General features: G+C 34.4%; 142 protein-coding genes, 2 tRNA genes and 2 pseudogenes (2 of these 146 cut by a window edge). 48 read left to right on the forward strand and 98 right to left on the reverse strand.

The window, feature by feature from the left end:
• Positions 1-448, forward strand: the 3' portion of a protein-coding gene (locus tag ACVWNY_RS13400; RefSeq protein WP_454072127.1) for a CPBP family intramembrane glutamic endopeptidase. Its footprint begins 341 nt before the window's first position; 448 of the gene's 789 nt are visible here — the last part of the coding sequence; its start codon lies off the left edge, out of view; the stop codon is at positions 446-448.
• Between the two features lie 271 nt (positions 449-719).
• Here the strand turns inward: ACVWNY_RS13400 and deoC are convergent, their stop codons facing one another.
• The 9 genes and pseudogenes from deoC to ACVWNY_RS13445 all read right to left on the reverse strand — a co-directional run bounded on the left by deoC (position 720) and on the right by ACVWNY_RS13445 (position 8544).
• Positions 720-1385 carry a deoxyribose-phosphate aldolase gene (gene deoC / locus ACVWNY_RS13405; RefSeq protein WP_218326044.1) on the reverse strand — a complete coding sequence of 222 codons (666 nt, stop codon included), beginning with the start codon at positions 1383-1385 and terminating at the stop codon, positions 720-722.
• Between the two features lie 74 nt (positions 1386-1459).
• Complete coding sequence (locus ACVWNY_RS13410; protein ID WP_218326045.1) at positions 1460-2476, reverse strand: C45 family autoproteolytic acyltransferase/hydrolase; 1017 nt, start codon at positions 2474-2476, stop codon at positions 1460-1462.
• Between the two features lie 101 nt (positions 2477-2577).
• Positions 2578-3438, reverse strand: a complete 861-nt coding sequence (locus ACVWNY_RS13415; protein WP_218326046.1) for a M23 family metallopeptidase — start codon at positions 3436-3438, stop codon at positions 2578-2580.
• A 221-nt stretch (positions 3439-3659) separates the two neighbouring features.
• Positions 3660-4622: a tagatose-bisphosphate aldolase gene (lacD, locus tag ACVWNY_RS13420; RefSeq protein WP_218326185.1), complete on the reverse strand. Its 963-nt coding sequence runs from the start codon at positions 4620-4622 to the stop codon at positions 3660-3662.
• Positions 4623-4649: 27 nt separating this feature from the next.
• Positions 4650-5612, reverse strand: a pseudogene (locus ACVWNY_RS13425) (galactitol-1-phosphate 5-dehydrogenase); the annotation flags it as partial.
• A 59-nt stretch (positions 5613-5671) separates the two neighbouring features.
• Positions 5672-7012: a PTS galactitol transporter subunit IIC gene (locus ACVWNY_RS13430; RefSeq protein ID WP_218326047.1), complete on the reverse strand. Its 1341-nt coding sequence runs from the start codon at positions 7010-7012 to the stop codon at positions 5672-5674.
• Between the two features lie 21 nt (positions 7013-7033).
• Positions 7034-7318: a PTS galactitol transporter subunit IIB gene (gene gatB / locus ACVWNY_RS13435; RefSeq protein ID WP_218326048.1), complete on the reverse strand. Its 285-nt coding sequence runs from the start codon at positions 7316-7318 to the stop codon at positions 7034-7036.
• Between the two features lie 17 nt (positions 7319-7335).
• Positions 7336-7779 carry a PTS sugar transporter subunit IIA gene (locus tag ACVWNY_RS13440; protein ID WP_218326049.1) on the reverse strand — a complete coding sequence of 148 codons (444 nt, stop codon included), beginning with the start codon at positions 7777-7779 and terminating at the stop codon, positions 7336-7338.
• Positions 7780-8544 carry a DeoR/GlpR family DNA-binding transcription regulator gene (locus ACVWNY_RS13445; protein WP_218326050.1) on the reverse strand — a complete coding sequence of 255 codons (765 nt, stop codon included), beginning with the start codon at positions 8542-8544 and terminating at the stop codon, positions 7780-7782. It lies immediately after the preceding gene.
• Between the two features lie 167 nt (positions 8545-8711).
• Here ACVWNY_RS13445 and ACVWNY_RS13450 point away from each other — a divergent pair, with 167 nt between their 5' ends.
• Both ACVWNY_RS13450 and ACVWNY_RS13455 read left to right on the forward strand, forming a co-directional pair.
• Entirely contained in the window at positions 8712-9653 is a 942-nt protein-coding gene (locus ACVWNY_RS13450) for a 1-phosphofructokinase family hexose kinase (protein WP_218326051.1), read from the forward strand.
• A 159-nt stretch (positions 9654-9812) separates the two neighbouring features.
• A complete protein-coding gene (locus ACVWNY_RS13455; protein WP_218326052.1) occupies positions 9813-10046 on the forward strand; it encodes a hypothetical protein in 234 nt (77 codons plus the stop codon).
• A gap of 55 nt (positions 10047-10101) precedes the next feature.
• On the opposite strand, the gene ACVWNY_RS13460 is transcribed toward ACVWNY_RS13455, so the two are convergent.
• From ACVWNY_RS13460 to ACVWNY_RS13485, 6 genes are all read right to left on the reverse strand, one after another.
• Positions 10102-10599 carry a shikimate kinase gene (locus ACVWNY_RS13460; protein WP_218326053.1) on the reverse strand — a complete coding sequence of 166 codons (498 nt, stop codon included), beginning with the start codon at positions 10597-10599 and terminating at the stop codon, positions 10102-10104.
• Positions 10600-10617: 18 nt separating this feature from the next.
• Positions 10618-11673, reverse strand: a complete 1056-nt coding sequence (gene aroB, locus ACVWNY_RS13465; RefSeq protein WP_218326054.1) for a 3-dehydroquinate synthase — start codon at positions 11671-11673, stop codon at positions 10618-10620.
• Complete coding sequence (aroF, locus tag ACVWNY_RS13470) at positions 11660-12709, reverse strand: 3-deoxy-7-phosphoheptulonate synthase (RefSeq protein WP_218326055.1); 1050 nt, start codon at positions 12707-12709, stop codon at positions 11660-11662. Before aroF ends, aroB begins: the two co-directional genes overlap by 14 nt.
• Before the next feature lie 15 nt (positions 12710-12724).
• Complete coding sequence (aroE, locus tag ACVWNY_RS13475) at positions 12725-13603, reverse strand: shikimate dehydrogenase (protein WP_218326056.1); 879 nt, start codon at positions 13601-13603, stop codon at positions 12725-12727.
• Positions 13604-13954: 351 nt separating this feature from the next.
• Entirely contained in the window at positions 13955-15106 is a 1152-nt protein-coding gene (locus ACVWNY_RS13480) for a glycosyltransferase family protein (protein WP_218326057.1), read from the reverse strand.
• 211 nt (positions 15107-15317) lie between these two features.
• On the reverse strand, positions 15318-16469 hold the full coding sequence (locus ACVWNY_RS13485) for an SH3 domain-containing protein (protein ID WP_454072129.1): 1152 nt from the start codon (positions 16467-16469) through the stop codon (positions 15318-15320).
• Positions 16470-16614: 145 nt separating this feature from the next.
• Between ACVWNY_RS13485 and ACVWNY_RS13490 the strand changes: the two genes are divergently transcribed.
• The 11 genes from ACVWNY_RS13490 to ACVWNY_RS13540 all read left to right on the forward strand — a co-directional run bounded on the left by ACVWNY_RS13490 (position 16615) and on the right by ACVWNY_RS13540 (position 21963).
• Positions 16615-17505, forward strand: a complete 891-nt coding sequence (locus ACVWNY_RS13490; RefSeq protein ID WP_218326059.1) for a CAP domain-containing protein — start codon at positions 16615-16617, stop codon at positions 17503-17505.
• Between the two features lie 144 nt (positions 17506-17649).
• Complete coding sequence (locus ACVWNY_RS13495) at positions 17650-18549, forward strand: CAP domain-containing protein (protein WP_218326060.1); 900 nt, start codon at positions 17650-17652, stop codon at positions 18547-18549.
• A gap of 441 nt (positions 18550-18990) precedes the next feature.
• Positions 18991-19224: a hypothetical protein gene (locus tag ACVWNY_RS13500; RefSeq protein WP_218326061.1), complete on the forward strand. Its 234-nt coding sequence runs from the start codon at positions 18991-18993 to the stop codon at positions 19222-19224.
• Positions 19225-19311: 87 nt separating this feature from the next.
• Positions 19312-19408 (forward strand) — tRNA-Sec (locus ACVWNY_RS13505).
• Between the two features lie 217 nt (positions 19409-19625).
• Positions 19626-19841 carry a hypothetical protein gene (locus ACVWNY_RS13510; RefSeq protein WP_454072130.1) on the forward strand — a complete coding sequence of 72 codons (216 nt, stop codon included), beginning with the start codon at positions 19626-19628 and terminating at the stop codon, positions 19839-19841.
• 16 nt (positions 19842-19857) lie between these two features.
• Complete coding sequence (locus tag ACVWNY_RS13515; protein WP_218326063.1) at positions 19858-20187, forward strand: DUF5960 family protein; 330 nt, start codon at positions 19858-19860, stop codon at positions 20185-20187.
• Positions 20188-20318: 131 nt separating this feature from the next.
• The gene (locus tag ACVWNY_RS13520) at positions 20319-20510 is read left to right on the forward strand and encodes a hypothetical protein (protein ID WP_246601463.1); all 192 of its coding nucleotides are present in this window, start codon (positions 20319-20321) and stop codon (positions 20508-20510) included.
• 125 nt (positions 20511-20635) lie between these two features.
• Entirely contained in the window at positions 20636-20833 is a 198-nt protein-coding gene (locus tag ACVWNY_RS13525; protein ID WP_218326065.1) for a hypothetical protein, read from the forward strand.
• 94 nt (positions 20834-20927) lie between these two features.
• Positions 20928-21059, forward strand: a complete 132-nt coding sequence (locus ACVWNY_RS13530; protein WP_454072131.1) for a hypothetical protein — start codon at positions 20928-20930, stop codon at positions 21057-21059.
• 159 nt (positions 21060-21218) lie between these two features.
• A complete protein-coding gene (locus ACVWNY_RS13535) occupies positions 21219-21434 on the forward strand; it encodes a hypothetical protein (RefSeq protein ID WP_454072132.1) in 216 nt (71 codons plus the stop codon).
• A 334-nt stretch (positions 21435-21768) separates the two neighbouring features.
• Positions 21769-21963 (forward strand): hypothetical protein, encoded by a 195-nt coding sequence (locus ACVWNY_RS13540; protein WP_454072133.1) that lies wholly within the window; start codon positions 21769-21771, stop codon positions 21961-21963.
• A gap of 19 nt (positions 21964-21982) precedes the next feature.
• Here ACVWNY_RS13540 and ACVWNY_RS13545 read toward each other — a convergent pair.
• The 24 genes and pseudogenes from ACVWNY_RS13545 to ACVWNY_RS13660 form a co-directional block, all read right to left on the reverse strand.
• Positions 21983-22056, reverse strand: a tRNA-Ile gene (locus ACVWNY_RS13545).
• 284 nt (positions 22057-22340) lie between these two features.
• A complete protein-coding gene (locus ACVWNY_RS13550) occupies positions 22341-23180 on the reverse strand; it encodes a peptidoglycan recognition protein family protein (RefSeq protein ID WP_454072134.1) in 840 nt (279 codons plus the stop codon).
• Complete coding sequence (locus ACVWNY_RS13555; RefSeq protein ID WP_454072135.1) at positions 23180-23386, reverse strand: phage holin; 207 nt, start codon at positions 23384-23386, stop codon at positions 23180-23182. Before ACVWNY_RS13555 ends, ACVWNY_RS13550 begins: the two co-directional genes overlap by 1 nt.
• Entirely contained in the window at positions 23387-23740 is a 354-nt protein-coding gene (locus tag ACVWNY_RS13560) for a hypothetical protein (RefSeq protein WP_454072136.1), read from the reverse strand.
• Between the two features lie 40 nt (positions 23741-23780).
• The gene (locus ACVWNY_RS13565) at positions 23781-26948 is read right to left on the reverse strand and encodes a phage tail spike protein (RefSeq protein WP_454072344.1); all 3168 of its coding nucleotides are present in this window, start codon (positions 26946-26948) and stop codon (positions 23781-23783) included.
• Positions 26948-28348 (reverse strand): hypothetical protein, encoded by a 1401-nt coding sequence (locus ACVWNY_RS13570; RefSeq protein ID WP_454072137.1) that lies wholly within the window; start codon positions 28346-28348, stop codon positions 26948-26950. The genes ACVWNY_RS13565 and ACVWNY_RS13570 overlap by 1 nt, the downstream gene beginning before the upstream one ends.
• Position 28349: 1 nt before the next feature.
• Entirely contained in the window at positions 28350-31832 is a 3483-nt protein-coding gene (locus ACVWNY_RS13575) for an NlpC/P60 family protein (protein WP_454072345.1), read from the reverse strand.
• Positions 31833-32822: 990 nt separating this feature from the next.
• A pseudogene (locus tag ACVWNY_RS13580) lies at positions 32823-34430 on the reverse strand (phage tail tape measure protein); the annotation flags it as partial.
• Between the two features lie 15 nt (positions 34431-34445).
• Entirely contained in the window at positions 34446-34592 is a 147-nt protein-coding gene (locus tag ACVWNY_RS13585) for a hypothetical protein (protein WP_454072138.1), read from the reverse strand.
• 32 nt (positions 34593-34624) lie between these two features.
• Positions 34625-34936 (reverse strand): phage tail assembly chaperone G, encoded by a 312-nt coding sequence (gpG, locus tag ACVWNY_RS13590; RefSeq protein ID WP_454072139.1) that lies wholly within the window; start codon positions 34934-34936, stop codon positions 34625-34627.
• A 47-nt stretch (positions 34937-34983) separates the two neighbouring features.
• A complete protein-coding gene (locus tag ACVWNY_RS13595) occupies positions 34984-35301 on the reverse strand; it encodes a hypothetical protein (protein ID WP_454072140.1) in 318 nt (105 codons plus the stop codon).
• Between the two features lie 72 nt (positions 35302-35373).
• Positions 35374-35958: a major tail protein gene (locus tag ACVWNY_RS13600; RefSeq protein WP_454072141.1), complete on the reverse strand. Its 585-nt coding sequence runs from the start codon at positions 35956-35958 to the stop codon at positions 35374-35376.
• A 74-nt stretch (positions 35959-36032) separates the two neighbouring features.
• On the reverse strand, positions 36033-36440 hold the full coding sequence (locus tag ACVWNY_RS13605; RefSeq protein WP_454072142.1) for a hypothetical protein: 408 nt from the start codon (positions 36438-36440) through the stop codon (positions 36033-36035).
• Entirely contained in the window at positions 36437-36841 is a 405-nt protein-coding gene (locus ACVWNY_RS13610; RefSeq protein ID WP_454072143.1) for an HK97-gp10 family putative phage morphogenesis protein, read from the reverse strand. Before ACVWNY_RS13610 ends, ACVWNY_RS13605 begins: the two co-directional genes overlap by 4 nt.
• On the reverse strand, positions 36834-37184 hold the full coding sequence (locus tag ACVWNY_RS13615) for a phage head-tail adapter protein (protein WP_454072144.1): 351 nt from the start codon (positions 37182-37184) through the stop codon (positions 36834-36836). Before ACVWNY_RS13615 ends, ACVWNY_RS13610 begins: the two co-directional genes overlap by 8 nt.
• Entirely contained in the window at positions 37171-37527 is a 357-nt protein-coding gene (locus ACVWNY_RS13620) for a head-tail connector protein (protein WP_454072145.1), read from the reverse strand. Before ACVWNY_RS13620 ends, ACVWNY_RS13615 begins: the two co-directional genes overlap by 14 nt.
• A gap of 73 nt (positions 37528-37600) precedes the next feature.
• The gene (locus ACVWNY_RS13625) at positions 37601-38731 is read right to left on the reverse strand and encodes a phage major capsid protein (protein WP_454072146.1); all 1131 of its coding nucleotides are present in this window, start codon (positions 38729-38731) and stop codon (positions 37601-37603) included.
• The gene (locus ACVWNY_RS13630; protein WP_454072147.1) at positions 38732-39451 is read right to left on the reverse strand and encodes a head maturation protease, ClpP-related; all 720 of its coding nucleotides are present in this window, start codon (positions 39449-39451) and stop codon (positions 38732-38734) included.
• A 33-nt stretch (positions 39452-39484) separates the two neighbouring features.
• Positions 39485-40720: a phage portal protein gene (locus ACVWNY_RS13635; protein WP_454072148.1), complete on the reverse strand. Its 1236-nt coding sequence runs from the start codon at positions 40718-40720 to the stop codon at positions 39485-39487.
• Between the two features lie 2 nt (positions 40721-40722).
• Positions 40723-42510 carry a terminase large subunit gene (locus ACVWNY_RS13640; RefSeq protein ID WP_454072149.1) on the reverse strand — a complete coding sequence of 596 codons (1788 nt, stop codon included), beginning with the start codon at positions 42508-42510 and terminating at the stop codon, positions 40723-40725.
• Positions 42501-42959 carry a phage terminase small subunit P27 family gene (locus ACVWNY_RS13645; RefSeq protein WP_454072150.1) on the reverse strand — a complete coding sequence of 153 codons (459 nt, stop codon included), beginning with the start codon at positions 42957-42959 and terminating at the stop codon, positions 42501-42503. The genes ACVWNY_RS13640 and ACVWNY_RS13645 overlap by 10 nt, the downstream gene beginning before the upstream one ends.
• Before the next feature lie 29 nt (positions 42960-42988).
• The gene (locus ACVWNY_RS13650) at positions 42989-43816 is read right to left on the reverse strand and encodes a hypothetical protein (protein WP_454072151.1); all 828 of its coding nucleotides are present in this window, start codon (positions 43814-43816) and stop codon (positions 42989-42991) included.
• A gap of 139 nt (positions 43817-43955) precedes the next feature.
• Positions 43956-44162, reverse strand: a complete 207-nt coding sequence (locus ACVWNY_RS13655; RefSeq protein ID WP_461211739.1) for a hypothetical protein — start codon at positions 44160-44162, stop codon at positions 43956-43958.
• Entirely contained in the window at positions 44146-44466 is a 321-nt protein-coding gene (locus ACVWNY_RS13660) for an HNH endonuclease (protein ID WP_461211740.1), read from the reverse strand. The genes ACVWNY_RS13655 and ACVWNY_RS13660 overlap by 17 nt, the downstream gene beginning before the upstream one ends.
• A gap of 105 nt (positions 44467-44571) precedes the next feature.
• Between ACVWNY_RS13660 and ACVWNY_RS13665 the strand changes: the two genes are divergently transcribed.
• Together ACVWNY_RS13665 and ACVWNY_RS13670 are read left to right on the forward strand one after the other, a co-directional pair.
• The gene (locus ACVWNY_RS13665; protein WP_438720422.1) at positions 44572-44757 is read left to right on the forward strand and encodes a type II toxin-antitoxin system HicA family toxin; all 186 of its coding nucleotides are present in this window, start codon (positions 44572-44574) and stop codon (positions 44755-44757) included.
• A gap of 58 nt (positions 44758-44815) precedes the next feature.
• A complete protein-coding gene (locus tag ACVWNY_RS13670; protein ID WP_454072154.1) occupies positions 44816-45202 on the forward strand; it encodes a type II toxin-antitoxin system HicB family antitoxin in 387 nt (128 codons plus the stop codon).
• 82 nt (positions 45203-45284) lie between these two features.
• On the opposite strand, the gene ACVWNY_RS13675 is transcribed toward ACVWNY_RS13670, so the two are convergent.
• From ACVWNY_RS13675 to ACVWNY_RS13685, 3 genes are all read right to left on the reverse strand, one after another.
• Entirely contained in the window at positions 45285-45839 is a 555-nt protein-coding gene (locus ACVWNY_RS13675; protein ID WP_454072155.1) for a KwaA family protein, read from the reverse strand.
• Positions 45840-45854: 15 nt separating this feature from the next.
• A complete protein-coding gene (locus tag ACVWNY_RS13680; protein WP_454072156.1) occupies positions 45855-46799 on the reverse strand; it encodes a Kiwa anti-phage protein KwaB-like domain-containing protein in 945 nt (314 codons plus the stop codon).
• 304 nt (positions 46800-47103) lie between these two features.
• Positions 47104-47520, reverse strand: coding sequence for a transcriptional regulator (locus tag ACVWNY_RS13685; protein ID WP_454072157.1), 417 nt, complete (start codon positions 47518-47520; stop codon positions 47104-47106).
• Positions 47521-48928: 1408 nt separating this feature from the next.
• Between ACVWNY_RS13685 and ACVWNY_RS13690 the strand changes: the two genes are divergently transcribed.
• Positions 48929-49354: a hypothetical protein gene (locus tag ACVWNY_RS13690; RefSeq protein WP_438719912.1), complete on the forward strand. Its 426-nt coding sequence runs from the start codon at positions 48929-48931 to the stop codon at positions 49352-49354.
• Between the two features lie 240 nt (positions 49355-49594).
• Positions 49595-49798, forward strand: a complete 204-nt coding sequence (locus ACVWNY_RS13695; protein WP_454072158.1) for a hypothetical protein — start codon at positions 49595-49597, stop codon at positions 49796-49798.
• Between the two features lie 257 nt (positions 49799-50055).
• Here the strand turns inward: ACVWNY_RS13695 and ACVWNY_RS13700 are convergent, their stop codons facing one another.
• Together ACVWNY_RS13700 and ACVWNY_RS13705 are read right to left on the reverse strand one after the other, a co-directional pair.
• Complete coding sequence (locus tag ACVWNY_RS13700) at positions 50056-50280, reverse strand: hypothetical protein (RefSeq protein ID WP_438720188.1); 225 nt, start codon at positions 50278-50280, stop codon at positions 50056-50058.
• 22 nt (positions 50281-50302) lie between these two features.
• Positions 50303-50632 carry a hypothetical protein gene (locus tag ACVWNY_RS13705; protein ID WP_438720190.1) on the reverse strand — a complete coding sequence of 110 codons (330 nt, stop codon included), beginning with the start codon at positions 50630-50632 and terminating at the stop codon, positions 50303-50305.
• 119 nt (positions 50633-50751) lie between these two features.
• On the opposite strand from ACVWNY_RS13705, the gene ACVWNY_RS13710 reads away from it, so the two are divergent.
• Both ACVWNY_RS13710 and ACVWNY_RS13715 read left to right on the forward strand, forming a co-directional pair.
• Positions 50752-50985, forward strand: coding sequence for a hypothetical protein (locus ACVWNY_RS13710; protein WP_438720191.1), 234 nt, complete (start codon positions 50752-50754; stop codon positions 50983-50985).
• A gap of 138 nt (positions 50986-51123) precedes the next feature.
• Positions 51124-51693 (forward strand): NAD(P)H-dependent oxidoreductase, encoded by a 570-nt coding sequence (locus ACVWNY_RS13715; protein WP_454072159.1) that lies wholly within the window; start codon positions 51124-51126, stop codon positions 51691-51693.
• 117 nt (positions 51694-51810) lie between these two features.
• Here ACVWNY_RS13715 and ACVWNY_RS13720 read toward each other — a convergent pair whose 3' ends face one another.
• Genes ACVWNY_RS13720 through ACVWNY_RS13785 form a run of 14 tightly spaced genes read right to left on the reverse strand, consistent with a single transcriptional unit; the run spans position 51811 to position 58349 of the window.
• Complete coding sequence (locus ACVWNY_RS13720) at positions 51811-52032, reverse strand: hypothetical protein (RefSeq protein WP_454072160.1); 222 nt, start codon at positions 52030-52032, stop codon at positions 51811-51813.
• Positions 52033-52068: 36 nt separating this feature from the next.
• Positions 52069-52578 carry a hypothetical protein gene (locus ACVWNY_RS13725; RefSeq protein ID WP_454072161.1) on the reverse strand — a complete coding sequence of 170 codons (510 nt, stop codon included), beginning with the start codon at positions 52576-52578 and terminating at the stop codon, positions 52069-52071.
• A gap of 12 nt (positions 52579-52590) precedes the next feature.
• On the reverse strand, positions 52591-53070 hold the full coding sequence (gene ssb, locus ACVWNY_RS13730) for a single-stranded DNA-binding protein (protein ID WP_454072162.1): 480 nt from the start codon (positions 53068-53070) through the stop codon (positions 52591-52593).
• Positions 53071-53349 carry a hypothetical protein gene (locus ACVWNY_RS13735; RefSeq protein WP_454072163.1) on the reverse strand — a complete coding sequence of 93 codons (279 nt, stop codon included), beginning with the start codon at positions 53347-53349 and terminating at the stop codon, positions 53071-53073.
• Entirely contained in the window at positions 53349-53696 is a 348-nt protein-coding gene (locus tag ACVWNY_RS13740) for a VRR-NUC domain-containing protein (RefSeq protein ID WP_454072164.1), read from the reverse strand. Before ACVWNY_RS13740 ends, ACVWNY_RS13735 begins: the two co-directional genes overlap by 1 nt.
• The gene (locus ACVWNY_RS13745; RefSeq protein WP_454072165.1) at positions 53683-53808 is read right to left on the reverse strand and encodes a hypothetical protein; all 126 of its coding nucleotides are present in this window, start codon (positions 53806-53808) and stop codon (positions 53683-53685) included. The genes ACVWNY_RS13740 and ACVWNY_RS13745 overlap by 14 nt, the downstream gene beginning before the upstream one ends.
• A 9-nt stretch (positions 53809-53817) precedes the next feature.
• Positions 53818-54705, reverse strand: a complete 888-nt coding sequence (locus ACVWNY_RS13750) for an ATP-binding protein (protein ID WP_454072166.1) — start codon at positions 54703-54705, stop codon at positions 53818-53820.
• The gene (locus ACVWNY_RS13755) at positions 54706-55419 is read right to left on the reverse strand and encodes a conserved phage C-terminal domain-containing protein (RefSeq protein ID WP_454072167.1); all 714 of its coding nucleotides are present in this window, start codon (positions 55417-55419) and stop codon (positions 54706-54708) included.
• A 2-nt stretch (positions 55420-55421) separates the two neighbouring features.
• The gene (locus ACVWNY_RS13760) at positions 55422-56174 is read right to left on the reverse strand and encodes a putative HNHc nuclease (RefSeq protein ID WP_461211741.1); all 753 of its coding nucleotides are present in this window, start codon (positions 56172-56174) and stop codon (positions 55422-55424) included.
• 5 nt (positions 56175-56179) lie between these two features.
• On the reverse strand, positions 56180-56884 hold the full coding sequence (locus tag ACVWNY_RS13765; RefSeq protein WP_454072169.1) for a Sak single strand annealing protein: 705 nt from the start codon (positions 56882-56884) through the stop codon (positions 56180-56182).
• Entirely contained in the window at positions 56881-57240 is a 360-nt protein-coding gene (locus ACVWNY_RS13770; protein WP_454072170.1) for a hypothetical protein, read from the reverse strand. The genes ACVWNY_RS13765 and ACVWNY_RS13770 overlap by 4 nt, the downstream gene beginning before the upstream one ends.
• A gap of 35 nt (positions 57241-57275) precedes the next feature.
• Complete coding sequence (locus ACVWNY_RS13775) at positions 57276-57413, reverse strand: hypothetical protein (protein WP_454072171.1); 138 nt, start codon at positions 57411-57413, stop codon at positions 57276-57278.
• Positions 57406-57624 (reverse strand): hypothetical protein, encoded by a 219-nt coding sequence (locus tag ACVWNY_RS13780; RefSeq protein ID WP_454072172.1) that lies wholly within the window; start codon positions 57622-57624, stop codon positions 57406-57408. Before ACVWNY_RS13780 ends, ACVWNY_RS13775 begins: the two co-directional genes overlap by 8 nt.
• A 2-nt stretch (positions 57625-57626) precedes the next feature.
• Complete coding sequence (locus ACVWNY_RS13785) at positions 57627-58349, reverse strand: ORF6C domain-containing protein (protein WP_454072173.1); 723 nt, start codon at positions 58347-58349, stop codon at positions 57627-57629.
• Between the two features lie 83 nt (positions 58350-58432).
• On the opposite strand from ACVWNY_RS13785, the gene ACVWNY_RS13790 reads away from it, so the two are divergent.
• The gene (locus ACVWNY_RS13790; protein WP_454072174.1) at positions 58433-58825 is read left to right on the forward strand and encodes a DUF2513 domain-containing protein; all 393 of its coding nucleotides are present in this window, start codon (positions 58433-58435) and stop codon (positions 58823-58825) included.
• Here the strand turns inward: ACVWNY_RS13790 and ACVWNY_RS13795 are convergent.
• The 4 genes from ACVWNY_RS13795 to ACVWNY_RS13810 form a co-directional block, all read right to left on the reverse strand.
• Positions 58814-59122 carry a hypothetical protein gene (locus ACVWNY_RS13795; RefSeq protein WP_454072175.1) on the reverse strand — a complete coding sequence of 103 codons (309 nt, stop codon included), beginning with the start codon at positions 59120-59122 and terminating at the stop codon, positions 58814-58816. The two genes, ACVWNY_RS13790 and ACVWNY_RS13795, sit on opposite strands and share 12 nt — an antisense overlap.
• Positions 59123-59264: 142 nt before the next feature.
• Entirely contained in the window at positions 59265-59507 is a 243-nt protein-coding gene (locus ACVWNY_RS13800; protein WP_454072176.1) for a helix-turn-helix domain-containing protein, read from the reverse strand.
• Between the two features lie 31 nt (positions 59508-59538).
• The gene (locus ACVWNY_RS13805; RefSeq protein WP_454072177.1) at positions 59539-59814 is read right to left on the reverse strand and encodes a hypothetical protein; all 276 of its coding nucleotides are present in this window, start codon (positions 59812-59814) and stop codon (positions 59539-59541) included.
• 52 nt (positions 59815-59866) lie between these two features.
• The gene (locus ACVWNY_RS13810) at positions 59867-60049 is read right to left on the reverse strand and encodes a helix-turn-helix domain-containing protein (protein WP_454072178.1); all 183 of its coding nucleotides are present in this window, start codon (positions 60047-60049) and stop codon (positions 59867-59869) included.
• Positions 60050-60341: 292 nt separating this feature from the next.
• On the opposite strand from ACVWNY_RS13810, the gene ACVWNY_RS13815 reads away from it, so the two are divergent.
• From ACVWNY_RS13815 to ACVWNY_RS13835, 5 genes are all read left to right on the forward strand, one after another.
• Positions 60342-60677: a helix-turn-helix domain-containing protein gene (locus ACVWNY_RS13815; RefSeq protein WP_454072179.1), complete on the forward strand. Its 336-nt coding sequence runs from the start codon at positions 60342-60344 to the stop codon at positions 60675-60677.
• 10 nt (positions 60678-60687) lie between these two features.
• A complete protein-coding gene (locus ACVWNY_RS13820) occupies positions 60688-61032 on the forward strand; it encodes an ImmA/IrrE family metallo-endopeptidase (protein WP_454072180.1) in 345 nt (114 codons plus the stop codon).
• Between the two features lie 81 nt (positions 61033-61113).
• On the forward strand, positions 61114-62064 hold the full coding sequence (locus ACVWNY_RS13825; RefSeq protein WP_454072181.1) for a DUF4352 domain-containing protein: 951 nt from the start codon (positions 61114-61116) through the stop codon (positions 62062-62064).
• Positions 62065-62189: 125 nt separating this feature from the next.
• The gene (locus tag ACVWNY_RS13830; protein WP_454072182.1) at positions 62190-62417 is read left to right on the forward strand and encodes a hypothetical protein; all 228 of its coding nucleotides are present in this window, start codon (positions 62190-62192) and stop codon (positions 62415-62417) included.
• 114 nt (positions 62418-62531) lie between these two features.
• Positions 62532-63680 (forward strand): site-specific integrase, encoded by a 1149-nt coding sequence (locus ACVWNY_RS13835; RefSeq protein WP_454072183.1) that lies wholly within the window; start codon positions 62532-62534, stop codon positions 63678-63680.
• 412 nt (positions 63681-64092) lie between these two features.
• On the opposite strand, the gene ACVWNY_RS13840 is transcribed toward ACVWNY_RS13835, so the two are convergent.
• The 5 genes from ACVWNY_RS13840 to ACVWNY_RS13860 form a co-directional block, all read right to left on the reverse strand.
• Positions 64093-64518 carry a universal stress protein gene (locus ACVWNY_RS13840; protein ID WP_218326129.1) on the reverse strand — a complete coding sequence of 142 codons (426 nt, stop codon included), beginning with the start codon at positions 64516-64518 and terminating at the stop codon, positions 64093-64095.
• Positions 64519-64595: 77 nt separating this feature from the next.
• Positions 64596-65066, reverse strand: coding sequence for a universal stress protein (locus tag ACVWNY_RS13845; RefSeq protein ID WP_218326131.1), 471 nt, complete (start codon positions 65064-65066; stop codon positions 64596-64598).
• A 359-nt stretch (positions 65067-65425) separates the two neighbouring features.
• The gene (locus ACVWNY_RS13850) at positions 65426-65773 is read right to left on the reverse strand and encodes a ribonuclease G (protein WP_218326132.1); all 348 of its coding nucleotides are present in this window, start codon (positions 65771-65773) and stop codon (positions 65426-65428) included.
• Positions 65774-65881: 108 nt separating this feature from the next.
• Entirely contained in the window at positions 65882-66277 is a 396-nt protein-coding gene (locus ACVWNY_RS13855) for a hypothetical protein (RefSeq protein ID WP_218326133.1), read from the reverse strand.
• A gap of 228 nt (positions 66278-66505) precedes the next feature.
• A complete protein-coding gene (locus ACVWNY_RS13860; RefSeq protein WP_218326134.1) occupies positions 66506-67015 on the reverse strand; it encodes a hypothetical protein in 510 nt (169 codons plus the stop codon).
• Positions 67016-67195: 180 nt separating this feature from the next.
• On the opposite strand from ACVWNY_RS13860, the gene ACVWNY_RS13865 reads away from it, so the two are divergent.
• The 9 genes from ACVWNY_RS13865 to ACVWNY_RS13905 all read left to right on the forward strand — a co-directional run bounded on the left by ACVWNY_RS13865 (position 67196) and on the right by ACVWNY_RS13905 (position 73787).
• Entirely contained in the window at positions 67196-67474 is a 279-nt protein-coding gene (locus ACVWNY_RS13865; RefSeq protein WP_218326135.1) for a hypothetical protein, read from the forward strand.
• A gap of 508 nt (positions 67475-67982) precedes the next feature.
• A complete protein-coding gene (locus ACVWNY_RS13870; RefSeq protein WP_454072185.1) occupies positions 67983-68183 on the forward strand; it encodes a hypothetical protein in 201 nt (66 codons plus the stop codon).
• A 383-nt stretch (positions 68184-68566) separates the two neighbouring features.
• Entirely contained in the window at positions 68567-68674 is a 108-nt protein-coding gene (locus ACVWNY_RS13875) for an LPXTG cell wall anchor domain-containing protein (protein WP_218326136.1), read from the forward strand.
• 218 nt (positions 68675-68892) lie between these two features.
• Positions 68893-70029: an LPXTG cell wall anchor domain-containing protein gene (locus ACVWNY_RS13880; RefSeq protein WP_218326137.1), complete on the forward strand. Its 1137-nt coding sequence runs from the start codon at positions 68893-68895 to the stop codon at positions 70027-70029.
• A 124-nt stretch (positions 70030-70153) separates the two neighbouring features.
• On the forward strand, positions 70154-70705 hold the full coding sequence (locus ACVWNY_RS13885; protein ID WP_246601467.1) for a tyrosine-type recombinase/integrase: 552 nt from the start codon (positions 70154-70156) through the stop codon (positions 70703-70705).
• A gap of 87 nt (positions 70706-70792) precedes the next feature.
• Positions 70793-71035 (forward strand): site-specific integrase, encoded by a 243-nt coding sequence (locus tag ACVWNY_RS13890; protein WP_425514608.1) that lies wholly within the window; start codon positions 70793-70795, stop codon positions 71033-71035.
• A 69-nt stretch (positions 71036-71104) separates the two neighbouring features.
• Positions 71105-71296, forward strand: a complete 192-nt coding sequence (locus ACVWNY_RS13895) for a tyrosine-type recombinase/integrase (RefSeq protein ID WP_454072188.1) — start codon at positions 71105-71107, stop codon at positions 71294-71296.
• A 559-nt stretch (positions 71297-71855) separates the two neighbouring features.
• Positions 71856-72983, forward strand: a complete 1128-nt coding sequence (locus tag ACVWNY_RS13900) for an alpha/beta hydrolase (protein WP_454072189.1) — start codon at positions 71856-71858, stop codon at positions 72981-72983.
• A 534-nt stretch (positions 72984-73517) separates the two neighbouring features.
• Positions 73518-73787: a hypothetical protein gene (locus ACVWNY_RS13905; RefSeq protein ID WP_454072190.1), complete on the forward strand. Its 270-nt coding sequence runs from the start codon at positions 73518-73520 to the stop codon at positions 73785-73787.
• 244 nt (positions 73788-74031) lie between these two features.
• Here ACVWNY_RS13905 and ACVWNY_RS13910 read toward each other — a convergent pair whose 3' ends face one another.
• The 9 genes from ACVWNY_RS13910 to ACVWNY_RS13950 form a co-directional block, all read right to left on the reverse strand.
• A complete protein-coding gene (locus ACVWNY_RS13910) occupies positions 74032-75117 on the reverse strand; it encodes an NlpC/P60 family protein (protein ID WP_218327169.1) in 1086 nt (361 codons plus the stop codon).
• A gap of 883 nt (positions 75118-76000) precedes the next feature.
• Positions 76001-78079, reverse strand: a complete 2079-nt coding sequence (locus ACVWNY_RS13915) for an LTA synthase family protein (RefSeq protein ID WP_454072346.1) — start codon at positions 78077-78079, stop codon at positions 76001-76003.
• 340 nt (positions 78080-78419) lie between these two features.
• Positions 78420-79055: a winged helix-turn-helix domain-containing protein gene (locus tag ACVWNY_RS13920; RefSeq protein WP_218327171.1), complete on the reverse strand. Its 636-nt coding sequence runs from the start codon at positions 79053-79055 to the stop codon at positions 78420-78422.
• Positions 79056-79931: 876 nt separating this feature from the next.
• Positions 79932-80444 carry a hypothetical protein gene (locus tag ACVWNY_RS13925; protein ID WP_454072191.1) on the reverse strand — a complete coding sequence of 171 codons (513 nt, stop codon included), beginning with the start codon at positions 80442-80444 and terminating at the stop codon, positions 79932-79934.
• Positions 80445-80509: 65 nt separating this feature from the next.
• A complete protein-coding gene (locus tag ACVWNY_RS13930; RefSeq protein ID WP_454072192.1) occupies positions 80510-81124 on the reverse strand; it encodes a DUF6179 domain-containing protein in 615 nt (204 codons plus the stop codon).
• On the reverse strand, positions 81109-81552 hold the full coding sequence (locus ACVWNY_RS13935) for a DUF6323 family protein (RefSeq protein ID WP_218327173.1): 444 nt from the start codon (positions 81550-81552) through the stop codon (positions 81109-81111). The genes ACVWNY_RS13930 and ACVWNY_RS13935 overlap by 16 nt, the downstream gene beginning before the upstream one ends.
• 181 nt (positions 81553-81733) lie before the next feature.
• Complete coding sequence (locus ACVWNY_RS13940; RefSeq protein WP_218327174.1) at positions 81734-82306, reverse strand: TetR/AcrR family transcriptional regulator; 573 nt, start codon at positions 82304-82306, stop codon at positions 81734-81736.
• A gap of 9 nt (positions 82307-82315) precedes the next feature.
• Positions 82316-82984 (reverse strand): ABC transporter ATP-binding protein, encoded by a 669-nt coding sequence (locus ACVWNY_RS13945; protein ID WP_218327175.1) that lies wholly within the window; start codon positions 82982-82984, stop codon positions 82316-82318.
• A gap of 15 nt (positions 82985-82999) precedes the next feature.
• Complete coding sequence (locus ACVWNY_RS13950) at positions 83000-84067, reverse strand: ABC transporter permease (protein WP_218327176.1); 1068 nt, start codon at positions 84065-84067, stop codon at positions 83000-83002.
• Positions 84068-84245: 178 nt separating this feature from the next.
• On the opposite strand from ACVWNY_RS13950, the gene ACVWNY_RS13955 reads away from it, so the two are divergent.
• The 3 genes from ACVWNY_RS13955 (at position 84246) to ACVWNY_RS13965 (ending at position 85904) form a co-directional block, all read left to right on the forward strand.
• Positions 84246-84404: a hypothetical protein gene (locus tag ACVWNY_RS13955; protein WP_218327177.1), complete on the forward strand. Its 159-nt coding sequence runs from the start codon at positions 84246-84248 to the stop codon at positions 84402-84404.
• A 110-nt stretch (positions 84405-84514) separates the two neighbouring features.
• The gene (locus tag ACVWNY_RS13960; RefSeq protein WP_218327178.1) at positions 84515-85285 is read left to right on the forward strand and encodes a DeoR/GlpR family DNA-binding transcription regulator; all 771 of its coding nucleotides are present in this window, start codon (positions 84515-84517) and stop codon (positions 85283-85285) included.
• Positions 85278-85904: an HAD family hydrolase gene (locus ACVWNY_RS13965; protein ID WP_218327179.1), complete on the forward strand. Its 627-nt coding sequence runs from the start codon at positions 85278-85280 to the stop codon at positions 85902-85904. Before ACVWNY_RS13960 ends, ACVWNY_RS13965 begins: the two co-directional genes overlap by 8 nt.
• A gap of 48 nt (positions 85905-85952) precedes the next feature.
• Here the strand turns inward: ACVWNY_RS13965 and ACVWNY_RS13970 are convergent, their stop codons facing one another.
• The 5 genes from ACVWNY_RS13970 to ACVWNY_RS13990 form a co-directional block, all read right to left on the reverse strand.
• Positions 85953-86594 carry a DUF4097 family beta strand repeat-containing protein gene (locus tag ACVWNY_RS13970; protein WP_218327180.1) on the reverse strand — a complete coding sequence of 214 codons (642 nt, stop codon included), beginning with the start codon at positions 86592-86594 and terminating at the stop codon, positions 85953-85955.
• 10 nt (positions 86595-86604) lie between these two features.
• Positions 86605-87309, reverse strand: coding sequence for an ABC transporter permease (locus tag ACVWNY_RS13975; protein WP_218327181.1), 705 nt, complete (start codon positions 87307-87309; stop codon positions 86605-86607).
• Between the two features lie 3 nt (positions 87310-87312).
• Complete coding sequence (locus ACVWNY_RS13980; protein ID WP_218327182.1) at positions 87313-88224, reverse strand: ABC transporter ATP-binding protein; 912 nt, start codon at positions 88222-88224, stop codon at positions 87313-87315.
• Positions 88225-88343: 119 nt separating this feature from the next.
• Positions 88344-89075, reverse strand: coding sequence for a response regulator transcription factor (locus tag ACVWNY_RS13985; protein WP_454072194.1), 732 nt, complete (start codon positions 89073-89075; stop codon positions 88344-88346).
• Entirely contained in the window at positions 89072-90334 is a 1263-nt protein-coding gene (locus ACVWNY_RS13990) for a GHKL domain-containing protein (protein WP_218327184.1), read from the reverse strand. The genes ACVWNY_RS13985 and ACVWNY_RS13990 overlap by 4 nt, the downstream gene beginning before the upstream one ends.
• Before the next feature lie 185 nt (positions 90335-90519).
• Here ACVWNY_RS13990 and ACVWNY_RS13995 point away from each other — a divergent pair, with 185 nt between their 5' ends.
• Together ACVWNY_RS13995 and ACVWNY_RS14000 are read left to right on the forward strand one after the other, a co-directional pair.
• Positions 90520-91056 carry a CDP-alcohol phosphatidyltransferase family protein gene (locus tag ACVWNY_RS13995; protein WP_218327185.1) on the forward strand — a complete coding sequence of 179 codons (537 nt, stop codon included), beginning with the start codon at positions 90520-90522 and terminating at the stop codon, positions 91054-91056.
• Entirely contained in the window at positions 91053-91487 is a 435-nt protein-coding gene (locus tag ACVWNY_RS14000) for a GNAT family N-acetyltransferase (RefSeq protein ID WP_218327186.1), read from the forward strand. Before ACVWNY_RS13995 ends, ACVWNY_RS14000 begins: the two co-directional genes overlap by 4 nt.
• 96 nt (positions 91488-91583) lie before the next feature.
• Here the strand turns inward: ACVWNY_RS14000 and ACVWNY_RS14005 are convergent, their stop codons facing one another.
• Positions 91584-93029: an amino acid permease gene (locus tag ACVWNY_RS14005; protein WP_218327187.1), complete on the reverse strand. Its 1446-nt coding sequence runs from the start codon at positions 93027-93029 to the stop codon at positions 91584-91586.
• 351 nt (positions 93030-93380) lie between these two features.
• On the opposite strand from ACVWNY_RS14005, the gene catA reads away from it, so the two are divergent.
• Complete coding sequence (gene catA, locus ACVWNY_RS14010; protein WP_454072195.1) at positions 93381-94028, forward strand: type A chloramphenicol O-acetyltransferase; 648 nt, start codon at positions 93381-93383, stop codon at positions 94026-94028.
• 84 nt (positions 94029-94112) lie between these two features.
• On the opposite strand, the gene ACVWNY_RS14015 is transcribed toward catA, so the two are convergent.
• The 7 genes from ACVWNY_RS14015 to ACVWNY_RS14045 form a co-directional block, all read right to left on the reverse strand.
• Positions 94113-95366 carry an acyl-CoA thioester hydrolase/BAAT C-terminal domain-containing protein gene (locus ACVWNY_RS14015; RefSeq protein ID WP_454072196.1) on the reverse strand — a complete coding sequence of 418 codons (1254 nt, stop codon included), beginning with the start codon at positions 95364-95366 and terminating at the stop codon, positions 94113-94115.
• Entirely contained in the window at positions 95356-95817 is a 462-nt protein-coding gene (locus ACVWNY_RS14020; protein ID WP_454072197.1) for a MarR family winged helix-turn-helix transcriptional regulator, read from the reverse strand. The genes ACVWNY_RS14015 and ACVWNY_RS14020 overlap by 11 nt, the downstream gene beginning before the upstream one ends.
• A gap of 123 nt (positions 95818-95940) precedes the next feature.
• Positions 95941-96774, reverse strand: coding sequence for an SDR family oxidoreductase (locus ACVWNY_RS14025; RefSeq protein WP_454072198.1), 834 nt, complete (start codon positions 96772-96774; stop codon positions 95941-95943).
• Positions 96775-96788: 14 nt separating this feature from the next.
• Positions 96789-97193 carry a MerR family transcriptional regulator gene (locus ACVWNY_RS14030; RefSeq protein ID WP_218327192.1) on the reverse strand — a complete coding sequence of 135 codons (405 nt, stop codon included), beginning with the start codon at positions 97191-97193 and terminating at the stop codon, positions 96789-96791.
• Positions 97194-97336: 143 nt separating this feature from the next.
• A complete protein-coding gene (locus ACVWNY_RS14035; protein ID WP_454072199.1) occupies positions 97337-98239 on the reverse strand; it encodes a LysR family transcriptional regulator in 903 nt (300 codons plus the stop codon).
• A gap of 36 nt (positions 98240-98275) precedes the next feature.
• The gene (locus ACVWNY_RS14040) at positions 98276-98914 is read right to left on the reverse strand and encodes an NAD(P)H-binding protein (RefSeq protein WP_246601561.1); all 639 of its coding nucleotides are present in this window, start codon (positions 98912-98914) and stop codon (positions 98276-98278) included.
• A 118-nt stretch (positions 98915-99032) separates the two neighbouring features.
• Positions 99033-99677: a C39 family peptidase gene (locus ACVWNY_RS14045; RefSeq protein WP_218327195.1), complete on the reverse strand. Its 645-nt coding sequence runs from the start codon at positions 99675-99677 to the stop codon at positions 99033-99035.
• A gap of 133 nt (positions 99678-99810) precedes the next feature.
• Between ACVWNY_RS14045 and ACVWNY_RS14050 the strand changes: the two genes are divergently transcribed.
• The 4 genes from ACVWNY_RS14050 to ACVWNY_RS14065 all read left to right on the forward strand — a co-directional run bounded on the left by ACVWNY_RS14050 (position 99811) and on the right by ACVWNY_RS14065 (position 102861).
• A complete protein-coding gene (locus tag ACVWNY_RS14050; protein ID WP_218327196.1) occupies positions 99811-100554 on the forward strand; it encodes a class I SAM-dependent DNA methyltransferase in 744 nt (247 codons plus the stop codon).
• A 92-nt stretch (positions 100555-100646) separates the two neighbouring features.
• Positions 100647-101102 (forward strand): MarR family winged helix-turn-helix transcriptional regulator, encoded by a 456-nt coding sequence (locus tag ACVWNY_RS14055; protein ID WP_218327197.1) that lies wholly within the window; start codon positions 100647-100649, stop codon positions 101100-101102.
• Positions 101089-102114: a threonine aldolase family protein gene (locus ACVWNY_RS14060; RefSeq protein ID WP_454072200.1), complete on the forward strand. Its 1026-nt coding sequence runs from the start codon at positions 101089-101091 to the stop codon at positions 102112-102114. The genes ACVWNY_RS14055 and ACVWNY_RS14060 overlap by 14 nt, the downstream gene beginning before the upstream one ends.
• A 21-nt stretch (positions 102115-102135) precedes the next feature.
• Complete coding sequence (locus tag ACVWNY_RS14065; protein ID WP_454072201.1) at positions 102136-102861, forward strand: alanyl-tRNA editing protein; 726 nt, start codon at positions 102136-102138, stop codon at positions 102859-102861.
• A 35-nt stretch (positions 102862-102896) separates the two neighbouring features.
• Here the strand turns inward: ACVWNY_RS14065 and ACVWNY_RS14070 are convergent, their stop codons facing one another.
• The 6 genes from ACVWNY_RS14070 to ACVWNY_RS14095 all read right to left on the reverse strand — a co-directional run bounded on the left by ACVWNY_RS14070 (position 102897) and on the right by ACVWNY_RS14095 (position 109380).
• Positions 102897-103388, reverse strand: a complete 492-nt coding sequence (locus ACVWNY_RS14070; protein WP_454072202.1) for a cyclophilin-like fold protein — start codon at positions 103386-103388, stop codon at positions 102897-102899.
• 20 nt (positions 103389-103408) lie between these two features.
• Complete coding sequence (locus ACVWNY_RS14075) at positions 103409-103996, reverse strand: histidine phosphatase family protein (RefSeq protein ID WP_438721247.1); 588 nt, start codon at positions 103994-103996, stop codon at positions 103409-103411.
• A gap of 60 nt (positions 103997-104056) precedes the next feature.
• Positions 104057-105481: a 6-phospho-beta-glucosidase gene (locus tag ACVWNY_RS14080; protein ID WP_454072203.1), complete on the reverse strand. Its 1425-nt coding sequence runs from the start codon at positions 105479-105481 to the stop codon at positions 104057-104059.
• Between the two features lie 13 nt (positions 105482-105494).
• Positions 105495-107339: a beta-glucoside-specific PTS transporter subunit IIABC gene (locus ACVWNY_RS14085; protein WP_454072204.1), complete on the reverse strand. Its 1845-nt coding sequence runs from the start codon at positions 107337-107339 to the stop codon at positions 105495-105497.
• Positions 107340-107541: 202 nt separating this feature from the next.
• Positions 107542-108438 (reverse strand): MurR/RpiR family transcriptional regulator, encoded by an 897-nt coding sequence (locus ACVWNY_RS14090; protein WP_454072205.1) that lies wholly within the window; start codon positions 108436-108438, stop codon positions 107542-107544.
• A gap of 108 nt (positions 108439-108546) precedes the next feature.
• On the reverse strand, positions 108547-109380 hold the full coding sequence (locus tag ACVWNY_RS14095) for a class I SAM-dependent methyltransferase (RefSeq protein WP_454072206.1): 834 nt from the start codon (positions 109378-109380) through the stop codon (positions 108547-108549).
• Between the two features lie 259 nt (positions 109381-109639).
• On the opposite strand from ACVWNY_RS14095, the gene ACVWNY_RS14100 reads away from it, so the two are divergent.
• Both ACVWNY_RS14100 and ACVWNY_RS14105 read left to right on the forward strand, forming a co-directional pair.
• Positions 109640-109834 (forward strand): DUF4177 domain-containing protein, encoded by a 195-nt coding sequence (locus ACVWNY_RS14100; protein ID WP_438721138.1) that lies wholly within the window; start codon positions 109640-109642, stop codon positions 109832-109834.
• Positions 109834-110262, forward strand: coding sequence for a VOC family protein (locus ACVWNY_RS14105; protein ID WP_454072207.1), 429 nt, complete (start codon positions 109834-109836; stop codon positions 110260-110262). The genes ACVWNY_RS14100 and ACVWNY_RS14105 overlap by 1 nt, the downstream gene beginning before the upstream one ends.
• Positions 110263-110283: 21 nt before the next feature.
• Here the strand turns inward: ACVWNY_RS14105 and ACVWNY_RS14110 are convergent, their stop codons facing one another.
• Entirely contained in the window at positions 110284-110916 is a 633-nt protein-coding gene (locus ACVWNY_RS14110) for a pentapeptide repeat-containing protein (protein ID WP_438721136.1), read from the reverse strand.
• Between the two features lie 384 nt (positions 110917-111300).
• Here ACVWNY_RS14110 and ACVWNY_RS14115 point away from each other — a divergent pair, with 384 nt between their 5' ends.
• A complete protein-coding gene (locus tag ACVWNY_RS14115) occupies positions 111301-111447 on the forward strand; it encodes a hypothetical protein (RefSeq protein WP_438721135.1) in 147 nt (48 codons plus the stop codon).
• 317 nt (positions 111448-111764) lie between these two features.
• Here ACVWNY_RS14115 and ACVWNY_RS14120 read toward each other — a convergent pair whose 3' ends face one another.
• Positions 111765-111938 (reverse strand): cysteine-rich KTR domain-containing protein, encoded by a 174-nt coding sequence (locus ACVWNY_RS14120; protein WP_425514624.1) that lies wholly within the window; start codon positions 111936-111938, stop codon positions 111765-111767.
• A gap of 24 nt (positions 111939-111962) precedes the next feature.
• Positions 111963-112312, reverse strand: the 3' portion of a protein-coding gene (locus ACVWNY_RS14125; protein ID WP_218327208.1) for a DUF1694 domain-containing protein. The gene runs 13 nt beyond the window's last position; the window shows 350 of its 363 coding nt (coding positions 14-363); the start codon falls outside the window, past its right edge; its stop codon occupies positions 111963-111965.

The raw sequence follows: 112312 nt of genomic DNA on the forward strand, positions 1-112312 counted from the left end.
GAGTATGGTGGTGGGAATAGTCACTGGTCTAATCGCCAATCGTTTATTCGGACATGAAGTGAATCCGGCTAATCGCATTCAGGCAAGTCATCCTGGGGCTTGGCTAGTCTTTTTAGAAGGACGAGTGGAAAATTTATTTCAGCTTTTAGGAGAGGAATTTATTGCAATCGCCCCTTTTCTAGCCTTGTTACAATTAGGTCGTTTAAAAAAATGGTCTTCGAAATTTAGTTTTTGGTTGGCGTTAATTGTTTCTTCGATTTTATTTGCTACTTACCACTTGTCTACTTACGGCTACAATTTGGGATACGCGTTAATGGGCTTAACTTTCACCCGAATGGTCTTAACCCTACCCTACGTCAAAACTAAAAACTTATGGGTTAGTTTTGCAGTTCATTATTTATACGATTTATTTAGTTTCTTACTTAGCTTTTTAGTTGTCGTATCATAAGAAATCTTAAGATACCTTGCGTTATTTTGAAAAACTGGTAATATGAATTTACACGAAAAATATTTTTATGCGACAAACTTAACTTATTTTGATGAAGTTTAATCAAACTGGCGCAACTTTAGGGTTGCAAGGATGTATTAGAGGTTTGGGAATATATCGTTTAAATGAGAAATAGTTATTTTTTAGTAATAGTAACACCCTCAACTTTAAATTATGAATATTGATTAGTTAGATAGCCCTCTTGCATGTTGCAAGAGGGCTATCGTTCATTTTACCGTAATTCTGCAATAATTTTTATTCCAGAGCTGGTACCAATCCGTTCTGCGCCTGCTTCAATCATATTTAACGCAGTTGCTAAATCGCGAATGCCTCCGGCTGCTTTCACTTTTACCTTCTCACCAACGACTTCCTTCATTAATTTCACATCTTGATAAGTCGCACCTGCCGTGCCAAATCCAGTTGATGTTTTAACAAAATCTGGTTGAATTTCTTTTGCAATCTGACAGACTTGGATCTTTTCTTCATCAGTTAGATAGCACGTTTCCAGAATAACTTTGCTTAAAATATTGCCATCTCTAGCTACTGAAACAATGGCATTCATTTCTTTACGAATATGAGCCAAATCGCCATCTTTTAATTTTCCAATATTTATGACATAGTCAATTTCATCAGCGCCGTTTTTTATGGCATCTTCCACTTCAAAAATTTTAGTTTCAATCGTCGTCTGACCTAAGGGAAAACCAATCGCAGCACCTACGTGGACTGAACTGTCTTTTAAAAATTCGTGGCATAATGCAACTGGAGCAGAATTAATCGCCACCATTTTAAATTGGTATTCTTTTGCTTCATGACATAGTTTTTTAAATTCTTCCTCTTGTGCATCGGCTCTCAATAAGGTGTGGTCAATCATATTTGCTAAGTCTTTGGCTGTGATCATTAAGATTCCTCCATTTCTTTTACTTTTTATGGTAACACAAGAAACCAACTCAAAATCGAGTTGGCTCAGTTCATTTAAAAAAACAAGCGGGAGATTCGTTCATCTCGTTTAAAGGCTTTTCTTTGAGGATTGCCTTCAGATCTCCAAATATTTAAGTGATTCATATCATAAATACATGACCATACTGTATCTTTTCCTGATTTACGATCATACTGACAAATAAAACCAAAATCGCCTGCTAATAATTTTTGAGCCTTTTCTATCGTCAGTTTTTGATAGTACTTTGTTAAATATTGAGACAAGGTTTGATAACGTTCCTCCGCGAACCAGTCATCGTCAAGTTGTACCCGATTATTTTTCATTTCAGACAAATGAAATGCATTAGTTGCCGCAAAAAAGCCCACTGTATCTTTTTTTTTGATTGCTACTTCTTCACAGGTAAATTCGACTAACGCAGCTTGTCCTTGTTGATCAGCTAAAACTAGTGTGCCATTTGAACAACGGGGAATATCATCAATCAGTTTAATGCCTTCGTCAATCGTCTGACATCTTTCTAAGATCAATCTTACTAGCATACCAAGATTGATTCCAGGTTGAATTTTTTTAGGAAAAACAGCCGTCAAGGCAACCGCTAATCCTTTTTGATTCATGCCATCCTCCATTTCAACAAATGCCGTCGTATTTCCGGTAAATGAATAATAGGATTCCTCCGTAAATTGATAAATGCAATTCATATAAAGTTTTTCAATTGAAGTTAAGAAATCACTATTGCGTCCTAAAATAAAATGCTGTTCATTTTTCACCACAAAACTAGAACAATGATTCGGGTTGACCATAGCATACATCGGAAAAAGGACTTGATAGAGTTGGCTTGCTTTAATTTCTTGACCATCCGCAATTCCTTGAATTTCCGCAATAATTTCTGGACAGTATTTCTGATAAAACGGTAAACTTTCAGCAGTAAATTTTTTCATCTCCGTTGTAATCTGATAAGGGATATGATCCAATAAGTTTTTCCCATTGACTTTGACTAAACTGCCCCATTTTTTACCAATTTGATAATGATTCCCTTTAAATCGTCCATGATACATATTTTTGCTCCTCAAATTTATTCGGAGTCGACTTCCTAACTAAAGAGTAAGCCAATAAAAATTTTAATGCAATTGAATAATATGAGAATCGTTTTCAATTTTTATTGGACCTTATTTCTTACACCCATTCCTCGAATTAAAAATTTGGAGGATTCACTTGTTGAACGCCTATCAAAAAAATGATAATTCGGCTGTTGCCAACGCTCGACCGCTGCAAAATAAATCGGTAATCCAGCTGCATTAAAAAAGCTTTTACCATTTTGCAGTTGAAAATGCAGATGTGGTTCTGAAGAATTACCCGTATTTCCACACAAAGCAATTAGCTGTTTGCGTTCTACCTTTTCGCCGACTGTCACCAAGATACTCTGTGGTTTTAAATGAGCCACACACGAATATTCATTTTCCGCATGTTGGATGACAATATAATTGCCGCGAATATCTTTTATTATTGGATCAGTTTGTCCTTCTCCTAAAATTCTACTATCACGGCAATCATTTTTTACAGCCACTACCATACCATCGGCAGGCGCTAAAATTTCTTGGTCATAACAAAAATAGTTGTGTTTGTTTTTAAAATTACCAGAATGGCTGTTGCCTTTTTGATCCATCATTACAAAATCATAGGCGTATCTTTGTGAATTAACAGCCCACGAATGAGAGAATTCTTTCGTTACACCACCATTTAATACTACCCACGAATTTTTGAAAGGTAGTGAATATTTCACTTTAGGAATAAAATTATCTTTGTCAGGCCTTGGTTTATTCTTATATTCACAAATAAAAATTCCTACTATTTGTCGTAAACTTTGCACCATAATCGGAAGCGCAAATATTAATTCGATTAATCCAAAAAGCCAAAATAACCATAAAAGTTTCCATAGATACCCTTCAGAAAAAAGGCTCGGTAAGCCTAGAAGACCGAGCCACTTCAATTTCGAACTCATCTGAACGATCTTTCTCATCAATGTCCTCCTGATTACTCTGCTTCGTCAGTAATAAACCAAGTGCTCAATGCAAAAACCGCAACAGCAATCGCCACTTTAAAAATATTTTTTTTCATATTATAAAGTCCTTTCACTAAAACTTATCTATCTTTCATTATACCAACTAATTTCCCGAAAAGAATTATTTCGATTTTAAACTCAAAAAAAAAACAGCAATCATTGATCGCTGTTTTCATCTACTAAATTTTTACTGGAGTCGCAGTTTTTTTCAATACTTCATTTAATTCTTCAACATTTTGTTTACCCACAGTTTGCAGCCATTCAATTGCAGCATCCGCACCATCTTTTATGAAGATTGGCACACCATCTGCCCAGGTTGCTCGTCCACAAAGAACACCATTAAAGGTTGAACCTGCTTCTTTGGCAAATACCAAAGTATCTCTAAATAATTGCGCTGAAACACCAGCACTTAAAAAGATAAATGGTAAATGAGTCGCTTCAGCTTGCTCTTTAAATAATTGACTAGCTTCAGCTTTTGAATACGCCACTTCACCTGTCGCAAAGCCTTCGACATAATTCATATTAACTGGTACTTCGACTTTTAGAACATCAACACCATATTTTTCTGCCGAAAATTCTTTCATCATCTCATTAACTTTACGTGGTTTTGCTTTTGCATATTCCAAACTAGCTGGATCTAACCCTTTTGCATCATAAGAAACCAACTCCAAAAAGAAAGGTAACTCTTCAGCACGACATTCTGAACCTAAACGTTCAATAAATGCCATTTTATGATCATTAATTTCTGGTTGCTCATCAACATCATAATAAAGTAAGAACTTGCAAGCGTCAGCACCTGCATCTTTTAAGCGGCGAACGGACCAATCGTCTAAAATATCTGGTAATCGGCCAGGAACAGTTGCATCGTAACCAGTTTTTTCGTATGCTAATAACAAGCCACTTTCTGGGTCTTTTTGCTTGGCGGCAGGAATCCCATATTCCGGATCTAGTAAAATTGAAGATGTGTAGGGTGTTAACTGGCTGGACACTAGTTTTTTAAATTCTACAATGTCTTCAGTGGTGGCTTCTCTTATTTTTCCAATCATTTTCTTCATTGCGCCTCGTTGGTCGATTGCTAAGGCAGCGATGATCCCATCTTGATTCAAAGTCTTCTTCAGACGTTCTTCTTTACTCAATGACATCTCTCCTCCAATTTCATACATTACTTTTACATCTTCACCATTTTTTTCAGTCATTTTCTCAAAAGGAATTGCTAGGTCTTCCAGCTGATAAAGTCCTGTGATCAAAGCTTCCGTATTGACTTCATTTGTTGCTAAATAGCGTAAAGCTGCGCGCCATTCAAATCCAGGAAACGGTGCTGAGTAGGACATCCATGAACCTTTAATCATTAATTCTCTTCGTAAAATGATTTCGAAATCCTCTGGCTCAAAAGTAACTGGCTTGGTACAAGTACCTACATAAACAACTTTTCCTTCATTTCCAGCATATTTAATCGCTTGGACTTGCGTTAAATGATTGCCGGCTGTTTCAAAAACAACTTCTGCTAACGGATGGTCTTTAAAATATTCTGCCAAGTCCGTGGTGAGTGAATTAATCAACGTATCTGCGCCAATCTCTTTGGCTTTCTCCAATTTGTGATCATTGATATCAATCACAATGATTTCTCCTACTCCTCGTGCCCGCAAGGCTAAGACAGTCATCAAACCAATCGTTCCTGCACCCAAAACCATCACTCTGGCACCAGCATTAATTTTAACCAGTTCAATTCCGTGAATCGCAACAGTTAATGGTTCGATTGTTGCAGCAATTTTCAAGCTCAAATTATCTGGTAAAACCAAACAATTTTTTGCTGGAACTGCTACATATTCTGCCATCGCTCCGGCTTGTCTAGAGCCGATAAAACTATAAAATTTACACAATTGCGGATGTCCTGATTGACAATCTTCACATTTCCCACATGGAACTAAGGGGGCGACTGCCACACGATCACCTTTTTTTAAATTTTTAACTTCTGAACCAAGTTCTTCTATCACACCAGAAAATTCATGACCTAAAACTTGAGGAAACTGATGAACACCACCATCAAAATAACGTGGCAAATCTGAACCACAAATTCCGACATAGGCTACTTTAATTAAAACTTCCTGTGCTTTTGGTTTTGGTGTCGCCATCTCAGTTAATTCAAATTTGGCAACATCTACCACAGTTAGTGCTTTCAAATAATCACCTCTTAAAATTCTTCTACGTATAATGTGCCTCTTTTATATTTGATGTAGCTATAGGCAAAACATGCCACATAGATCACTAAAATTACGAAAAATCCAATACCCATTTCTACAGTAACGCCTTTTGTTAATAAATAAGTCAAAGGTGAACCAGCCTGATCTAATGAAGAAATTTTTTCTCCTGGATTTGTTAAACCAACTGATTGACCTAATTGTTGTTGCAAAGTTGCCATTTGATTAGCTATCCAAATCGTCATAGTCATAATTGCAGTCCCTGAGAATAACGTCCGGAAAACATTTCCTTTATGAACACCCACCGCAATGGCTACGAAGAAACCGATTGTCGCTAAATCACCAAAAGGTAAAATTTGATTACCGGGTAATAAAACTGCGATTAATAATGATAATGGCACAAATAACATTGAGCTTGCTACTACAGCTGAATCACCTAGCATCAACGCACAATCCAAACCAATTCTAAAGTCAGCACCAGAAAAATGTTTTTCTAATAATTTACGAGCTGCTTCTGATATAGGAATTAAACCTTCCATAATCAATTTCACGACCATCGGCATCAAGACCATCACCCCAGCCATTTGAACGGCTAAAGTTAAGGAATCACCAATCGGATATTGTGCCAATATTCCGATAATAAAACCTAAAACAGCTCCGATAATAGTTGGTTGACCAAAAACGCCAAGTTTTTCTTCAATTTTCTCTGGTGTTAAAGTTATTTTGTTTAAACCAGGTATTTTTTCGATTAAATCATCGATTGGAACTGCCAAAACACCCATATAAGCCGAAGATCCATGAGGCATTGCGATGCCTTCTAAACCAAAATACTCATCTGTCACTGGTGTAAAGATATCTCCCAATTTAAAAGCAATCGCCGCGTGAATCACAATACCCACAATCGCCCAAACAAAACTGCCGGTTGCTACTTGCATAATTGCACCAGTAAAAGCAAAATGCCAAATGTTCCAAATATCTACGTTAACCACTTTCGTCATTTTTGTTACCAGCATAATAATATTCACTATAATTGCGACTGGAATAGCAATTAAGCCAACATCTGATGCCCAAGCCATCGGTGCTGTGCCTGGCCAGCCTAAATCAATCACATTCAAACCTAGATTATAGTTTTCCGCCATCGCTTTAGCTGCATCACCTAGATTTGTCGTCATTAAACTAATCACCAAGTTGATACCGACGAAACCAATCCCGACAGTTAATCCAGAACGTAATGACTTACCGATTCCTTCTCGTAATAGCAGACCGATGATGAAAATAATCATCGGCAGCATTACTGTAGGACCTAAATCAACAATGTACTTTATTACTCCCACAAAAAACACCCCTCTTTCTGTCTAGCTATCTTGTAAAATATCTAAAATTTGTTGCGCTGTTTTTTCTTGACCAATCCCGGAAATGAAAGCTACGCCATGAACCACTGGCACACCATAATCTTTTCGCACTTTAGCAGTTGTGACAATTAAATCGGCATTGTCTTTTTCCGAATCTAATTCGGTAATGCGTGTTTGTTTTACGTCGGCGTCAATGTTGTTTTCTGCTAGTAAATCTTTAATTTTATTTGCTGCGACTGTTGAAGTTGCGATTGCGCCGCCACATGCGACAATAACTCTTTTTTTCATAATAAATTTCTCCTTTTTTATAAATACTCTTCAACGCTTGCTTTGAATGCGTCGAGATTTTCCGCGTTTAAGATTTCTGATACCAATACACCATCTTGAATTTTTTCAATTAAGTTTTGTAATTGTTGTAAATGTGTCTCACCTTCACCTAGCACTAACATGAATACTACTTTCGGGTGAACGAAATCATCCTCATCGCCGCCCATTTCGTTAAATTCAAGTTCATTTTGGTTAACGATACAAACAATCGTATCTTTTTTTACATAAGTGCCATCCGTATGAGGAATTGCTACCGCCGGTGTTGTCGGCAAACCAGTCGCAAAGTTTTCTTCTCGCTCATTTAAAGCGGCTTCGAATTCTGGACCAACATATCCTTGATCGACTAAGTAATTACTCACCTCTTTGAATAATTCTTTGCGATCTTTAAAATTCGTTTGAAACAAAAATTCTTTTTCAAACATCTATCCTGCCTCCTTTGTTTCAACAATTTCTAAGTCTTCTTTTTTAAAATCTTGCTCCACTTTCTTATCTTTAAACTTAGTGGTAATTACAATATCTAAATCAGCTAATTCTGCTGTTTTATATAAGGCTGACTTGCCAAATTTCGTTGCATCTGCCAAGAGAATCACCGAACGGCTATGAGCAACCATCATTTTTGAAATTTCAATTTCCCCCATATGATAGTTGGTAACGCCTGATTTTAAATCAATACCAGCGCAACCGAAGAAACCAATATCTACAAAAATTTCTTTAGCATTGTTTAAACCAAAGCTTCCAAATAATGAATCCTCATTTTTACGAACGTTTCCACCTAAAATAATCAAATCAATCTCTGGTGAATGAATCAGTAAATTCACGATTGGAATACTATTAGTCACGACTGTTAAATTTTTAAAATTGACTAATTTCTCAGCTAAGGAATAAGTGCTCGTGCCATAATCTAAAAAAATGGTATCTCCTGGTTCAATATATTTCAACGCTCGTTGGGCGATTATCTCTTTTTCTTCTTCGTTTTCTGAACGTCGACGATCATAATCCGTTTCAATGTTTGCTTCATCTAAAATAGCACCACCGTATGTTTTCTTTAGCAAGCCTTCTTCTTCAAGCTCGGTCATATCTTTACGGATTGTCTCTCGGGATACCTTTAACTGTTTACTAACATCTAAAATACGAATTGACTTTTTCTCTCTCAAAAGATCTAGTATTTTTTGCTTACGATCATTCATCGTTTTCCCTCCTCTTGTAATCGTTACCATAATAATAGCATGTATTTTGCAAATTGCAAGTTAAATTTGGCAAAAGCCAATTATTTTTTTGCTGTTTGCAAATTATCATTGCTTTTATGCCAAAAAAATGCAAAAATAATCTTATAAATATATTAGGAGTGAGTAAGATGATTCATATTGTTTGTCCAAACCCTGCAGTTGATCGCACACTACTATTTGAAAAAATTCAAAAAAGTCTACCTAATCGACCTAAAGAAATTCGTGAATTTCCTGGTGGAAAAGGCTTTAATGTCGCTTATGCTCTTCAATACAAGCAACCTGAGGAAATGATAATTCACACAATGTTGGGAGGAAATTATGGTCAACAAGTTGCCGACTTAGCAAAAGATTTAGGCTATCAATTGAAAATTACCAAAATAGCAACCAATACGAGAATTTGCAATATCCTAATTGATCAGAGCCAACAGGATATTTTCCCCTTATATGAAAGAGGATTTGAATTAGATGAAGAAACCTTGAATGATTTTACTTGCCAATTAGTAAAAACTGTCAATGATGGAGATTATTTAGTTTTTTCAGGCTCGCTGATGCAAGGGATGCCAGCTGATTATACTTTTAGAGTAAAAAATCTTTTACAACTTCAAGGCAAACAAGTCAACCTATGTGTTGATACTAGTGGTCCAGCTTTATTGAACACTTATCAAGAAAGTTCGCCTTACTTAGTTAAAATCAACGATGAGGAAATTTTAGATATTTTCCCAAATGAAAAATTAGAAACTACGAACGATTATCTGAAATTACTGCAAAACAAAGTTGATCCTAAAATTCCCTATTTTATTATCACGCTAGGAAAAGATGGTGTGATTGCTCGAGCAAAAGGAACATTCTACTTTGCAAGTGCAAAAAAAGTGATAGCAAATAATCCAATTGCCTCTGGTGATTTCTTTTTAGGACGCTTAATGGCTGGTTTATCCCAGCATCAAACTTTTTCTAAAACCTTACAAGATGCAGTTACTTTTTCAACCACCAATGTTTTGAATTGGTATCCTGAAGTTTTTTCAGAACAATTACTCGAAGTTGCTCAAACAATTACAATAAAAGAATTATAAAAATAACCTTCTCATCATTTGAGAAGGTTTTTATTAACTTAAATTTATTGAAACCTAACTTATAATCATTATTAATGCGTATCTTTTTTAATTATTTTGATTATTATGTACACTGGAATTACAAGATGAATTGATTTATTCAGAAAAGAGGTGTATCAGATGATTTATCAGACTGTTACTTGGAAGGTTTTTGATGATCCTCAGCAAAGCATGAGCCATGATGAAATTATCCATTTTATTGATGTTGACAGCCAACAAGCCGCTGAAATGAATATCATCACGAAAAGCTCAGATTATAATGAGGTTTTAGAACATATTTTTTCTGATGAGAAAGCCAGTGATAATATCAAATTTTTTAACTCTGAAGGTGAATATTTCGCCGCACGATTATAAGAAAATCACCTAAAAAAGAAGCTTACTCGATTGATAGAGTAAGCTTCTTTTTTACTTAAGCTAATTGTTGAATAATCTCATTTGCAATTTCTTGCGGGCATCGATGGGAAGTTTCAACTGTTATTTTAGCAAGCTTTTCATATAAGTTTTTTCTACTATAAAATAATTCCTTGATTTCGCTATCAGCTTTATTTGTCGCATTAGGGCGGATATTTTCTTCGTCGTTTCGAATGCGATCGATTAAAACATCTGGGTTGGTTTTTAAATAAATGACCTTTTTATCTGCCAAAACATCTTGATTTTCTTCCTGCAAAATGACTCCACCACCGGTAGCAATCACCGATGATTGGTTAATGGCTTCTTTTAATAAATTCGTTTCATGCTTACGAAATGCCGCTTCACCATGATTCTTAAAAAATTCACTAATTGAACCAATTCTTTCAACTAAAACATCGTCCATATCAACCCGTTGGCAGTCCAATATTTTTGCTACCTCTTGGCTAATTGTTGTTTTCCCTGCTCCCATAAAACCAATTAAAATGATTGCTTCCATTGAACTTCCCCTTTTCTCTTATAAATATGATTGGAAATCACTTAATAAAATCTTGTGAATCTCTCCTTTGCCAATTTCCGGCACAATTACAATCTGGATATTTTTTCCGCGAACTTTTTTATCATGTAGGATTGCTTGGTAAATCTCTTTTGACTGCCAAGGTGTAAAGCTAGCTGGTAACTGATATTTTTTTACCATCTGGCTTATTTCTTCAGCTAAACCAGCTTGACTGAATCCCTTTTCTTCTGCTGCTTTAGTCATTTGAACCATGCCAATCGCAACTGCTTCTCCGTGAGTAATATTTTCATAATGCTGGCTCGCTTCCAACCCATGTCCAATCGTATGACCAAAATTTAGTAGTAGTCGCTCGCTTTCATCAAATTCATCTGCTTCTACTAACTTTTTCTTCACTAATAGGGCCTTCTCAATGATACTAACGCTATTTGGTAATACCTCGTTAAGTCCACTTAATGATCGCAATTGTTGCCATAAGTTTTTATCTTGAATTAAAGCGCATTTGATTACTTCAGCCATTCCTTCAGCTAATCGATTTTGCGGTAGTGTTTTTAGTGTTGTTGGATCAATCAAGACACCATCGGGCTGTGCAAAAGTGCCAATAATATTCTTAGCCTTTTGACTATTCACACCAGTTTTTCCACCAATACTAGAATCTACTTGCGCCAGTAAAGAAGTTGGAACTTGAATAAAGTGCAATCCTCGCATATAGGTTGATGCAACAAAACCGGTTAAATCCCCAATTACGCCGCCACCTAATCCAATCAGTGCATCACTACGACTAAAATCATTTTCAGTTAAAAAGTCGTAAAGCTGATTGGCAGTTTCCAGTGACTTACTTTTTTCTCCAGCGGGAATAATGTAGTGAACCACTTCAAAGCCATGTTTTTTCAAATCAGCTAACACCGCTGCACCGTAAATCGGAAATACGTTACTGTCACTAATCAAGGCAATCTTTCTGGCAGACCATTTTTCAGCTACCCAAGCACCGAGTTTTTTTAAAGCATCTTCTTCCAGTAAAATATCATAACTCTTGCTGCCTAGTTCAATTTTTAGCAAGGCTAGTTGCCTCCTCTGAAAGTCCATTCACTTTTTTCATTGCTTCTGCTAAAATATCGACTTCTTTCATCATTTGCAAGTAATTTTTTTCATTTAATGACTGATCTCCATCTGACCAGGCATTGACTGGGTCAGGGTGAATCTCTACGATCATACCATCAGCACCACTAGCAACACCGGCACGAGCCATTGGTGCTACCAAATCCCAGACACCTGTTCCATGACTAGGATCAACGATCACTGGGAAATGGCTTAATTTTTTAATGATTGGCACCGCACTTAAGTCTAAAGTATTGCGGGTTGCTTTTTCATATGTCCGAATACCACGTTCAATAAATAAGATATTGAAATTATTCTGCACCGCAATGTATTCAGCCGCATTCAACCATTCCTCAATTGTTCCCGAAATACCGCGCTTTAAGCCAATCGGTTTTCCTGTTTTACCGACAGCCTCTAACAAACGGAAATTTTGCATGTTTCGGGCACCAATCTGAATAATGTCTGCGTATTTTGCTACTACATCAATGTGACCCTCATCCATTACTTCCGTGATTACTTTCAAATCATGGGCATCAGCGGCTTTTCGCATCATTTTCAAGCCATCTTCTCCCAGACCTTGGAAAGCGTAAGGTGAAGTTCTCGGCTTGTAGGCCCCACCACGTAAAATTTTAGCGCCGCCAGCTTTTGCCATGCGAGCTGCTTCCATAATCTGTTCTTCCCCTTCGACTGAACAAGGTCCTGCCATCGTGACAAAATCTCCAGCGCCGATTTTCACCCCATCAACATCTACGACAGTATCTTGTGGATGAAATTCTCGGGAAGTCAGCTTGTAACTGTTGGTAATCGGTACGACCCGCTCTACAGAATCATACCGCTGAAAAGAAACATTTTGTAAAATCTCCGGATCACCCAATAAACCTAAGACAATTCGATCTCTTCCGTGATTGATTTGTACGTCTAAACCTTTTTCTTTAATTGTGGTAATAATTGGCTGTAACTGACTTTCAGTTACTTCTTGCTTCATAATTAAAATCATATATCCTAAACCCCTTTATTTTTGAATTTCCGCTTCTAACAATGGTCGAATCACATCTAATGGCATTTTTTCACCCGTCCATAATTCAAATGCTGCAGCTCCTTGATGTAGCAACATTCCCAAACCATTAATTGCTACCGCACCCTTTTCCGCAGCTGCTTTTAATAATTTTGTTTCCGCTGGATGATAAATGACATCGAAAACAGGTAAATCAGCTCTTAATAAATCAACATCTCCAATTGGCATTTGATCAGGCTGCGGATCCATGCCAACATTGGTACCATTAATTAATAAATCACTCTCTGCTAAAGCATCAGCAACTACTTGCGGGTCCGCTAAATCGCCGAGTTTTATTTTACAGCCAGTTTCTTGTTCAATTTCTTTCAGTTTAGGAGCGATTGTTTGATAAAATTCATCTTTAATATTTAATACGTCAATTGCACTAGCTCCCTCAATTGCTGCTTGTGTAATAATTGCAGTTGCTGCACCACCAGCTCCTAAAACTGTAATTTTTTTATTCTTTACACTTAAATCATGCTCTGCCAAACTAGCTAAACATCCAGTCCCGTCTGTCGTGTGACCAACTAATTTGCCATCTTGATTGACAATCGTATTAATTGCTCCAATCAAACGAGCAGCTTGACTTAATTCATCGACATGTTCAATCGCTGCCATCTTATGGGGCATCGAAAGATTAATTCCTAAAAGTTCTAAATCGCGAATCGCTTGGATACTACGGCCCAACGTCTCAGGCTGAATATCAAAACTTAAGTAGACAGCGTCAATTCCTAATTCTCGAAATGCTGTCGTGTGCATCGTTGGCGAAAAGCTGTGCCTTGCTGGCAGTGCATATAAACCTGCCAATCTTGTTTTTCCCGAAATTTGTTTTTCCATACGTACCTCCTTCAAATAATAAAAGCAAAAAAGACTCATTGTAGATAAAAACCTACAATGAGTCTTCCACCAGAAAAAATGGTATTGAAAAAGCCACTATAGATTTTTCATCTACGTGGCGAACGTCATCTCAAAATCCTTCAGCCATCATAGACGCAAACTTGTTTGCCGTTTGCATCCATCATGTATGAATACAAACCTACCTAAAATAGCTAAAGTAATAATTATTCAGTTGTGGGGTCATATTTTTTATCATATCGATCGCTCCAAACTGTTTTTTTAAGATTGGCTTAATTCTAGACGGGTGTTCTATAATTGTCAAGCATTTTTTTAAAATAAATTCAATTAAATTTATTTATTTGGATATTCAAGGATTATTTCAGCTGCTTTTTTTGCGCCATTAAAGGATTTTTTCAGTAATTTTTGTTTTAGTATCTCCGCTTTTTTCTGAATGGTACTGTCTGTTAAAACTAGTTCCAGAATTTTCTCTAGCTTTTCTTGTGTTATATCATGTTTACTTAATTGATAACCATTGCCGTATTTTTGCGAAATTTTCAGATTGTAGCGCTGTTCCATTTGCAACCCAAGACCAATAAACGGTTTGCCTGACAAGCAGGCTGTCTGAATCGTTCCCTCACCACCATGAATGAAAGACAAATCAATCAAGGAATTGACTTTTTCAGTCGGCAACCAGTCAAAAATATAAACATTTTCAGCAAACTTTTTATTTTTATACTCTGGCAAATAATACGCCACCGGACAAATAAATGTATACGGCAATTGGGTTAAAATTTTTAACAGCTTTAAAATCAATGGTCGATTGGCAGAACTTCCCATCGCAAAATAAATCAAAGTTTGACTATTTCGTCGCAACTCTAGAATTTTTTCTGGTATTTCAGCTGACAATTTCCCATAAACAAAACCAACAAATTGATAATTAGCTGGTAGTTTTGTGACACCTGTTAGTTCGGGATAACTAGTAACCAAGTTTAAATCTGCTTCTAATAAATCAAGCGTACGATGAAAAACCTTTTGCTGATATTGTTTTTCAATTTGTCGAAAAGCTTTCGGGACATAACGAAATTTCAATATAGCTCGACTAATTAATATACCGATAAAAGACTCATTAAATATCTGCCCACTAGTAATTTGCGGTTCAGAATAAGCAAACGGCTTTACATAAATCAAAGGAACCTGACATATTCTTGCTGATAAGAACAGCGTCATCGATGTCCCGATAACGACTTTATCAATCTGATTATTTTTGATAAAATCAATCTCTGCTGCGACTCTCTTTTCAACCAATTCTTGTGAAAAAGGTATTTTTAGCGATTTCCCTTGGTCAAATTTCATCATATTTTCTGCCAATTTTTCACTTGTTAGCGGTTTTAAATAACTAACTTCAAATCCCGCCTCTTCAATTAAATAAGCAAATTTTTTACTGTACGCCACAAAAAAACAGGCCGCATTTAATTGTCGTAGCTCTTTGGCTACCTCAACCATTCGAGTAGTTTCAGCTAAATTAATTGTCTCAGGTACAAATAAAACTTTCTCCTGTGAATCCTTAATAATCTTTGACAGGTAAAATCATCCCTCTCCAAGGTTTAAAATAAACATCAACTTTTATTAATAACAATCATAACTTTTTTTGAACAATCCTGCATTCATTTAATTAAAAAACCATGGAATAACATTTATCCCATGGTTTAAAACTTTATTTAGGTGCCAAACTTTTAGTTTCGGTTAATATATAATCGCCGGTTCCAGTATAACCAGCCATACTGTATAAAGTATCTAAATCATTGAAATGCCACCATTCAGAGGCAAGTGGTGTTAAACCATTGTCAGTCATATATTTTTGAAGAGTGACGGTATATTGGTTCACACTCGGTGAATAGCTGGCACTTTGCCAAGCAGTTTTTGATAACACATCAACTGGTCCTGTAAAGAGGGCCGATTGATTACTTAATTCATGCATTGGTGTTTGCATTGCATATTCAGAATAACCCGTGACTTGTTTAATCTGATATTTCCCAACCGTTTTTTCAGCCGTTTCAGTCACTTGACCAATACTGACATCCATCGCGTAACCGACCTGGTGATTGGATATAGAAGTGACAATAAACCAATCAATACTCCATGGTGCTGTAGTAATTCCCGCTTTTACAGTCGGATTTTGCGCTGCTAATGCTTGAACCTTATTGGCCGCATTGACTTGTACACTCAATGGACGAAAAGCTTCATATAAAATAATTGTATTATTTTCGCTTAAAGCTTGCTGCTGAGCCGCCATGATTTTTTTGGTCATCGGATATAACACGGGCATAATGTATTGTTCTTGTTCTAAGCGATCATTATAATCTTTACTATTGTATAAAGAAACACCGGTAATATCAGGAATATCTACATTAGATGTTCGGAAGATCGAACCGCTGACATTTGTATCATTATAGACAATTGATGGAATTAAATCTGGTAAATTCACTAGGGCATATTGACTTTGAACCCACCCAGTTTGCGTATCGGTTTTAATTTGCAACCAGCCATTGTTTTCAGCTAAAACGGTAAATCCAGTCCCCGGCGCTAAAGTTTCTAATGTGGTACTTTCAGCAGTCACATCACTTTTGACATTTAACGAGATTGACGCATAGCCTGAAGCACCATCTAAGGGTAATTCAAACTCTCCTTGATAGACTCCTCCTTTTATCTTTTCTTGAGAAGTACTGGTTTCAGTTTTTTTCCGGCTTGTCTCTGTTGTCTTTTTACTAGAATGACTAGTTTCGCCAGAATTATTTTGATTGGATTGACAGCCGCCGACTAGAAATAATAGCGCTACTGCTAAAAATGCCAACTGTTTATGTTTCAATTTTATATACCATCCTTTTATTTTCTATTCCATAGTATAACAAATTATTCTGTTCTCGGCTGATTAAATCCTATTCAGTTAAATTCCTTTACATTGAAAACGGTTTTCTTCATAATAAAATTAAGAAATGATGAGGAGGATGAACATGAAAAAAAAGTTTAGTTTACTACTGGTTTTCTTAAGTAGCGTAGGATTATTTGCAGCTACTACTGAAGCTTCAGCCGCTGACATGCTGAGAGTATACAATCCGAATTCAGGGGAACATTTCTACACTGCTGTGACTAATGAACGGGATCACTTAATTCGTACAGGTTGGATGAATGAAGGAATCGGTTGGAATGCACCAAGTTCTGGAGATAACGTTTACCGACTTTATAATGCCAATGCCGGAGATCACCACTATACTTTAGATGCCGGCGAACGAGATTATTTAATTAGTGTGGGTTGGGAATATGAAGGAATCGGCTGGTTCTCCGACAAAAATCAAGGTGAACCACTTTATCGATTGTATAATCCTAATGCACAATCTGGTGCCCATCATTACACTCGCTCAGGCTATGAAAGAGACAGTTTGGTTAATCAAGGTTGGGTTGCTGAGGGAATTGGTTGGTATGGCATTGACTCTAATAATAGTAACCAATCACAAGATATTAATAGTCGCTTCCTAACATTAATCAATGACTATCGAACATCTCAAGGGGCAAATACTCTAACTAACGACAGTTTATTAAATCAAGCAGCTGATATTCGTTCAAAAGAAATCACTAACTCCTTCAGTCATACACGACCAGATGGTCAGAGTTTTTCTTCAGTTTTAGCAGATGTCAATTTTGACAATTATAGTGTTGCTGGTGAGAATTTAGTTCTATTCACAGCTGGTGGTTCTTCACAAGAAATCGCACAACGAGCTTTTGACTTATGGAAAAATAGTCCTGGGCATAATCGTAATATGTTAGATCCTGACTATACGATGATTGGCAGCTCGTTTAGAATTGTTGGCAATGAAGTCTACGGAGCCAATTTATTTGCCGGATAAATAATATAAACCTCCAATAAATATAGAATTTTTTTAACCGATTACTAACTTAAACAAAAAAGAAAGCCTTTCCAATATTTTTCTTTACTTATATTTCTTTTTTCTTCATAATATAATTGTAAATTGAAAAAAGGAGGAACAGAAATGAAGAGAAAATTTGGTTTAGCTTTGGTTGTTTTGGGTGCATTTGGTTTATTTACTGCTAGTTCAGAAGCTTCCGCGGATACAGACATGTTGCGGGTTTACAATCCAAATTCTGGAGAACACTTTTACACAGGTGTGCCAAATGAAAGGGATGGTTTAGTTAGAGCTGGTTGGGATAATGAAGGTCTCGGCTGGCGCGCACCAAGTTCAGGAGACAGAGTATATCGTTTATACAATCGCAATGAAGGCGACCACCATTACACCCTAGATGTTGGAGAACGTGATTGGTTGATTGGTTTAGGTTGGGAAGACGAAGGCACGGGTTGGTTCTCTGATAGAAATAAAGGCGAACCATTATTACGCCTGTACAATCCAAATGCTAAAACTGGTTCACACCATTATACACATTCGACTGGCGAAAGAGACAGCTTAGTCGCAGCTGGTTGGCGTTATGAGGGAGTCGGCTGGTACGGTGTTGAACAAGATACAGCTACTTCTCAAAGCATCGAAGCACAATTTTTAACTTTATTAAATGATTATCGAGCTCAACAAAATTTAGGCACACTCACTTCTTCTACTCTTTTAAAAGAAGCGGCTAGAATTCGGACAGTAGAATTGTTAGATGTTTACGGGGAAGAACGTCCCGATGGTCGTGACAGTGAATCAGCACTTGCCGAAGTTGGTTATACTGATTATACCGCATACGGTTACAATATAATCGGCATTGATAAAACGACTGTTACGAACACTCAACAAGTCGCACAGGCAACATTTGATGAATTAATAGCAGATCCAGTGACTCGAGAAGTAATCGTTTATCCCGTCTTCAATGAAGTAGGGATTTCATTTAAAATGAATGATAATCAACCTTATACATTTATCTTTTTTGCAACAAAATAAATGATCTACCTCCAATTAATTTTGGAGGTTTTTTTGTTACTTCTGAATTAATTATCTCGACCCCTTTTACAAAAAATATGTTTTTACTCTCAATACCAATAATAATTTCGAAACTAGAAACAATATAAGAATAAAGTTGGAATTTATACCATTATTTATTTGAGATTACTGAATAAGCTTTTACTTTATGACAAAATAGTGCCGGACATAATGTCAACATGCTGGGTAATTATATTCAGATTAGCAATGATTTCCAAGTAAACAGTTCAACTGTTTATGGAACAAATTTATATGCTAAAAGTTTCTATTAACATTTGCCGAAACTGTTATTAATAATAAATAGTTGTTAATTAATTTGTAGTTTTTTTTATTTTTTTGCTGAATTCTTTTATCTTCTGCGTATTTTGTTTTTGAAAGAGGAAAAAAGAAAGGAAGATTGAGATGCGAGAATACAAAACTTCAGAAGCTCAACGTCGCGCCAGTAAAAAATACCAAGAAAAAGCCAACAAAGATCCTGAAAAAAGGGTCCACCGCACCTACTTGGCCTCTCGACGTACGGCAAAGTCTTTTATTCGAACCAAAGCCACCCGAGAAGACCTCACTGAATTAGAAAAAATGATCGCCGAACGGTATGAATTGTTAAACAAGATAGACATTGCTGCCGAAAAAATGTAGTTACTCCTGCATCACTACCATAAAAAACATTCTCTCCCAAAAACCAATTGCCTTGCTTAAAAAAACATGGTAAAATTATTTCGTTATGGGAGTGGATGGGTTCTGGTGTGCCCTCTGGTCTTCAAAACCAGTATGAGGAGTTAGGAGCTTCTTGGGTAGGTTCGATTCCTACACATTCCCGCCAAATAGAATTTAGCGTCCGCTAAGCATTGATGTAGAGCCTTTTCTACTGATGTTTGGCGGGTTTTTTGTTTTTGAATGCCCTTTTGAATGCCCTCTGATATTTTTTGTTTTATCAGTTTTCATCTCCGCTGTTCATCATTAGTATAAAGATTTAATAATTTGTTCGCTTTACAATAACGAACGTAAGTTCGTATAATGTTGGTGAGGTGATTAATATGATGGAAGATTTCATTAGGAAATATTTGGGAGATGAATACGGAAACTTTTATAAAAACAGCAATATTACTACACAAAATGAAATAGATATAAGTATTATCAATATTCTTTCAAAAAGAAACTCAGTAAAAGAAATCAATATCGCAAAAGAGATAGTTCAATCTGACAACCAATTAAAGCTTAGTTATATTCTTGAAGCTGATTTAAAATCTAGATAATTTTGAGGTGCTTAATATGGTATATCCATTTGAAAACGAAAATATTCATGTCAGAGCGGAATTCCCATATCATTTTAAATCAACTGATCAATTAGAAATAGACTTAATGTCAGTGATAATGGAACCCATCCCCTTCTTTGCTTTTCACGACAGCTTACTATTGACTTTATTCCATAGTAAGAAAGATTATTTTTTGATTCCTGCTAAGAAAAATAAAAAGAGAAGAAACTTATATTTCCGTTTCGATGTCCAAATATTGAAACCAAAAGACTACAACTCTCCTTCTGGTTCCACAATCTTCCGATACAACTATAAAGGATATGATTTTGGTAAGGAACTTAGCTAGTTTATATTGATTTTTTAAAGACATATGGTACTATGTTATACTAATTCCGAGGTGATGGCATGGATAAGTTTACAGGATTGTTGACGAAGATTAGACTGCTGAAAGATAAACCGCTGTTGGTGAGGTTTACCTTGAAGTCAGATGATAAGAGTATCAACTGTATTACAGCTAAAGAAATATTAGGTCAACGTATCCTGATGCTACCAGATGATAAATACACAGCAGAAGTTGTAGGATTATTTAATGTGAAGGAACAATTAGTAATTAGACAATTAATTGTATTAAATCCAGATAATTTGATTAAAATGATTGATTTATGGTAATAAAATGAATTTATTGGAATTAAATCACTTCCGACTTTATAATACTATATGGGGTGTTTTTTATAATAAAACACGTTGGTATTATGACAAACATAAGGTTTAGTACGAGTCTTACGAGATTCACATTGATTACTGAAAGCTCTATCGTTAATTGTGTTATTGGAGATTTATTTTTAGGCGTAAAGCTTCTAGGTTTACATGATAATCAGTATATCATTTCAATTGGTGGGGTTAAGGATATTTACGATAGCTATGATGAGATAATAGTTAAGCAGTTTAAAATATTGAATAAAGACAGATTAACCGATGATTTAGGTTTGTAAAGTCCGATTTTTCGGGCTTTTTTTGTGCATAATCTATTGACATTTATAGCGCAATGCGCTATAATAAAGATAGTTAAGGAGGAGGTGATAAAATGTGAAGAAGAAAAAGCAAAAAAAGAAGCCTGATAAACTAGAGTATCAAACGGCTAAACTACTTTTAGTAATTGCGGTACTACAAGTAGTAGAAAAGCTGATTGACCTAGTTATCAAGCTACTAAGCAAATAGGGAAAAGGGCGCAAGCCCTCCCTTCCCTTTTATTATATCAAAAATAGGAGGAATTTAAAATGGATAATAAAACTAACCGGTTATTAAAGATTACTATTGTTCTAATGATTGTCTCTATTCTATTAAGTTTAATCAATTTATTTATCTGAGGTGTTTTATATGACAAATTATAAAGGTTCCAGTCAGGAAAAAGCTGACAAGAAATATAGAGAAAAAGTCAGCGCTGATGAAGATTTGAGAAAAAGAAGAAGTAAAATGAGTGCCTTTAGGACTGCCAAAAGTTACATAAGAAACCATGCTACGCTGGAAGAATTAGAAGAATTAAAAAACTTAATCAAAGATTGTGAATCAAATTTAAAGGACAAAAAAGATTAGAAAAAGCCTGATTTTATGGGCTTTTTTTGTTGAAAACACTTGACATTATATACTATCGATAGTATACTATAAATATAGAAAAAAGAGAACAAGAAAATTAGAAGTTGGCTTCGAAATCAATCTTCTAATATTCAAGTTCTCAATCAAAATTAGTTGGGGGAGTTAAACTCCCCTAGCTTCTATGTTCATTATACCATGAAAAAGGAATGGAAATGGAAAAACATCATTGTAACTTTAGAAAAAACTAAACCGGAACTAAAAGTCGCTGTCGCTTGGATAGTCGTCTTATCGTTGATAATATGGATGATTTGGTTCAGATAAGGAGTCGTTAAATATGAAAGATGTTAATCAACAGACAGAAGCAAACAAGAAATGGCAGGAAAAGAATCGTGAACATACTAGATATTTAAGAAATCGAAGTACTTCTCGTTCATTCATCAAGAAACAAGCTACTACCGAAGACCTTGAAGAACTCAAATCCTTAATAGTCGAACGTGAGCGTGTTTTGATGGATGAAAAAAGACCTTAGCTTTCGCTAGGTCTGTCTATGTACCCTGTAGGACTCGAACCTACGACCGGACGGTTATGAGCCGTCTGCTCTAACCAACTGAGCTAAGGGTACGGCTTGTATTAGTATACATTATTTGGTAAAGTTTTGTTAGAGGTTCGGGCCTCTCCTTGATATTCTTGCTAATCCGTCGTCTCGTTTGAGGTGGCGGTATTTTTTATTTTCAGATGGCGAACATATGTTACAATAAAAATAGAGAGCAACAGAATTCCCCCAGATCTACTTCCCCAAGTTATCTGATTCTGTTGCTCTCTTTTTAAGAGTGTTACTTTTTTATATGACACAACAATTATATCAATATTCAAAATATTTTACTAGTAAAATGCTGAATTAGAGAGTTACTTTAAATTCTTTTTGATATTGTCAATACCTTCAGTAACTGAATTTCTGAATGCTTCGTCTTCGTAATATCCTAAAGTCCGAAAAACTGCATCAGCTGTGGAATTATTGTCCATCCAGTCAAATACTTTAATCTGTTTTCCATCGTGTGTTTGAGAGTATATTGCTTGCATGGCATTCCAATCAGCCTCGCTGTGTAACACGCTCACTTTTGGTCCTTGTACATAAAAAATTGCGTTTCTATTTGCAAATGCGTAAATCATATCTTCATCCTCCTGTTTTTTAGGTTCTTCTTTTTCTGGTTGAATTGGTGTAAATAGATCACCTTTTTGAAACTCTTGAGCTAATTGAACAACTTTGTCTACGTTAAGTCCTCCTGGACATGCCGTGGAAGTAACTTCGCTATGTTTTAATACATGTTGTCGATCACAAGGCATCCCATAGCGAGTACAAATATCTGCGACTAGTTTAGCGCAATTTATATGTGTGGCTTCTGAAACAGCCCATGAAGGCGCACCGCTAGAGTTAACATTTTCTAATCCGATTGAACGGTAATTTGGATTAGCTATTTTAGGCGGATCATTGGGACCTGTTCCCCCTGCATGCCACGCTGCATATTGTTCTCCAACACAGCCGATAATTTCAGTATCTGTAATTTCATAGTGAGCGGATGTTCCAGCGCTACCACTAGCTAGCCACGTATTCATTGCTACATCTTTATTAGTTGTTGCATTATGATGTAGAATTATTCGATCAATCGCAACCCCATTTCTACTACCGGCATTCATTGCATTAGGATTCACACTAGTAGTTAAAGAGCTAAATATTTCTCCGGCCATTATTTATCCTCCTTTTCAAAATTCAAAGAACTCTTAATTGTGATTGCACCTAAAAAAGCAGTAAACAAGTTTAACGTGGTTACTGCTAATTCAGATGTTTCCCAACCATAAGCTTTACCTAAACCGCCAACTAATGCTGTTAAGGCTGGCATGAAAATCATGACAAGCCATTTCACTTTGTCATACGTTTCGTTTTTCATCTTCATTTATCTTCCTCCTAAAAATTTTAGAATCTCCATAATAAAAGCAAAAACTACTCCAGCCGATCCACCTATACCAAAAATCATTTTCCACAAATTAGTTTTATCTAGCATTTCAGTTTCGTGAGCTAATTCTTCACTTCGTTTATTTCTCTCTAGAACAGCACTTAGTATTTCTTGGTTCTGTTCAGATTGCCTTATATTTTGTTGACGCAAAAATTTATTTGATTCATCTACTCTTGCAAGACCCTCATTCATAGATCGTTGCATTTCTAACGTAACGTCGTTCAATCGATTTAGCTCTTTATCGTGTTGACGTAGTTTTTCTTCATGTTGTTTAACCTGTGTCTCTAACTCCAAAAATTCCCACCTTCTTTCAAAATAAAAAGAACAACCAAAATTAATTGGTTGTTCCCTCTGACACCTGATTTTTCAATATTTTTTCTAGTTCTTCTATCCGCTTCTCTAATGATTCTCTTTTGGCTATTTCTTCCTGTAAGGCTTTTCCTATAAATGTCGCATAACTGTAAATATCAACAGCTTCACCACTTTTATATTCTGCGGACAAATTGTCTTCTAAAATAACACCCATTTGAAAAGAACCTTGAGGACTAATTCTACGATATTTTTTAAAATTCGTATCTTTTAATTTATCTAAATAACCTTCTTCTAAATCACGAATGCTATATTTCATCTCTTGACTTGAAGATTGTCTAAAGGCAGATGCCCATATTTCCACAAAAGCCGTATTGTTCTTATTTCGCACATTGACAGACTGACCTTGTAAATTAACACTACCATTCATTGCTATGGAATATACGTTTCCTTTATTTGCCTGTAATATAATATCACTATCTAAGCTTAATAGCTCAGTTACACCATTCGACTTTAACCAAAGTCTTGAAGTATAATCTTCATTACCAGTAATTGATCTATGAAAATCAACATAAGTGTTATAACCATACAAGTCTAATCCTGCATTTCTATCAGTCAATATATTACTTACGTCTGCCGAAAGACTTAATCCTTGATTGTGAAATCCTAAATAAAATTTAGAATCATTCTTTTTAGTTGTTATGCCATCATAATCTAATTTTACAGATTCATTATTATTTCGCTTAAAAAATATTTTTTCGCCATCCAAATTCATACTATTATTAGGAGTCGTTGTTTCATTAATGAAACCATTATAACGTAATAAACGTAACGTCCCTGAAGTGACGTCTCCTAAATTAGCCACAATTGCCGAAAGACTATCAGTTTTTATATTCTCGGCAGAGAAGTAGAATGTCTCCCATTTCAAACCTGTCCATCGATAAATCACACCTTTATTGTATCCGGCAATATTACCCATGCATTTCCAAAGCATGTTCTGGTATGGATTATTGGGTACAGTTGATGATTCAGTTACTCCTGTTGGTTCACCTTGTTCTCCGTCCCGAACTTTTAATACTGCAATAGTATCTGATAAACCATCTAATGTTGCAGTGACACTTATAGTGGTCCACGCTGTCTTTTCCCATTGCGTACTAGAAAGAGTTCGAGAATTCCCTGAACCACCCAAAGTAATAGCTGGTTGCGCCGTGGTTCCTATATAAGGAACGGCCAAAAATGCCGCAATACCAGAAATATTTTGTAGTTTAACCTCAAAAGTAATCTTTTGTGTTGAGGTTGGGGTATTGCTAGATGTAAAACTCATAATTTGTGAACTTGCTGATAAGATTAATGACTTAGCTGGTTCTCCAGGTCCACCTTGTTTGCTGACAGAATAAGAAGTTGATGTTGTGTTATCTGTGTAGGTAATTACAGTTTTAGTCCATAAAAATTCGTTATCATTAACTTTAGGAATCTCTAAATCCCAATCACCTTGTGGAATATCCGTTCCATTTTGTGCTGCTTGATAAGTTATTTCTGTTTTTCTAATGCCTTTACCATCATTACCGTTGTAAGTTGCATCAAAACTTTCTGAGGTAGTGCCATCTGTGTACGTTGTGATTGTCTTTTTCCAAAGATAATATCCTTGCGGGACTTCTGGTAAAGTTTCCTGCCAAGTTGTGGGTATCGTTGTACCTGATTTTGATGTAGCATAGTAATCTTTAATACTCTTGACTCCACGACCATCATTTACATTAGCAATGGTAACTTCTGTACCACCTCGCATATTTTCGTTTTTATCAATGATTTCATACCGATAAACAGCACGTTCATTAAAATCAGTTGCCTTTACAGTGATAGATTTTCCACCGGCGAACGGACCATCATCTTTGAACCAATTAATTGTAAAATCTGCTGTTACATCTTTCAATCCGTCTATTACTCTTGCAGTCAAAATAGTTGTTCCATCGTTGTTTTTAAATATCAATCCATTACTACTGATTATCTGACAGTCATATTTTTTATTTGCATCAATCAATGCCTGCATTTTAGCCAATAATCCTGTATCAACTTGTGAAGTCAACTCTTTATAATTACTAAAAGTAGTTTTACATTTATCGGTATCCGTCCAACAAATTTCTTGTTCTGATACACGAGCTTCTAATAACAAAGTAGGATTATAACCGGCATCGATTAATCTGACGGTATCTCCTAAACTTACTTCTTCCGTGAACCCTTCTACCTCATAAGTTACTGTAGGTTTATCTAATTCTTTTAGACGAGCTAAGGCTTGAGACATTAACGTTTTCTTGTTGTCTGTATCATAGTCCCAAGTAAAACCAATATACCTATCCTCTACGTTAGGACTAATTCGGTTTGAAGGAAAACGATCTCTTGATTGAGGTGAATATATCCATCCAGTCTCTTTGAAACTAAAGTATATTAGATTTCCACTAGCATCTTTTTCTTCTAATACCTCTCCTATTAGAGTCATATTATCTTTACCAATAGGGCGTATGGCTGTCTTAAGATTACTGATATCTACTGATTTACGAATCGTCTTTATATTTTTTCCATACTCAAGTTTTATTTCAGGTCTGTATTGACCAATACCTTGATCCTCATCATTAACCTTCTTATAGATATTAATAATTAGCTTTTCAGTCATATAATTATCCAGTAGCTTAGGAACAAATTCTATTTCAGCACCAAATTTTGTTGCGAGTGATAGTAATCTAGCTAACAATGTAGAATTACCATCCCAATCAAGCTTTAATTTTTTATCACTAACTTCATTGATTCCTACTGTTAGAGTTTTTTCAGGATCAAATTCTAATAAATACTCAGTGAAGGGCTTCTCATTTGGTGAAGCAAAAGCATCTACTTCAGTATTATTCGCCTCTAAGGAAACGCCCATAGCCATAATTGTAGTGGATTGTTCATCTTCGTTTGTTTGCATAATAGTTAGCATATAATCTTTTTGTTTATACCTAAACGCAAGTTTATAGCCTTCTTTTATTTTAATGACATCTTCAACGTTTTTAGTAATCTGGCAATCAAAAGTACAAGCCGTTCCTGTTAAGTAAGTATGCAAGACCTCATTAAAAAAATGGATAGCTCTTGGTTTAGAGTTATCCATTACTGTTACATAATTTTCATTTTGGTCAAGGATTGCAATAACTGGCATTTCCATCACAGCCAAGCCTCCTTAATCTCTGCTTTTATTTCAGGAGCAGTCGCAAAAGATGAATAATAAAATTGTACTTTAGTCTCTCCAGGTGGTGCTAAAAACCAATCTGACCCCACAACATCAGCAATAGCAACTGAGTTATGATATATCTTAGCAGAATCTCCTTCGACAATTACTTCATCATTTTTTTGAAACTTATTAGGAACCTGAGTGGGATTATCCGTATAATGTTTATGAAAAAACACATGTTGAAATCCCATAATATTTAGAACGGGTCTAGCGCTCATTTGTCCAGCAAACAGGGTAACGTCTGTAAAAACAGTATCTTTTAATGTTGTCACCACATAACTTACTGTACGATTGTTAAATCGAAAAGTAACTTTATTACCAAACTTTTCTATAATGATTCTGCCAGTATTTTCAGATACAAAATCGTTAGCACCAGTGTCGATATCAATATGTGCGTTAGTTTCTCCGTTGTATAAGCGAATTTTAGCTTGATTACCGTCTGTCCCTTTATCTACTGCAATTCCTAAGAATCTCTTTCCATCTGCAGTAGATATAATACATTCCATTAAGCCTTGTTGATTCCCCGCATAGTTTAAAAACCATAATCGTAAATCCAAAGTAAAATTTTTAGCTCCCACTTCTCCAGAACTATCTGCACTTAATTTTCTAGTTTTAGAAGCTCCATGCCAGCCATTGCCTAATCCATAAGCATTGACTGCCATAAATGCTCTGTTGCTGAAATACTTAGTTGTCCAAGTACCAGTCGTGGGGAAGTTCTCTGTTAATCTTCCCCCACCTTCAGTCCATCGCATTAGAAGAGTTCCATCACTGGCTGTATCTCCTATAACCATTTCAGATTCTTTTGCTTCACTTACTGAGCCGATTTGTCCAGTACCATGACGGCTGACTACTCCTAAGTAACCATTTTTTGACGTGTGTTTTATTCTATAAGTAATAGGTACACTTACAGTTCCTTCATTTACAATAGTTGATTGTAAAATTTTATTACTATCTAAAACTGCTGGAAATATTTTGATATAATCTGTTTCAGCATATATATTTTTCAAATTAAAAATAAGATTAAATTCTATATCTAAACGGTGTTCCATACTTCGAATATACGATGATTCCTCATCAACTTCTGCTAACCAATAACGGTTTGGAAAGAAAGAGATTTTCAATTTATCTTCCTTCCCCTGAAAAAGACCAAGTGCAATCTTGTCTCTGACAGTCACTTGGTCTTTTGTTTCTATTAAAAATTTGAAGTTGAAACTCTTTTCCTTGGATTCACCAGGTTTAGGTAAAGGCATCAAAGAAAAGTCTGGTGAATCTATCAAATCCATATAATCAGTTAAAATAAAGTCACCAAATTTAATTGTTACATCTGATTTCAATTTATCCATCACCTCTTATCTTAGATTGAATTAAAGCCGTTTTTGTTTGTGCATGATCAACCACTGTAGCCAACTCTCTTTCATTTGCTTCAAGTTTAAGGTTCTTCAAATCTGAGCCAAATTGACTCATTATTCCAATTAATTGATCTAACTTGTCTTCTAATTTGGTACTATCGTTTGATTTTTGGGTTGTACCTGAATTATTCGAACTATTTCCTGATAAGTAAGCTAAAACCTGCCCCATCAATTCAATAGCTCTAGTCTTTCGGGTCAAAGGAATCACCATTTCAGGTTTATTACCTTCTGCCCCTTCGAATAAACCATGTTTAGTGATTAATCCACCATTCTCATATCTTCTTGGACCAGAAGGGCTCCATCCTCCTCTAGGATTAAATTGAGTTCGCCAATACTTATTGTTAAAGAATGCAAGGAGTTGATCGTATCCACTCATGATATTATTATGTCCTTTTACCGCATAGTTTGCGAATGTGCTTGGGATATATTGCAACAATCCTCTCGCTGGATTTCCATTTGCCATGTTAATATCCCATACGCCAGCGCTTTGGATAACTTTTTCGTTTCCCCCTGATTCATGTTGAATTAAACTTAAAATATTTGCAATGTCCGATTCAGTAACTTGTACTCGCATTTGTTTTGCGGCTGCACGAATAGCATTGTTCCAATTACCATTGAAGTTTCTTCCGCGACTACTGCCCATTCCTCCACGTCCAGTAAGTTCTTTGATTCGTGCAAATCCCCAAAGGTCGGGTGCAGCATACCCGCTATAACCAATCCCATTTCCTGGGCCATATGCATTTGGTGCGGAAGCATTAAACATTTCTCCTGGTTTGGTATACATGCCCACGTGCCTATGTGCATTTGGTCCAAAGTAAATTAAATCACCTGGCACAGCTTCTTTCTCGCTAATGTGCTCAGTAGCATTCCATTGCGCTCCTGTGTAATGAGGAAAGTTAATACCAATCTGTTTTAACGCCCACATAATTAACCCTGAACAGTCAAATGTGTCTGGTCCTTCTGCACCCCATACATATTGTTTTCCTTGTTGTGCGAGTACCAATTTCATGAACTCAGCACGATCTCCTGTACCAACCATCATTTCTTCAGCAATCTTTTTAACAAATGTATAAGCCTTGTCTGTCATTAATTTAACAGCAGATTTAGTCATATTTAAGTACATGCCATTCATTCCATCATATTTGATTTTTTCATTAACGATTCTTTCAAAAACAGATTTATCATCAATCAAATCAAATATTTCATCAAAGTCTCCTATTCCCTCTTCATACCGTGGGATATCATACAGTTTCTTGAACCGTTTTGTTTTGGTAGCAGGCATTACTTTTGAACCTTTAGGTAAATCTGCAAGAACATTTCTCCCTTCAGGAATAAACCCTTGTCCGTCAGGGGTCTGGATATATTCTTCGTAATTGTTTCCTTTTTGATCATTCACTAATGCAAGCCCACCAGGATGTGCTTTAGTTCCTTTTGCATAAGTAGGGACTGTCCAATTAGATAATTTCTTTTCGGACTCAACTTGTGTTAGTACATGGTTAACACCAGCAACCACGCCGTTAACACCTTTTCCGATACCACTAACCATTTTATTGGCTACGCCGTTCATTGTGGTGTTCAATGAGGTTCCCATGGAGCCTATACCGTTAATAAGTGACTGGATTAAGAATTGTCCTGCACTATAAAAAGTCGGACTTTTTGATTGTAAATTTAGAATCGAATCATTTCCTAATTTATCAACACCACTCAAAAATGTAGGAACCAAATATTTCCACCCATTCATCAAGTTAGTGGTCCAAGCAACCCCTTGAGTATAGTTGGGAAGATTTTCAGCTAATAACTGGTTCTTATATGTTTGAATAAAGGTCGCTTCGGTAGAATACATAGTTGGTGCTACTGCATTCCATCCATCTATCAAATTACCCATCCACTGGGAGCCGGCTTCTAAATTCTGTTGGTTTGTGGCTCCCAACTGTACTGAGTCTACTGAAGAAGTTTCTCCGCCAATTGTTTGCTTCTTGCCTCCATTAAGAGTATTTGTTAACCGATCGATTGCTTCGATTAGTTTTTTAATAGGTTCATCTGTAGAAACTGATTCAACTGTACCGCCTATTCCATCCTCATAGCGTGGAATCATTTTTTTAGTTAGGGAAGCTTTTACTACTTGTGAACCTCGTGGTAAATCAAGAAGAGTATTTCGCTCCTGCGGTAAGAAGGCACGTCCATCTGGTAGTTTGACTAACTCTTTAAATCGCATTCCTTGCTGATCATTGACGAGTGCTAATCCACCTGGATGGAAATTTGTACCTCGTGCGTAATTCCCAGTTATTAAATTACCTTTTTTGTTTAGAGATTTTTTTATACTGTCCCAAGTGTCATCAATGAAAGCAGAAAATTTAGCTGTGAACGTTTTGGGTTCTGGCTTCTCCTCGTTCCAGTCTTTCACAGCCTTTTTACCTTGTAGACTAGCCTCCCCTACATTAGTAGCATCTCCGTTAAGAGTTTTTAATAATGCATCAACTTTATTGTACTCATCAGTCGAAATTTTACCTTCAATCATTTTTTGTTTGAGGTCTTCATTGTTGGCTAACATCGCTTTAACACTATCTGGAAGTTGCATCCATGCATTATATTGTTCTTCCGATGCAAACACCTTGCTTGCCAAGTCTGTATTATTAGCCAACATATTCTTTTGAGTATCAGGTAAAGTAATCCAGCGATTGTAGCTTTCTTCGGAAGCAAAAACCTTATTCATCAAATCGCTGTTATCTAGAAATATCTTTTTCTGATCATCAGGAATAGTCACCCATTTGTTATACATTTGTTCGGAGCCAATAATTTTGTTCACCAAATCAGTATTATCAGCCATGACTTCCTTCTGATCGACAGGTAGATTATTCCATCTATCCACCTTGGTTTCTGTATCTAGTAGCTTCCATACAGCATCAGCGTTATCTACACCAAGTTCTTTTCTATCAAGTTTGTAGTTATTCCACTGGCCTAATTCATTAATAGTATCGTAAAGCTCAATTTTCGCTTCATCACCGTTAACAAGTAAAAGCTTTTCAGTAAAATATAGATTATCCCATTTCCCAGCTTCACCCATTGCAACTGCAACTTCTTCTTTGGCGTTAGAAGTTAAGTCAGCGTTCTTAACAAGAAATTCTAGCTGGTCCCAGCCGTCTTCTGCATTGGCGATCTCTAGCAACATGTCAGACATGTTTGTTTTTACTTCACCAGTCTTAGGGTCTAAAGCCATCGCATTCCATGCCATATCAGCCTCTGAAGTCCCTTTAGCAAAGTTATCAAGATTTTTCCTACTTTTATCCATACTTTTTCGGACTAGTTTAGATACTTCGTCTACTTTGTACCCATATTTCTCCCATGTGTACCAGGTTTCTTTCAAACTACTTCCTGTTTGTTTGGTCAATTTTGCTAATGAAGTAATCATATCGCCTGTTTTATCTTTATAATTTTTTTCCAAATTATCTAATAAGCGATTTTTTACAATATTACTTAACGAATCATCATCTTCAATGGCTTTACGTTGGCTGTCGTATGCTTTCTTCTCTTTGTCTAGAGATTTTTCAACTGAAGATATTCTTTCTTCTAATTGTTTAGTAGTTAAATCTTTCAAATCCGATTGATATGTTGCCTCAATAGCTAATCGTTCTTTTTTAGAAAAGCCAGCTGCTTTTAGTTGATCGTTTGTTAAATTCGCATAGGTATTACGGATGAACTCTGATTCTTGATCTGACAGTTTCCGATTATTTTGAGATGCATTTTCGTAAATAGAATTGATCCTGTTTAATTGATCTTGAACATCTTTAGAAGTTTGCTCATCCACTCTTTTTTGAGCTGCTAAAATACCGTTATACCAATCTTTAGTGTTTTCATCTAAATAACTTGATTTAGCGATTTTTTCTCTTCGTTCTTGTTCTTTCTTGATAGAAGTATCAATCGAATCGGCAATTTCTTGATTTGCCTTCTTAACATCCTCGGCACTCGTTATCACACTATCTTGGTATTCATTCATTGCCTGAATGCCTTTTTCGCGTAACTCTTGCGACTTAGTGATTACTTTGTCTTGTGCTTCAGTTACTTCCGTACCCCATTTTCCGCCAGCTAATTGTGATTCATCATAAGCTTTTTTGGAAAGATACGCAGCACCGGCTAATGCCCCTAGAGCAACTACACCAATTCCAATCGGTCCAGCAAGGGCGGCAATAGATGCGCCTAATCCGGCAATCCCACCAGCTCCTGCTGTAGTTGAAGCAGCAGTCCCGGCAACTGTTAATGAGGAAGTAAAAGACGCCATAGCTCTTTTTTCAGCGGCTTTGGCCATCAAATCTACTACACTATTATTTAATACACCGATAGCACTTCTTGTCTTACCAGTTACTTTGATAACTGTGCCAAGACCTTTAGTTACAGGACCAATTCCTGCAGCAATAGCTATCCACTTCATAATATTTTGTTGTTGTTCTTGGTCAAGATTAGAAAAAGCTTTTGCTAAATCTCCTAAGTTTTTCAATAGAGGTTTCGAAGCTTTCAAACCATCTCTCAAAGCATCGACTAATGGACCACCTAAATCAATTGCAGTGTTGTATATTTCATTTTTTAACATTGCTAATTTTGATTCGGTTGTTTCATACCGTGTCGAAGCTTCGTCAGTCAATGCCGTATTTTCTTTCCAGGCAGTGTTAGACATTTTAACAGCACTCGTCATTGTATCTGACGCCAATGCTAATGACTTCAACATATTTGATTGGCGTATTCCAGACAATCCCATTTCATCCAAGACTATTGTTGCACTCTCGCCCTGTTCATCTAATTTTCCTAGTCCTTGAATAAATGCTTGAACGGCTTTAATAGGTTTATCTTTCCACATTGATGCAAATTCTTCTGAAGATACTCCCGCTAACTTGGCAAATTGTTGAAGACTTTCTCCTCCCTGTAGAGCTGCTTTTTCCATTGCAGAGAGTGTCTGAGTCATCGCCGTGCCGCCAGCTTCTGCTTCAATACCAACTGAACTCATTGAAGTTGCCAATCCTAAAATCTCCTGGTTAGTCAGTCCTGCTAGTGTTCCTGCAGAAGCTAATCGATTGGCCATCATGACGATATCATTTTCAGTTGTCGCAAAGTTATTCCCCAAAGCTACAACAGATGAACCAAATCGTTGATATTCATCAGCCGTTAATCCGGTAATATTTGCAATTTTAGCTATTGCTGTTGCTGCGTCTTCAGCAGACAAGTTAGTTGATTCACCCATATCAATCATAGTTTTAGTGAATCCTACTACATCCTCTGTTTTAATTCCTAATTGACCTGCTGCCTCAGCAACAGAGGCAATTTCAGTATGAGTTGAAGGTAATTGTGTTGTAAGTTTTCTTAGTCCATTTTCTAAATCTGAATAAGAATAGACAACTTGTCCGTTAGAATTAACTACCTCATCATTGGTCTTTTTAACCCCTGCAAAATCACTTTCCCAAGTCATTGCAGCTTTAGTAACTGCAGCAGCTCCAGCTAATATCGGAGCTGTAACGCCTAAAGTGAGAGCTGTACCCGCGCTAGAAACTTTATCACCATAGCTTTGAATCTTTTTCCCAGATTCAATATATGCATCACCGTGTTGTTTCAGCCATCCTGTGGCACCTTCAGTTTCGACTTTCAACCTTGCCATTTGTCCTACAGTCTCTTTCATCTGAGCTTCATAACTTGCTGACCTAGCCTGCGCTTGGTTTAATTGATTAGCATATTTTGTGGTTGAAGCAGTCGCATTCCCACTCGCATCAAAACTATCTTTGTATGCTTGATTTAATAGTTCGACTTGCTTCTCATTAGCCTCAATTATTCCTGAAAGACCAGAATATTTAGACTGAAGAGCACCTAATGAATTTCCAGAAGAATTCATAATTTGCATCTGAGCTTTCATTGCTTTAGTTTGATGATTTACTGCATTCTTTGCGCCTGCCAAACCCTTAGAAAAAGCGGAACTATCTAAATCCAATTTGACAATCATATTGCCAAGCGGTTTTCCTGTTGCCATAGTTTTCCTCCTTTCCTAAATAGATTTAATGAAGTCTTTAAGAGATACTTCTTTTGATTTCTCTGGTTCTTTTTGTGAAAATACAATATTTACCAAAGCTTCATAGTCTGCCTCTTCAATTGATTCAAGAGTCCAACCAGCTTCGATCAATTTTCGATACATTTCGTAATACTCTTTTTGCGCTTCTTCAGCGGTTACTTTTTTGCCTCTGGATCTGGAATTTCTTCGATGCCCATTACTTTCATCCAGATGCCATTTAGAGTTGGAAAAATTTGATCGCTCTCTAATCCGTCAAGAAGAGAATCTTCAGTTACTTTTTTGTCATCAAACAAATCAACTGTAAATTCAATTAACGCGTCGAGTTGATCACCCATATCAGAATCTTTGTCTTGCATTTTCCGATTTGCTTCAATAGCTTTTCTAATAGCACGAGCTTTGATTTTCGTTTTTTCAAAAACAACTTTCTCTTCTTTTTCGTTTTCTAAAATTAATTGAACTTTTGCCATCTATCTTTCCTCCTAAATAATAAAAAAATAAAGACTAGTCATAACGACTAGCCTTCAATCAGTTTTAATAAGTCTTCTTTTTTAGTCACACCAGAAAAATCTATTCCCTGTGCTGTTAAATACTGTTTAATTTCAGCTATTGTATTATCCATTGTTGGTTTTTCATCAATAGATAACGAAGCCGGCGACTGAGCAGCTAAGACTGTGAATCCTGGTATATCAACTTTTTCAGATTCTTTGCCATTTAGTACCCGAACTGCTTTATAATCTCCTGAATTGACAACTGTATCTGCTGCTAATCCAGTAATAGCGAGAGGACTTTCTCCTTCCGCTACTACACTTGTACCTTTATAAATTTTAAACATGAAAGCCCTCCTAGTTTAATTGAACCACTGCCCCGTCAGCAGTCGGTGAAACTTCACCGATTTCAGGGATTGTTACTTTGTTGTTGGAAAAGTTAATGCTGTTAATGCTTCAATTGCTGAAGTTTCGTCACCAAAGTATTTAGCTACTGATTGTCCTTTCGCATCGCCTTCTTGATCGTTGGCAATTGCAGTAAACACATACTCTTCAGCTTCCGGTTCAAAGGCTTCATTTGTTGTTGTATTTAAATTAATTGCTTCACGACTAAATTTCCCTTTAAAGATTGAAAGCATCGCAGTCTCACCATTTAAATCACTAGATTCCATTAAAACTGCACAATATGGTGGTTCACTATCTTCACCTAAAAAACTAATACCAGAAGCAACAGTTTTGTAGCCCAAAATCAAGTCATTCAATTTTTCTGGTAAATCTAATAAACCAAAATTGGCACTAACATCGCCTGTACCACGCTGAGAAATATAGTAAGCAATATCTGAGCCATAAACTTTTGTAGCTTCTTTACTTAAGCCACTGATTTCTGCTGAAACTGTGGCACCTTGGTCTTGTTTACCTTCGATTACATATTTGTTTGCTGCTGGAATTTTTCCGTCCTTATCAAAAATTCCGATTGTCATTTTTCTAAATCCTACTAATGTCATTGATTATTCCTCCTATTTTTTGACGCAAAAAAAGACACTGATTAATTTTTTCAGTGTCTTGTTCCTCTATTTGATTAATAATTCGTGTCATATAAAGCTGTGTTTCCTATAAACCGTCTTGCATCGACAAAACGTTTTGTTTCTTCGAAATATTCATCTAGCCCTTGACCAGACATTTGGCCAAATCCAAGACTTTTCATTTCTTTTTTAATTTGAAACTGTATTTCTTTACAAACATTACGATATTTAGCCTCCACATCAATCTGAATTATGTGTTGAATAGATAATTCAGCATCAGATCCATGTATAACCTCATTTGGTACATCTACCGGTCTGATTGTTAAGAAAACACCTGATTTATCTCCATTTTCGGGATAGATATAATACTTAATTCGGTAGTTTCCAGAATCATCTTTAGTCATTGAAGCAATATATGTGTTAGAAATAAGTCTTTGGTAAATTGTGTTAAGCATATCCTTCATAAACTCTTTTTGACCTCCTCAGCTACCGTATTTAAGTAATCTTTTTCTGATGCTTTAAGCGATTTAGATATTACTCCGAAACCGCGTGGTTTAATCTGTTTCCCGTTTCTTGTGTACCCAAACTCATTCAGATGTATAATTCGATATCTTTCATGAGGGCCATTCCAACCAATTTCAGCCTCAGCATTATAGTTTTTGTATGTTGCATTTTTTCGAACGACTTCGTCAATCGTGTATCCTTTGTCCTTAAAAACCAACATGTCTTGTTGCATTTTCTTTTCAACTTTTTCTGCTCCTGCATTAATAGCTTTACGAGTAATATTTTTTACTTTTTTCTCACCAAGACTTTTTTCAAGAGAACTGATGGTTTCTTTAATTCCTTCAAATTCAACATTACTCATCGTTCGTCACTCCTAGAAGGATGGTAATAAATTGGCTTTCTGCTATATCGTTTCTCACATCGATAATATTCCAACGATCTTTCATCCTATAGTCCAAGATTTCAACATAATGTTTATTCGAGGGCATATACTTTCCACGAGGATCACGAATCACTACTGTAACAGCTTTTTTTGTTCCCTTTCCATTTAAGATTTCTAAGTCTTTCATGGAAGGATCGTAAATTTCTGCTCGTGTTTTAAAAAGAATCTCTTTTTCTTCTTCCCCTGGTTCCGGACCTTCATGATCTTGATATTCCCAGAAGTGAATTATAGTGTTTAATTTACCTGTTCTACTCTTCCTCATTAGTATCACCTTCTTTAAAAACCAAATAACTAGCTTTTAGCTGAAGAATGATTGAAGTAAAACCCAAGTCGTACTCTCTCAATGCGCCATTTTGTGTCGTTGACTCAATAGTTGCAGAGCCGGCATGATAGTAGTGATCTGTAAGGAGAAGAATAGATAGATTAACCAGCTCGATTAGCTCATTATCTTGTAAATAAAAAGAAGGCTTATCATTTCCGATAGCCCCCTTTATATACGCAATAGCTGCCATAGTTGCACGCTTAATTCCGATATCATCATCCGAAAAATCTTCTCGAATTGCCGCTTTAATCTCATCGAGATCATTTGTAGGGTTTAAAATCATACTGATTCCCCCTAACTTAATTCAATTGTTGCCCCATCAGCTGTTGGGGTTACCTTCCCCACAATAGCTGGGGCTACGCTTTTTTTGCTAAACGGAAAGCAGATGCTAGCTTAATTTGGTGGTCGAACCAAGCTGTCACAACGAATAAATTAATACCAGTCTTAATATCTTTATCTTGTTCATAAGTTGCACCAATATCGTAGTTAAAGTGAGAATAAGAAAAATCACCTACGACTGGTGTAACTGCAGCATCAGTAAAGATTACTGGTTTTCCTAAAATTTGTTCAGGTTGTGCCGTGTATAAAGTAGCATTTCCGTTTGCTAAAGTTTCAATGATATTTAAGTAATCGGCGTATTTCATCATAATTTTTGCATTTTCACGGTAGTCCTCATGCAAATCGGCAATAGCTGCTTTGATTGCTTTATAAAGATCGGCTCCAGTAACTTCTTTGATATTAACCACAGTTTTATCATAGAAACTCATGTGCTCCTCACCAGTTTTAGGAGTTTCAGCAAAAGCAACTTTACGTTCTTTGGCAGCCACACCAGATTGCAGATTCATTTCTACAGTAGATACTAAGTTCGTATTTGTTCCTGAAAGAATTGTTTCAGAAATACCTGTGAATACTTTGAATTTGTGGCGAGTAAATACAACATTATCTCCTTTGGCTTCTAATTCTTTTGCTGTCTGCATATCAGCAATAAAATCATCATCATCTAAAGTGAATGTTACTTTAGGAATCTCAAGATTTGGAATACTAGTGATTGTTGACACCTCACGTAAAGGATTCTTCACAGTTGGTTCAGAAATAATCCCTGTAGCAACAGTTTTTGGTAAAAATTTACCACCCTTAGAAGTATCATCGTCTCCTAATACCTGCAGTACGTCTTTTGAAACACTTTCTTTTGCAATAGTTTTACGAATTAATTCTGCTTTCGCATCGATGACTTTTTGTTTAGGATCTTCGGAAGATGTAAATTGGCCTTTTGATAAGTTAGCCTTTTGTTCCATCTCCATTTGATCATGTTGAGCCTTAACGATATCAAATCGTTGCTGTAAATCTTCTTTTCCCTTTTGCATTTGAACCAACTCTTCTGCTGAAGTTGCTGGATCAGTAGCTTTTTGCATAATCGTGTCATTTTGTTTTTGGATTTGTTGGCCTAAAGTAGCCATATCCTGTTTTAATTCAAAAATTGTTTTCATCTATAGTCCTCCTAAAATATTGCCCATTAGGGCATTGCTCCGTTTTGCATTTTGTATAATTAGTTCTCTTCGTTCATCATGCACTTCTTGTTTTACTTGTAAAAAATCATTCGGTACTTTTTGATAGGCACTGAAAAGTTTCTCACTTACTGAAGCAGCGATCTGATTAGCGCTCGTTACTGTGTCGCATAAACCGAAATTGAATGCTTCCTCAGCCGTTAACCAAGTCTCTTCATCCATGATTTCCTTGATTTTTTCCTCAGTCAGTTTTTCTCCTGCTTTTGCTAGATAAGTCACTACTGAAGACTCGGAAATCTTGTCTAAATCATCAGCTTGTTTTCTTAACTCTTTGGCGTTTCCCATGGATATAGTCCAAGGATTATGAATCATCATCATGCTATTTTCAGGCATAACTACCTCATCACAGCTAGAAACAATTACACTTGCAATAGAAGCTGCTAAAGCATCCACATAAGCAGTGACATGCGCTTTGTGTTGTTTCAACATATTTCCGATTGCAATTCCTTCGAATACTGATCCTCCTGGAGAATTGATGTGCAGATTAATTTGATTAATTTCTCCCAGGCTTCTTAAATCTTTTTGGAAACTTGCTGCTGTTGTATCCGTATCGTCCCATTTGTTGGAAACTATCTCTCCAAAAATATAAATCTCGGCTTCTGACTTATTTGCCGATTGTTTTACTTCCCAAAATTTTTTCATCTCAACCCTCCTTTCAAGGCAAAATAAAAAGACCTAGTCTTCTTTGACTACGTCTTGATTACTGCTATTATTTGATTTTCTTAAAGAAGGATCCATATCCTGTGGATACATATCTCCTGAAATCCATAACTCAGAAGCTTTACCACCTCGAGGAGGCATCTCCTCAAGCATTCTCGCTTCATCTGGTACCATCCAGCCATCACGAATCCCACCATGATAAAATTTCTGTCGAGCGTCTGAATCGCCTCTCAATAAACCCATTAAGTTAAATTTGAAGTAGTAACCTTTTACACGTTCATTTTTAAGGAGTATTTTCTTATTAAATTCACGTTCATACTGCTTAACAATAGGTGTTAAGGTCATGTTTACAAATAGCTGCATCAGTTGTTCATTGGATGAAAAACTACTGCTATCTGAATTTAAGAAAATACTTGGCACATTATAAACATTGGCAATTCGATCTCTAGTAATACCTTCAGTGATTTTCATATCGGTAGCCACAAAGTTACGTTTCATCTCCTCAATCGTAACTCCAGGTTCCTGAATAAGAATTCCACCATTTTCTTCATAGAACATTTTGAAATTATCGATAATGGCTTGTTTCTTTTTGTCATCAACGCTAGTATCATATTTTAGAATGAATGAATCTCTAATAGATTCCATCTCTTTTAACGAAAATGTTCGAACTGCTTTATCAAAATCATTTGAATTTTTTAATACAGCTACAGGACTAATACCTTTCCAATTTCCATTACCAGCAATATGCCTAACATGAATCATATCTGAATTATGAAAAAAATAGGTTTTACCATTATTATTTACCCGGTACCATAGCTCATTTGTCGTTTCTTCAAGTACCGGTTCCACATAATTAGGATTAAATGGTACTAGTTGTTCAAACAAACCTCGAATATCCCTGAAAATCAGGGCATATCCATTCCCATTAGTATTTCTACTTACTTCCATTACATTGAATATTTGATCTAATGTCTGATTATTATTTGGGCAATACATCAGCTTATCCATCGATTCGTCAAATTGCTGTTCATAGCTCAAGTATTTCTTAAACGGCAAGCTAGAAACTGTGTTTGCTAACCGTGACACTACTGAAAAGATATTTTCGTTTGTTTCCAGTGTGGAGTTTTCGATACCGAAAAAAGTTTTCCCAAACCACTGTTTAAAATTACTATTTGTCTGATAGTTTTTTATTACTGATTGCCTGATAAACCTTGGTGTCATTCGATTGATAATTTTTTGAAATCTATTCATCTCTACCCTCCTTTCATCATGTCACGAATACTGATAAATCCAATATTTCCTGTTTGTTTAGACTTATTCGCGAACATCTCTACCACACTGACATGACTATTAAGCATGGCAGCAAAGCCATCAATTTTTCTATTTTTAGATTGTTTAGTAGGCATCCAGTTATTATTTCTATCTTGAACTAGTTTTACATTTGATAAATACCATCTGAATATTTTTTGATTATTAAAAATGACTTTTCCATCCAGAAATCTTTCCTTTAAATCTTTCATTGGACCACCTAATGTAATAAAACCTTGAATAGCTTCTTCCATTACAAAGCCGTAATCAATCATTTTTTGGTTAAGAATTAAGCTATTTCTTCTGTCGTAACGAACCTTTAGTATTTTAAATTTTTTCGACTGTTCAACGAACCAATCAAACACGAAATCATAATCAACATAATTGCCTGGTGTCACTGTTAAATCGCCTGTTTTAATCCATGAATCTAGCCGTTGTTTGTTATTATCATTGTTATAACGCTCTTGTGAAATCCAACTATGCTCTAAAACAGCAATTTCTCCAGTTTCATACACTGGAAATTCTAAATTGGCAGAAGTGAAATCCTGTGTTTCTGATAAATCATAACCGCCCACGCATTCCTGATTAATTAGTGAGTCCCATTCAACTATCTTGTCGTTTTTATTGATCGTTTGCATGTCTAAGAAAGACAGTTCATCAATGTCAGAAAACAAGTTAAACTGCTTGGTTATCCAATCAGCTCTTTCTTGTGGGCTATTTCTTTCAGTCTTCCAGTCAGTTACTAAATCAATAAACGACATCAAACCAAGATTCGGGTTGGCTTTAATCCAATTTCTAGGATCGTCTGCCTCAGAAATATCATCAAGTTTAGCAATAAAATAAAAAACCCGTTCGTCTAGCCCATCTTCAAGATGTTCTAAACAATCGAGTGCATTGTCATAATATTGCATTAATGGGCCGTCTAATACATATCCGGCTGTAGTAATATATACAATTAAAGGCTGTCTTCTAGTACCACGAGATTTCTTAATAACATTGATTAATTTAAAATTTATAAATTCATGAATCTCATCAAAGATAGCAAAATGAGTATTTAATCCATCAAGCTTTTTACTATCCGAAGCTCTTGCCTCCATTTTGGAGAAAGTGGCTTCATCTTTAATTACAGACCGTTGTGGCTTATATTTCGTATCAAGTAATGGTGACTGTTTCACCATTTCTTTTGCTTTGTCAAATAAGATCGATGCTTGATCTTTGGCATTCGCTAGTACATAAACGTTTGCACCTTGTTCTCGATCATACCCAAGCATATAAGCAGATAAACCGCTTATTAACGATGTTTTTCCATTCTTTCTGCCAACAAAGGTTAAAGCTTCACGAAAGCGTCTTATACCAGTGTCTTTATGAACCCATCCAAATATTGAACCTACAATGAAATGTTGCCACGGCTGTAAAATAAATCGCTCAAAATCACCTTCAGTTGGTCGACAGTTATCCTCAATAAAGCGTATAGGTCTATGACCAGCTTCTTCATCAAAGATCCAAGGAAAGCCTTCTGTTCCCTGCCTTTCTAAATCCAACATATGACGTTTAGCTGCAGAAATGTTTTCTTTACTTGCTGGAATTGAATCATCAATAAGTCGTTCAGCGTACCAAGTGGTCAATAATTCAGGATACGGCTCTAACAGAATACCACCCCAAGAAGCTTGTTCATCCTTGTAGTTAGTCCACCATTTTTCCAGTTTAGAATAAGATAGATTCATCAAGTCCATTCTGAATCATCTCCATCGTCCTGAGCTAGTTTAATCGCTAGCTTTGCTCTGGCAGAAGGTGATAAACCTAAATCACTTCCTATTGATCTGAGATTCTTGGAACATGTGTCTAGCTGCTTTAACAATGGATTTCCAATTTCTTCAGGATTCTCTGCTTGGTAAAGTGCTGCTTGAGATTGTAGCTGTACTTGTTGCGAGTACCAATAACAGTAAGTTGAGAGAGCATGAACGTCGCCGTTAGTAAGAAGTTCAATCTCAAGTAACTCTTTCCTTAAAAAAGAAAAAGCCTCTTTGGCAGTTTTATCTAACCAGTCAGGAGGCTTAATTTTATTTGTATTCATTTTTAACTTGTCTTCGGCTCTTGCTCTTTTCTTCAGCTCTCCTATATTTTTCTTATTAGGATTTCCGTTTAAGAGTTGTAATTTCGCACTTTTTGCTGGTTGGGGCATGTTTTCACCTTCTTTCAAAATCTCACATTTTATTTCTGTTGATCATAAATATCAGATGCTGAAACATCAGATTTTATTTCATCTGATAAAAATGCTAATCCTGCCCCAATCAATTTTTGAGACACTGGAATTTCTGGATTTAAACCACCCAAAGTTAAGTACATAGTTGTATTAGGATACTTTTTTAGCATTCTTTGTAATGATATATAGGTATCTTTTGCCCATTTCTTCTTCGGTACACTTTTAGCTTGTATTCGAATTTTAGACAATTCATTTTTTACGTATTTTAATTCTTCATTTAATAAATTTATTTCAATTTCATTATTCTTGTAGTCCTCTTTTAAGTTATCAATATTTTTCTGAAAAGTTTCTTCCATTTCCTTAACAAGTTTTGTGACCTGATTAATTTCATTTTCTGACAAAAGTTCATTATCAGTTATTTCAGATTCATCAATTTTTTTTATGAATTTCGAAATATTTGACCCTATTTTATTATCTGATTTTAATTTATTTCTATGATTTATAATTTGAATTCTCTTGAGCCATCTAGATATGGAGTATTCAATTTCATCCACTGAATAATTAGAGAGACTGTCTTCCTGTATTGTTTTGAATTCGCCTGGAGATTGCACAAGTGATACAGTGACTTGATTTTCAAAAATGCACAAGAAGTTTTCGGGGTTTACAATACTTACAACATACAGTATCGTTGCTGTTCTATCCTCCGTGATGTAGACATTTATAATGTCTGCTACATCAGAAACATAACCTTCTCCAATTAAGAATTCTTCAATTATAAATCCTGTCATTTCAATTGCTTTTTCTATGGTATGGTACATTATCTCATTATAAAACATTGCTATTCTCCTTTTTAATAAGTATATCAATTCCTTATCATCAAAAGAAGGATTATTTTAAAAAGCGGTAAAAGTGTAAAGGAAGGAGCGCACCGGTCTGGCGCCTCTTTCTTTTTTTCTTTTTCAGGTAGGGGGGCTATCATTTTGGCTCAACATAATCTATATCTAAACGGATATTTTCATTTTCTATACTTGATTTTGTCTCTACTCTTGAACTGGTATCAAAATAAGCTGACTCCACAATAACTTTACCTGTAAGAATATCCGACTTAAAACTCACTAACCTTTTAATTACTTCGTCTAACCACTCAATTTGTTGCATTTTTAAATTATTCTCTCGTGGCATAAAACTTCACTACCTTTCTTTTGGTTTTTATTTTCTTTTCTCCTCCAGACTTCTCTGGATGCTCTTTATTGTGACAAGCAAGACAAACAAGCTCTAGGTTATCTTTATCCCAGAACTTAGTTACATCCTCTCTAGCTTCTATTAGATGATGGACAACCACACCTCTTGTTATGATGCCTCTTCTCTTACACTCTTGGCATAAGCCATAGTCACGACTGATTATTACTTCTCTCAGTCTTTGCCATCGGTGAGTCTTATAGAGTTTGGCTACATCATCCATAACTCTCTGGTTTATCTTAGTCATCTCCCTTCAACAATTATCTTCTAAAATATATTGAATTAATTATCAAAAACTATTTACACGTATTATTATACGTGTTATAATATATTTATAGAAAGGAGATAGACAATGAAAGCAAAGGAAATCATAAAGATTCTTGAAGCCGATGGCTGGTACGAAAAGAATCAGAAAGGAAGTCACAAACATTTTCTTCACCCAACTAAAAAGGGAAAAGTTACAGTTCCTGAACATGGTAGTAAAGACATACCAAAAGGAACAGCAAGTAACATCTTGAAGCAAGCGGGCTTGAAATAAAGCCCGTGACCTTCTCGGGTGCTTTCATATCTATCTCCACTGAGAAAGGAGAAACACAATGTATATTTACTATGCTTTATTTAATCTAGCTGATGATGGGATTAATGTAGAGTTCCCAGGACTAGACGGCGCCTTTACTTTTGGCTCTGATATGCATGATGCTTTATACATGGCTAAAGACTTATTAGCTGGTTGGCTTATCAATGCACAAGATGACAGTGAGGAAATCCCTGAACCATTACAACCATCAGATATTACTATTCCTGATGGCGACTTATTAATTCCCATTGAAGTGAACACCGATATCTATCGATTAAAGTTTGACAACAAAGCTATCAAGAAAACTTTAACTATCCCACGTTACTTAGATGCTTTAGGTAAACAAGAAGATATTAACTTTTCTCTTTTGCTTACTGAAGCATTGAAGGATAAATTAGGAGTCTAGCATTTGCTAGGCTTCTTTTTATTGCAAAATAAAAAATCGCCGAAGCGATTTAATTTATAATAGGCAAATGATTTAAGTAATACTATTGTTTAACCTTCTGATACAACTTGATATTACTTGACAATTTTTTCCCAGTAACTTTAATATTTTCCTTTTTAAATCGTTTTAATTCTCCTGAACTATATTTAGAAATGATAATATCATTTTTATTTATGTATATATTATGGTTGATACTAACTAAGGGGTTTAAATAAATTAAATCATTTCTTACATAGATAATACCAATAAAAAGAAAAAGAAGTATATTTGTCACTACAGTAATTGGATCCAAAAAATCTACAGATATTAGTGGTACTATATATGTAGTAACATAACTCATTACATTGTCAGAAACAGGCTCAAAGTCTCCCTCGATTGTAAATGATTTTGTGGGACTACCAAAAAAAACTTTCCTTATCATAAAAAAAGAAGCCAAAAGTATAACAATTATTATATAAATAAGAATATCTGTGGCTTTTGGACTACTAATATCACGTAATGAGCTACATACTTGTTTATAATTTTTTAATAAAACAAGAAAATAAAGAGGCAAGTATGAAGATATATATAATTTCCATTTCTCTGTAATACTTAGCATACTTTCCTCCCTTTATTAATACCCTTCATCAATACCTTTAGTCTTACCTACAATAGTTTCATAGCAAGCATCTGAAATCAGTGTAATAAACGCATGTCTATTTTTTTTCTCGAATTTAAGCTTATTGTCAATGAATTTTATATCTTTGAATTTTTCTTTAAAGGCTTCATCATTCAAAACTTTTTGTATTTCTTTTTTATTGTTGAAAAAAGACTCTACTCTAAGATAATTTTGGTTCATTTTAGTTAATCTTTTTGCAATTACGCTATCTGATTCTATACTCTTCACCAATTCATCAAAATCATCTATTGTGTCAAATTCTGCAATTTTACTAAGAAGGTGTTTTGCTTTCTCTTGAAATTCTGTTTTCATTCCACAACATTTTTCAAAAATTCTAAGATTATTTAATATTAGGAGCTCGTTAGATTTTATTATTATTGAAATAGAAGAACTAAAACCTACTGTATTTGTACTATCTAGTTTAGTAATTTTATTATTTTTTAGATTACCCATTATTTTAGTTGCAGATATTCTAGATACTTCTGAAAATGGTGCTATAAATATAAAATATTGATCGCCCAAATGTACCTTTACTGCATAAGCAAAGAATGATTTTTCATTCAATCCAGTAATATCATCCAATAAATCATCCTTAAAAGAATCGATAAAATTTTTAACACCTGCATATTTCTTAGAAGTTGTTTTGTAATACTCTTTATCAAATTTACCAGATGTGACGACATCATATTCTTTCTGTGTATAGTTTCTTTTTTCTGATCTTTTGAAATTATTAATGAATATCTCTAATAAATCCGATTGAAGTTTATTATCAGCATCTAGTGAAAAATTTATAATTTCTCCGTTTGTAGCTTTTCTTAGTAAAATAAGTTCAACATTTGTTCCGATATCATTATCATCTTTTAATTTCTTTGATAATTTATAAAGTTCATCTAATTCCAAAATAATCACTCCTTATAAATAATATCCGCTATTTTAATTAAATCAAAAAGAAGACTTAAAAACAAGCGTTCTTAGCCTTCTTTTATAGCGGATATAATCATAAGGATTATAGTATAACTATACACGAACATACGTTCTATGTCTAGTGAATATTTCTTGAAAAAGGATTTAAAATAAGCACCAAACAATTAATCCGCTGTAGTAGATAAGACAGTAATTATTTCTGACGGATGTTGTTTGATGCCTTATTGGAAATTTCCACAATACTATTTTAAGCCATTGACAAGGTGGTCTACCACACGTTTTAGAACACTTTTCCTTGTTTTAAAGCTAAACTTTCCAAAATCTTGTATCTTTTATTGTAAATAGCAGTTTTTGAGCAGTGTTCTCTTTCTGCTACTTCTCTCCATTCCAAATAGTTGTAACTACCCCATAGGTATTTATCAACGATATCCTTTAACTCCGTATTTAAGCTCTCGTAAGCACTAGCAATGTCAGCATATAACTTCGAATAATATAGATAACTCTTATTATCCTCGCGCTTAATCATATCTGTTAATGCTTTTTCAGTATGAGTCTGAGATCCTTTTATCCAAGAATTGGCATCTTCTGGTTTCCATTCTTTCGCAACCAAAGCCTCTGCAATTTTTTTAGGTATATTTTTGTATGATCTAAAGTCTTCCTCTAAATCTGCAAGTTTTGTTTTACTAAGTTCTCCCAAGATGCCGTTCCTCCTGATTATTTAATATTTTTTGTATTCAGCAATAGAATACGTTTACTGACTAATTACCACTATGAATTGTAAGCGTTTTATGTTAAAGTATTAATACCAACAATCAATCTTATTTTGTTCCACGCCAGTCACAACTTGTGGCTGGTATTTTTATTTGATAAAATAATTTTGTCTAGCGGAAACTAGATAGAACGCTTCCGAAGGTAGTTGTTAGTCAACTGCCTTTTTTTATTGTAATATGATTTCAAGTTAGGTTATTTTCTAACACAAATTTGAATACCTGACTTATTGACCGTGGAGCCCTATCGCCACGGTCTCTTTAGTGATAAAATGCTTAAGTCTGGCGGAAAACAGACAAATACTATCTTCACATGGCGGCGGCCAGTGGTCGGCTGCCTCTTTTTGGTGTAAACTAGTCATGAGCTAGTAACTTCCTATTACTGAAAATATTACTGTTTCAAACTAGCTCTCTGATTGTTGACATTTGTCCATGTCAACAGTCTTTTTTTATGCTAAAATGTGTGTAGCCATACTTCTTTCATCAGATGTATTATGGCTGACCGTTGGCTCCCACTTGCGCCAACGGTCTTTTTGGGTAATAACCTACTAATACATAAAAAAACATTCTTTATTTATTCACAAAACAAACACTTATTTTACAATCCTTTTTAAGGTATTCTTGTTTTTTTATTGTTATTATTTATTTTGTAGAGGGAGACGAATCACTTCATAAGAAAGTATTCGTGGGGAAGCTGCCTCTCGACATAAAGATAAAACATACGCATACATTCCTTTCTATTATTTTATCTTTGACCGACTTATTTAAGTCGGTTTTTTGTTTTTTAATTATGTCTTGTGGCTGGTATTTTTATTTGCTAAAATATTTAAGTCTGGCGGAAAACAGACCAGTGTAATTATTCCTAGGTAGCCAGTGGTCGGCTATCTTTTTTTGTTGTATAATCTAATTCGAGTCTAGTTATTTTCTAATGTAAAATTCTCCCAAAGCTTTTTACTTTTATATAATTAGGCTCGTAGACCGCTACCTTTCCAGCGGTCTTTTTATGATATAATTATTTAAGCCATGTTTCCTTGATCGGATGTCTCCATGGCCTGACCGTTGATTCTTGGCTCAACGGTCTTTTTTTGTGCTATCATATTAATAAGCCTAGCAATCCTTTTTTTTTGCTTTCAAATTCAGACTTGTCATATTGCTAGGTTTACTGACCGTTATCTCTCTCCGAGTAACGGTCTTTTTCTGTAAAAGCCGACGTTAGCGGTATTAATTGATTTTTTTAGCTGCACATAAAGGTTAATAAACCAGCAACACAACCATTAGATCATCTTTACAAATATCAGATACTTTTATATGATTAAAAAAAATAGTAAGGGGTATCTTATGATCTATTTTGGTTTTTTTCTTTTTTTGTTACTAGCGTTTAATTTCTTTTTTAGAGCAATAAACTTTTTTATAAAAATTAATAAAATAGCTTATTCTGAAAATACGACTCACTCTTTCAAGTGCACTAACTGCAGTCAATCCTATAAATTAACAGGACCAGAAGCAAAAAAATTAGCAAAGGGTTCTATAAAAACTTCTAAATCATCGCCAAAAAGCAGATCTGTATTTTATTCTTTTACTTGCCCTAAATGCGGTGCTTATTCAAAACAAGAAAAATTGTTTGATGTGAATCGCTCAAAATTTTTAGGTAATTTAAGGGTTCAGGCAGATTACAATCAAGTGCCACTCATAGTTGATTTCTTACTCAAAGGAGTCTTACCAATTATTATAATTTTTCCTTTTCTATCTCTTTTTACTAGATAATATATTTTCAGATATACTTGAATCCGTAAAAGGCTGAGTTTACATACTTACTTAGTCCACCTTTTTCGCGTTCAAAGTATGTTATATATCTTGATCTGTTAATAATTTTGATATTTCCTACATATCAGTTTAATTATCAACACATCCAACACCTCTGATACATCAAACATATGGTTGATTTCCAAATTCTAATTGTTATATAATGATACTTTAAGAAAAAAACACTTGGAGGTTGAATTTATGGAGAAAAAGTATGGTCGTTTACGGAATTTCTTTTGTAGCATCGGGATTTTTTTAGCCGTTATTTCTAGCTTTACACAATTATCTGGTGCACCAAAGTTATTAACTTTTTACATTGCACTAATCGGAATCATTTTTATCGTTATTGGATTAATTTTGATGGTTACGATATTGTTGAAAGCAAAAAAAGTAAATAAAAGATAGGCCTTTTACCTATGATGTTTTAGCTCACTAAATAAAGTGGGCTTTTTTATAGATATTAAATTTCTTTATCAACGTCTGTACTTTATTTAGTTTATTCCGCAATCTTGGTGGTTAGCGGAATTCATCTAACTTCCGATCAAGATTGTCCTTAGCTTTTTCATCAAAAAATACATATTTTTCTTTATTAGGATTCGTAAAACCCTCTTTAATAATTTTAATGATTTGAACCAATTGTTTTAATATGAATCGAATTGTTTTCAATTTCTTTCTATGTCTATTTCTTCGCTAGAAAGATAATTCGCTAGACAGTCATTGTCACAAAACATATTGTCGCTACCATCTTCAAATTGAAAAAAATTCATAATTAAAAAATTGTCTCGAATTGTTACAAAGGATTGGCTTGTAAATCCTTCTTCATCAAATAAGTTTTTCCTACAGTTGGCGCAAATTGAATTTTCTTTATCAAAATTTGGATAACTCATTTTTATCCCTCGTTTCTTCGAATTACTGAATTGATTTTTTGTATTCTTCAACTGCACTAGCATTCTCTAAAATGTAATCTGAGTCATAACGTTTAGTTAGAATATTTTCTAATAATTTAGGGTCAATAAAAAAATTATTAGCTATCTCTCTCGCTTTTTTTGATTCTTGAAAAGTTTCATCATAAATTTTTGATGTTTCCAGGTTTGGCAAATAGCCCCCTGTAGCATCAACATACCAATAGAACACTATTACTCGCTTTCTACTTCGTCCATGAAGTTTTATCGAATAATCTATACCGTTATAACTAACACTTGCATATAAAGAATGAGGTGTTTTTTTTATTTTTCTCATCGCTTATCTCCTATGAATTCAGCAATCTCCGTCGTTTACGGAATAAATTTACTGACTTTACTATTACTAATTAAAAAGCTAAAATTAATCTCAGAATGAAATTCGAAGAGGTGTTCATAATGATTGAATTAATTTTAGGTATCTTATTACTTGTCTGGCCAATAGCAAAAATCCCATATTTATTAAGTAATAAAAGAAAATACGGAGTTTTTTTCCCTTCTGACAAGAGAATCTTTATTCCTAAATATACAAACTTTGGCAATGGTTTAAATACAAATAATAAGGTTGGATTTACTATCAATATCATTTTGAGCATTAGTTTATTAATTGATGGAATCCTTAGAATCCTATAAGTTCAAAGGTAATGTTATTCTGCTAAATGTTTCTTTTGCTGACTATTCCTTCCTATATAACTAACTACGACCTAAGTACTATATCTATTTTTCTTGAATAGTTTATATTTATATAAAAATGAAAGAAGATAGATTAATTTGAACATTCTTATAATTTACGCTCATCCCAATGCTGAAAGTTTTAACTACACAATACTTAATACATTAAAAAATAGTATTTCATCACAAAACAACACCAAAATTCTTGATTTAAATAAAGAAAATTTTGATCCCGTTCTACGTTTCGATAAAGAAAACAAAAGAAGAGATTTAAAAGACGACCCTGCCACTCTAAAACTTCGTTCCCAGTTGACATGGGCTGATCACTTAATTTTTATTTTTCCAATTTGGTGGGGAGGAATGCCTGCGATACTTAAGGGTTATATTGATAGAGTTTTTGCAAAAGGATTCGCTTACGAATACAAAGGCACATTACCCGTAGGACTACTTCCTGGGAAGACTGCAGCAATTATAACAACCCATGATACTCCAGGATTTTATGCCAATTTTTTCCAGCAAGATTATGGTAAAGTTTTGAAAAAACAAGTCTTAAAAATGTGTGGCATTAAGACTAATACTTTTATCGTCTTTCCTTTTACACGTAATTCTAATCAACAAAAAAGAAATACTTTTTTGTCTAAGATTTCTGCTTACGCAAACAATCTTTAAATTTCTTTCATAATATAATTAGTAATGTTTGAATACCACTTCAATAATTCAGAAACTTACTATTATCATGCTGATAGCAGAAAAATAGCTTTTTCTGCTATCTCTTCCATTTACGGATTAATTTTCTAATGCTTCAATAGATTTATCTAATAATATATTTCCTAATTCTCTAGCTTCCTTTATCGACAAGATAGCTATTTCTTCGTCAATTTGTAAAATAATGTCACTATCGGGGTCAATCCATACGTCAATTTCTTTTCTTTTTCTAGTTGAAGGAAAAAGTTTTGAACCCCGCTCTACAGATTCAAAAAAATTGTCTAAATCACTTCTTAAACTCATTTTCACTTTCCTTTCTAAGTCCGCAATCTCTTCCTTTTACGGACTTTTAATTTTCTTCCTTCCGCCTCGACGGTTTCTTTTTATCCCATGATGTTTCAGCCAGTCGTAGGCTACTGTCCTAGATACATTGAACTTTTTTTCAATTTCGATAATTCCCTTAGTTGAATACATGTTTTCTAAAATATCTTTTTCTGGTACTGGCTTGGTTTCTCTATACACACTGGTGATATTATTGATTTTTCTTACATAAGTGATCAAATTGGTAGGAATGTTTAGTCTTTTTACTATTGTTCTTTGTGGATTTCCTTGTGTTACTAAACTCAAAATCTTTTCTTCTAATCCAGGTCTGCTAGCCAACTGTCTTTTGTTTAATTCATCTTTTGTTAAGACTGGTTTCCACTTGCCGCAGTCCCCATCGTTATCAACGATCTTTAGTAATTCTTTGTGTCGTTGAACAGTTTTCTCGTCCTCAAACCAATTAGGATTGATGTCCTCATTGGTGATAAACAATATTTCTTTCCACGCCTTCTTTTGTTTAGGGGTCATATGAATCCCCCTTTAAAATGGAAGGTCATCATCACTGATATCAATGGAACTGCCAGAAAACGGATCACTGTTTCTGTCAAAGTTCGGCATATTACCAGTTGAAGTTTGATTTGTATTAGGTTGATTATTGCTTTGCGCTGAGTCATTGTTTCCTTGCTGCTGATTGCTATTATTTCTTGACTCCAACATTTGGAAATTTTCTGCAACTACTTCTGTCACGTAAACTCTTTGTCCTTGCTGGTTTTCGTAATTTCTAGTTTGAATTCGTCCTGTAATTCCGACCAATGAACCTTTTTTAGCTAAATTCGCAAAGTTTTCAGCTGCTTTACGCCAAATTACACAATTGATAAAGTCTGCTTCACGATTACCACTTTGGTTCGTGAAATTTCTATTCACAGCCAGTGTTGCTGTGGCAACTGCTTGACCGCTACTGGTGTATCGTAAGTCTGGATCTTTCGTTAAACGACCTACTAGCACGACATTGTTTATCATCTATTCTTCCTCCTGAATATTAATTGTTCTTACTTTTTTTAATCGATCAGCAGCAGCTTGTCTTTGCTTATCAGACATAACTCTTTTTGCTCTCGCTGAAACATTTCCATCAATGAAACCTTCTAATGCGATTATTTCCCCGTTTTCCTCTGTTAATTTAGGGGATTTTACGAGCGGTAAATACTTTCTGATATGTTTAGGTACATCCGTGTATACGTGCCAGTTTTCACTGAATGAATAGGTAAAAATCGTTTCTTGTTCATTTCTTGGTAATTTCATTATTTTCCCTCTAACTCATTCATAATAGTTCGGGTTCCTTCCAAAATCTCAATGGCATCCTCAACACTCCTGGCAATTCCGTTTAATATGCCATTATCATAAGCGCCTTTTAAAAACTTGATTTGATCCTCAGAAGGTTTCCCTTTTAACAGTTTCACTTCGATGAAAAACATCTGAGGAATTTCATTCTCAGTAATTTTTGCGCCGAATAAGTCTGGAAAGCCTCTTTCAAGCCCGTGACCTCTGGTTTTATAAGTTAATTTCTTTCCAGAATCAACTTGCCAGCACTTGTGACCTCTGGCAAGTAATTCGTTCCTGATTAATTTCTGCAGCTCAAGTTCGGTCATGCTGCTTCTCCTTGTTGTTGCATAACGGACACGGCTTCCAAACTGCAGAATATATACCTGTAGAAATAATCACTTTTTCGTCTTTACAAACTGGGCATTCATCTTTTTCCATATGCTCCTCCTAAAACTTGATCTTATTTCGCTTATCTTCTGTGGCTTTAGTGAACTTAATAATCCGTCCATCAACACCCTTATACAGTCTCGATGTAATTTTGGGATTATATATTTCCTCCAGCTCATCACTGTTTAAATTCGTGGTGATAATTGTGCGTTGTCTAGAATTTAAAATTCCAAACAAAACCCCTTGAGTATAGTTACCAGCTTCATTGTCTTTTCTTTGAAACGAAGCCTCTGATCCTAGATCATCAATAACTAGCAGATCAACACTAGAAAGCAATCCAACCATGTTTAATTCAGAGTGTTTACTTTCTACTTTGCCAAAACTCGATTTAATCAGTCGGAATAGATCGTTTACTGACACGAATTGACAACTCACCATCGGATCAGCATGTGAGTTAATAGCTTGTAACATACTCATTGCTAAATGTGATTTCCCTACTCCGGGGACACCAGTAAAGATTGTATTGAAAGTTGGAATCTCAGAAAGTTGTTTATTCAGCACTTCTTTCTCACTCGAATCATCGGATTCTTTGATAGCTTTCTGGATTCTTTTTTCTTGTTGTAACAATTCCATATACTCAGCCGCAAAGCGTCTTGCCTTCAGTAATGCTTCTTTTATCTCAAGATTATCGGTTCGGTAATTATCAAAATTGGATTGCCAAAGTTTTTCATCACCAACAATTGAGTCTTTTTCTAAAACCTCGATTGTCTTTCGTCTCCGATACTTTTTAAACGCACTGTCTACAAGGACTTGCTCCTCTTTACCCATCTGCTCCTTCTTGCATACTTCACAAAATGGTTGTTTATCTTCGAACTGGATCAAATGGGTATGATGGATAGGACACTTTTGGTTAATACTTTTCACCTTAGCTAAAGCTTCAAAATCCATTTAGAACACCACCGAATTATTTGAGACACTTTGACTTTGCTCTTTAGAACTTCTAGACTCATTTAAATATTCATCAAATTTATTGCCAAAAAGTGTTTGCGGTCTTAAATAATTAGACATCTTTGGATTATCCAGCCATTGACTAGTCTTTACATCAATAACTTTCTTAAAGTCATCTAGACGTTGCCCCTCATTCCAACGAGCTTTGATTAAATCTCTCCACTTCTGAGTGTTCTTATATTTTTTACCCGTCAGTTGATTTAGATAGGCAATAATTTCTGAAAAAGGTATCGAGTTGAGCTTGCTCGACATATGGTCTTTATTATTATTTGTATTACTAAACAATGTATTACTACCTTTAGCATTTTCTAAATACCCCCCTTTAGAATATTTAATAGGGGTGTTTAGTTTGCTAAGTACCCTAATCACTCTTTTTTCGATCTCTTTATTCCTGCCATAAACGAAAGAAATATCGATGTATCCTTTCTCCTGCAAGCTAGAAATTATCTGAGAACATCTACCGCTAGTGAGTCCGAAAAAATCTGAAAAATGCTTGTTACTTGCAAAACATCCTTTGTCAGAAACGTCCAAACTTTCTATTTCAACAAGAAACACCATTTCTTGAATACTTAACTTGGAATCTAGCCATATATAAGCTGGTATCCATACACCTTTAAACCCACGATTACTATTTGGTATTTTGCGATCTGCCATTGTCATCCCTCCTTGCTTGGTAACTGCCAGTCCTTTATTTCATAGTCAGTATCACTGTCACGTTCATTCATTAGTTTTTTTGTCATTAAGCCGTATTGAATGATTTGTTCATCAGCCAATTTAACTGCTCCTACATGCCATTTTTCACAGAATGCATCGTAGCCAAGCTGGTGAATCTCGTTGTGTAGCTCTGCTCTGAGAATCATGTAATATCGACCCCTGTGATCCACTTTTTTTCTTTTACCCATACCAACAACATTGACGTGGTGAATGTGTAAAACTGCATCTTGTCTCCTTGCACCAGTCACAAAGCAGCGATTGTGCAACGCTGAAAGAAACATCTTTCTATTCATGTCGAAATCCAGATGTGAATCTTTACCGTCGAATGGAATATCGTAGTGAAAACAATATTCAACTAACCAAGATATAAACTGAGTAGCCAAATCTTTACTGCAATTCGACAGTGAAAACAATCTATCGAATGGATAACCAACATCAATACAAAACCGCTTTTTTAAATCGTCTTCGGTATTTTGTAAGAACCGTTCATTATTTGAATAGTCGTCTACGTCTCTGATAAGAGCATGAGCGATTTTTTGTTGGGGTCTGGTAATTTTATTAGGGTTATACTGTTGTGCCGTCAAAAGCGTCTTCTGACGTTGGAGCATTGCCTCGATTTCCTCCACATCATCATCAGACACTTTTACGACATATTCTTTGTTGCTCAACTTTTTAGTAATTCTGAGATTCAGCATTTACATCACTTCTTTTGTTCTTTATCAAAATTCATTGAAATTGTGTTTAGAGCAATTTTGAAGAGTCCACTCTGGTCATAAGTCATGTCAGTAATTTCTTTTACTCTTTTTCCATACCGACTATCTTGATCTGTGTACTTGTTTACAGTTTTTAGTAATGAATTTTTATTACTTACACCAGTTTTTTCATCAAGGCTTGCTAACAACTTTTCTAACTTCTCGGCTTCCTTCACATCAATTTTGGGTTGATCTGGAATATCTTCACCTTCATATAAATACAATCCAATACCATGCTTAGCCAGCGCCTTAACAAATGCTCTTTTTAGTGCTTTGTTAATATCACTTGAGGTTGGTTTCAGGACCGGTTGTCCTCTAAAATTAATAATGGCGTAATTTTCTGTTTCTTTTTTTCCGAATAACTCAACAGAAACTGTGACCATATATCCATCTCCAGTTTGACGATAAGGTTTCATCTCAGTAATAAGAAAGTCATTACTTTGACCACTTAATACACTATAATGTTCGAATTCGTGTTCGGTTACGACTGACTCTGCATCTAAGCTTTTCATTATTTTATGAGCAGTTGCCCATGAAAGATATTTCAGGTATATTTTTTCTCCAGTTTCTTTGTCTTTGCCGCCTTCTTTTTGTTTAATCTCAGATTGATAATCAATTTGAGACAATTCTTCAAAAGACTTTCTCTCACTCATTCAGAAACCTCCTCATTCTCAGCAATAAAATCTTTTCCTAATTTATGAAATGTCATACTTAAAAAGTCGTCATATCCTAATTCTTCTAGTGCTGGAATGACATTTTCATAAGTCACATATATGTGTATCGTCTTTTTTAAATCCTCCACGGATTCAATCGTTTGGCTTCTATCTCTAAACTCCAAATCCATTACAGGCTCATCACGATAGACTTCGCCCTCCATGTCATCCTGATTTGTTGTTAGATAAAGTTTTGGGTTGAATTTACTTTGACGTGAAGGCTCTTGTTTTTCTTCGTAATCATCATCTGGAGAAGATAATTTATACTTGTCTATTTCTTTTTTTGATATAAGCATGTTATAATCTCCTCAAACAGAAATACATCAGCTCACTATTTTGCTTGCAGGCGTGTAGTGAGTCTTTTTTGTATCTCAATCCATTGTTGCGCTTTAATAGTTGATTCATGCCTTTGAAGCCAACGATCTGCCATATTTTTACCGTACTTAAAATATTTTTCTCTTTCACTCATGATTTTTACCTCCTCGTGATTTATCAACCTTTACAAGAATTCCTAAAGGAATAAACGATACTAACCAACATAAAGGGATAAAAACTCCTAAAATCAAAGTGGTAAATAATGCTATTGTTGATCCGAACTTTACTTTGCCTTTTCTGGCTGCTACTCTTGCTCGTGATTTTGGTATCAATGGATCATATAAGTAATCTTGTCGTTGTTGCATAATCAGTCCTCCTGTCCAAAAATATGTCCACTTCCATTTGCTAAATCAATTGACACTTGAATTTCTAATGTAGGTTGCCACTTTGGAATTAAATCCATGGCTTCATCAAATCTAACTTTTGGAATATCCATATAAGAAGAAACATCAAAATAATCTTTCAATTGCTTGTAGCAGTTACTAAAACATTTATTCCGAACTGAGATGTCTTTGTATGCATTAGACTTTTGACCTCCTAAAACATTAATGACAATTGATCTGACTTTCCCATTAACTTTTCGTCTCTGACTTGCATTCAAGATTGTTTCGGTTTTTAGAAGTTCTACATCACTTTTAACAGTTTCCATCTCCTGTAACTGATGAATCATCATTTGTTCTATAGACATAGGTTGATATTGAGGATTGAAATAATGTTCTTCTAATTCATCATACATATCCCACGCTTTTTCAGTACCAAGCATTTTAGAATGCCGACTTGCTCCTTGTTTTGTATAAAGAATAAGTTGCGGTGTTCGTTTATCAACTAACCCGATATTTTCGGAGCAGTTCTTAAATTCCTTGAGCTTTTCTCCCTCAAGTCTGTAATAATGTTTACCTTCAACAAACTTATCCTTGTTGTTTAAAAAATTATCTTGAATTTGTTTTTCTCTAACACTATAAAAATCAGCTAGTTGCCCTGTTGTTAATAATCTTTGTTTATATAATTCAATAATTTGTGGTTGATTCATGAATTCGATTCCTCCTATCTGCAAATTTGCTATACTTGGTTATCGGTATGCCAGTACCGAAAAAATTTATGGTGGTGTTAAATATGAAATTAAATCAAGATTGTGTACGTGACATTATGTTAGAACTTGAAGAAAAACTAGATTTGTATACCCAGTTATCAAAAAAAGATTTATTGGAATTCGCTAGCTATAAAAAGTATGGCGAAGAACAATTCTTTTACGCTATTTTGAAACTTACTGAAGCAGAATATTTAAATTCTAAAATTAAAGGTGGAGCCGATAATCCAGTATTTTCTTTAAATATTTCATCTATTTCCTGGGATGGACATAAATTTTTAGATTCTGTCCGAGACAACGAAGTTTGGAAGCAAACAAAATCAATCATTTCTAAGTTTTCAAGCGTATCAATAACTACTATTGAAAACATTGCTTCTAATGTAATTACCCAACTGATAAGCAAACAATTAAATATTTAATTTAAATTCAGTTTTGCCAACTAAAATATAGAGATTGTTTTTTGCTTCTGGAAATGCATCCACTACTTCCTGCGCCCCGTCTTTATCAAATAGATCTAATGCTATATCGCTTGTGTAAGAAACAAGAATCGGAATATTAACTTTTTCAATTTTGTAAAAATATATTACTTTCAACATGAGAGATTGTTTCAATTCTTTATTAGTCTTAGTATCTTCTGCCAAAGTACTAAGGCTATTTGCTATGCTTTCTAGTGAATCAATTGTTCGGTGTATTAAGTCTGCAGGTATTTGATTCATAAAATCCCTCCTTGTGATAGCTGAAGATCTTTATTGGTTCTAATCGATCATTTTTGAGTCTCATAGATACGCACTCCCGAATATGGAAATTATCGAGAGAATTAGACTAATTATTATTAATACAAATTTGAACTTGTCTTCTTTATTCATCTTGATAGGTCTTCTTTCTTGCAACCAATTCAAACAATGCAATGGAATTAAATTTCCACTCACTAGCAATCTTTACTCCAGGAATATTTCCAGCCTTGGTTTCCTTAAATAAAGTTGGTAAGGTTATCCCTAAATATTCTGCTGCCTGTTTGGAATTCCAAGTTTCATTTGGAATCGCATTTTCTGATAAAATTATTCGTAAATCGTCTAAATTAACTAGTGCTAAAGTTTGCATTGATTAATCCTCTTTCCCAATTAAAATTTAACTACTCCTCAAATGAAGTCATAAAATTATCGATGTTCTTTTTGGAAATAAATTTTGTTCCATCTATAACCGATAATTTCAAACCACATTTGTCAGTAAATATTTTTAACTTTTTATAATCAATACCCAAATAATCCGCTGCTTCTCCAAGCCTTAAAAATTCCCTCCCAATATATTTAGCGGATTTATTTTGTTCTACTGCTGAATTTATTGCTGAGTTGATTTTCATCTGAATTAGTTCTTCTTGTTCCTTTGATAATACAAATTCAACATTCATTGTTATCACCTCTTCAAAATTTTTATCAAGCCAAGTTCTATAGGTCATCTCCCTATCGAATTTTGTATTTAGAAACAATATTCGTAATCTGTTTCCAATGGTCATCTGGTTTATTCAAAATTTTTCTTAAATACTGCTCAGTAATGTTCATCGCAGTTGCAACATCTGGAATGCTCCAACCATTGTCTTTAAAATGATTCAATATTTTTTGTCTGGTTTCTTTTGCATCAGCCATCTTTTTACCTCCTCCCATTATTTTGGAAACAAATTTAACAACTATTTTCTATACTTCGTTGACAACAATAGATTAATAATCTATACTAAGGGCATAGTTAAATAAGACAAAAATATTGTTTCAAAAGCTTTCTTGGCGGTCAGCGTTCATAAACAGTAATTATTTTTATTGTCTTTTTAGTTGTTAAACTTGTTTACAAAGCTTATTATAGATTATTAATATAAATTAGTCAACCGTATTTATATTAATAATCTAAATTGTTTTGTAAGCATTCAGAAAGGGCGAAAATTCAATGGATACTTACAATCGGATAAAAGAACTAGCGAAGGAAAAGCATATTTCTATACGTCAACTAGAAATAAATTTTGGGTACTCGAATGGTTATATAGGAAGTTGGAAACGCCAAACCCCTAACTCTACTGAGCTAACTCGTCTTGCGGATTATTTCAATGTTTCTACTGATTATTTATTAGGTAGAACAGATAATAAAAACGAAGTTGCTTCTTCAGTTTCTGATGCTGACTTAGAGGACATTTTAGATGGCGTAATGAGTTGGAATGGTCAAGAATTAACTCAAGCTGACAAAGAAGCTGTAAGAATATTCTTAGCTGGAAGAAAAAGCAAATGAGGTCTTTATTATGCAAGATATTAGTGAGTTACTAAAAAGAAATGGGATAGAATTATCAGTTTCAAAAATGGATTCACCTGGCTTCTATGTACCAAAGCTGAAAATTATGTTTGTTAATGAAGAATTAGACATAGAACAACAAAGAAGAGTGATTCTTCATGAAACAAAACATGCTATTGATCACACTGATTTTTATGAATTATACAAAATACCAATTTTTCATATGAAAATGGAAACCGATGCTGATTCTTTTATGATTAATTACTTGATCAAAGAAAATGATGGCCAATATAACTATTCTCAACTAATCGAAGAGTTCAATTTAGGACTTGGTTGGGAACACAATTTACATTAAAAAAGCCCACGCTGCAACGTGGACTAGTCCCCATTTAAAGGATGTACTTCAAACCAATTATAGCAGAAATGGGGGATTTTTTTGAAAAAGATTTTAGGATTAGTTATGATTGTTATTACCTTAGTAACTTCTGGATGTGCACCCGAGTCATTTGAGTACGGCGGGGTGGAAATTGAAGAGGAGAAATACGATCAAATGGCAAAGGTTTATAAAAAAATGGGAGACGTTGCTTTCGCTTTGGATTCCTTTGATTATTCTGATGAACGAGCAAATTTGAAAATTATTTCTAACCTAACAAACATTGAAGAAGCATACCAAAAACTAGATCCAGAGGACGAAGAAAATATATTTAATCTACTTCTTTCTTCTGATAATAATTTAAGTATCAAGCAAACTATAGTCAACGCAACCGAATATGAACGAGATTTTGGTTTGCTTGAAAAGCAAGCTCAATACAATAATATTTCAGAAACAATTTTATTGTATACAACTGAACTAATTGGTTCAGAAAAAAAAGCTAAGAAAATGACAAATAAATTTTTAGAAGATGTAAACTTAACTCCATCTTATTACGAGGATGACTTAGATAATAAAAATAGCAATGATGACAATGAAACATTTGACTCATCTGATAAATCAGATGAAGAAGAGAAATCGTCGTCTTCTAAACCCAGCTCAATTGGCGAATCAATTAGTTTCTCTAATGATTCTGGAGATAAAGTATCTGTAACTATTAATTCTGTTTCAAAAGATCCAGGAGATGGAGATTACTATATTCCTGAAAATGGCTTTTTTGCAAAAGTTGAATTTACCATTACTAATATCGGAACTGAGCCTTTCAGTGCTTCCTCACATATGCTTGAATTTTATGACGGAAACGGGATGAAAGGAACTCTGGATTCTAGAGAATTTTTCTCAGAAACAATTCAATCTAACAAATCTGCATCTGGAATTGCTTATTTTGATGTAGAAAATGACACACCAGATTTTGAAGTCTTTTTCGGTAACTCCTCTTGGACTGGGACATATTAACTGAAAGTGATTATATAGTTTTTCATTAATTGCAAAAATAGTTAATAGAAAGGAATTTTAAATGAAAAATTAATTACTACATTGAGTATTTTATTTTTGTCATTTTCTCTTGTTTCAGCAAAGAAATGTCTGATGAAGAAGTAATCGACATCCTATGGGATCCTTCTGAAACAATCTCAGAACAGGGTGAAGTTTCAAATCACATTGAAGATAGCTTGAAGATTTCACAAAGCATATTGAATGTAGCTGCTGAGGAAGGTGACCCTGTTAATATCTATATTTACAACTATTATGAAGATGAAGAAGAACAAAAAGAACTGATTTTTCGGAACGATGAGCTAGTCTATTATTAACTTTGTAAACAATAAAAAACACATCCCCCGCCGGCAAGCAAGTGGATGTGATCTGAAAAAAGCATACGCTTATTAAGCTATGCTCATTTTATCAAAGAAAGTGAGTTGATTCAATTGGCACTTTTCAAACAGTATATAAAAAAGAATGGTGAAAAGGCTTGGATGTTCCAATCTTATCTTGGCATTGATGAAAGTACTGGAAAAAAAATTAAAACTACTCGCAGAGGATTCCAAACAAAAAAAGATGCACAGTTAGAACTAAACAAATTAAAAATAGCTTTTGAATCGAACGATACTGCAACTAGAAAAGAATTAACCTATCGTGAAATATATGATTTATGGCTACCTAACTATGAACGAACAGTAAAAGAAAGCACCTTCGCTAAAACTGAAAACTATTTTGATAGAATTATACTACCTTCTTTTGGTAACTATAAGATCAATAAAATTAAACCAGCCGTTGCCCAAAAATTTGCGAATGAAATGGCAGACAAATATGTAGTCTATCGACAACTTATAAGTAACACATCCAGAATTTTTGAATATGCTATTAAACTAAATTATGCTGATGACAATCCTTTTAAACGAATAACAATTCCTAAGAGAAAAACAAGTTTAGATGACGATAAAAAATTAAATTTTTACACAAAGGACGAACTTGAACAATTTCTGAAAATCGCTGAATCTGAAGAACCTTATAAAAATTATACTTTCTTTCGACTACTCGCCTTTTCAGGTATGCGTAAAGGAGAAATGTTAGCATTAACTTGGAATGATATAGACTTTAACAATAAAATTATAAATATAAACAAGACACAAACAATGGGAAAAGACCGCCGACTTTATATAGACCATCCAAAAACAAAAAATTCCAAGCGAGAAATCCCAATAGATGACAAAACATTAGCAGTTTTAAAAAAATGGAGAACTGAACAGAAAAAAATATACTTAGAATTTGGTATAAAGACTAACAAAAAAAATCAACTTGTATTTTCAAATCATCTTAACGAAATGCTTCAACCCTCTCAACCTAGAAAATGGTTAAACTCTTTAATTAAAAGACATAATTTGAAACCAATTACGGTCCATGGGTTTAGGCACACTAATGCTACTTTACTCATTGAATCAGGAGCAACTGTCAAAGATGTCCAAGTTAGATTAGGTCATGCTACGGTACAAATTACGATGGATTTATACCTTCACATAACACAAGAACGAAACAAAGAGACCATGGAAAATTTAGTAAAATATATAAATTTTTAGAAGTAATCATTGTTTTTTTGAATGCCATTTGAATGCCATTTAGATATTATGAATGACTATCCATCCCCAACGTTTTACTTAGAAATACCGCTATATCAGCTTTTTAACCATGAATACAAACTAATAAATAACGTCATTTTAAACCTACACATTCCCGCCAAATAGAATATGATGTCCGCTAAGCATTGATGTAGAGCCTTTTCTACTGACGCTTGGCGGATTTTTTTTGATACCCTTTTGACTACGGTTTGTAAAAAGTTACTCACTATTAATGGCGTAGTACAGCTCGTGGCTTCATTCGAAATAAAGCCACTCTTGAAGACCTCGAAGAACTCAAATCTCTAGTCATTGAACGTGAGCGTATTTTAATGGATGAAAAAAGACCACTAGATTAGTAGTGGTCTTGCATTTACTATCTAACTATTAAAAGATTACAGTGTGCATGATTAAGAACATAAGAAGTTACTGAGCCAACTAGGATTCTCTCAAAGCTATTTTTTCCAGTCGCGCCAATAACTATGAGATCAATATTTTTGTCTTTTGCGTATTTTGTAATGGTATGTTTAGGGTATCCTGTCATAGAAACAAAATTTGACTCCTTATATCTTTTAATTACCTTTTCAACATTACTTTTAATCAATTTTTCTTCTTCATTTAAATCTTCAAAAACCAAATCAGCTCCATATGGGTTTTGAATAGTTTGATTAACATCTCTAACATAAATAACGGTCAATTTCGCTGAATTTCTTTCAGCAATTCTTAGTCCTTCTTCTAATGCATCCTCAGATTCTTTTGATCCATCAACTGGTACTAAAATATTTTTATATTGTTTAATCATTTAATTCACCTCTTAAATAATATTTTTTATCTCGCTAAGATAACAGATAAAAAAACTGATTGATTATTATTGAGTCACTATTTGATTACTAGTAAATCAGCTTTGGTCTTGTTTACCACATGTTTTATTAATGAATCAAAACTCCTGCGACTATACATTGCTTCATCTTGCCCTAGAATTATTAAATCTATATTATTTTCTTCAGAATATGTTACAACATCACTTTTGATAGAAGAAGTTACATACGATATTATCAGATTTGTTGAAACTACTCTTTTAAGTTCAGAAACAAAATTATCTGTTCTTTCAGCATCTTTATTCTCAATATCCTTGATTGTATTTTCTTCTCGAGCTACTTCTTCTCCTCCAATATCTCCCGCCAAAACGTAAGTCTGTTCCTCTTCTAATTCGTAAATTTCTTTTTGATTTGTATTAAAAATTAAAACGTGCAGTTCGGAGGAATCTTTTTTTGCTAAACGTTCTCCTTCTTTTAAGGCCTTTTGAGGTGATCCAGTGTTTTCCATTAAAACCAAAATCTTCTTTTTCATAAAAATTACCTCTTTTCAATGTTTAGTTTAGTGCAAAATCACAGTATTGTAAATTATTTCACTTTAATTATGTAACTGTAAGACATGAACATAAAATCGAACGAACACGAGTCGTCTGCTCAGCTAAAAGTCGGTATAGAATTCGATTTTAAAATATCACAATAAACTTCAAACATAATAGCTATACTTTTTTAAAACCTTTAGAAAAGAGAATCTATTTAACTCAACGGAGCAAATTACTTGGCTTTATTCCGAATAAAACGAATATTGAAGACCTCTAAGAACTCAAATTTTTAAATCGTTGAATATGCGCGTGTAATAATGGATGAAAAAAGACCACTTCATTAGTGGTCTTTTAATTAATATCCTGGGTAATTATTTACAAATGTTGCTAAAGCTGCTGCGATAAATAAAAAGTATAGTACTATAAAAATAATTGCAACAATAAATTGTACCAAGCCTGCTCGGCTCCATGTTTTTTGAACTGCTAAAAATGTTTCCACATCTTTATAATCACCTTTTTGCCAAGCCCACTCATTGCCTTTAAATCCACAAATAAAGATCCATACAAGGTTAAATAGTGGGATTAGGCATAATAATGGCAAATAAGTTTTGTTACCAATCCCCCACATAATATTGTACATGAATGCTCCCCAGTTCCATCCCTTTACTTCTTGTGGTACTACTTTGTTTGACAATTCGTCCATTGAAAACTCCTCTTATATTTAATTAGAACTTTCTAATCATACCAAAATGAGGAATAAATGTGAAAAAAAAGACCTTAGTATTAACTAAAGTCTTACGATTATATCCAGTCATACTTCTTCTTGGAATACTGGCACATAATTCTCAGGTTTATTTGTGCTTTCATCCTCCGTTAACAAATCATCCATCAAATCAGGAATAACCGAACCTGCATCGTTATATAACATAAATTCGTTTGACTTAACTAACTCATTAAATTCCTTTGTTGAAATTCTTTCCCCAGTGACTATATTTTTATAGTACAAAGGTTTTTTTGTTTTGTGTTTCAATAATTGTTTATCTACATATGTTGTAAAATATCCATGTGATAGTTTAGATTTTACTATATTCCCACAATTGGGACACTTAATGGGCATCTCTTCTTTTTTGTGTTGCTCAAGATTTCTGACTTCATCATAGTAAAAAAGGGTATTACATTTAGAACATTTTAATTTATCATCAAGCATAGCTTATAATCTCCTTCTTTTTAATTGATAGTCATAGACTATCAGAATTAATTCTAAAATAAAAATCATAACCCCTAATTTATTATGTACCTGTAGTACTCGACTTTAAATATACTTAATAATTTTCAAATACAATAATAGGTATGTTCCATAAAATCTATAACAGATTTTTGAGACATACCTAAATTTTTTTATTCTTTTTAAATACTCTTTGTACATTCTCTTCTATTATTGAAGCAGAGCTTTAAATGCAACTCCTTCGTCAATCCAGCCAAGTTTGAGTAATCCTCTTCTCTCAATAGTATTTAGAGTAAAATGATGGGTTCCAGTGGTTGAATTGGGATTGTACAGACGATACACCGGCAATCCATTACTTCCAGCACCACTATACTCAATTTGATCATTTTTCCAACCTTGAGATACCAAATATTCCACTTCTTCATTACTGACGGTGTAATGATGGTCGTCAGCCGCAGTATTATAAAGTCTTTTTATACTAGGAACATTTCCTGAATGCTCAACCGGGGCATAATAAGCAACCCCTTCTGATACCCATCCAAGTTTTAAAATTAAAGAACACTCTCGATCACTTGGTGTAAAAAGATGTTCCCCTGTATTCAAATTGTACATTCGATAAATTGGCTTTGTTCCCAATGTAGCCTCAGCATCACTCACATTTATTGTCACTGCAAATATAACACCTATAACAAAAATTAACCCTAATATAAACTTCTCCATATATCGCACTCCTTTATGTTTTCTCATTATAGCTTAAAAAACACCATTTTCAAGTAAATTTATATATATTTTTGACTAAATATATCAACAGAGGTTATTTATAAGTTAATATCAAGATTGATTTTTTTCAAGATGAATTCCAAATCTGTAATCTAATTTTATTAATATCCCAGAGCTTGTTTGATTTCTTCGATACCTTCTATCACTGCATCGTGGAAGTCTTTATCTGCATTCATTTCACAATTCTGCGCCGTTACAATAAAAGTCGCAGACTTTTCCAACGTTTCTATAGATTATTTGCTTGATAGATCAAGCGAAAAAACAAATTCCTCTTCATTTATATCTGGTGCGGATTTGAATGATGTTCTTGATGGTGTGATGAGCTGGAATGGAGAAAAGTTAACAGAAGCTGATAAGGAAGCAGTGAGAAAATTTTTAGCTGGCAGAAAAAGCAAATGAGGTTGTTACTATGGATGATATTGTGGAGTTATTAGAAAAAAACGTGATTGTAATGTCTTTTACAAAATAAGACTCTTTGGCTTTTATGTTCCAAAATTAAAAACAATGTTTGTAAATGACAGTATCAGTCTTATTGAGCAAAAAAGGAATTTTGCACGAAAACAAACATGCTGTTGATCACACCGCCTTTTATGAATTGTACAAAAAAACTATTTTTCGCATAAAGATGGAAAATGATGCAGATTCATTTATGATCAATTATTTAATAAATTAAAGTGGAAGACAATATAATTATTCTCTACTTGTTGAAGAATTCAATTTGGGGCTCGGCTGGGAGCATGACTTGTATAAAAAAGCCCACGCTGCAACGTGGACTAAAAAATATCCATCTCATTTTGAAATAGCTTCTAACAATATTATTAGGAAATTGGAGATTAAATAAAAGAAAGGGAAGATAATAGTGATTTCAAAAATCTTGTTTTATGGATAATCTTAGCTTTAATCACTGTTGCTTTGGGTTTTTGTTGGTAGCGAACTTGGTAGTGACAGCAGACAAAATAATGACTCCCAAAATCAGGAAGATATTATTGAGGATGAAGAAGATTATGATGACATTGACGAGGAAGATTTCTATGAAGAGGAAAGTTCAGATGATGATATTACATTTGAGAATTTTTATGAAAAATATTATAATAGTGAATCGTCGTAAACTTTCTCCTTAAGTGAATATGTAACCTTCAAAAGTAGTGAGAAAATCACAGTAAACTCTGTAGTCGAGAATGCACCTATAGGACTGAATAATGATTATTCTGAAGGCGTAATCCCTGTACGAGTAACAGCAACTGTTGAAAATACTAGTTCTTCCCCTATCAGTTTCAATGCGCAATAATTCGATTTATACGTTGGGAATAAATCCTTAGCTGAATTTGATTCAAGTAGTTACTCTAACAATATTCCCAATATTATTGCTGCAGGTATGAATGCTACTATCGTTATGAATTTTGGCGCTACTAATTCAGGTCCTTATAATGTAACCTTCCGAGATGTAACATTCATTTTACAAAATATAAACTCAGAGAGGAGGAACCTAGCATGCTACCTAATACCGGAGAAAAAATCATGAGCGCTTTGCCATGGATTGGCGGCGCAATTATAGTTATAGCCGTATTAATTTATCTATACAAAAGCAACAAAAAATAATACAAAGAGAAGGTGATCCTTTTGCTAGGATTCGATATTTTAGATATCGCATACTTCCTACCTTTTGCAGTCGGTGGGATTTTATGTGTAGTCGCCATAATTATATTTGTTAGAAACATGAGGAAAAAGAAATAAAAGGGGTTTTTAAGTCTAGTTTCTTGCAAAGAATTGTTTGGATTAGACTTTTAAATAAAAAATATTTTTTAGGGGATGTAAAAATGAAAAAGATTTTCTATTTATTATTTTCACTGTGTCTACTCTTAAGTGGCAATGTTTCAGTTTTTGCTGAAGTATATACTTCTATAGAGCAACCTACTGAAAATGTAAAGAATCAAGATGTATGGAATCGCGATGTAGGGGATGGTGTTGATACATTTGAATTTAAGGATGGTCATTGGACACCTTTGACTAGTACTTCTGAGCGAAGAGTAACTGCCAAGAAAAAATACAATACTGAAATATTCGAACCTAATAAAGCTCAACAAATTGAATATATAAAAAATGCTCAAGAAAATGAAGATTTCTATAAAGATCTAGCTGAAGATCAAGTTGATTACATTGCTGTTCCAGATAATGATGTCAATAAAAGTGTAAAAGTAAGAGTGCCAAAAATTGAAGTAGACTCAGTTAAAGCTAACTCAGCTTTCTATATCGATAATTCAGTTCCTGAAATGCTTGATGTACTAGCCGTGAATAAAGATACTGAGGACAAATCTAGTAAAAGCTCGTCAGACAGTTCATCAAATAGCGAAGAGTCAACCTCTTCAACTTCCGAAGCTCCACTTATAGAATTATCTTCTAAAGATCAAACATTTAATGTCGAACTAGGAAAAGTTCTGTCAAATGAGCAATTATTAAATTCAGTTACCTTCAATGGTAACAAAGCTGATTTAAAAATTAAAATAACTAAATCTTATTTCGTCTATGTGACTCCTGATGCTGAAGTATATCACTACGATCTTAATGCTCTTCTTGGTAAGACAACTGTGGACAGAATTTCAGTAATGACTGAAAATCAAGCAGTACTTAACGGATTAAGAGCTTCTACTGAAAATAGCGATAAAAATATTGGAGCTATTAATATTTCATTGCCAGGTAAATACCGTGTAGAGTTTAGTTATCAAGATAAAGTATTTGCATCTAGTGATGTAACCATTTTAGGAGATAAAATAGCTTCAACTGAAACTGGTAATACTGTTCCGAGTGCTACTAGTAGCTTAAGTAAGCCATCGTACACTTCAAAAACTTTACCACAAACAGGTAGTGAATCAAGCTCTTACTTTATTCTCGGTATACCAATCACAATTGGTTCAATAGCATTGTTCTATTTTATTAACAAAAAAAAGACAGCATAATTTCCAAACATTATTAAAAAACACACCCCTCGCCCCTACCAAGTTTGAGTGGATGTGATAACATAAATGTTTCAATTATTATATCTTATCTATGCTTGCCTATGCAATGATGAGGAGAATGATTATGACACAATTCCAGCAATATACAAAAAAGAACGGCGAGAAAGCTTGGTCCTTTAAAGCTTACTTAGGAATTAATGAATCAACTGGAAAAGAATGCCGCACTACTAGGCGAGGATTTGCCACTAAGAAAGACGCAATCGCAGCTTACAAGAAATTAGAAATAAATTTTAATCCTGACACAATTAAAACTAAGCACGAACTGACTTATCAAGCAGTGACTAATCTATTGCTTGTTAACTACGAGCGAACTGTTAAAGAAAGCACTTATGTAAAAACCAAACAGATTTATGAGAAAGTAATTCTTCCCTCCTTTGTAAAATTAAAAATCAACAAAATTAAACCTGCTGCGGTTCAAAGATTCGGGAATACTGTCGCTGATAAATATGCTTTGTATCGACAGATCATTAGCAATGCATCTCGAATCTCTGATTATGCAATTCGTTTGGATTATGCAAAAGAAAATCCCTTTAACAAAATCATTATTCCTAAGATAAGAAAATCAGTCGATGATAGTGAACGGCTAAATTTCTTTACTAAGGCAGAACTAGAATAATTCCTATCTATTGCAGAGAAAGAATCTTTTAAAAAGTAGGTCTTTTTTCGTACCTTAGCTTTCTCCGGATTGCGTAAAGGTGAAGCTTTGGGTTTATATTGGGAAGATATTGATTTTGACAATCAGATGATTAAGGTCACCAAAACTTTGAACCTGTGGAAAAACAGACGATTATATATTGAACATCCTAAAACTAGAAATTCTTGGCGGGAAATTCTAACAGATGATAAAAAAATCTCTATCTTAAAAGAATGGAGAAAAATTCAAAGAGAAGATCTCTTGAAGATTGGTAATAATACTATGCATGCAAAACAGCTAGTATTCTTTTAAAAAGAAAATGAATTCGTACAGCATTCACAACCAAGAAAAAGGCTTAATTCAATTATCGATTGATACCAATTGAAGAGGATTACCATCCATGGATTTAGACATACGAACGCGACTCTTCTTGAATCAGGCGCAACTATTAAGGATGTGCAATTAAGGTTAGGTCACGCTTCCGTCCAAATCACTATAGATTTATACATCCATGTGACCGAAGAACGAAAACGAGAAACAGTCCAAAAACTAGCAAAATACGTCGACTTTTAATAACAATACGACGTTATTTATTACACTTTTTTTTGACTACGGTTTTGACCACGGACGCGCCTATAATCATTGATAATTATTTAAATACGCTAGATGAAGAATCCTATTTCAACAGTGTTTTCCATGCTATTCCAAACTAATTAAAATAACATTTTAAACCTACACATTCCCGCCAAATAGAATATGATGTCCGCTAAGCATTGATGTAGAGCCTTTTCTACTGACGCTTAGCGGATTTTTTTTGAAGGTCTTTTGAACACCCTTTGATTATTTCAATTTATTAATTTCTTTTAACTCGTAACTTACCCAAAAAAATATCTACCCAATTGATATAAGTTTGAGATAGGAAAGGCAGCGGATGTTTTTAATACGCTATCCATTAGAACGGTCATTCTAAATTTTTATCTAAAAAATAAAAAGTTGCCGTAACGTTACGGTAATTTTTTCCATTGTTCTTGTAAGCGCTATCTGATAAATTTTTTATAACGATCTAGATACTCGAAACTTTTAATTTTGATTGATTAAGAAATTAATAATTAAAAAAAGGATTGGTGATGTTATGAAAAAAGGAATGTTTTTTTGCCTCGCTGTTTGTAGTTTATTCTTTATTAACGGCTCAAATGCCCAAGCTACCGAAGATTTCTCACTGGATAATCGCGAAGAAATCATTAATGATTTTGAAGAAGAATTGTCAGAAGCAGAAGAAAATATTATTCAAGGTACCACATTATCTGAACAAGAAGCCCCTTCTATTGTAGCAAATTTGATGTTTCGAGTTATTTTTGAATCAGATATTCCAATTATGAATTTATTTGATGATTTAAAAATTAAAGAGAATCCCGAAATAGACAGTGTTGACTGGTATGCAAAAAATTGGTATGAAAAGTTAGAAAATACTAGCGATCGAACAATCACTACAACAGAAACATATCGAAAAGAAAATGGCGAAGAAGTAAGCAATCCAATAACGCTCCGAGGTCGTTATATTGATAACGGTTCTGATAAAACTGTTATCTTACATCATGGTTATCGTGCATTAAAATATGAGTTGATAAAACAAGCCAAATTCTTTTCAGAAGAAGGATTTAATGTCCTATTAATTAGCAGTCGCGCAGTAAACGGAAGCGATGGTAAATATATTACTTTTGGATACTACGAAAAAGATGATTTAAATATGTGGATTAATGATGAAGTCAATCGAACCAATAGCGATCAAAAAATCGTATTAATGGGCGTTTCGATGGGAGCATCCACCACGGTACTGTCACAAAATGTTCCACATCCTAATGTTGTTGCATATATTGAAGATTGTGGGTATGCTGATTTGCATGAGGAAATGCTACAAGCTTTTTCTTGGTTTTCAGAATTATTACCTATAATAAAAAATGTTGATTTTAAACAATTAGTAAATCAAATCAGTCAAAGAACTGAGTCTAGATTAGGTTTTAGTATCGATCAAATTTCTCCAATAGAAAGTGCTAAAAATACAGATGTTCCAAAATTATTCATTCATGGTGGTGCGGATGATTTTATACCTATTAGCCACATGGAAGACATGTATAATGCCAGTCCTGGATACAAAGAAAAACTAGTAGTTGATGGCGCTATCCATGGCAAATCATTTGATACGAATCCAGAAATATACACTGAAGGTTTACGACATTTTTTAAACAACGTCTTTCAATGATTTAGATTGTTGATTAAAATAAGTTATCTTCCCTTATTGTTATCCGTTTATATCATGGTTTCTCTTTTAAACTTAGTTTAATTGTTTATTGTAAAAAAACACTCGACGAACCTAATTCTACAAACTGAAACGCTCAAGCAATTAGCTTGGGCGTTTTAATATATTTCTTCTGTAAGACCTGAACCTTTATCTCCCAATTAAAAAATTTAGTTTTAACTAGAATTCCACATTACAGACAAACATAATTATACTCTCAAAAAATACGCTTAGAACTGTTTTATTAGGACGTCTAAATGCTTTTTTCGTCAAAATTATCAATATAATGTTTTTCAAAATATATTAAATAACAAAATTAAAACAACTTAAATCCTATTGCATATCTATTTTATATTCTTTCGTATCTATATAAAAACCATATAATAGTGATATTTACATATTAAAATAACTGATATTATTTTTTAATTTTTTTAAAAAAACGTCTTATTACTTCAAAAAAATATTCTCATATTATAGAATAATTGACGAGGTGGAAATATGAAAAATTACGTTGGATTACTCACAAATGTCGAAATACGAGATTCTCTAGCAAGATTCACTTTAGAAACAGAATCTGGGACAATTAAGTGTGTCATCGGTAATTTTTTTGTCAGCATGAAATTTTTAATGTTGCATAATAACAAATATTTGATTTCTGTAAAAGGGTCTTTCGATCCTTCCGATGATGAAAACCATTTAATCGTCAAAGATTTTAAAATTATTAACGAAGATGAATTTGTTAGAGAACTAGATATTCGTATGCAATAAAAAGCCCAATTGTGGGCTTTTTATTGTACTCATTTATGACTGATGATTTTTTACATTTATTCGACAGACTGACAATTCCTGTTACTAGCACTACTAATCTCAAATCGGTCATCTTACTAGCTTTTTGATGTCCAATGATTCCTTTTTTCATTTTATCGAGCATAATTAAAACCTCTAAACAGGACGCAGTGAGTGCATCCTATTTTAGAGGCTTAAAAATTCGAGGACTTCTTTTTTTAATCTCTTATTGTAAAGAACGAACCGCATACCAAGCAGTTCCTTCATCTCTCCAACCTAAGCGAACCAAATTATTTTTTTCGCCAGCATTGGTTGTGTAAACATGACTATCCTGACTACCGGTTGCATTTGGATTGTATACACGATATACAGGAACGCTTCCGCCAGAATTCCATGACACACCTTCACTCTTCCAACCAACTGTTACTAACCAATCTCGTTCTGAAGCACTTAATGTATAGAAATGACGACCATTGTTTGGATTGTACAAACGGTAAACGGTATCGCCAGTCGTTGGTGCAGCCCAGCCAACACCTTCATAGTTCCAGCCAACATTTTGTAAATTCGTTGCTTCACCTAAATCTTGTGTGTAATGATGGTTGCCTTCGTAACCATTGTATAATCTGAAAACATATCTTTCATTTGCTTGTTGCCCATCTATACTTGGACGCTTTTTCGGTGTATCTGTCAAAACTCTCTTAGCAAAATCAGGTCGATACCAAGCAATTTGTCCAACTTTCACTGTTTGACCTGGTCCCGGCGAATGAATATATTGACCATTGTCAATATAGATGGCAACATTAGTAGAATTTCCTTTGTTCCCCCAGAACAATAAATCTCCTGGTTGTAAGGCGTTCATACTAACATCTCTACTAACTCTTTCTTGGGATGTAGTCGGAGCTGGAACGCTCATGTTAACCGCATTTTTAAAAACATATTGTACAAGGCCAGACGCGTCAAATGCATTTGGTCCAACAGCTCCCCAGCCAAAAGGTTTACCCACTTGTGCTTGAGCCATATTAACAACTTTTTGTTGATCGGTCGCTGCTGCTCGAGTAGTAGCAGAAAAAACTTGAGCGGTTGAATCTGAAGCAAAATCAGGTATTGCCATGATTGCTTCGAACTGTTCCAAAGTATAACCAGCTGTTAAAGCTTCCTGTTTCTCTTGTTCATAATTGCTTTGATTTTCTGTAATTTGTGGTTGTTGCTCGCTTGTAACTTCACTTGCATATGATTGAACTGCTCCCACTTGTACTTGTAATCCAACTAAACAAAGCCCGACTAATAAACCACTTTTCATTCCTAATCGCATAAAAATCTTCCTCTCTCCTATCTTATTTGATGCTTTAGTCACATCAATGAAATAATTGTAATCTAAATGTCATATTTCGTCTATTCTTTTCTGAGATAAAAAGCTAATTCCGGGAATTTCTAATTTAAAATCATGAAATAGTCTATTTTTATTCATAATTAAACAAAATATACATATTATTTGAAACTTTTGTATTTTTCAAAGGTAAGTAATATTAGTAACAAAAGAAATACTTCTGACTTATAAAAAACTAGGCTGATAAAGTTTTGTCAATTATTTAGAAATTTAGCTTCTTCTTTAGGAGAATACAGTTACGTTTTTGTTTATTAGATCTAAAGCTATTTTTTCAATCCGATTGACCTATTCAAATGGAATCAATTGAATGATTGACTTATTGAGCTAATTTCCCTTCATCCAAAAATATATAAATTGAATACAAAAAAAGACAGCTTCAATTAAGAAGCTGTCCGAACCTACAGTTTGTTTTTGTAACGAAACAACAGGAGGCTTCTGTTATAATATGATATCTTTTAAAAAAAATCCAGTAAAACACTCAACAAATTACAATAACGAAAAAAAATTATTAACGATCCCTTAGAATTTTTTTTTATTCTGAAATGATCTCTATTTTTTAGTAATTATTCATTGAAGAATTACTAATTATTTCCTATGTACAAAAGATAAATTCTAAAAATTATAGCGTCAGCAAAAAATGTATTTATCTGTAAGGAAACTTATCACCAACAAACAATACTTCTATTATAAAAAAACGTTTATGTTTATTTATAATCTAATTTACAGAATAGTTATTTCTTTTTCCAAAAAAACTATATTGTTTTTTATTAAAAAATCAGCCTTTTATTCAAAGGCTGATTTAGCTATATTATTCTTCAGTACTATTATCTGTTGGATATAAATTAATAGTCGTCTGATCATTATTCTCAGAAAATATACTGGTGGATTTTGCGCCAAGCTGTTTTTCCTTGTCTTCATTTTGTTGATCTAGATTCTTGTAATTATAGGATTTAGGATCAACTGCTGTAAATCCTTCTGGTGTATAAAATCGTAACAAGTTTTCTTCATTTAACTTATCAGAAAGTTCTAGTTCTTTTTTGACATTTTGTTGCTCATTTTGGATCTCAGTTTCAATACCTGCAGCTTGTGAATCGATCAATTCGCCAGTATTGGTATCATAAGTTTTCCCACCTAGCTCAGTATATTGAGGCGTTACAAAATCCCCATTTCTAAAAGCAACAACTTGATCATGATTTTCAGAAAGCAAATCGCTCCCAAATTGAACATAATTTTTTGTATCAACACCAACTAAATGCAATAAAGTTGGCAACACATCAATTTCTCCACCATATTGGTGTTGAACACCTCCACCTGTATAGCCAGGTATATGAAACATCAAAGGCACTCTTTGCAACATTGCATTATCATAACTATCCCAGCTTGCTTTATCTTTACCCAAAGTTTCAGCTAAATCAGGGTTGTTCGTATCCGAAATTCCGTAATGGTCACCATAAATCATGAAAATTGATTTTTGATAAATTCCGGAAGCTTTTAAATACGTAAAAAATTGTTCTAAACTTTGATCAAGATAATGAGCCGTTCGTACATAATTATCGACTACCTCATCGCCAGTATTTAATGATGGAAAATCAAAATTACTATTATCGGTTAAATACGGTGTATGATTAGTGACTGTTAAAAATTTCGTATAAAAAGGTTGTTGTAAATGCTCAAGATGAGACACACTTTCCCGCAACAAGTCTTTATCTAAAATACCATAACCTAATGTTTCATCATCCGAACTAAAATAAGATTTATCAAAGAAGTTTTGGTAACCTAGATTTTTATAAACATCTTCCCGATTCCAAAAACTGCCAACATTTCCATGAAAAACTGCACTAGAATAACCTTCCGTTTGATTCAGAATGGCTGGTGCCGCTTGGAAAGTATTGTCAGAACCTAGCTGAGTAAATAATGAACCTTGTGGTAAGCCATAGGTACCAGTTTCCAACATGTTTTCTGCGTCACTAGTTTTCCCTTGTCCAACTTGATTGAAAAAGTTATCAAAAGACAACGTTTGTTGATCATCATTGTAGAGACTATTTAAAAACGGTGTAACTTCATGGCCATCAACCTTCATATTAATCAAAAACTGTTGGAAACTTTCTAAATGCAATACGATGATATTGCGGTTTTTAGCAATCCCAAATTTACTTTCATCTGGAGCAGCATAATGACTTTTCGTATAATTCAATACATCATTGATATCACCAGAAGATGCGTTAGCTCTCACTTCATTGGCTTTTGCTGTGTTAAAACCATCAACGGCTGTAAAAGTATCTAAACCTAAATATTTCACCAGATAATTTCGATCAAAAGTTCGTTGTAAAAGCTGAGGTCGATTGGCTTCGCTAACTGATAAATTAACTGTAAAAAACAATACTGAAAAGATACTTACTGCAACTGCGGCTGTTTTTTTGACTGGTTTTGATGTGATATCTACTTTTTTAACAAATAAATAAATAATTCCTGCTAATAATAGAAAAATATCTAACCAATAGAAAATATCGTGAATGCGCATCAAAGCTAAAGAACTACCCGATATTCCCTCAGAAACTTTCGAAAACCCTAAAATTGACTTAATTGTCACAAAATCAGTAAATTCACGATAATAAATAATATTGATGTACAACACCAAGGTATTCAATAAATCTGCTAGCCACAATACAATTAAAGCTGGTTTCAATTTTTTTATATATAAAAAACTACTAAATAGTAACAACATCGTGGCGATTGGATTAATCCATAAGATTGCCGTCTGAATCCAACCTTCGACACCTAAAGAAAAGTCAATATAATAAGCCAAAATTGTTTTAGCCCAAAAATAAATGCCGGCAATTAATAAAATATTCCAACGATTCTTTAAGCCTTGTTTGATTCGATTCACGTAAAACCACTTCTTTCTGCGATAGTATTCGAATGCCAAAATAACTATACCAGAAGTCATAAAAAAATCACTAATTTGGATCAACGAACACTAATTTTTAACTAAAATTCCTTAAATCTTTGCATATAAAATTTTCCATAACTTTTACCACTATAAAATCAAGCTTTTGCCTCTATACCAATACCAATTATTTTAGAAAAAATTCATACTTTCGTCATAGAATTTACGATGAAGTTTTAAAATAACAAAAAAAACTCGGGCAATACCCGAGATTCTTCGATTTATTTTATTAAAATAACTACTGATTTTTTACTACAAAACATCTTTAACAAATTTACATTCAACTTGATCGTAACACATAACCTTCCCCACGAGCTGTTTGTAATAATGAGCTGTCGAAACCAGCATACTCCATCTTGTCCCTGATTTTTCTGATTAAAGTAGACATTTGGCATTTTGCTGAATTGTCTAACTGTTCTTTGTTCCAAATTTGATGTGCCAATTCTTCTTGTGAGAGAACTTTATTTTCAGCTCGAACTAATTCTTGTAGCAATTTTTGCTCTCGTTTAGTCAATGATAATTGTTGGAGAATTTCTTGACCACTTGGATAATTATTTTTTTTACTTTCTCCTAGATGAAGCATCTCTCGGACCTCCTCTAATGGTGCATTTGGCGAAAGGTAAGCAGTCACAGCAGATTTTTTTTGTTCCGCTTGATGATTTTTTTCACTTAGTTGAACAATTAAACTCGCTTTGTTTTGCAATTTTTCTACCACGGCAAAATTTTCACCATTGGTAATGGATTCGCTCAGCAAAACAATCTGAAATTCTTGTAAAAAACATTCTGGCAAACGTTCTTGCAGAATAGACTTTAATAAGCTTGTGCTAGATAGCACTTCATGTCCCAACTGACGGATTTTTTCTTCTAATTCTTGTTCAGCGAAGACACACTTGGTTAATAATAAAATTCGGCACATATCGGCCACCTACTTTCGTTTTTTTTAAAGGGCAGTTAAAATTACCCTCAAGTAATAAATACGCATTATTTTCCGTAAAGCGCGATTTTTTTTGATAATTACCCAAAATTAATTAATCAATTTATTGCAACTTTTCCCAATACATGATGATGACTGCCGGTATCACTGAAATTAAGATTGAAATTCGATAAATAGGATTATTTGATTAGCTGAAGCCCTCTCCTTCTTTTTATCAACCAGATTGAATGACCTACTTCAAATTTGGCTTGATTCATTGTGAAGAAACGCTCTCATGAATTTAGGTTATACCATCCGTAAATAATTTACCTTGTAAAAATACTCTCTTTCAAAATTATGACTAAAGTTTCTATTATCCACATCAACTAGCACATTCAGAGCAAGTTTAAGTGAAATATTTTCACCAGTTGTAAATTTTTATTTGATAGATGCAGTTACAAACAGATGAACTGAATTGACAAAAAAACTGAACTTGCTACACTGATTAACTGACAATTTCAATCAAAGGACAAAAAAACAAGCTATTATTCCACAATATAATTCTAAAGCAAAACTAATAAATCCTTAATAAAAGCAAGCTAAAAAATGTATTCGTTATCATTTGTAATTTATTATAACACCTGTAATTAGTAAAAAACAGTGTTTTAATAATAATATTTTCAAAAAATAAAATAAATATTTAAAATTTCGGAATATTAAAATTTATTTCCAAAATTTAAAATGGAAATCTGACAAATAAATATTTTACCACTAAAAATATTTATTCAGAGCTAACTTTTACTTGATCATTTCTCAAAAAAAAAGATTAAGGGCAACTTTCTCCCTTAACCTTTTAACAGAATGAGTAAAACAATTATTTTAATTAAAATCAGTCATATCTAATTCAAATTTTTGTAAGATTATCGTTAATCCCTCTACTTCCTCTAATTCTAGTTTTTCTGCTCGTGATTTTATACCGAGAGTAATTGTATCAATGTCTAACAGCTTTCGTAAATCAACTATGGTATGCCAATCTTGACGTTCTTTTTTCCGAATCAGTAAGACAAAAGCTGCAAATAAAGGAAAAGCAATTTCATTTATCAATGCAATTATATTTTTAGGAGAAATCGTTTCATCTTCTACCAGCTCCAATAAATCATAAGGACTTTCTAGAAAATTTGCTATTTCTTTTGTCGCTATACCTTTTTTTATTTTTTCTTGTAATTGATTGTATTTCACAGCGGACATCGGTGGATTAACCGATAACGTATTAGTTTCGGTTGGTAGTGTGATGAATAAATTTCCTAAAGCTGTTTCATTTTGCAAGCCAGTAATGAAAGCAACGAATTTTTCAAACACAAAGAAATAATATTCGTTATTTATTTCTTCCAAAAAAAGACGACTATTTAACAGAAAACTACTTTTATTCCCCCACAGATAGGCTATTTCAAATGAACTTAACAAAAATGAAGATTGATTCCCGACAAATTTTTAGCTAAGAATTGGAAGAAGACCAACTCAAACAAATTGTTGACGTCAATTTGATAGTCGTAATCCAATTGGTGACTAGCTGTTTGAAATAGTAACAAAAGTCGCTCTTTGGGAAACTTATTTAAGAAATCAGCTTCTATGTTAAATCTTGTCAGGTAGTTTTCTACAAAATCAATTCCTTGATAGGTCTGATCATCAACTGGTTGCGCCAGCAAATAATCTAAAGATAGTCCATTGACTTGATGTGCTGTAAAATCTAGTTGGTACTGTTTAAAAAAATCAGCAAAACTCATGAGTGATTCTCTGATTGCCAAGACACCATAGTCTTCAAGATTCTCCATTATGTGCTTGTATAACTTTTCAGTGTCGGTGATTTTTCGCTGTAGTTCATTTTTACCTGATTCAAATTGTTGTTTTAAACTGTTTGACAATTCACCTTTACTTAAAACAAAATTTAAGGACATTTGAATATTTTGAATCTCCTCAATCGGTAAGACCGTCGAGCCACTTAATCGTTTCATGATTAATTCTTTTAATAAATCCTGATGTTCTTGGTCTTGGCGAACTAATCCATTTCCCATGACTCACCCTCCACTTCTAAAAAAGAATGGTCTTCAAAATAACCTTTTACACGATCCATATTTCCTTCATAAAAGGCTGCGACTTTACCAATGCCCTCAATTAATTCATCATCTGAGATAGACTGATTTTCGTTGCCTCTCAGATAATAAAAAATCTCCATTACGTCAGCTAATTTCTCTAAAAAATCACGCTTACCCCAGACTTCTTCTCTTAAAATTTCTTCAGCCAAATAAATCACATTGTCTAAGCCAAAATCAATCAGATGGTTTTCTAAAAAAAGTTGATTTCTTTCTACCAATAAGTTCTCTACCTCGGCTGCCTGAAGTGCAAAACCTTTTTTTACCGTTAATTGATTTAATTCGTCTTCAACTTTTTTAATAGTTACTGGCAAAACCTGATTAAATAACGTGATATCAAAATTCCCCATCTATCATCCCCCCATTCTACAGACTAAATATCATAAAACAAGAATTTATACAATCTTGAAATTCGGACAAAAATATGTTAATATAAAAGAGCAGAGAAGAAGATTTTATATTTTTCTTTACCTTTTCTTAATTATTAAAATAAAAACCGACCATCTATTAATAACAGATGGTCGGTTCTTTTTAGCTTTCAATAATACCGTGGAGAAAAAGGTCAACAATCGTCTGGCTAGATAAACCTTCATCAATAGCCTGCTCTTTTTGCGTGATATACGGAGATAGGACAAAGAAGAAATGTCTCGCCGCTAGCTCTGGTGAAATTTGGCTACGCATCTCGTGACCATACCTTTGAAACAAGTCTTCAAAAGGTTGGCGATAATTTTCTTTCCATAATGAGAAAATCTGGTAACGGGTAACTGGTGTGATATATTTCGCCAAATCCTGTAGCATCCGATTTAAATCGAAATAATGGGTAGTCATCAAATAATTCGCCATCGCTTCTAAGGATTGTTGAAAATCTAAATGTTGCTGGAGAATTCCGCTTAAATCTTCTCCTACTTCAGTCAATAATTTTTCAATTACTGCAACATACAAGGTTTCCTTGTCTTTAAAATAATGGTACAAATTCGGTTGAGTTATTCCAGCAGCTTTGGCAATTTGCCGGGTTGAGGTTGCATAATAGCCCTGCTCCATGAAAAGTTCGTTGCCTACCGCCAAAATTTTTTGTTCTGTATCTTTATTATATTTTTGAACCATCGTTTCCACTCACTTTTTCTCGGTTAAAACACCGTCTTTCATCACAAATACTTTATCACATTTTTCAATCAAACGGGTATCATGAGTAACCATTAAAGTTGCTTTATTTTTTTCTTTGGTTTCTTGTGCCAAAATATCTACGACTTCAAAGGCTTTTTCCGAATCTAAACTAGCAGTGGGTTCATCTGCTAAAATAATTGAAGGATCATTGTACAATGCTCGAACAATCGCTACACGTTGACGTTCTCCACCGGAAAGCTCTTCTGGATACTTATTTTTCAGCGAAGCAATCCCTAGTTGTTCAAACATTTTTTCACCAACCGAAATTTGACTAGCTTTATTAACTTTATCGACTAAAACTAATTGTTTTTTGACAGTTAAAAAAGGAACCAAATTTGAGGCTTGTAAAATGAAGCCAATTTCTTTAAAACGTAATTTCGCTCGTTCCTTTTCTTTCGTGTCGCTGAAGGCTGCGTCATTAATTAAGACTTCACCCTTTGAAGGTGTTTGTAGGCCACCTGCTAGAGTTAAAAACGTACTTTTACCAGAGCCAGAAGGTCCGATAATACCTACAAATTCGCCTTTTTCTACTTGAAAATTAGTTTCTTTTAAGGCTTCAATTTCTTGATCACCATCTTGAAATTTTTTCTCAACATTTTTAAATGTTATTGCTGCCATATTTTTTCGTCTCCTTTACCCGATCGCTTTTAGCGGATCAATTTTAACAATCGTTCGGACCGAGAAAAAGGCCCCCAGGATTGCTACTAATAACATCATCAAACTAATGCCGCCATAAAAGAGCCAATTTCCTTGAAATGGAACGGCTGTTGGTAATACTAATGATGTACCGACTGTACCTAATAATCCTAGCGCCACACCGACAAAAGCTAAGATAAAGGTTTGCGCCACCACCGAACGAGCAATAAATCCACTGGAAATTCCTTGCGCTTTTAAAACTCCGAAAATATTAATTTTTTGCATTGTTAAAACATAAATAAAAATCCCAATCACGATTGCCGCAATCACAATCAGAAAACCGATCATAAAGCCGAAAGTCAATACTTGTGCACTGTATCCTGGTAGATCATTGATAAAAGTACTCATTTTAACTTTTTCCAAATCATCCGGTAAATTTTTAACTTCTCCACGAGTCACAATCGCATTGACTCGCGGATTGTCACTAACGCCACTGGTTTCGAAACGAATCTCTTGATAAGCGGGAATCGTCGTATAAACCACAGGTGCTACATTAAATTTTGCATTGTCGGTAAATCCAACAATTTTTAATTTCTTATCATTACCTGAAAGCTTAATCGTGTCCCCTAGTTTGACATTGTATTCCTCTTTCAAACTAATATCAGCAACAGCTTGATTGTCGCCAGAGAAAGCTTTTCCGCTAACAATATTCGGCATCAGGAATTGATCCTTATTGATTCCAAAAAAACTAACATCAATTTTGTCTGCATTACTTCCCACCACACTTACAACTCCTGCGGTTTGCGTCAAAATTGCTGTTTTACCCGCTTCGACTTTTTCCGCCTCTTCTTGTGGAATCATCGACATTGCCAAAGTTCCATTGGCATCCTTTGCCAAAACAATTTCATCCGCCTGCCATTTATCTGCAGCGGTTCGATTATCTTGAGCTAATCCATAAGCCAATCCTGTTAGGAAAAAAACTAGATAAGCGATTAAAAACATCACACCGATTACTAAACCATACCGTAACTTGGCATGTCTAATTTCATTAATTGCTAAAAACATAAATATCCCCTCTTTAATCAAAAATTTATCACTCGATAAATTTAATATAACACTACCTTAAAAAAATCAATAAAGAATTGCTCATTACTAACAATCGCATTTTTCTGATGGAAAAAAATTGTGATTGTATCATAAATAAATTTCCGATAAAATTAAAAAAATAGAAGGGAGTTTTTTCATGCAAGTATACTTAGTAGAGAGTACCTGGGGTTCCAGTCGCTTAAACGTAAAAATAAATGAGGCGTTAAAAGAAATAGACACCCAGGGATTTGAAATTGTCGATATTAAATATCAACACAGTTTTTGGGGTTATTCGGCAATGATTCAATATAAATAATCAGCTTTTAATACTACATAACGTGTGTAGTATTTTTTTGTATCTTTTTAAGCTATTTTAGTTTATTATAAAAATATACTTAAATTAACTTAATAGAGATGGTGAATTTTATGAACCAGCAAAAAAGATTACAACTCATCATGGATCAATTGGTAAAAGAAAAATCATTGAGTTTACAAGACATTATTTCGCTGACTGGTGCTTCTCGTGATACCACCCGCCGAGACATGATTAAGCTTGCTGATAATCAATTAGTTACCAGAAACTACGGCGGAATTAGCCTAAAAGATTCCTTCAACAAAATCGACAGCTTTTTAGATCGCACCAACAATTTGACTCAAATAAAAAAAGAGATTGCCAAAAAAGCTGTAACATTCATCACTCAAAATCAAACTCTTTTTTTTGATGTCTCCACAACCGTTTCTTTAATGCCTCAGTTTCTACCTACAAAAAAAGAGTTGTACACTCTTACAAACGGGCTAGATATTTCCGATCAATTACTACGCAATACTCTCTATCAAACGACAATGCTAGGGGGAAAGCTTAATCGTGAAACACGGGCTGTTACTGGCGGGCTACCTCTTTTAGAACTATCGAAATATACAATTGAGGTCGCCTTTCTTAGTTGTGCCGGAATCGACGAAAAAGGCATTTATTATGCCCATGATGAAGACATTGCGATGAAAACCTTGATTCGCCAGCAAGCTAAAACAATCGTACTTCTTTGTGACCATACCAAAATTGGTTTGACCCATAACTTTTTAGTCTATCCTTTTAAAGAAATTGATTTTCTAGTGACCGATCAAAAAATCTCTAGAGAATTAGCAGAAAAAATTGGCAAAAATAAAATTATCTATACGAAGGAGTCGGAAAATGTTTAAAACTATCTTATTCGATGTTGATGGTACCTTGATTGATACTGCTTATGTTATGACCCATTCCCTGCAAAAAACCTTACTGGAAGAAATGCAACTGTCAGTAGAGATTGAAGATTTAAACTATATTTTAGGAATTCCTGGAAGAGCTGCTTTGGAAGAATTTACCGCTGATGAAGCAGAATTGGAAAAGCTGTTAAAAGCATGGAATAAAAATGTCTTATTGTACGCTGAACACGTGTCTGTTTATCCTGAGATTGAAGAAATTTTAAAAAAATTAAAAGCTGCAGGAATTAAAATGGGGGTTGTTACCTCTAAAACCAGTAACGAAATGAAAACTGAATTTGATATTTTTAATTTGAATCACTATTTTGATGTTTTTATCACGGCATCTGATACTGAAAATCACAAACCTCATCCTGAACCGATCCAAAAAGCGATTGATTTGTTGTCCGTCGAAAAAGGTGAAACGATTTATATTGGTGATTCGTTATATGATATGAAAAGTGCCAAAGCTTATGGGATAAAATTTGCTGTTGCTAATTGGGGGGCATTGGATTTAGCGATGTTCACAGAAGCAGATTACTTTTTAAAAAAACCATCCGATTTATTAAATTTAATATAGATAAAAGATCACAAAAAGTCAGCTAAACAATTGACTTTTTGTGGTCTTTTAATAGATGGTCATCGTTCCGTCAGGACAACGCAAATCTAATTGTTGTTTGCCTGAGTTAAAATCGTTCAAATCCTGTTCAGTATCAAGAAACTCAGCAGAAGTCTTTAATTTTAAATCAGTTGGCTTGGTTTTAAAAGACAAATCGATGTCGCCATTTTTGGTCTCGATGCTGGCATTTTCGTGTGCACTAATTTTATTTAAATAAATATCACCAGTGGAACTTTCAATCTTGGACTTAGCTAAATTGACTCGATTCAAAGAAATATCACCTGATTGAGTAGTCACTTGATAATTTTTATAATTATTCACAGGTATTTCGACAGTTAGCTGACTATTATTTTTAAAACTGAAACCACCGAATAAGCCATTTTTTGATGTTCCTTGTTGAATTTTCAAGGTGCCATCGACTAATTTCGCTTTTGCCCCGTCACCGTGATTTAAGTTTTCGGCTGAAACTTTGATTTGTTGGCTATTTGTTTCGACTAAATTTACATCCCACTCTTCCGTATCAATTGAGATCATTTCAACCTCAGATAAATTAAAAATATCATTTTCTTGTGAAGATGACACTTGATTCCAAACGAAAAAGCCGGCTACAATCATTAAAATCCCACTGATTATTAACATCTTTTTATTCATTGTCTTCCTCCTATAAAATATCTTGGTTATTGATTTGTCGAAATGACAAATAAGCAATCAATAATCCTACACAAGCTAGTATCACTGGTACCACCAGCATTTGCCCTAAATTCACCGTAGAACTACCATCAGACACTGTCGCATTCACTAATAATCCAATAATGACACCCCACGTAATTGTGGTAGAAGTGGATTTTTTCTTCATGCCAAAATATAAAGGAATCAGACTCAAACAAGCAGTCATTAATGAAACTAACGCCAGACTTGGAATTGTTTCTACGATATCCTGGCTGGTCATAGCTTTTGGAAATAATTCTAAAGTTGGATTTAACAATAAAGTCAGACAACTGATCACCAACGTCGCAAATAAAATACTGAGAAAGCAAAAGCCAACAATTAAATATAATTTACTTTGCATTACCTTCAGACGATTAACCGGATAAGTAAATAGAACTTGAATGGTCTTATTTTTGTATTCATCCACTACTAAACGAGACAATAAAACCGCTGAGAAAATCACAAATACTACTCTAATGATAATATTTACAAAAGACATATAAGTTGTAAAATCAGTGAACATTAACTCCGACTGATTTTTTGAAACAATCGCCATAAAAGCCGTAACTGCAAAAATCACAATTGTGCTGATCACGGTTGTTTTAATATATTTTGCCAAATGATTTTTCTGCCATTCTAGTTTCATTATTTTTATCATTTTTTATTTCCCCTTACCAATCATATTTAAGAAGTATTCTTCCAGAGATTCTTGATTTTGTTCTATTTTCAAAATACGGATATCTGCTTTAACTAACATTTGAGTGACTAGTGATTGATCGACTTGCTGGTCATAGATTTGGATCCTGCTATGTGTTTGTTGCATATCTTGAATACCTAACTTTGTTTGTAGGATTTCTAATGCTTTTTCTGGTTGATCGACTTCTACCATCAAATGAGAGGTATTTTGTGCCCGTATATCTGACATTCTGACTTCTTTTAATAGCTGACCTTGATCAATCACACCAATCGTATCAGCAATCCATTCAATCTCAGATACAATATGACTAGAGATTAAAATAGTCATCCCCTTTTCTTGCTTTAAATACAATAACAATTCACGAATCTCCTTGATACCAATCGGATCTAGACCGTTAATTGGCTCATCTAAGATCAATATTTTCGGTTCAGTTAAAATTGCACGGGCGATTCCAAGACGTTGGCGCATTCCTAATGAAAATTCTGTGACTAACTTATTTCTTACTTGTTCTAAGCCAACAATTTTTAAAACTTCTGAAATCTTGGCGGAAGAAGTTTTACCCATGTATTCTGCGTGAAGAGATAGATTTTCCTCAGCCGTTAATTGCTGGTAAAAAACCGGTGTCTCGATAATATTGCCAATATTTTTGAGATACTGATAAGAGTTTTTCTGAATCAATTCATTTTCTACCCGAATTTCTCCTGTGGTAGGTTTAATTAAATTCAAAATCATTTTCATGATGGTGGTTTTACCCGCGCCATTTGGTCCTAAGAAACCGTAAATTTCTCCTTCTTTAATAGTCATATTGACTCGAGAAACTACTTGTGTAGCTTTAAAATTTTTACTCACTTGATTAATTTGAATCATGCCTGTCATTTTTTCTCCTCCTCTTGCTTGAACCTAGCATAGCTAAGAAGTATTAGAGAAAATAGCTTACTTCATAAACGGTCAGTCAACTTGCCTGAACAGCAAAAAACCAGCAAAGTTTTTCAACTTTACTGGCTGATTTTCTGAGCAACTTCTTTCATCAAACGGCGTGATACAAGGCATTCATCCCCATTTGGAAATAACACCGTTTTATTGCTGCGGTCAAAAGATACGACATTAGCTAAATTAATAATAAAAGCCCGGTGGCAACGCATTAAACGCTGATCCATGGCCTCAATCTCTGCTAATTCTCCATAAAATTCAAGCATTTTTTTTGCCGTCACTAGCCGTAATTTATGAGACGTCCCTGTCGTTTTAAAATAATAAATATCTGAATAAGGTACTTGTAGATTACTGTATTTGTTTTTAAGAATAAAAGCATCATCACTGACACTTTTTTCGATCCTTTCCTCAGCAAGTAGTAAACATTCTCGAATCTCATTTCTAATGTCTACAGCGGATTGGTCCTTTTCAATAAAATCTAAAGCTGAAACCTTATAAGAAAAAGTCAGCGGTGCCATTTCAGAATGAGTTGTTATGAAAACAATCGTTCCAAAAGGATCCTTCTTGCGGATAGCTTGGGCGACTTCTAAGCCGGTTTCTTTATGGTCTTCAATCTCCATATCTAAAAAATAAAGATTATGGCGACTAGCTAAGGCAATTTTTTCTAGTATGATTTCTGGCTTTGCAGTGACAATCAGATGCTGATAGACAATTCTTTCTTGTTGGCACAGTTCTTTAATGGTTCGTTGTAGGTTTTGTTGCTGAATTAAATCATCTTCTAAAATAAATATATTCACTTTTTGTCCCCCATAATTTTTAACACTTGTGAAAACTTCATCGTTTCACTGCTAGTTTCTAGCCAAACATAAGGAGTTTCAGCCAGTAACATTTTTACAGTGTATAAACCAATCCCGCGATTCATTCCTTTAGAAGAGTAACCTTTGTCGGCAATTTTTTTAATATTCACCATCTCAGGACTACTATTTTCGATTACAATAATTTGTGTGTCATCCTCTTCAAAAATTGCTAACTTCAACCAAGGATTTTCAGTTAACTCTGCGGCTTCAATCCCATTATCCAATAAAATTGATATTATTCGAATCAAAGACAATAAATCCATATTAAATTCGGTAATTGGTGCCACCACTTCGATTTGCACCTCAATATTTTGCTGTTTGGCCAGCAATAGTTTGGCTGAAAGTAAGCTTTTAATTTCTGGAACTAGAATATTACTCAAGCGAGCAATCATAAAGTGATTATTTTGGAAATTTTGCTTAGTTGGCGCAATCACAGTCCGATAAGTTTGCGTAATTTTTTTCATATTTTTTTCTCTGATACCGTCATCCAAGCTACTTAAAATATTGATATAATCATGCTTGAAATGATTCATTTCTTCATATAATGCTTCGATGTGTTTGGTGTATTCTTGCAATTGGCTCAATTGTACTTCTTTTAAGGCGTGAATTTCTTGTTTTCTTTGCCGTTGATAAAAGGTATTTAACAAAAGTAGTGAAAAAATCACCACCATAAATAAACTCATAATAATTAAGTTGTTCCACCAAGTACCTGCTTGATTCTGATTTTCCACCGTCAAAATTGTGTATAGTAAGCCAGTTACCGAAGCTAAAATTAAAGTCAAAATTCCCATCGCAAAATTACTCACTTGCCGTAAAGACTTAATGGCATACTCTGGCAGCCAATGATTTAAAGCCGCCAATATCAAATAATTTAAAATTGCTGGGGTAACTGCAACTGACAAATACAAGAAGTCTCGCGGTAAAAAATCCAAAGTCGAAAATAAATACTCAAAAGGTTGGGCAACGATATAACCTAAAAAAGAATTCATCAGTAAAGCATATAATGCGTAAAAAACAATAATAAACTGAAACTTCCCTTCTTTTTTTAAGCCAATCAAAATAAACAGCACAAAAAAAAGCAAGGCGCTCCAAACACCGAATCTATTACTAAAAATCAAACCTAAACCAATCATCATTAAAGGATAAATAATGAATTCTCCAATGGTAAATGAATAAGCCGAAACTTTTTTAAAAATCAAAAAGAAACTTACAATCTGAATACAGACAATCAAGCTATAAATTTTCCCAACCTCCCCTCGCTACTTTCAGTTAAGTATAGCAGATAAAAACAATCCCTTCATTTTTCTGCATTTTTTTACAGTTAATACAAGATAGTTTTAAGGGGCTACGTTATACTGAAGATAATTATTTTAAAGGAGTCTTTATGAAAAATTTGCCAAATATTTTAACTATCAGCAGAATAATATTAACCATTCCATTATTCGGACTGCCTTTTTTTAGTGTCACTTGGCTGATACTTTATTATCTTTGTGGTCTGACAGATATGGTAGATGGTTGGATGGCTCGAAGGTTTGACTTCATTTCTGAAAAAGGGGCTATATTAGATAGCTTAGCCGATTTCATTTTTGTCTGTTCTTTACTGCTGATGGTCATCACACAAGCTTTGTTTCCAATAAATTTTCTACTATTTTTATTGCCAACTTTTTTTGTTAAAATTTTATCACTTCTTATTGGGTTTTATAAGTTTAAAACTTTGGCATTTTTACATACTTATCTAAACAAACTAATGGGTCTAACAATTTTTATGCTATTTCCTTTTTCTCTAAAATATGCGACAATTTTCTATAGTTTAGCTCTTTTAAGCGTAGTTCCAGCAATCGAAGAGTTATTTATTTTAATTAAATCAAAAAAACTTGATTTAAATAGCAAATCTATCTTTCAAAAGGAGAATAAAATATGACTTTAACTTGGCGTTTAGCTGAAAAAAATGATGAAGCAGCCTTAATCAATTTATGGCGGGACTCCGTCAGAGCCACCCATGATTTTTTATCAGAAACAGATCAAAGAACCATCGAAAAAAATTTGCCTCACTATTTCGAACATGTTCAATTAAAAGTTTGGCAGGAAGAAAATCAGTTGATTGGTTTTTCTGGAACTGCTGAAAATAGTTTAGAAATGCTATTTCTATCACCAGAATACTTTGGACGAGGATATGGTAACCAAATTTTGCAACAACTAATGGAAGATGATGGTATCACCAAAATTGATGTCAACGAAGACAATCCGCGGGCGTTACGTTTTTATCAAAAAAATGGTTTTAAGGTAGCTAGTCGTTCGCCACTTGATGATGATGGACGACCTTATCCGATTTTACATCTTGAAAAAGCATGAATGAAGTAACAGCTTCATTCATGCTTTCTTTTTTTTAGATCTCAGTGCAGCTATTACTAAAAAAGCTACCCAACATTTCTGTTGAGTAGCTTAATTTTATTCGATTCCTTTTGCTCGTTCGCGTTTGGCAATCATTGGTAAAATCATACCTAAAGCGATTAAAACAAATGGCGTAATAATATTTGAAGCTAATTGGAACATCCAAGAACCTGGGTTTGCAGCGTATTCGATTTTTGGAATCATACCTAAAATACAAGCAAGTGCTGTAAATAAGAAACACCAAAGACCAACGACAAAGGCAATTTTCGGATTCTTAATGAATTTGTATTCAGAGTTGAATTTTTTCGCTTGTTTAACCAACATCATGTAGGCGAAGAATACCCAAACGTAACGCATTGGCATCACAACTGAGTTTAAGTTGGTCAACCATTTAACCAATTCACTCATGTTTTCAATACCAAAGATTGGCAAGATGATGATAATAATTACTAAGACACCCGTTAGTAAATATCCATTGACTAGAGTACCTTTGGCATTCCGTTTTCTTAACCAACGAGGAACAAATTCTGGATCTGCATCATTTAATAAAATTTTCAATGGTGCATCGATTGAGAAGGCTAACGCAGCAGATTGTCCAGCTGCATTTGCTAAACCATAAATAATCATAAATAAGTTACCGACACCAAAGTAATTTCCTAAGATTTGGAAAGCGCTATATGCCCCGTTTGCCATCAAATCATCGGGAATATTGTTGCTGTCAAACAACATAGCCATTGCTACTGAGCCTAGAATAGCACTGATCGCAATCATTAATGCCATAAAAATCATGGCTTTCGGGAAATTTCTAGCGGGACGATCAATTGCATTTACATAAGGTGAAATCTTTTCAGCCCCACCAACCGCAAATACCAGCATCGAAATCGTTGCGAAATAACCTAAGTTAAAATCTGGTATATAGGTGCTGGCGCTAGTCAAATCTGGCGTAGCTGCTTCAAAACCTGGAGTAATGAATGGTACAGCTACTGCTAAAATGATAAATAGAATTGACATCACCAACATTGCTGTACCGGCCAAACTTCCGATAAATTTCAAGGTATTCAAACCTTTTGTTGATAGAAATAGGAAAATTAAAAATATAACTAAAGAAATAATTGCTACGGTTTGGACGCTCATATTAGTCGCCACATTGCCGTTGCCTCTAAATACCCAACCTAACGCGATTAACACTGATTGCGGTTTTTGCGCTAAATAAGTGATGTGCACCACCCAATAAGTCCAAGCCGCATAATAAGCCAACCTTTTCTTACCAGTCGTTTCTTTTACCCACGAGCTTACCCCGCCAGAACTGTCTTTGAATGTAGAACCCAATTGTCCGACAATCAACGCATAAGGAATAAAGTAAAGTACCATGATTAAAATCCATGATGTGACTACCGAAGTACCTTGTTGCGCGTAGTTGTTTACGACATTACCAAAGCCCCATACCATACTAAAGGCAATCATTGATACTGTAAACCACTTGATCCGTTTGTTCTCCTCCATTGTCCATACTCCAATCTAATGTTTGTATTTTCACATGAATCTTTTGAAAACGCTTACTACATTGGCACCTCCTTCTTCTCATTATAATTCTAGTATAATTCTTTTTGATACCGTTTTCTGAAACTTATAGATTTTTCATCAAATATTTTTTTAAAATTCATAAAAAAATCAGAGGAATTTTGCCGTTTTTCCATTATCACTGTTTCTAATGACCAAAACGCTCGTTATCTTTTGTATGATTTGACCACAGAAATTTTGAGCTTCACCTGCTGTTTAGTTCAAAATTTTGCTACAATCAAAGTAAATAGTACACAACTACAAATTTTGATTTAAAAATTAGGAGGTTTTATCATGGCATTTATTCCTATCGACATAAAAAACTGGGATCGCAAAGAAATTTTTGACTATTATTTCCAACAGCAAACTACTTTCAGTTTGACCAAAGAAATTGACGTAACTCCCTTATATCGCTATCTAAAAAAACACGAATTTTCTTTTTATGCTGGTTTTCTTTTTTTAATCATTAAGATTGCCAATCAAAAAGAGAATTTTAGAATGGCATTGAACCCTGAGGGAGAACTGGGTTATTACGAAACGGTAAATCCCATATATACTTTATTTAATAAAGAAACGACAAAGTTTTCAAGCTTGCTAAGTGAGTACACTGGAGACTTTAAAGAGTTCCATCGGCAATACCAAGCTGACGTAGCAAAATATGGCAACAGTAAAAAACTTTTCCCACAATCAGACCGAGCTGAGAATGTCATTAATCTTTCGATGATTCCTTGGACTAGCTTTTCTAGTTTGAATTTAAATATCGGTAACAATCCTGATTATCTGTTGCCGATTGTTACAGCAGGACAGTTCATTTTTTCTGCTGATAAAGTTTATTTGCCGATTGCTTTACAAGTCCATCATGCAGTTTGTGACGGCTATCATGCCGCAGAATTTTTAAATATTTTTGCTGAAATGGCCAGCAGGCCAAAGGAGTATTTATAAGTAGCAACACAGTATAAGAAAAGTTATTCAATAAGAAACCCCATCAATCGTGAAATTGATGGGGTATTTTTGTAAAGCTTCTAATTAGAGGTTTTCTTTGAAAAAATCAACGGTCTTTTGCCAAGCGTCCAGCGTCTCTTCCATGACTGTGACATTGTTTTTCTTTTTATAACGATTATTAGGCTGAAACGGCAGTGTTAACATATGTCCGCTATTGGGATAAAGCGCTAATTCAAATTTATATGGAAACTGATTTAAATTTAAACGATTTTGAATCATCAGACTCGCCGAATATGCCGGCCAAATTTCATCTTTTATAACGGAAATTAGCAGGATATTACCTTTGATTTTTTCAACTGGAATTTCTGCCTCCATCATTTTAGTGTTGTCTGGATACTCTTTCCCCTTAATTTTTGCAAGAATTGCACTACCAAATTTAAAAGGGACATACTGAATTGGCATTGTTTGAAAAGTCCAGCTAGATTTTTTTGCTGGTAAATGTTGCTTAATTCCTTCGTAAACTACATTTGTGGGAGAATTTGCTACGATACATTTAATTTTTGCGAAATAGCTAGCTGCTAAAAGTGCCAACTCTGCCCCTTTTGATCGACCGTAAATCCCGATTCGATCTTTATTCACTTCCTCTTGCAACGTTAAAAAATCAAGCGCTTCTTCAATTATTTCTAGCGGAATTTCAGCTAAATTAACAGCTAGATCATCTAGTCCAAAATAACCAATAGCCAGTGTTGCAAAACCATGACTAGCTAATAATTGTGCGATAGCTTGAGCCTTTTCAATACCGCCTTCACTACCACTTACAACAATAATTGCAGGTAAATTAGTTTCCTCTTTCGGATAAAAAAATCTTCCTTTACTAGCAGAAAAAGCGACTTGCTTAAAAGCTATTTTTTCATTCATAAAATATCGTTCAATTACACATGAATCAATTAGAATTTTGTCCATATAAACCTCTAGCTTGATTGAAAAAGCTGCATTCAATGAAATATTATCTAAATTAGTTTCTTTCTTTTGCTTAATGATTTTTTTTGCTGACAAAAAAGACAGACATCCCATAGGGGAAACACCTTGATAGCTTCCGGAAATAGCTGGAGCTGTATTTAAATCTAAATTACCTTTTTCATCACTCAAATATTTATTTTCAGCAATCCACTTAGTTTCAGTCGAATAGTTTAAAGGTGCATTAATACAATAATAAGGACCCTTTGTTTCTGTTCGAATCATCATTTCTGTACAGGATGGCAAATCTTTCAGCTTCAAATTTATTATTGCATCAGCCGCTGAACTAGTTTCAGTTATCAAAAAATGCTTATTTTCCATTTACTTTACCTTCATTGATCCAAGGAAGTTCGGTCCAGACTTTTTCAACGTTCTTCATAAAATCAATAATTACTTGCAATTGTTCCTCACTGTATCGTTTAAAAACATCATTTAGTTTTTCCTCTAGATAATGTTGTTGCACTTGATGGGTAGCGTATATTTCTTCACCTTTGGGAGTCAAAGATAGGCGAACGGCTTTATTATTTTTCTCCGTTGTCTTACGTTGCAGAAATCCTTTTGTCTCCAATTTTTTTGTCAATTGAGAGGCGGCACTGCGAGAAATCTCTCTTAAAAGTGCTAAACTGTTCACATTGATTTCCGGTTGCTTACCAATCAAAACAATGGTGTGGATTTCTGCCAAATTCAAATCTGAAATAACATGTTGTGTTTTCTCTAATTCTTTATACTCTGTCATCAAATGATTAAATTGCTGTAATAATTCTATATTCATTTCTTCTCCTTATTGTTAAGCCGCTTTACAATAAGTTATCATAATTATTTTTAATGTCAATCTTTGATTTTATTAATCAACCCTATTTCATCAAAAAAGCTGAGGAAAATCTCCTCAGTTTAGTTACTCCACAATATCTGTTGACACGGCTAGTTCTCTTTGTGCTTCAAAGTCTGCGATTCTTTTTTCCAAAACTTTAATCGTATCATTTAATGCTTGGGAACCTAACATTAATCGCAAAGGTGCTGGTGTGACTTCGACACTTTCAATCATTCGATGGACCATTTTTATCGGATCGCCCACCGCCAAACCATTATTTTTATCTAACATTGACAAAAAGGCATGAGCAGGATTGCCGTTGTATTCTGTCATTAAATTAGCCACCTGGGCACTACCATAACGAAATTCTGTTCGAGCACCACCTGGTTCCACAATAGTCATTCCAACATTAAAAGGCGCCATTTCTTGGGCAACAGATTCTACAAAACCTTCAATCCCCCATTTTGCGGCATGATACATTGAATTGCCCGCAAAAGCGACCTGTCCGCCATAACTTGAGATTTGGATGATGCGTCCAAATCCTTGTTTACGCAAATAGGGTAACACTGCTCGAATCAAATAAATTGAACCAACTAAATCAGTATTTAAAATTTTATCTACTTCATCATCCGTCAACTCTTCAGCAGCCCCAAAGAGTCCATAACCTGCATTACTGACAACCACATCAATTTGACCTAATTTATCAAAAACTTTTTGAACTAAAGCTTGGACTGCTTTCGTATCAGTCACATCTAAAAACTTACGAAAAAAAGTATCTGGATAGTTATTCATCAGTTCTTGTACATTTCTATCATTTCGAACGGTTCCGACAACCGTATCACCCTTTTCCAATAATTGTTTGGTCATTTCCAAACCAAAACCACTGCTTACTCCTGTGATTAACCATGTTTTACTCATTATTATTCCTCCAATTAAGATGCCACACATTGACTAGGATCAAAGCAAGGCAATTTTTCTTCTATTTTTTCAACAAATTCTTGATGATGATCAATTCGTTCCGATAAAAAATTTAATGTGGTAGTTAGTTCGTCAATTTTATCCACTAATAACTTTTTCTGTTGTTGCAATATTTCTTTACGCTCAATTTCTGTGTCTTCATGTTTCCGATATAAGGCAATATAATTTAAAATACTATCAATCGATAATCCTGCTTGCCGTAAATCTTTCGTAAATAAAATCCACTGCAAATGATTTTGGTTAAAATCACGAATCCCACCACTGGTTCGCGTAATCGGTGGAATCAACCCGATTTTTTCATAATACCTTAACGTATCAGCGGTTAAAGCTGTTTTTTGACTGACTTCTTTTATATTCATTTTGACTCCTTCCTTGGATAAAAAGATCAAATTCATTAGCTATTCTGATTGACTACTCTTAGTATTTTACCTGTTTTATTTGATCAAACAATTTCGAATACTAATCTCATGGATAAGTATAACTAATGCAAAAAAAGAAGCCTTTAAAAGACTTCTTCATTCGTAATGATTAATTTTTTCAATATTGCAGCGAATTCTTCGATAAAATAATTGGTTCGCTCTTTTTTCCAAAAGGCACAATAATTCCGCACTACAGCTTGATGGTTTTTTTCTAAGGGAATACGTCTAATGGAGATTTCGGTTGGAGTCAAGGTACCCACGCTTTCGATTGGTAAAAATCCTTGATTCCCTGCCACCATTAAACGACCTTCAACTAAATTTTCGGCAAATAAAAATTTGCCACTGAAGCCTAATGTATCCCGGTAAAAATTTTCTTCATGGCTCTGCTGCTCTTTTGAAGTAATTAAAATACAGGGCAATTGTGCCAATTCATTTATTTCAATTTTGTCTTGCTGACTCAAGGGATTTCTAGCAGAAATTTCCACAAAGGTTTTGGGCTGAATTAATTCAAAATTCACGTACTCTTCCGAAAAGGCTCGGCGTTGATCACTTAAAACAATATCTACCGTATTTTGTCGTAGCTCTTGATATAATTCTTCATGGGTTCCATTAATTATATTAATGGCGATCTCTGGATAAATTTCGTTGAATTCGGCGATTGCTTGATGTAATTCTTGGCCTCCATAAACTCTTAAATAACCCACCCGCAATTGGGTTTCGGGATCTTCACCAATCATTTTAGTTTCTTTAACCACTCGATCGAGCTGTGTTAATAATTGTTGACTTTCCTGATAAAAATGCTGACCTGCTGGTGTCAAAGAAAATTTGCGGTGTTGCCGAACGAACAAAGCTACTCCCAACTCTTCTTCTAATGCTCGAATCTGTTGAGAGATAGCAGACTGGGAAATAAATTCTTCAGCAGCTGCTTCAGTAAAACTATTATGATTGACAACTGAAACAAAATACCGCATTTGTTTAAACAACATGACCTCACCTCTTTTGTTTCATTATAGCAAAATCAATTAATAAAAAGAGGGTTTAGCAAAATCAGTATTTGGTTCACTGACGCCTAAGCTAGTTTTTCGATATTTATTTGGGTCAGATACAATATCCAAGATTAATTGAGTAACTGCTTCACGAGAAACTTGAGCACCAATAAATGGTTCACCTTTTTGGGTAATCATATAATTCAAATTACCGACTTCATTATATAACCAAGTCAGACGAAGTAAACTATAATCCAAACCGGATTTTTCAACAATTTGAGCTGATCTTTTGTGGCGATTGGTTCCTGTTTGACCGACCATTCGCGCATTCCATTTGCCAAAAGGACCGGCTACTTCATCATAAATTCCTAAGATAGTCGCACCAATTAAGAATGGTTGTTCAGCTTGTTCAGCAGCTTTGACGATTGCCTCCGTCGCTTCAAGGGAATTCATATCATTTAAATAAATGAAATCTGCGTCCTTCATAGCTTCAACTAATTTTGCTTCTTCATTAAAATCACCATCTACAATCTTTACACGATTTTCATCAGGATTTTTTAATCGATTTGTTGCATTTCGGGCATATAATACTAATTCAGCATCGCTTTCTTGAATCAATCTGGTAGTCAACATTCTGGCAATTTGACCTGCCGCTCCTAAAATGATTATTTTCATCATATTTCCTCCAATTTCTTAATTAAAATTAGCATATCACCTGGAGTAAACTCCAAGTCAATCATCTTTTTTTAATTCAAAAAAAGTGCCTGCTGGCCCATTTGCTGATAAATACTGGCTAAATCTTGATAACTGATTGCACGATTTTTTCACCATATGGGTCATTAAGATAGACTGTTTGACTGCTTTCATCAAATCCAGTCACCACTATCGCATGAATCAGTGGCGTGACCGTCAACTCGGCCTCGGCTGTCGGCCATGGTAGAAAGTCTGATGCCGTTGGTACCTGTAAATCAACCGTTGCCAGCATCCAAACTGGATTGCCTTGTGCAACCTGATTCAAAACTTTATCAAAAGACAAATCACCATTACTAGTAATAATTTTTTCGTCAGTCACAACTTTTTTTGCCAATTCTTCAATCGGCTCTACAAAAACACCCATGGCTTGTCGACCTTCCTTAATATTACCTACAAATCCTAAATGAGGATTGCCATACTGATTACTACCAGTTCTAAAAGATTGATAAGTCAGTTGATCGGCCAATTGATTTTTATTGACGCCGTAACCATAATAATTTAACAGCATTGACAAAGCAGTAACTTCGCAACCATTTTGTAACCTTTCGCCTTCAAATTGATTTTCCAGTGGTACATCTAATAAAACCTGTTGAGAATTGATTGGATTTTTGATAGTTGTTTGTTGACTCTTTGTCGTATTGGAATAAACTTGTTGAAAATTTCCGCTTAAAGCTACCAATATCAATGGTAAACTTAGTAAAATTATTTTTTTTATACTACTCAGCTCTTCTCGATTTTTTTTGAGTTTACACCTTCGAGCTAACTTTAAGTCAAGTAAAAATAAAAAAAATGTTATAATTTGAAAAAGAGGTGGTTGGATGAAAGATTTATATCAAAATTTTGCCCAGGATTATGACGAATTTGGCGAAATTAGTGGGTACTTAGGAGCAGAAGAGCTGTTCTTTGAAAAATTATTTACTGAAAATCAAGTGGAGACCGTTTTAGATTGTGCTTGTGGAACGGGTCAGCATCTTTATATGTTGAATAAGCTAGGTTTTCAAATGATGGGTTCAGACTATTCACCAGCTATGTTGGCAGTAGCCAGTAAAAATTTAACCGAGCGTAAAACAAAAATCCCATTGCGCCAAGCCGATTTTCGTTTTTTAGAGGATGCTTTTAATGAAACTTTTGACAGTATTATTTGCTTAACCACTTCCCTGCCTCATCTTCACAGCGATGAAGATTTACTTACAGCCTTAAAATCTATGTATCAACGATTAAATCCAAATGGTTTATTGGTTTTAACCCAAGGAATGACCGATTTCACCTTAGCTTTGCCACCAGTTGAAGTCGTCGTTAATCGACCTGATTTTTCTCGAATATTTATAAAAAGCCATGATGAAAATTTCCAAAAAATTCAAGTATTAGATTTATATCACAGTCCTGAAAGATTAGAAGAAAATCAATATGACATTATTTACAAAATTATTTTAGCTGCTGATTATCGCAAATTATTACGTCAAGCTGGGTATTCAGATGTCCAAATTTATGGTGATTACCAAAAAACAGCTTATGATAAAAATAGCCCTCGAATGATTGTTGTGGCACGGAAGAAAGATTGAAACATTTTGTTTCAATCTTTTTTAGTTGACAATGGAAACTTTCTACTTTATATTTAGTTGACAAAGTAAACTATTTAGAAAGGAGTTTTCTTTTGGAGACTGAAGAAATTAGAAGATTTAATCGTTACTATACAAGAATCCTCGGCGTTTTCGACAAAAATGTTTTTGATTTGGATTATTCGATGTTAGAAATGCGGATTATTGGAGAAATTGGTCGGAATATTGGTATCACGGCAAATGAATTAACCAAATGTTTGAATATTAACAAAAGTTATTTGAGCCGAATTTTAAGTAAATTAGAGAAAGCTGGTTATTTAAAACGCGAAAAGGATGCTCAAGATAGCCGGATCTTTCACCTATATTTAAATGATCAAGGGTTAGAATTAAATCAATATGTTGAGGCCCAATCTGATCAAAAGGTCATTGACTTATTAACGCCACTACCTGAAAAAGATATTTCGGAATTAAAAGCTGCTATGAAAAAAATTGAAGAAATCCTATATCAAGTTGTGCCAAATGAATTGGAGGAAAAGAATGATTTCATTTGAAAATGATTATTTAGAGGGTGCTCACGAAAGAATTTTGCATCGTTTAATTGCAACAAACATGATTCAAGAAGCTGGTTATGGTGAAGATGATTTTTCTGCACAAGCAGCTGAAAAAATTAAATCAGCTATCGCATGTCCAGATGCAACGATTCGATTTTTAGTTGGTGGAACACAAACCAATCAAATAGTTATTGATTCGGTATTACAACCATATGAAGGAGTTATTGCAGCCGAAACCGGTCACATAAGTACACATGAAGCAGGTGCCATAGAGTTTAGTGGTCACAAAGTTTTGAGTTTACCAGCTAAAGAAGGAAAGATTAAGGCTGAGGACGTTGATAATTTGGTGGAAACATTCTATCAAGATGCCAATTATCAACATATGGTCTTTCCTGGAATGGTATACATTTCTTATCCAACCGAATACGGTACTTTGTACAGTAAAAAAGAACTAGAAGCTTTAGCAGCTGTCTGCCAAAAACACAAGATACCTTTATATTTAGACGGTGCACGCTTAGGGTACGGTTTAACAAGTCCTTCAGCAGATGTTACGATTCAAGATATTGCTAGACTTTGCGACATATTTTATATTGGTGGAACAAAAATTGGTGCTCTTTGCGGTGAAGCAATTGTTTTTACTAAAAATAATGAACCAAAAAATTTTACTACTTTAATTAAACAACACGGTGCATTACTAGCTAAAGGTCGTTTAATTGGCATTCAGTTTTTGGAATTATTTTCGGATAATTTATATTTTGACATTAGTCAACACGCCATTAATATGGCAATGAAATTAAAGACGGGAATGTTAGCTAAAGGCTATCAACAATATTTAGATTCTCCTACCAATCAACAGTTTTTCGTAATGCCTAATGAAAAAATCAATGAACTACAAGAAAAAATTAAATTTGCACGTTGGGAAAAATACGACGACACACGACAAATTGTTCGCTTTGCTACTTGCTGGGCAACAAAGGAAGAAAATATAGATGCATTACTAGCTCTACTATAAATTTTTACCAAAGGAGAAAAAATGACAACCGAACTTTATTTAACAGATAGTTACCAAATGACTTGTCCAAGCGAGATTATCTTTATCAGTCCTGATCGGAAAACCGTCGCACTAAATCAAACGATTATTTATCCTGGCGGAGGTGGACAACCAAGAGATAATGCTTCACTATGGATTGATGCCGCCGAATATCCGATTGAAGATATTACTAGAGATCAAGATTATAGCTATCTATATCATTTGGCTGAGGCTTTACCTGAAAACGTGCAAGAAGTAACAATAAAAATTGATGCTGCTTACCGCTTAAAAAACATGCGGTACCACACTCTCTTACACTTAACTTCTGGATATTTTTACAAACATTATGGTGCTTTAGCTACTAGTAATCAAATTGAAGAAGACCATGCCCGTTTAGAAATCAAATTTCCTGAAGAAACTGTGCCTGAGAAATTAGAAAAAGAATTTTTACAAGCAGAACTGGAAAAATTAATTCAAGCAGATTACCCTGTGACGATTGAACATACCACCCGCGAAAAATTGACTGAAAATCACGACTTGGTGCGTACTTACGTTAATTTAGTGCCAGAATTTATTACGGATATTCGCTTAGTCAAAATTGCAGATGTCGATGTGCAAACTTGCGCTGGAACACATATAACTAGTACCAAAGAAGTTGGTCAAATTTCTGTCGAGCAACTTAAAAATAAAGGTCGTTTGAAAAAAAGAATCAAAGTTACTTTAATTTAAAAAACAACCACCGAAAAAAATTTTCGGTGGTTGTTTCATTCATTCAATTGTGAAAAGGTAATCTCAACATTTTGGTTCAAATTCCTTAACATATCTGCGCCTTGATCAATTTCACCTAAAATAACTAAACCTTCTCCGTATCTAAAATCTTGATAAAAAATTGCTAAATTCTCCCAAGGTGCATAATAAGCTAGCTGTCCTGACTGAGCTGCTGCTCCGCTGGGTGAACCGTCAATTCGTAAACTTTTTGGTAAGTCAGCCACCTTTTCAGTCTGATTAAAGTCTGACAAAGTTAAATCAAGTGGCATCATTTGATAAAAATCTATTGCCGCCTGAGAATTATTTAAGGAGATGGTATAATTCTGCTCGTTTATTGTTAGCAAAAGTCGCATTACATTTTCCTCCAAATTATTTCGTGATTGAATCGTTGCTGTTTGAGATGTACTCTCCTCAATATTTTCATAGGTATTTTGATTGACAGTACAACCTGACAATAGTAAAAGCATAAGTAAGAATAACCTTTTCAAATAGTGACCACCTTTCTGACTTACTTTTTAAGTGCTAACAATTGTTCTTGGTGAGAAATGATTTCAGTCAAATGAAATATCTCTGCCTCAAATTGATAGATAAAAATACAGCAATTGTCGATAGTCGCCACTTTTCTTTCTGTCAAACTATGGGTCTGCCAATATTCTCGAAATCTGCCACAAAAGGCACCGTGACTAACAATTAGGATCTGCTCTCCATCTTCTTGCATAATTTTTTGACAGATTTCAATTGCTCGTTGCTGAAATGCTGTTTGGGACTCACCTCCGTAAGAAACAAAAAAATCATTATAGGGTAGAGGTGGATTAATCCGCTCGTTCTCTCCTTCTAGCCTACCAAAATGCCATTCCCGCAAATCTTTTAAACAAGTAGAAGGCTGATCCGTTATGAGTGCCAACGTATCACGCGCTCTTTCAGAAGTGGACGAATAAGCTTTATCAAAAGTCAGCTGTCTTTTAGCAAAATAATTTTTTACCGTTAATGCTTGCTGAATACCTTTTTCAGTCAAAGGGGCATCACACCAACCTTGGATTTTATTTTGCTGATTAAATAAGGTTTCACCGTGACGTACTAGATATAAAGTTTTTATTTAAAACACTCCTTTACAAAAAGGTTGCACCTTAAATTTAAGATACAACCTAATCTGTTTTTATAAAACTTCTCCATTTGAGGCAATTACTTGGCGATACCAGTCAAATGATTTTTTCTTTGAACGTTTCAAAGTACCGGATCCATCATCTTGTCGATCGACATAAATCATGCCATATCTTTTACTCATTTGTCCTGTGCTCGCTGAGATTAAATCAATGCAACCCCAAGTGGTATAACCCATTAGCTCAACCCCATCAATTTCAACGGCAGCTTTAAACGCTTCAATATGTTTTTTTAAATAATCAATCCGATAATCATCTTCAACATAGCCGTTTTCATCTGGTGTATCGATAGCGCCCAGACCATTTTCTACAATAAATAATGGTTTTTGATAGCGATCGTATAATTGATTCAATGAATTGCGTAATCCTAAGGGATCAATTTGCCAACCCCACTCAGTCGACGGTAAGTTATCGTTTTTAATTGAAGCAAAAATATTTCCAGTTGCTTGCTCATAATCTTCAGAATGGGCACTGACAGTTCGTGAACAATAGTAAGAAAAACTCACAAAATCAACTGGTGCAGCTGCTAAAATTTCAGTGTCTTCTACTGCCATTTGAATATTCAACTTCTCTTGCTCAAATTTTTTCAGTGCATAATTCGGGTATTTCCCACGAGCCTGCACATCAATGAAAAAGTATCCTTCACGGTCTCGTCTAATCGCTTCTTGATAATCTTCTGGCCGACAAGTATATGGATAATGACTACCACCTGCCAACATACAACCCACTTGATTTTCTGAATCCACCTCATGAGCTATTTTGGTCACTAATGCGCTGGCAACTAATTGATGGTGGGCCGCTTGATATTTTATTTCTTCTTTATTATCGCCTTCTTTAAAAACAATCCCACCGCCAACGAAAGGTTGATGGAGTAATATGTTGATTTCATTGATAGTCAACCAATATTTTACTAATCCTTGGTAACGTTTTAAGACAGTTTCAGCATAACGGGTATAGAAATCTATCAATTGACGATTTTTCCAGCCACCATATTCTTTCACTAAATGAATCGGAACATCAAAGTGTGCAATTGTTACTAACGGTTCAATCTTGTGTTTTCTTAGTTCTTTAAATATTTCTTCATAGAAAACTAAGCCAGCCTCATTTGGTTCTAGCTCATCTCCATTTGGAAAAATGCGTGACCAAGACAACGACATCCGATAGACTTTAAAGCCCATTTCAGCAAATAATTGGATGTCTTCCATATAACGATGATACATATCAATCGCTTCTTGCGCTGGATAATAATAATCTTCTTGCCATTCCAACATCTCTAATTCGCCTAAACCGACTGCTTTACGATCTTCGCCGTAAGGTAACAAATCGATATTAGAAAGTTTGCGTCCACCTTCTAAGACACCACCCTCAACTTGATTCGCAGCAGTTGCGCCACCCCATAAAAAGTTTTTATCTAAAGCCATTGTTTTCATCTCCTTAAACTTTCACAGCTAAAATAGCTTGATTACAATCGGTTAGTCCTATTAAGATTGTTTCAACTGATGCATATTGTGGACTGTTAGTAACTACGACTGGCACTTGTGTTTCATAACCAGCAGCTTGAATTTTGTCTAAGTCAAAGTTTAATAATGGTTGTCCTTTTTTTACCACATCATCTGCTTCGACTAATGCATCAAAATATTGACCATTTAATTCAACGGTGTTTAAACCAACATGGATCAAAACTTCCACCCCAGTATCGGAAACTAAACCAATAGCATGTTTGGTTGGGAAAATAGCAACTACTTTCCCATCAAATGGTGCGACAACTTTTCCTTCAATCGGTTCAATAGCAAAGCCTTTTCCTAAAGCTTCAGAAGCAAATGCTTCATCCTTTACTTCACTTAAGGGAATCACTTCCCCTTTTAACGGACTAACAACTAAAGTATCTTCTAAAATGATTTCCTTTATTTCTGGTAGCTCACTTTTTTCAAACTTAAAACTTAAAACATACGTTAAAACAGCTGAAACAACGGCTGAAATAATCAATGCAATCAAGATATTCCAGAAAAAACGCATCGAATTATCACCAATATAAAGTAAAATTGCCGGCAAACCTGAAGAGCCCGTGGCAAAACGATGAGTGTTCGTTAGTCCCGCATATAAACCACCGGCTGCCCCACCAATCATTGCGGCTACTAAAGGATATTTTTTAGGAAGGTTAACACCATATAAAGTTGGTTCGGTAATGCCCATGTATGCGGTGATCGCACCTGAGGTTGCAACTTGACGCAATTTTTTATCCTTCGTACGAAAAGCGACAACAGTTGACGCCGATGCTTGTGCAATATTTGAACACACACAACCTGGACCAAAAATACTGTCATAGCCAAGTTCAGCCATCTGCATCACGCCTAAAGGAGCTACACCGTTGTGTAAACCAAACATCACCATGATTGGCAGCAATCCACCCACTAAAACTGCTGGTAGCCAGCTGGCATTAACACTTAGGAAAGTAAAGAACGTCGCTAAATAGCCTCCTAAAACACTGCCAATCGGTCCTAACACTGCAAATGCTAAAGTTCCCATAATTAAAAATGTTAGCATAGGTACAAAAACTAATTCGACAGCTTTTGGAATGATTCGATTTAAGAATCTTTCAACATATGACTGTACAAATATAACTAATAAAATTGGGATGACTGATCCGGTATAAGTCGCTAAAGTAAATGGAATAATTTCAAAAAAATGAACTGGTTCTCCCGCGCTGACTAAAGCACCCCAGTTTGGATGCATCATAATTGCCGCTACAGAAGCTGCCAAAATCGGATTACAGCGTAACTTCTGTGCTTCCGTAAAGGCTAAAATAATCGGTAGAAAGAAGAAGACGCCATCTGCGAACATATTTAATAAATAATAGGTTTGTGAATCTGTCGAAATCACTTGGAAAACGACTAGTAAAGCTAACACTGCTTTGACCATCCCTGCACCTGATAAGGCGGGAATTACTGGTTGAAAAGTTCCAGCGACAAATTCAATAATCGAGGTGATGATACTTTTCTTTTCAGTTTCTACCTGTTTATTTGGATCAACATCAATATTTTTTTCGATTTCTTCAAATACATCTTTTACATGCGTACCAATCACCACTTGATGAACGCCAGCATTAAAAATATATTTAGTCACACCGTCTAAAGCTTCCAATCCTTTGACATCAATTTTTGAATCATCCACAACTTTAAAACGCAAACGTGTCTGACAATGATAACCATCAGTAATGTTATCTTTGCCTCCCAATTTTTCAACGATGTCATGAGCTAGGGCTTGATATTTCTTACTCATGGTGTACCCCTTTCCAATTACAAGATGCTTTATTTGAATCAACCGGTTATTCTTATCTTGTCTATGGCTAAACTTTAGCATGAATAGTTAGCGTTTCCAATAGCTTCAGAACAGCTCGAAACAGATTCCACTTTTTTTGATCAATCATTTATTTAAATGGAATTTATTCCACTAAAAAAGTATCTAGGAATTTCCCAGATACTTATTTAAAGTCTTCTTCCAAATCCTTAAAGGTAGCTTGCCTTTTAGATTCTAGGACTGTTGAGTTACTAATTTTTTTAGTTTTGTTTGCTTCATAATCCAAAGCAAATAATTTTGCAAATAAGGCATCTAAAATCAGCAATATCGACTCTTGAGTAGCAAAATTAGCTATTTTCGAATAAAGCTTTTCTTTACTAGAGATATTTAGAACCAAGTCGGAATAGTCGCGTAAATAGTTTTGTCCGCCACTAGTAATACTGATAATTGGGACACCATTTTGTTTTAAGATCTTGACGTTGCTGATAGGATTTTCATCCGGATTGTTCCCTGAATAGGAAATAAAAATTGCCAGATCATGTTCACCTAGTGTATGTGAGATAATGCCAGTTTCTCCAGATTTTGCCATGAAAGCTTTCTTATGCACTGTTAACAAATTGCGTTTAAATAATTCACCATAATAAAGATTAGGGCTGGTCCCATAAATAACAATATTTTCAGCATTTTGAAGCATTTCTGCTGCTCTATTCAAATCCTCCATTGCTAATAGTGAGACGGTATCTTTAATACTCTGCATTTTTAAATTAACTAAATTTCCCACAATTTCTAGTGAATCATCGTTTGCTACAAAAGGAAAATTGGGATCAACGTCATGATAGGCGGTGTCATCATGGTAGGCGACTTCATGGGTGAAAGCATACAAAAATTCTTTCCAACCTGAATAATCAAAATATTTAGCAAATCGGACCAGAGTAGGTTTAGAAGTAAAGGTTCGCTTCGCAATTTCATCCATCGAATACTCTTGCAAATGATCGCGATTCTCTAAAATAAATTCACCAATTACCCGCCGAGCATCATTTTTCTTAAAAACAGCTTCTTCAATTCGCTGAAATAGATACATGATCCAATCCTCTTCTCAGTTTCAAATTTTTCTTCTATTATACATGAAGGATTAGAATCATGGGTTTGAATATAAAAATAGTCGGAGAAATCTCCGACTATCAATCAACTATTTTTTCGCAACAAAACACATGGTTTCAGAATGTTGCTTAAGTTTTTCACCACGGATATCACTATATATTTCGATCTGACTAAAGCCAGCTTCAGATAATGCTGCTTTTATCTGCTGTTGATTAAAGACACTTTCCCAAATAAAAAATTCTTTATGATGATCTGGATAAAGTAAATAATGTTGAGCAAGATAAGTTTGCTTGTCTGGATAGCGTTTGTTCGCCTCTAAATGTAGACAACTCTCCATTGTCCAAAAATTATCTTCTTCAATTGACCATGTTTTAGTAGGAACAAAATTTTGATATTTCTCAGAAGTAAAGACGTCAAAAATAAACTGTCCACCATCAGCTAAAGATTCATATACTTGTTTTAACAATTTTTTGCGATTTTCTGGGGCTAGAACGCCAAAATCACAATAAATTAGTAACACCAGCTGATAGTTCTCCTTAGAAAAATTCGTTTGTAAATAATTTCCCACTTGATAATTAATCAACAAATTTTTTTCTGCCGCCTGCTTTTGTGCATAGGCAATACTATTCGCTGAAAAATCGATACCAGTCACTTGATAACCAGCCTCAGCCAAGTGCTGACTGTAAATACCCGGTCCACAGCCTAAATCCAAAACTTTTGTAAATTGTTTCACCGGAAATTTTTTCTTCAACCACTGAAGCGATGCCTCCACAAATGCTAAGTTGCGAGTCGCACCATCACCTTTAATATCCAAGTGGGCCATCAACATTTGCTGAGCAATGTGTGGATCTAACCAAATAGAATCGCGACTTTGACTAAATACTGGGACCTCTTCTTTAATAAATTCAAATAGGTTACTCATCTATAACTCCTGACTGGAAAATCCGCTAGTAGTTTATACGGAACTTCACGACTTGCGTAATTTCCCGTTTTTTTATCGATTATTTCACCGATATTTCGCGCTCTTAGCGCTTTTTAGCTGATCTGTTCGGTTAAACAGTTCGCTATCGAGTCATTGGATTTCCTCCTTAGATTGCCAATTTGATGAAACTATATTAAAATTTTACATAAGAAGGAAAGCGTTGTCAATTTGCTTTGCCTTTAAAAAAGGAGGAATTTTTATGTATCAATACGAATTTGTTACTATCAATGCCGAAGCAAAAAAATTAGTAATGGGAACAATAACAGAACATCAAGAAATCATCAACGACTATGGCAAAAAAGGCTATCGTTTTGTCACAGCAATTCCAGTAGAAACCAATGCTAACGGTTATCCTCGCAAATTTGATTTGGTTTTTGAAAAAGAAGACAAATAATGTTCACCTTCCATCACTTACAAGTAACTGTGCCGGATGTTTATCAAGTAGAAGATTTTTATGACGAACTTTTTGGTTTATTAGGATTTGACGTTAGTAAAAAATTCAGAGGCTACTTGCCACATGCCGAGATGGATGTAATTGAATACTTGAGTCCAACCTTTGATTTCGGAATTTGTTCCCCTAAAAAAGTTTTTGCTCATGACACAGTCGATTCCCGCAAACCTGGTGCTCTACAACATCTTGCTTTTAAAGCCGATAGCCGCGAAGCTATTGATCAGATTTTTTTGCAAATCAAACAGTTAGATGTCAACATTTTGCATGATGAACCACGGGAATACAAAGAAAAAATTGCGCCCAATTATTACGCACTATTTTTTGAAACCCCCGACAAATTACGCTTTGAAATTTTTCATTATCCAGATTAGAGAATGATTGCGGTCATTCTCTTATTTTATTCGTACTCCTAACAATTGATTCGCTAAAAAAACCGCCTGCGATTGATTAATTGTCGCACCTCGCAAATCTTCTTGGGTCACTGATAGTTTTTCAAATTCACAATCACTCAAATCAATTCCTTTTAATTTGGTTCCCCAAAAATTACTATCTTCTAGCTGACAACGAGAAAATTTTAACTGTTTTGTGGTTAAACCCGCTAACTCCGTCTTAGTCATTTGATTGTCCTCAAAGCTTACAACTTTCAAACTCCCATCATTAAAATTAGCAAAATCCAGACGTGACTCTTGAATAACCACATTTCCTAAATAAGCTTCAATCAATTGTGTCCCCAATAATTTGCAATTGATAAAAACAACCCGATGAATGGCTGCTTGAGACAAATCACAATTAGAGAAATCACAATTTTTAAAAATACAATCGGTAAATTCTCCTCGTGAAAAATCACTATTGTTAAATACCGTTTTCTCAATCACGCAACGATCTAAAAATAGATGTGGTAGCTTCTGATCCTCTACTACTTCCCCACTAATTTTCAAATCGGCCAAAGAAAATTCCTCACTATCGTATATTTCAAAGAAACTTCCAGACTTTAATTGCTCTTCATTTACTTTTGGTTGTAACATTTTCATCACTCCTCTTCTTCATTGTGCCTGTTTTCAAAAAATTTGCATGAGAAAAAAATGAGGAGTTTTGCGACCTTCTTCGACCACGATAGTTCCTCAAATAAACGAAAACACCGTAGAATCCTCCTCAGCGAACATCAATCAAAGAAATCCTCATTAAATTATTATTCAAAATAATGTTGGCAATATTGATAAATGTTTCATACTTGTATTGATTAAAGCAGTGGATTTCATGAACAAAAAATATACAAAAATTGACCCTGTAAACTGGTCCAGACGAAAGTATTTTTATTACTTCACCAAAATGAATCCGATGAGTTTTAATTAGACAGCAAATTTGAATATCACTCAATCTATCATTACGCAAAGAAGTATGGCTATCAGATGCCTTTGTCATTTACAACGTCGCATGCAGTAGCTGATGGTTTTCACGTCAGCCGCTTTTTTGAAGAATTACAACAAGCCTTTGATCAGCCAGAAATTTATTTGGGAAATGAGACAAAAAAAGGGCCTGCTAGTTTGGGGGACTAGCAGGCTAGGAGTTAAAAATGAAAAAGTGTTAGGGTTGTTTGTTGGTATGTATATAATATAGCAGGCTTTTATGAATTTAGTTTGAACAAAATGCAGGGAAATTATAAAACTTTTTCTTTTCAAATAAAAAAAAGGGCCTGCCAGTTGGGGGACTGACAGGCTAGGAGTTAAAAATGAAAAAGTGTTAGGGTTGTTTGTTGGTATGCATATAATATAGCAAGTGTTTATGAATTTAGTTTGAACAAAATAGCAGGAATCTATAAACAATTATTAAGGAAATCTAAAAAAAAAGCAGCTAGAAGCTGCTTATTAGTGGACTATTTTGAATGGCTGATGGCGGTGATTTTACAATCACATAAATCGATCAGAAAGGATTTTTGGCATTTGGTGCAGTAAAGTGGGTATTGGTACAATTTGACTGAGTTTTCAATGATTAATTTCGTTGGTTCACTACATTGTGGACAGCAGATATTTGTCGTCTTTTGCATCATGCTCACCTCGTTATCTTTTAATTTTTATTCAGTTTCTTCTATAATAACAGCCAAGTCTTGGGCTTTATTGACATCATCAGTAATTGATAAATTGTAGCCGTCATTTACCACCACGATAAATTGACGATTTTGGATTTGAGACAGTTTAATTAATTTTGAAATCACTGTCTGAGTTAAATTACCGTTGATAACTAGATTGCCTTTGACATTGGCTAGAATTTCTCTGGTTTTTTCCAAAGAGTTTTCGACATTTTGATTGAATTCCTCACAGGTGACAAAGTGACAGATTGCTTGCTTCTTACTTCCTAACAAAATCGCTTGTTCACTGGGACATTTCTTTTCAGTAAAGCGTCGCAACAAATAATTTAACAACT

It is taken from the genome of Enterococcus sp. JNUCC 77, assembly GCF_054819945.1.

Bases quoted from the DNA above. Each gene is read 5' to 3' on its own strand.
- deoC (WP_218326044.1), bottom strand. From the start codon at position 1,385: ATGATCACAGCCAAAGACTTAGCAAATATGATTGACCACACCTTATTG.
- ACVWNY_RS13410 (WP_218326045.1), bottom strand. From the start codon at position 2,476: ATGTATCATGGACGATTTAAAGGGAATCATTATCAAATTGGTAAAAAA.
- ACVWNY_RS13415 (WP_218326046.1), bottom strand. From the start codon at position 3,438: ATGAGAAAGATCGTTCAGATGAGTTCGAAATTGAAGTGGCTCGGTCTT.
- lacD (WP_218326185.1), bottom strand. From the start codon at position 4,622: ATGTCATTGAGTAAAGAAGAACGTCTGAAGAAGACTTTGAATCAAGAT.
- gatB (WP_218326048.1), bottom strand. From the start codon at position 7,318: ATGAAAAAAAGAGTTATTGTCGCATGTGGCGGCGCAATCGCAACTTCA.
- ACVWNY_RS13440 (WP_218326049.1), bottom strand. From the start codon at position 7,779: ATGTTTGAAAAAGAATTTTTGTTTCAAACGAATTTTAAAGATCGCAAA.
- ACVWNY_RS13445 (WP_218326050.1), bottom strand. From the start codon at position 8,544: ATGAATGATCGTAAGCAAAAAATACTAGATCTTTTGAGAGAGAAAAAG.
- ACVWNY_RS13450 (WP_218326051.1), top strand. From the start codon at position 8,712: ATGATTCATATTGTTTGTCCAAACCCTGCAGTTGATCGCACACTACTA.
- ACVWNY_RS13455 (WP_218326052.1), top strand. From the start codon at position 9,813: ATGATTTATCAGACTGTTACTTGGAAGGTTTTTGATGATCCTCAGCAA.
- ACVWNY_RS13460 (WP_218326053.1), bottom strand. From the start codon at position 10,599: ATGGAAGCAATCATTTTAATTGGTTTTATGGGAGCAGGGAAAACAACA.
- aroF (WP_218326055.1), bottom strand. From the start codon at position 12,709: ATGATTTTAATTATGAAGCAAGAAGTAACTGAAAGTCAGTTACAGCCA.
- aroE (WP_218326056.1), bottom strand. From the start codon at position 13,603: ATGGAAAAACAAATTTCGGGAAAAACAAGATTGGCAGGTTTATATGCA.
- ACVWNY_RS13480 (WP_218326057.1), bottom strand. From the start codon at position 15,106: ATGGTTGAGGTAGCCAAAGAGCTACGACAATTAAATGCGGCCTGTTTT.
- ACVWNY_RS13490 (WP_218326059.1), top strand. From the start codon at position 16,615: ATGAAAAAAAAGTTTAGTTTACTACTGGTTTTCTTAAGTAGCGTAGGA.
- ACVWNY_RS13495 (WP_218326060.1), top strand. From the start codon at position 17,650: ATGAAGAGAAAATTTGGTTTAGCTTTGGTTGTTTTGGGTGCATTTGGT.
- ACVWNY_RS13500 (WP_218326061.1), top strand. From the start codon at position 18,991: ATGCGAGAATACAAAACTTCAGAAGCTCAACGTCGCGCCAGTAAAAAA.
- ACVWNY_RS13510 (WP_454072130.1), top strand. From the start codon at position 19,626: ATGGAAGATTTCATTAGGAAATATTTGGGAGATGAATACGGAAACTTT.
- ACVWNY_RS13515 (WP_218326063.1), top strand. From the start codon at position 19,858: ATGGTATATCCATTTGAAAACGAAAATATTCATGTCAGAGCGGAATTC.
- ACVWNY_RS13535 (WP_454072132.1), top strand. From the start codon at position 21,219: ATGACAAATTATAAAGGTTCCAGTCAGGAAAAAGCTGACAAGAAATAT.
- ACVWNY_RS13540 (WP_454072133.1), top strand. From the start codon at position 21,769: ATGAAAGATGTTAATCAACAGACAGAAGCAAACAAGAAATGGCAGGAA.
- ACVWNY_RS13550 (WP_454072134.1), bottom strand. From the start codon at position 23,180: ATGGCCGGAGAAATATTTAGCTCTTTAACTACTAGTGTGAATCCTAAT.
- ACVWNY_RS13555 (WP_454072135.1), bottom strand. From the start codon at position 23,386: ATGAAGATGAAAAACGAAACGTATGACAAAGTGAAATGGCTTGTCATG.
- ACVWNY_RS13565 (WP_454072344.1), bottom strand. From the start codon at position 26,948: ATGGAAATGCCAGTTATTGCAATCCTTGACCAAAATGAAAATTATGTA.
- ACVWNY_RS13575 (WP_454072345.1), bottom strand. From the start codon at position 31,832: ATGATTACTTCATTAGCAAAATTGACCAAACAAACAGGAAGTAGTTTG.
- ACVWNY_RS13585 (WP_454072138.1), bottom strand. From the start codon at position 34,592: ATGTATCGAAAATTGATCGAAGCTGGTTGGACTCTTGAATCAATTGAA.
- gpG (WP_454072139.1), bottom strand. From the start codon at position 34,936: ATGGCAAAAGTTCAATTAATTTTAGAAAACGAAAAAGAAGAGAAAGTT.
- ACVWNY_RS13595 (WP_454072140.1), bottom strand. From the start codon at position 35,301: ATGTTTAAAATTTATAAAGGTACAAGTGTAGTAGCGGAAGGAGAAAGT.
- ACVWNY_RS13600 (WP_454072141.1), bottom strand. From the start codon at position 35,958: ATGACATTAGTAGGATTTAGAAAAATGACAATCGGAATTTTTGATAAG.
- ACVWNY_RS13605 (WP_454072142.1), bottom strand. From the start codon at position 36,440: ATGAAGGATATGCTTAACACAATTTACCAAAGACTTATTTCTAACACA.
- ACVWNY_RS13610 (WP_454072143.1), bottom strand. From the start codon at position 36,841: ATGAGTAATGTTGAATTTGAAGGAATTAAAGAAACCATCAGTTCTCTT.
- ACVWNY_RS13615 (WP_454072144.1), bottom strand. From the start codon at position 37,184: ATGAGGAAGAGTAGAACAGGTAAATTAAACACTATAATTCACTTCTGG.
- ACVWNY_RS13620 (WP_454072145.1), bottom strand. From the start codon at position 37,527: ATGATTTTAAACCCTACAAATGATCTCGATGAGATTAAAGCGGCAATT.
- ACVWNY_RS13625 (WP_454072146.1), bottom strand. From the start codon at position 38,731: ATGAAAACAATTTTTGAATTAAAACAGGATATGGCTACTTTAGGCCAA.
- ACVWNY_RS13630 (WP_454072147.1), bottom strand. From the start codon at position 39,451: ATGAAAAAATTTTGGGAAGTAAAACAATCGGCAAATAAGTCAGAAGCC.
- ACVWNY_RS13635 (WP_454072148.1), bottom strand. From the start codon at position 40,720: ATGAATAGATTTCAAAAAATTATCAATCGAATGACACCAAGGTTTATC.
- ACVWNY_RS13640 (WP_454072149.1), bottom strand. From the start codon at position 42,510: ATGGACTTGATGAATCTATCTTATTCTAAACTGGAAAAATGGTGGACT.
- ACVWNY_RS13645 (WP_454072150.1), bottom strand. From the start codon at position 42,959: ATGCCCCAACCAGCAAAAAGTGCGAAATTACAACTCTTAAACGGAAAT.
- ACVWNY_RS13650 (WP_454072151.1), bottom strand. From the start codon at position 43,816: ATGTTTTATAATGAGATAATGTACCATACCATAGAAAAAGCAATTGAA.
- ACVWNY_RS13655 (WP_461211739.1), bottom strand. From the start codon at position 44,162: ATGCCACGAGAGAATAATTTAAAAATGCAACAAATTGAGTGGTTAGAC.
- ACVWNY_RS13660 (WP_461211740.1), bottom strand. From the start codon at position 44,466: ATGACTAAGATAAACCAGAGAGTTATGGATGATGTAGCCAAACTCTAT.
- ACVWNY_RS13665 (WP_438720422.1), top strand. From the start codon at position 44,572: ATGAAAGCAAAGGAAATCATAAAGATTCTTGAAGCCGATGGCTGGTAC.
- ACVWNY_RS13670 (WP_454072154.1), top strand. From the start codon at position 44,816: ATGTATATTTACTATGCTTTATTTAATCTAGCTGATGATGGGATTAAT.
- ACVWNY_RS13675 (WP_454072155.1), bottom strand. From the start codon at position 45,839: ATGCTAAGTATTACAGAGAAATGGAAATTATATATATCTTCATACTTG.
- ACVWNY_RS13690 (WP_438719912.1), top strand. From the start codon at position 48,929: ATGATCTATTTTGGTTTTTTTCTTTTTTTGTTACTAGCGTTTAATTTC.
- ACVWNY_RS13695 (WP_454072158.1), top strand. From the start codon at position 49,595: ATGGAGAAAAAGTATGGTCGTTTACGGAATTTCTTTTGTAGCATCGGG.
- ACVWNY_RS13700 (WP_438720188.1), bottom strand. From the start codon at position 50,280: ATGAGTTATCCAAATTTTGATAAAGAAAATTCAATTTGCGCCAACTGT.
- ACVWNY_RS13705 (WP_438720190.1), bottom strand. From the start codon at position 50,632: ATGAGAAAAATAAAAAAAACACCTCATTCTTTATATGCAAGTGTTAGT.
- ACVWNY_RS13710 (WP_438720191.1), top strand. From the start codon at position 50,752: ATGATTGAATTAATTTTAGGTATCTTATTACTTGTCTGGCCAATAGCA.
- ACVWNY_RS13720 (WP_454072160.1), bottom strand. From the start codon at position 52,032: ATGAGTTTAAGAAGTGATTTAGACAATTTTTTTGAATCTGTAGAGCGG.
- ACVWNY_RS13725 (WP_454072161.1), bottom strand. From the start codon at position 52,578: ATGACCCCTAAACAAAAGAAGGCGTGGAAAGAAATATTGTTTATCACC.
- ssb (WP_454072162.1), bottom strand. From the start codon at position 53,070: ATGATAAACAATGTCGTGCTAGTAGGTCGTTTAACGAAAGATCCAGAC.
- ACVWNY_RS13735 (WP_454072163.1), bottom strand. From the start codon at position 53,349: ATGAAATTACCAAGAAATGAACAAGAAACGATTTTTACCTATTCATTC.
- ACVWNY_RS13740 (WP_454072164.1), bottom strand. From the start codon at position 53,696: ATGACCGAACTTGAGCTGCAGAAATTAATCAGGAACGAATTACTTGCC.
- ACVWNY_RS13745 (WP_454072165.1), bottom strand. From the start codon at position 53,808: ATGGAAAAAGATGAATGCCCAGTTTGTAAAGACGAAAAAGTGATTATT.
- ACVWNY_RS13750 (WP_454072166.1), bottom strand. From the start codon at position 54,705: ATGGATTTTGAAGCTTTAGCTAAGGTGAAAAGTATTAACCAAAAGTGT.
- ACVWNY_RS13755 (WP_454072167.1), bottom strand. From the start codon at position 55,419: ATGGCAGATCGCAAAATACCAAATAGTAATCGTGGGTTTAAAGGTGTA.
- ACVWNY_RS13760 (WP_461211741.1), bottom strand. From the start codon at position 56,174: ATGCTGAATCTCAGAATTACTAAAAAGTTGAGCAACAAAGAATATGTC.
- ACVWNY_RS13765 (WP_454072169.1), bottom strand. From the start codon at position 56,884: ATGAGTGAGAGAAAGTCTTTTGAAGAATTGTCTCAAATTGATTATCAA.
- ACVWNY_RS13770 (WP_454072170.1), bottom strand. From the start codon at position 57,240: ATGCTTATATCAAAAAAAGAAATAGACAAGTATAAATTATCTTCTCCA.
- ACVWNY_RS13775 (WP_454072171.1), bottom strand. From the start codon at position 57,413: ATGAGTGAAAGAGAAAAATATTTTAAGTACGGTAAAAATATGGCAGAT.
- ACVWNY_RS13780 (WP_454072172.1), bottom strand. From the start codon at position 57,624: ATGCAACAACGACAAGATTACTTATATGATCCATTGATACCAAAATCA.
- ACVWNY_RS13785 (WP_454072173.1), bottom strand. From the start codon at position 58,349: ATGAATCAACCACAAATTATTGAATTATATAAACAAAGATTATTAACA.
- ACVWNY_RS13790 (WP_454072174.1), top strand. From the start codon at position 58,433: ATGAAATTAAATCAAGATTGTGTACGTGACATTATGTTAGAACTTGAA.
- ACVWNY_RS13795 (WP_454072175.1), bottom strand. From the start codon at position 59,122: ATGAATCAAATACCTGCAGACTTAATACACCGAACAATTGATTCACTA.
- ACVWNY_RS13800 (WP_454072176.1), bottom strand. From the start codon at position 59,507: ATGCAAACTTTAGCACTAGTTAATTTAGACGATTTACGAATAATTTTA.
- ACVWNY_RS13805 (WP_454072177.1), bottom strand. From the start codon at position 59,814: ATGAATGTTGAATTTGTATTATCAAAGGAACAAGAAGAACTAATTCAG.
- ACVWNY_RS13810 (WP_454072178.1), bottom strand. From the start codon at position 60,049: ATGGCTGATGCAAAAGAAACCAGACAAAAAATATTGAATCATTTTAAA.
- ACVWNY_RS13815 (WP_454072179.1), top strand. From the start codon at position 60,342: ATGGATACTTACAATCGGATAAAAGAACTAGCGAAGGAAAAGCATATT.
- ACVWNY_RS13820 (WP_454072180.1), top strand. From the start codon at position 60,688: ATGCAAGATATTAGTGAGTTACTAAAAAGAAATGGGATAGAATTATCA.
- ACVWNY_RS13830 (WP_454072182.1), top strand. From the start codon at position 62,190: ATGTCTGATGAAGAAGTAATCGACATCCTATGGGATCCTTCTGAAACA.
- ACVWNY_RS13840 (WP_218326129.1), bottom strand. From the start codon at position 64,518: ATGATTAAACAATATAAAAATATTTTAGTACCAGTTGATGGATCAAAA.
- ACVWNY_RS13845 (WP_218326131.1), bottom strand. From the start codon at position 65,066: ATGAAAAAGAAGATTTTGGTTTTAATGGAAAACACTGGATCACCTCAA.
- ACVWNY_RS13850 (WP_218326132.1), bottom strand. From the start codon at position 65,773: ATGGACGAATTGTCAAACAAAGTAGTACCACAAGAAGTAAAGGGATGG.
- ACVWNY_RS13855 (WP_218326133.1), bottom strand. From the start codon at position 66,277: ATGCTTGATGATAAATTAAAATGTTCTAAATGTAATACCCTTTTTTAC.
- ACVWNY_RS13860 (WP_218326134.1), bottom strand. From the start codon at position 67,015: ATGGAGAAGTTTATATTAGGGTTAATTTTTGTTATAGGTGTTATATTT.
- ACVWNY_RS13875 (WP_218326136.1), top strand. From the start codon at position 68,567: ATGCTACCTAATACCGGAGAAAAAATCATGAGCGCTTTGCCATGGATT.
- ACVWNY_RS13880 (WP_218326137.1), top strand. From the start codon at position 68,893: ATGAAAAAGATTTTCTATTTATTATTTTCACTGTGTCTACTCTTAAGT.
- ACVWNY_RS13885 (WP_246601467.1), top strand. From the start codon at position 70,154: ATGACACAATTCCAGCAATATACAAAAAAGAACGGCGAGAAAGCTTGG.
- ACVWNY_RS13900 (WP_454072189.1), top strand. From the start codon at position 71,856: ATGAAAAAAGGAATGTTTTTTTGCCTCGCTGTTTGTAGTTTATTCTTT.
- ACVWNY_RS13905 (WP_454072190.1), top strand. From the start codon at position 73,518: ATGAAAAATTACGTTGGATTACTCACAAATGTCGAAATACGAGATTCT.
- ACVWNY_RS13910 (WP_218327169.1), bottom strand. From the start codon at position 75,117: ATGCGATTAGGAATGAAAAGTGGTTTATTAGTCGGGCTTTGTTTAGTT.
- ACVWNY_RS13920 (WP_218327171.1), bottom strand. From the start codon at position 79,055: ATGTGCCGAATTTTATTATTAACCAAGTGTGTCTTCGCTGAACAAGAA.
- ACVWNY_RS13930 (WP_454072192.1), bottom strand. From the start codon at position 81,124: ATGGGAAATGGATTAGTTCGCCAAGACCAAGAACATCAGGATTTATTA.
- ACVWNY_RS13935 (WP_218327173.1), bottom strand. From the start codon at position 81,552: ATGGGGAATTTTGATATCACGTTATTTAATCAGGTTTTGCCAGTAACT.
- ACVWNY_RS13940 (WP_218327174.1), bottom strand. From the start codon at position 82,306: ATGGTTCAAAAATATAATAAAGATACAGAACAAAAAATTTTGGCGGTA.
- ACVWNY_RS13945 (WP_218327175.1), bottom strand. From the start codon at position 82,984: ATGGCAGCAATAACATTTAAAAATGTTGAGAAAAAATTTCAAGATGGT.
- ACVWNY_RS13950 (WP_218327176.1), bottom strand. From the start codon at position 84,067: ATGTTTTTAGCAATTAATGAAATTAGACATGCCAAGTTACGGTATGGT.
- ACVWNY_RS13955 (WP_218327177.1), top strand. From the start codon at position 84,246: ATGCAAGTATACTTAGTAGAGAGTACCTGGGGTTCCAGTCGCTTAAAC.
- ACVWNY_RS13960 (WP_218327178.1), top strand. From the start codon at position 84,515: ATGAACCAGCAAAAAAGATTACAACTCATCATGGATCAATTGGTAAAA.
- ACVWNY_RS13965 (WP_218327179.1), top strand. From the start codon at position 85,278: ATGTTTAAAACTATCTTATTCGATGTTGATGGTACCTTGATTGATACT.
- ACVWNY_RS13970 (WP_218327180.1), bottom strand. From the start codon at position 86,594: ATGAATAAAAAGATGTTAATAATCAGTGGGATTTTAATGATTGTAGCC.
- ACVWNY_RS13975 (WP_218327181.1), bottom strand. From the start codon at position 87,309: ATGATAAAAATAATGAAACTAGAATGGCAGAAAAATCATTTGGCAAAA.
- ACVWNY_RS13980 (WP_218327182.1), bottom strand. From the start codon at position 88,224: ATGACAGGCATGATTCAAATTAATCAAGTGAGTAAAAATTTTAAAGCT.
- ACVWNY_RS13995 (WP_218327185.1), top strand. From the start codon at position 90,520: ATGAAAAATTTGCCAAATATTTTAACTATCAGCAGAATAATATTAACC.
- ACVWNY_RS14000 (WP_218327186.1), top strand. From the start codon at position 91,053: ATGACTTTAACTTGGCGTTTAGCTGAAAAAAATGATGAAGCAGCCTTA.
- ACVWNY_RS14005 (WP_218327187.1), bottom strand. From the start codon at position 93,029: ATGGAGGAGAACAAACGGATCAAGTGGTTTACAGTATCAATGATTGCC.
- catA (WP_454072195.1), top strand. From the start codon at position 93,381: ATGGCATTTATTCCTATCGACATAAAAAACTGGGATCGCAAAGAAATT.
- ACVWNY_RS14015 (WP_454072196.1), bottom strand. From the start codon at position 95,366: ATGGAAAATAAGCATTTTTTGATAACTGAAACTAGTTCAGCGGCTGAT.
- ACVWNY_RS14020 (WP_454072197.1), bottom strand. From the start codon at position 95,817: ATGAATATAGAATTATTACAGCAATTTAATCATTTGATGACAGAGTAT.
- ACVWNY_RS14025 (WP_454072198.1), bottom strand. From the start codon at position 96,774: ATGAGTAAAACATGGTTAATCACAGGAGTAAGCAGTGGTTTTGGTTTG.
- ACVWNY_RS14030 (WP_218327192.1), bottom strand. From the start codon at position 97,193: ATGAATATAAAAGAAGTCAGTCAAAAAACAGCTTTAACCGCTGATACG.
- ACVWNY_RS14035 (WP_454072199.1), bottom strand. From the start codon at position 98,239: ATGTTGTTTAAACAAATGCGGTATTTTGTTTCAGTTGTCAATCATAAT.
- ACVWNY_RS14040 (WP_246601561.1), bottom strand. From the start codon at position 98,914: ATGAAAATAATCATTTTAGGAGCGGCAGGTCAAATTGCCAGAATGTTG.
- ACVWNY_RS14050 (WP_218327196.1), top strand. From the start codon at position 99,811: ATGAAAGATTTATATCAAAATTTTGCCCAGGATTATGACGAATTTGGC.
- ACVWNY_RS14060 (WP_454072200.1), top strand. From the start codon at position 101,089: ATGATTTCATTTGAAAATGATTATTTAGAGGGTGCTCACGAAAGAATT.
- ACVWNY_RS14065 (WP_454072201.1), top strand. From the start codon at position 102,136: ATGACAACCGAACTTTATTTAACAGATAGTTACCAAATGACTTGTCCA.
- ACVWNY_RS14080 (WP_454072203.1), bottom strand. From the start codon at position 105,481: ATGGCTTTAGATAAAAACTTTTTATGGGGTGGCGCAACTGCTGCGAAT.
- ACVWNY_RS14085 (WP_454072204.1), bottom strand. From the start codon at position 107,339: ATGAGTAAGAAATATCAAGCCCTAGCTCATGACATCGTTGAAAAATTG.
- ACVWNY_RS14090 (WP_454072205.1), bottom strand. From the start codon at position 108,438: ATGTATCTATTTCAGCGAATTGAAGAAGCTGTTTTTAAGAAAAATGAT.
- ACVWNY_RS14095 (WP_454072206.1), bottom strand. From the start codon at position 109,380: ATGAGTAACCTATTTGAATTTATTAAAGAAGAGGTCCCAGTATTTAGT.
- ACVWNY_RS14100 (WP_438721138.1), top strand. From the start codon at position 109,640: ATGTATCAATACGAATTTGTTACTATCAATGCCGAAGCAAAAAAATTA.
- ACVWNY_RS14105 (WP_454072207.1), top strand. From the start codon at position 109,834: ATGTTCACCTTCCATCACTTACAAGTAACTGTGCCGGATGTTTATCAA.
- ACVWNY_RS14110 (WP_438721136.1), bottom strand. From the start codon at position 110,916: ATGTTACAACCAAAAGTAAATGAAGAGCAATTAAAGTCTGGAAGTTTC.
- ACVWNY_RS14115 (WP_438721135.1), top strand. From the start codon at position 111,301: ATGCCTTTGTCATTTACAACGTCGCATGCAGTAGCTGATGGTTTTCAC.
- ACVWNY_RS14120 (WP_425514624.1), bottom strand. From the start codon at position 111,938: ATGATGCAAAAGACGACAAATATCTGCTGTCCACAATGTAGTGAACCA.